Below are 112,148 nucleotides of genomic sequence, written 5' to 3' on the forward strand. Positions count from 1 at the left end.
CGAGAATCTGGTCGAAAACGCCCTGAAATATGGCGCCACCGGCGGGCGGGTCGAGATCGCCATCGCGCGAGAGGGCACGGACGCGCTGGTGACGGTGCGCGATTTCGGCCCCGGCATCGCCCCCGAGCACGTGCCGCGCCTCACCGAGCGCTTCTACCGCGTCGACACCGCCCATTCGCGCGAGCAGGGCGGAACCGGGCTCGGGCTCGCCATCGTCAAGCACATCGTCGCCCGGCATCGCGGCAAGATGGGCATCGAGAGCGTGCCGGGCGCGGGCTCGACATTCTCGGTCCGTCTTTCGACGGGTTCCGCGACACGGCGATAACGTCAACACTGTCAATAGCTTGAATTGTCATCAAGACTTCATCGAAGGGTCATAGAACCTTGGCAGCCGGGCGGTAAGACTCCCGTGTGAAACGTCAATCGCGCTTCGGCCAATCGCGCATCCGGGCTTTCCACCGCGATGCCGCCGATCTCCCGACCTAAGGAGAAGACCCTTGAAATTCAACTATCTGCTCGGCGCTGCGGCGCTGTCGTTCGGCGCCCTCGTGTCTGGTGCTGCCTTCGCCGCCGACATCAATGGCGCCGGCGCCTCGTTCCCGGCGCCGGTCTATCAGGCCTGGGCTGCCGCCTATAAGGAAAAGACCGGCACCGGCCTGAACTACCAGTCGATCGGCTCCGGCGGTGGCCAGAACCAGATCGTCAACCGCACCGTCGATTTCGGCGCCTCCGACGCGCCGATGAAGGACGACAAGCTCGAATCCGCCAGCCTGCTGCAGTTCCCGACCGTGATCGGTTCGGTCGTCGCCATCGTCAACCTCGGCGAAGACCATGCGCTGACCCTCAACGGCGACCTCATTGCCCAGATCTACCAGGGCAAGATCACCAAGTGGAACGACCCGAAGATCGTCGCCCTGAACAAGGACGCCAAGCTTCCCGACATCGCCATCGTCCCGGTCTACCGCTCGGACTCGTCGGGCACCTCCTTCGTGTTCACCTCCTACCTGACCTCGGCCAGCGCGGACTGGAAGTCCAATGTCGGCGCCGCGACCTCCGTGCAGTGGCCGGCCGGTGCGGGCGCCAAGGGCAATGAAGGCGTTGCCGGCACCGTGAAGAACACCCGTGGCGCCATCGGCTACGTCGAGTTCATCTACGCCGCCGCCAACAAGCTCGCCACCACCGACCTCGTGAACAAGGCCGGCAAGGTCGTGAAGCCCGAGACCAAGACCTTCATGGAAGCGGCGGCCGCCGCCGACTGGAAGGGCGCGAAGAACTTCGCCGCCTCGATGGTCGACACCGCTGGCGAAGGCGCCTGGCCGATCACCTCCGCGACCTACATCCTGCTGCCGAAGAACCCGGCCAACGCCACGCAGTCGGCCGAGGCCATCAAGTTCTTCGACTGGGCTTACGGCGCCGAGGGCGACGCCATCGCCGAGAAGCTGCACTATATCCCGCTGCCGGACTCGGTCGCGGACGAAGTGCGCAAGGCCTGGTCGGCTGAAGTGAAGGCCGACGGCAAGGCCGTCTGGACCAACTGATCCTGCTCCGCAAGGGGAAGAGGCGGCCCACCCGGCCGCCTCTTCTCGTCTGCCCAGCCAGACGATATTCTACGCCCGCGACGCCCACGCTCCGTCACAGCACGCCGCCCCTCAGGCCGATCGCGGCTTCCGGGTGACAAGGCGCTCCAAGGATCACACGACATGGATGCCACTCTCAGCGGAAGGCAGGCGGGCAACGGCCTGATTGCCGCGCGCAAGCCGACGGGCCGGGTCAGTGACCCCGTGTTTGTCGGGATTCTCTGGGGCAGCGGCATTCTGGTGCTGCTGCTGCTGGGTCTCATCATCGCCATGCTGTTCGAGGGTGGCCTTCCGGCGCTCCGCGAATTCGGCCTGTCCTTCATCTGGTCGACGACGTGGAACCCGGTGACGGAGGTTTTCGGCGCTGGCGTCATGGTGTTCGGCACGATTTTCAGTGCCGTTATCGCCGTCATCATCGCCCTGCCGCTGTCCTTCGGCATCGCCTTCTTCCTCACCGAGATTGCTCCCGGCCCCCTGCGCCGGCCGATCGGCGTGGCGATCCAGCTGCTCGCCGCGATCCCGTCGATCATCTACGGCATGTGGGGCTTCTTCATCGTCGTCCCGCTGATGGCCGCCTATGTGCAGCCCCCGCTGATCGAGTGGCTTGGCCCGCTGCCGATCATCGGCGCCCTGTTCCAGGGCCCGCCGCTGGGCGCCGGCATGCTCACCGCCGGCCTGATCATGGCGATCATGATCCTGCCCTTCATCACCGCCATGTTCGTCGAGGTGCTGGAATCGGTGCCGCCGATGATCAAGGAATCCGCCTACGGCGTCGGCGCCACCACCTATGAGGTCTACCGCAACGTCTCGGTGCCCTATGGCAGCACGGCCATGGTCGGCGCCGTCATGCTGGGCCTTGGCCGCGCGCTCGGCGAGACGATGGCCGTGACCTTCGTCATCGGCAACGCCACGCGCATGTCGGCCTCGCTCTTCGCACCGGGCGCCACCATCGCCTCCACCATCGCCAACGAGTTTCCCGAGGCCTCGATCGGCTCGCTGAAGCTGCAGGCGCTGCTGGAGCTGGGCTTCATCCTGTTCGTGATTTCGTTCATCGTGCTCGCGCTCTCGCGCCTGCTCGTCCGGTCCCGGCTCAAGGGCTGAGTGGAGACACACATGGCATCCCTCGCCCGCCGTCGCGCGACCGACTACACCGTCAAGGCCATCAGCGTCGGCTTTGCCGCGCTCTCGCTCGTCCTGCTCGCCTGGATCCTGTGGACCCTGGTGGCGCGCGGCCTGCCCGCGCTCGGCCCGCATGTCTTCACCCAGATCACCGCCCCGCCCGGCGCCGGGGGCGGGCTGCTCAACGCCATTGTCGGCTCGCTGATCCAGATCGGCGTGGCGCTCGTCATCGGCACCCCGATCGGCCTGATGTGCGGCACCTTCCTGGCCGAGAACGGCCGCGGGACGCAGGTCGGCAACGCGGTGCGCTTCGTCAATGACGTGCTGCTCTCCGCCCCGTCGATCCTCATCGGCCTGTTCGTCTACCAGCTCCTGGTCGTCCCCTTCGGCGGCTTCTCCGGCTGGGCCGGCGCCATCGCGCTGGCCATCATCATCATCCCCGTGGTGGTTCGCACCACCGAGGACATGCTGAACCTCGTGCCGATCGGCCTGCGCGAAGCGGCCTTCGCGCTCGGTGCGCCGCAGTGGAAGGTCGTCACCTTCATCACCTGGCGCGCGGGCCGGGCGGGCATCGTCACCGGCATCCTGCTGGCCGTGGCCCGCGCCGCCGGCGAGACCGCGCCGCTGCTGTTCACCTCGCTCGGCAATAATGGCTGGTCGCTCAGCCTCGACGCGCCGATGGCCAGCCTGCCGATCGCCATCTACCAATACGCCGCCAGCCCCTTCGAGGACTGGGTCGCCCTGGCCTGGGCGGGCGCCCTCATCATCACCGTCGGGGTTCTGACCCTGAACATCCTTTCCCGCCTCGTCCTGGCGAAGATGAAGTGAGACGGACCATGAATTTCGCACCCGAGACGTCGATCGACATCGCTTCCGCCGTCAACCGCGCCACCGCGCCCTCGGCCGAGCCCAAGCTCAAGGTCGATAAGCTCAATTTCTATTACGGCGACAACCACGCGCTGAAGAACATCAATTTCGAGATCCCGGAAAAGCGCGTCACCGCGATGATCGGGCCCTCGGGCTGCGGCAAGTCCACCCTGCTGCGTATCTTCAACCGGATGTACCAGCTCTATCCCGGCCAGCGCGCGGAAGGGAAGATCCTGTTCGACGGCGCCGACCTGCTCAGCAAGGACCTGGATTCCACGGTCGTGCGCTCGCGCATCGGCATGGTGTTCCAGAAGCCCACCCCGTTCCCGATGTCGATCTATGACAACATCGCCTTCGGCGTGCGCCTGCACGAACGCCTGAACAAGGCGCAGATGGACGAGCGCGTCGAGTGGTGCCTGCGCAAGGCGGCGATCTGGGAAGAAGCCAAGGACCGCCTCCACACCTCGGCGCTCGGCCTCTCCGGCGGCCAGCAGCAGCGCCTGTGCATCGCCCGCACCATCGCGGTGCGGCCGGAAGTGATCCTGCTCGACGAGCCGACCTCGGCGCTCGACCCGATCTCGACCTCGAAGATCGAGGACCTGATCGACGAGCTGAAGCAGGAATTCACCATCGTCATCGTGACCCACAACATGCAGCAGGCGGCGCGCTGCGCCGACATCACCTCGTTCTTCTATCTCGGCGAACTGATCGAGGTCGCCGCCTCGAACGAGATTTTCACCAACCCGCGCGAAGCCCGCACCCGCGACTACATCACCGGCCGCTTCGGCTGAGCCCGCGACGAGAGAGGCCTGCCCCATGACCGAACATATCGTCTCGTCGTTCGACACCGACCTCAAGGAACTCGGCCGCCGCGTGGTGGAGATGGGCGGCCAGTCCGAGCGTCTCGTCGCCGACAGCGTCCAGGCGCTGGTCAAGCGCGACAGCGAACTCGCCCAGAAGGTGATCGTGCTCGACGGCCCGGTCGACCTGCTGCAGCGGGAGATCGAGGAAAAGGCGGTGCTCATCATCGCCCGCCGCCAGCCGCTGGCCGGCGACCTGCGCGAGATCGTCGCCGCCATGCGGATCGCCAATGATCTGGAGCGCATCGGCGACCTCGCCAAGAACACCGCCAAGCGCGTGCTCGCCCTCACCGGCGAGTTCCACCCGCAGAAGCTGGTGCGCGGCGTCGAGCACATGTCCAACATCGTGCTCGAACAGCTGAAGGTGGTGCTGGACGCCTATGCCACCCGCGACCAGGCCCGCGCGCTCGATGTCTGGCAGCGCGATGGCGAAGTCGACGTGCTCTACACCTCGCTGTTCCGCGAGCTCCTCACCTACATGATGGAAGACCCGCGCAACATCTCGCTGTGCACGCATCTTCTGTTCTGCGCCAAGAACATCGAGCGCATCGGCGACCACGCCACCAACGTCGCCGAGACGATCCACTATCTTGTGACCGGCCAGCTTCTCACCGAGGAGCGGCCCAAGCAGGACACCACCAGCCTGACCAGCGTCGCGTTCCCGGCCTGACGCCGCCAACGGCCCGCGAACGCTCGGGAACGAGATCATGCCCACCAACATACTGATCGTGGAGGATGAGGAGCCCCTCACCCTCCTGCTCCGCTACAATCTCGAATCCGAAGGCTATTCGGTCGATAATGTGGGGCGGGGCGACGAGGCGGAGACCCGGCTGCGCGAAAGCGTGCCGGACCTTCTCATCCTCGACTGGATGCTGCCGGGCCTTTCCGGCATCGAGCTGTGCCGGCGCCTGCGCGCCCGGCCGGAAACCGAGCGCATGCCGATCCTCATGCTCACCGCCCGCGGCGAGGAGACCGAGCGCGTGCGCGGCCTCGCCACCGGCGCCGACGACTATGTGGTGAAGCCGTTCTCGGTGCCCGAGCTGGTTGCCCGCGTGCGCGCGCTTCTGCGCCGGGCCAAGCCCGAGCACATTTCCACCCTGCTGCGGGCCGGCGACATCGAGCTCGACCGCGAGACCAAGCGCGTGCACCGCGCCGGCCGCGAGCTGCATCTGGGCCCCACCGAGTTCCGGCTGCTGGAATTCCTCATGCAGTCGCCCGGCCGCGTCTATTCGCGCGAGCAGCTGCTCGACGGCGTGTGGGGGCAGGACGTCTATATCGACGAGCGCACCGTGGACGTGCATGTCGGCCGCCTGCGCAAGGCGTTGAACCGCCCGCGCCAGCCTGACCCGATCCGCACCGTGCGCGGTTCCGGCTATTCCTTCAACGAGATGTTCGCCCGCGCGCACTGAGCGGGCGGGGCACGGCGACCCCGCCGGTTGCCCGTCACCCCGCCGGTGCCGGGCGGGCGCGGTACTGCGCCTCGATCTCCAGCAGCCGCTGCTTGCGCCACAGCCCGCCGCCATAGCCGGTAAGGGCGCCGTCCGTGCCGAGGACGCGATGGCAGGGAATGACGAGCGCGAGCTGGTTGGCGCCATTGGCCCGCGCCACCGCGCGGATGGCGCAGGGCTCGCCGATCCGCCGGGCGATCTCGGCATAGCTCGCCGTTGCCCCGGCGGGTATGCGCCGTAGCTCCGCCCACACCGCGCGGGTGAAGGCGCTGCCCTCCAGCGCCAGCGGGGTTGCGAAACCCGCCGACCGGCCGGCGAAATAGGCCGCGAGTTCCGTGCGGATGCTCTCGGTCGGCGGGGCACTGCCGATGCCGAGCTCCCCCTTCACGCCCTTGCGCAGGCGGGCGATCTCCGCCGGCAGGCCGCGCCGCTCGACAAATTCCAGCAGATGCAGGTGCGTGGCGCTGGAAATCGCGATCATGTCGCCGAGCGGCGTGCCGATCCAGTCGGCGAGCAGCCGGCCCTCGCCGGCGATCTCACCCGGCGCGCAGCCGATCAGCCGGGCGAAGGCGGCACGGAACGCGCTGGCGGACTGGAAACCCGCCTCCTGCTGCGCGGCGATGACCGAGCCGCCGAGCGACAGCGTCTCGAACCCCTCGCGCAGCCGGCGGTGGCGGGCCATGTCGAGGAAGGTCATGCCGAATTGTCGCTTGAAGGCGCGGCGGACGGTGGAGAGGTCATGGCCCATGCGGGCAATGTCCTCTTCGCCGAAGCGGTAGGCCGGGCGGGCGTCCAGCGAAGCAAGCAGCGCCGCGATCATGGGGTCCGCCTCGGCGGCCGGCCGGAGCGGATGGCAGCGCTTGCAGGGACGGAAGCCCGCCTCGATGCAGGCGCCGATCGTCGTCCGGAAGGTGCAGTTCTCCGCCAGCGGCTTGCGGGCCGGGCATGTCAGCCGGCAGAAGATTCCGGTCGTGGCGACACACACATAGACGCGTCCCTCATAGCGCGAATCACGCGCCAGCAGTGCCTGGTGGAGCGTGGCCGCGTCCGGCAGGGTGAGGTCGAACAGGTCGCGGGGCGTATCGGTCAGCATGAGGCGACGCTAGCATCGCGCCCGTGCCCGCGCCGCCGGAAAACGGGCGGTTATTTCCCGTTTGCTGGAGTGCCGTCCTCCGGCCGGTTGTGGCCCTTCTTCGGCCAGTTATGCGAGAGCACGAAATCGGAGATGCGTGGCGCGATCTCGGCGCGGAAGCGCGAGCCGTTGAACACGCCGTAATGGCCGACGGTCGGCTGAAGGTAATGCGCCTTCATGTCCTCCGGCAGGCCGGAACACAGGGTCTGGGCGGCGCGGGTCTGGCCGACGCCGGAAATGTCGTCGTTCTCGCCCTCGACGGTGAGCAGCGCGACATTGCGGATCTTCGACGTGTCCACCCTTTCGCCGCGATGGGTCATCGTTCCCCTCGGCAGGGCATGGTCGATGAACACGGTCTGCAGCGTCTGCAGGTAGTATTCCGCCGGCAGGTCCATGACCGAGAGATATTCGTCGTAGAACTCGCGGTGCTTGGTGGCGGAATCGCCGTCACCCTTCACCAGATGGCCGAACATGTCGGCATGGGCTTTCAGATGGCGCTCCATGTTCATCGCCATGAAGCCGTGCAGTTGGAGAAAGCCGGGATAGACCTGGCGCATCACCCCGGCATTGGGCCAGGGCACGGTGGTGATGACGTTGCGCTGGAACCACTCGATGCCGCGCTCCTGCGCGAAATGGTTCACCGCCGTCGGGCTCTCGCGGGTGTCGATCGGCCCGCCCATCAGCACCATGGAGGCGGGCACGTCGGGGTCGCCCATCTCCTCCATCCGCGCCACGGCGGCCAGCACCGGCACCGCCGGCTGGCACACCGCCAGCGCATGCACCCCGCCGCCGAGGTGGTGGAAGATGTCGATGACATAGTCGATATAGTCGTCGAGGCTGAACGGTCCCTCGGAGGCCGGGACATTGCGGGCGTCCACCCAGTCGGTGATGTAGAGGTCGTGATTGGGCAGCAGGGTCTGCACCGTGCCGCGCAGCAATGTCGCGTAATGGCCCGACAGCGGCGCGACGATGACCATGCGCGGCTGCGGCCGGCGCGGCTTATGCGTGAAATGGCGCTTGAAATGCAGCAGCTTGCAGAACGGCCGCTCCCACACCGTCTCGATCTCGACCGGCACGGGGACCCCGCCGACCGTCACCTCGTCGATGCCCCATTCCGGCTTGCCATAGCGCCGCGTGGTGCGCTCGAACATCTCCAGCGAGGCGGACATGGTCTTGCCGAAGCCGGTATGGCTGAGCGGGTTGGCGGGGTTGCGGTAGAACAGCCGGCCGGCATCGGCCATCACCCGCAGCGGATCGAGCGCCGCGTGACCCATCTCGAACATCCAGTACATCGGGCGTGCCAGCGCCGAGGCGGTCTCGACCGCCACTTCGGGCGCTGTTACCGCTTCTTCCGCGTCGGGCACATCACCGAAAACGCCGATCGCCATGAGTGCCTCCGTAACCGATTCCGCCCGTCCGGGTCGTTTCTGCCGCGTCGTTGATTGGCCGGGCCGTTCTTGTGCGTTGCAGCATAGATAGGCTCTTTCGCGCGCGCGTCAACGCGGGGCCGGCTCTCGCGCTCAGGCCGGCAGTGGCGCTATAGAGGTCGAAAGGGTGCCCGGCGGCGCCAAGCAAGGGGCTTTTATGTCGCTCTCGCTCGACCATCCCATTGGCGAACGCTTTTTCGGCCTGCGGCTGGACACGCTTATCCGGCTGCGCTGGCTGGCGATTTCCGGCCAGACGGTCGCCATCGTCGTGGTGCAGTGGCTGCTCGGCTTCTCGCTGCCGATCGGCGCCAGCCTGGCGGTCGTTGCCCTTTCCGCCTGGCTGAATCTGGCGCTGCGGCTGCGCAATCCCGGCGCGCGGCGCTTGTCGGATGTGGAGGCGGCGTGGCTGCTGGCCTATGACATCCTGCAACTGGCCGCGCTGCTGTTTCTCACCGGCGGGCTTGCCAACCCCTTTGCGCTGCTCTTTCTCGCCCCGGTACTGATCTCGGCGACGGCGCTCTCCCCGCGCACCACCATCCTGCTCGGCATGCTGGCGGCGGCCTGCGCGGCGCTGGTTGGCTTCTGGCAGATGCCGCTGCCCTGGGCCGCCAGCGGCGCGCTGGGCGAGGTGCCGGAACTGCCGACGCTTTATCTCGTCGGTATCTGGCTGGCGCTCGCCATCGCCATCGCCTTCATCGGCGTGCACGCCTGGCGGGTGGCGGAGGAGACGCGCGAACTCTCCGAGGCGCTTGCCGCCACCGAGCTGGTGCTGGCGCGCGAGCAGCACCTCTCGGCGCTGGACGGGCTGGCGGCGGCGGCGGCGCATGAGCTGGGCACGCCGCTCGCCACCATCACCGTGGTGGCCAAGGAGCTGGCGCGGGCGCTGCCGGCCGACAACCCGATGAGCGACGACGTCAAGCTGGTGAGCGAGCAGGCCGAGCGTTGCCGCGCTATCCTGCGCCGGCTGACCACGCTGGATGCCGGCGAGGCGCCGTTCGACCGGATGCCGATCTCGCATCTGCTGGAGGATGTGGTGGCGCCGCACCGCAATTTCGGCATCACCATCGCCGTCACCCTGCCCAGTGGCGCCCCCGGCGAGCCGATCATCGCCCGCAATCCCGGCCTCCTCTACGGGCTGGGAAACATTGTCGAGAACGCGGTCGACTTCGCCAAGGGCGAGGTCAACATCGTCGCCAGCTGGAGCGAGGACGAGGTGACGATCAGCGTCACCGATGACGGGCCGGGCTTTCCCATCGAACTGCTCGACAGCATTGGCGCGCCCTATGTCACCAGCCGCGGCCGCAACCGCTGGAAGCGCGGCGCGGAGTCGGACGGCGAGGACCAGAACGGCCTCGGCCTCGGCGTCTTCATCGCCAAGACGCTGCTGGAGCGTACCGGCGCCGGGCTCACCTTCGTCAACCGTCCGCCCCCGGCCCATGGCGCCTCGGTGGGGGTGCGCTGGCCGCGCGCGGTGATCGACATATCAGGCGATCGTGAACCGGAAGCGGCGAAAGGGCCGTCGGCACGACCGTAGAAGGGGTGTGGCGTTTTGCTCTGGCCGCCCACGGGGTATAAGCTGGGGCTAAAGTCGAATTGGCAACGCATCGCGGGTGGCGCTCTCGGGCCGCGCCCGGCAATGCCGCAGCCGGCACATGGGAAAGCGTTGAGATGCTCGATATCGCCATGGAACCGCAGGACCGCACTCTGCTCATCGTCGATGACGACCGGCCGTTTCTGCAGCGCCTCGCGCGGGCCATGGAAACGCGCGGTTTCATGGTCACGACGGCGGAAACCGTGGCCGACGGCCTCGCCAGCGTCGAGGGCAGCGCGCCGGCCTATGCGGTGGTGGACATGCGCCTCGGCGACGGCAACGGGCTCGACGTGATCTCCGCGCTCAAGCGCCGCCGGCCGGAAGCGCGCGGCATCATCCTCACCGGCTATGGCAACATCGCCACCGCCGTGAACGCGGTGAAGATCGGCGCCGTCGACTATCTCGCCAAGCCGGCCGATGCCGACGACATCTGCGCCGCGCTGAACGCCCAGGGCGACTACAAGCCCCAATTGCCCGAGAACCCCATGTCGGCGGACCGGGTGCGCTGGGAGCATATCCAGCGCGTCTACGAGTTGTGCAGCCGCAACGTCTCGGAAACCGCCCGTCGCCTCTCCATGCACCGGCGCACCCTCCAGCGCATCCTCGCCAAGCGCGCCCCGCGCTGACGCGGGCGCTGCTAACGCCACCGCATACGGGAAACCCCGCTAGGCCGGGGGACGAGGCGCTTCTAGGTTTCGGGCTCACGCAACGTCAGCGAGCGCCCTCGACCCATGCCCGATGCCGCTTTTCCCCGCATGACGTCCGTCCCCGAGACGGCCCACTGGCACGCGATCCCCCATGAAGAGGTGGCCGGGCGGCTCGGCGTCACCAGTGCCGGGCTGACACCGGAGGAGGCGCAGGCGCGCCTCGCCACCCATGGCCCCAATGCGCTGCCCGAGCCGCCCGGCCGCCCGCCGCTGGTTCGTTTTCTCGCCCAGTTCAACAATGCGCTGATTACTTTCCTGCTCGCCGGTGCGGCGGCGGCGCTCGCTCTCGGCCACGTTGTCGATGCCGGGGTGATTGTCGCGGTGGTGCTGGTCAACGCCCTTGTCGGCTTCATCCAGGAGGGCAAGGCGGAACAGGCGCTGCGGGCCATCCGCAACATGATCGCGCCGCACGCCAATGTGGTGCGCGCCAGCCGGCGCCGGAGCGTCCATGCCCGCGACCTCGTGCCCGGCGATCTTGTGCTGCTGGAGGCCGGCGACCGGGTGCCGGCGGACACGCGGCTCATCCGGGCGCGCGGCATGCTGGTCGACGAGGCCCTCCTCACCGGCGAATCCGTGGCGGCCGCCAAGAACGAAGCGCCCGCGCCGGTGGAAGCGGCGCTCGGCGACCGTCATTCGATGGCATTTTCCGGCACCACGGTCGCCGCCGGGCAGGGCGCCGGCATCGTCGTCTCCACCGGCACGCATACCCAGATCGGCCGCATCGGCCGGCTTATCGCCGATGTCGAGCCGCTGGCGACGCCACTGCTGCGGCAGGTCGACGCCTTCGCGCGCCGCTTCACCTGGGTCGCCCTCGCGGGGGCGGCGGCGCTGTTCGCCTTCGCCGTCGCGGTGCGCGGCTATGGCTGGAGCGAGGCGCTGATCGCGGTGGTGGCGCTGGCGGTGGGCGTGGTGCCGGAGGGGCTGCCGGCGGTGATCACCATCACGCTGGCCGTCGGCGTGCGGCGCATGGCCCGGCAGCACGCCGTCATTCGCCAGCTGCCGGCGGTGGAAACGCTGGGCGCGACCTCGGTCATCTGCTCCGACAAGACCGGCACGCTGACCCGCAACGAGATGACCGCCCGGCGGCTGGTGCTCGCCAAGGCCGGGCTCGCCGAGATCGCGGTGTCCGGCATCGGCTATGACCCGCAGGGCGCGCTCGGCTGGCAGCCGCCGGGCGAGGACGCGCGCGGCGACCCGGCCGAAGCGGCCGCGCTGCTGCTGCGCTGCGGGCTTCTGTGCAACGACGCGCACCTGCATGCCGAGAACGGCGTCTGGCGGGCGGAAGGCGACCCGATGGAGGGGGCGCTGGTCGCCCTCGCGCTCAAGGCGGGGCTCAGTCCGGAGGCGGAGCGCGGCGCCTTTACGCGGCTCGACGAGATACCCTTCGATGCCGCGTATCGCTTCATGGCGAGCCTCCATCGCGACCCGCAGGGCGAGGCGGTGGTCTTCGTCAAGGGCGCGCCGGAAGACGTGCTGAAGCTCTCGGGCGCGCCGGGCGGCGGGGTGTGGGAGGCGGCGATCGCCCGCGCGGCGGCGGCCGGCGAGCGGGTGCTTGGCTTCGCCATGAAGCGGCTCGCCGTGGCGCCGCAGCGCCTTTCCTTCGACGATATGCGCGAGGGGTTCGATTTCCTCGGCCTCGTCGGCTTCATCGACCCGCCGCGCCCGGAAGCGGTGGCGGCCATTGCCGAATGCCGCAGCGCCGGCATCGGGGTGAAGATGATCACCGGCGACCACGCCGCCACTGCCGGTGCCATCGCCCGCCAGCTCGGCCTCGCCGAGAACCCTGTGGTGGTGACGGGCGCTGAGGTGGATGCGGTCTCCGATGAGGTGCTCGTCGACATGGCGGCGAGCACCAGCGTGTTCGCCCGCACCAGCCCGGAGAATAAGCTGCGCATCGTGCGGGCGCTGCAATCCACCGGCGCGGTGGTGGCGATGACCGGCGACGGCGTCAACGACGCGCCCTCGCTCCGCCAGGCCGATGTCGGAATCGCCATGGGCCGCAAGGGCACGGAGGCGGCCAAGCAGGCGGCGGAAGTGGTGCTGCTCGACGACAATTTCGCCTCCATCGTCGCGGCGGTGAAGGAGGGCCGCACCGTCTACGACAATATCCGCAAGATGATCGCCTGGACGTTGCCGACCAATGGCGGCGAGGTGCTGGCGGTGATCGGCGCCATCCTGCTTGGCCTCACCATGCCGATGTCCCCGGCGCAGATACTCTGGATCAACCTCATCCTGTCCGCCACGCTCGGGCTGGCGCTGGCCTTCGAGCCGACCGAGCCCGGCATCATGGAGCGCCCGCCCCGGCCCGCCCGCGCCGGGCTTCTCACCCCCTTCATGCTGTGGCGGGTGGTGCTGGTCTCGGTGCTGTTTACCCTCGTGTCCTTTGGCATGTTCTTCCAGTCGCTGTGGCGCGGGCAGGAGGTGGAGATGGCCCGCACCCTCGTCGTCAACACGCTGGTGGTGATGGAGATCTTCTACCTGTTCAACGTGCGCTTCCTGCACATGAGCTCGATCACCTGGCGCGGCGCGTTGGGCACGCCGGCGGTGCTGCTGGCGCTGGTCGCCGTTGTGGCCGGGCAGTTCGCCTTTACCTATCTGCCACTGATGCAGGCAATCTTCGACACGCGCCCGGTGGCGCTGGTCGACGGGGTGATGATTATCGCCATCGGGGTGGCGCTGATGGCCGTGCTGGAAGGCGAGAAAATGCTGCTGCGCCGCCTCGGCATTTTCACGGCCTCGCAAATGTGACGCTGTCTTGAGGCGCCGGAGGGGCTATCAATGGCCGCCTGATTTGCCCGATGGAGGACCCCATGCTTACGCGCACACTCGGAAATGACGGGCTCGACGTGTCGGAGATCGGTTTCGGCTGCATGGGGCTGACGTCCTCCTATGGCACCGCGCCGGCCCGCGAGGATGCCGCCGCGCTGTTGCGCGCTGCTGTGGAGCGGGGCGTCACCCTGTTCGACACCGCCGAATTCTATGGTCCGTTCGTCAATGAGGAACTGGTCGGCGAGGCACTGGCGCCGCTGCGGGCGCGGGTGAAGATCGCCACCAAATTCGGCTTCAAGATAGAGCCCGGAACGAACCGCCGGATCGGCGTCGACAGCCGGCCCGACCATATCCGCGCGGTGACGGAGGCTTCGCTCAAGCGGCTGCGCACCGACCATATCGACCTGCTCTACCAGCACCGGGTCGACCCCGACGTGCCGATCGAGGACGTTGCCGGCACGGTGGGCGAGCTGATCCGCGAAGGCAAGGTGCTGCATTTCGGCCTGTCGGAGGCCGGGGTCGGCACCCTTCGCCGCGCCCATGCGGTGCAGAAGGTCACGGCACTGCAGAGCGAATACTCGCTGTGGTGGCGCGAGCCCGAAGAGGAGATATTCCCCGTGCTGGAGGAACTGGGCATCGGCTTCGTGCCCTTCAGCCCGCTCGGGCGCGGCTTCCTCACCGGCGCGATGGACGCCTCGACCACGTTCCCCAAGGGCGACATGCGCGCCAGCCAGCCGCGCTTCACGGCCGCGGCGCTGGCCGCCAACCAGGCGCTGATCGACGTGCTGCGCGAGGTGGCGGCGGCGCGGGGCGGCGAGGGGGCTGTCGCCACGCCGGCACAGATCGCGCTCGCCTGGATTCTGGCGCAGCGGCCATGGATCGTGCCCATTCCCGGCACCACCAAGCTGCACCGGCTGGAGGAGAACATCGCCGCCACGCGGATCGCGCTCGCTCCGGGGGAGCTGGCGGCGATCGACCGGGCGCTCGCCGCCATCGCGGTGGAAGGCGCGCGCTACCCGGAAGAGCAGATGCGAATGATCGACCGCTGATCGGCTCTGACGTCAGCGCCGGCGTTCCAGCGTGGCGAAGAACAGGATGGTGAGCCCGAGCACGATCAGCAGCAGCACGAAGGCGGCGGCGGCGCCCTCGTTCAGGTGCAGGCCGAGGAAGGCGCGGCGGTAGGCGAAGAAGCTGAGCACCTCGGTGGAATTGCCCGGCCCGCCCTTGGTGAGGATGTAGGGCAGGTCGTAGGTGCGGAACTCGTTGATCAGCTGGATGATCACCGCGATCGCCGCCACCGGCCGCAGCATCGGCAGGGTGATGTACCAGAACTGCTGCAGCGGCGAGGCGCCGTCCACCTCCGCCGCCTCATAGGGGTCGCGCGGCAGCGAGGCGAGGCCGGCGGCGAGGATCAGGATGACGAAGGAGGTCTGCTGCCAGATGTCGATCGCCGCCATGGTCCACAGCGCGAAATCGGCATTGCCCAGCCAGTCGACGCGGGGCAGGCCGAGGCTTTCCAGCAGCTGGTTGGCGATGCCGAGATTGGGCTGCAGCAGCATGCGCCAGATCAGCGCCACGCTCACCGGCGACATCGCCATGGGAATGGTGAGAATGGCGAAATAGACCGGCTTCATCGTCACCGCCCGGTTCAGCATCAAGGCCACGCCGAGACCGAGCACGAATTCCCCCGTCACCGTGATGACGGAATATTTGATGGTCAGCCACAGCGCGTCCCAGAACAGCGGGTCGCTCATCACGATGGTGAAGTTCTTCAACCCCGTGAGGGGCAGCAGCATCGGCTTGAGCAGGGTCAGCGAGGAGACCGAGATCAGCGCCGCATAGACCAGCGGCAGGCCCATGACGATGGCGAGGGTCATGAGCCCCGGTGCCGCGAAGGCCCAGCCGGTGCGCCAGTCCCGATCCGCCAGTGCCGCAAAGCGCATGCGCGTCGTCCGTTCCGTCGTAAACATGTCGAGAAAGAGACCGGCGCGCCAGCCGACGAGGGGGAAGGCTGGCGCGCCGTATGGCCGGGACTCTGCGGGGCTCACGCAGCGTCCCGGCCGATGGGGTCACTTGTTGAGCAGCTGGGTCAGGCCGTCGGCGGCCGCCTTCAGCGCGTCCTCGGGCTTGGCCTGCCCGCCGGCGGCGAGCGAGAGCTGGGCGCCCAGCACGTCCTCGTACTGCGCCGAATAGGCGAAGATCGGGAACGACTTGCCGGAAGCGACGACCTCAAGGCCGGTCTTGTAGAAGGGGTACTTCTTCAGCACCGCCGCGTCCTCGAACACGTCCGAGCGCACCGGCGCGTGGCCATCCATGGCGCGGGCGATGGAAATCTTCTTGCCCTGCACCCAGGTGATGAACTTCCAGGCCGCGTCCTTGGATTCATCCGACGTGTTCTTCGGGATGCCCCAGCCCCAGCCGCCGCTCTCGCCATGGCCACCAGGCATGACGGAAAGCGCCAGCTTGCCGGCCACCTTCGGGCACTTCTCGGCATTGTCGAGCTGCGGCAGCATCCACCAATAGGTGACCATGCTGAAGGCTTCGCCCGCGCACATCAGCCGCATCGTGTCGTCAAGCGTGGCGGAGAGCGCGCCCTGCTGCGCGCCCTTCTGCACGTTCTCGGCATAGGCCTTCAGCGCGGTCAGGCCCTGCGGGCTGTTCAGCACCACCTTGCGGTCGGCATCGAGATAGGCGCCGCCGGCGGAAAACAGGTAGTTGGAGTATTCCATCGCGTTCGGGTCGCCGCGCTGGCCCTGCATGGCGGCGCCGACGACCGGGGTGTTCGCCTTGAAGAAGGCGGAGAGCGCGACATACTCGGCCAGCGAGGTCGGGAGCGCCAGTTCCTTGCCGGTCTTGGCCTTGTAGTCCGCCTTGATCTTGGGATCGTTGACCAGATCGGTGCGGTAGATCAGGCCCATGGAGTAATTGTACATGGGCAGGATCGGCGTCGCGTCCTTCGTCTGGCCGAGCAGTTCCAGCATGGACGGGATGAACGGCTTCAGGTCGAAGCCCGACTTGGCGATGTAGGGGTTCAGGTCTTCCAGCCAGCCGGCCGCGGGGAATTCGCCCGCCCACAGGAAGTCGACTTCGAGCAGGTTGTAATAGCTTTCCGGCGAAACCAGCTGGGCGACCAGCTTGTCGTGCATGTCGCCATAGCCGATCTTCTCGAACTCGACCTTGATGCCGGTTTCCTTCTCGAATTCCGGCAGCAGCTTCTCGATGATCTGCGTCTCCGGCACGTCCTCCATCAGGGCGCGCAGGGTGACGTTCTGGGCATGGGCCGGGCCGGCCACTGCGAGAAGGGTGGCGCCGAGCAGCGCCGCCTTGAGGCTACACTTAAACTGCATCTCGTTCTCCTGTTCCTCTGGAACGGGCTTTGCCCGCCGTGTTGGCGCACGCCCGAATGGGCGCGGCAGAAAGGTCCGTCACTTCACGCTGCCGAAGGTCAGCCCCTGGACGATGAAGCGCTGGATGAAGCGCGAGGCGATCACCAGCGGCAGCACGGCCAGCACGACGCCGGCGGAAACCTTGGCGATCTGCACGCCGTTGGAGGTCTGCAGCGAGGCCAGCGCCACCGGCACGGTCGCGGTCTGTGGACCGCTCAGCACCAGCGCGAACAGGAACTCGTTCCAGGTGAGAATGAAGCCGAGCACGCCCGCCGCCGCGATGCCGGGCAGCGAGACCGGCAGCACGATGCGCCAGAACGCGCCCCAGGCGGTGGCGCCATCGGTCTGGGCCGCCCATTCGAGATCCACCGGAATGCCCTCGAAGAACCCCATCAAAATCCAGATGAGGAAGGGCAGGTTCACGGCGGCATAGACGATGATGAGGCCGGTCAGCGAATTGGTGAGGCCGACGGTGCGCAGCAGGGCAAAGGCCGGCAGCACGATGGCAACCGGCGGCAGCATCTGCGTCGCCAGCACGGCGAAGCGCCCGGCGCGGCCGCTGGTCTTAAAGCGGGCGAAGGCATAGCCGGTCATCGCCGCGAAGGGCAGCGCCACCACTACCGAGCCGAAGGCGACGATCAGGCTGTTGAGATAGGACTGGCCGTAGCGGGTGGAGGTGAACAGGTCGACATAATTGTCGAGCGTCACCGCCGGCATCAGCTCCGGCGAATAGGACAGGTGCTCGGGCAGCAGGCTGGTGCGAATGACCCAGAGCAGGGGCACGAGAATGACGGCGCAGGCGAAGAGAAGGCCAAGGTGAAGTCCGATGCGCCGCATGCCGCCCCCTCCCTCAGTTCGTCACGAGGCGGAGGCTGGGACGGGGAAAGGCCCGCGTCGTCTCCGGATCGAACAGGTGCATGGGGAGCGGGTCGAGATAGAGCGGCACGCGCGCGCCCACCGGCGCGGTGAAATGGCGCGAGAGACGGGCGGAGATTTCCTGCGGCTTGGCCGTGTCCTTGCCGCCCCCATCCCCGGTGCCGAGCTGGCCGACGAGGATGTTCTCCACCCCCAGCGATTCCATTGCCACCACCGCCACCTCAATGCGGGCGAATCCCGGCTGCGGCGCCTCGTGCAGGTCTTCCGGGCGCAGGCCGAAAATCACCGCGCGTCCGGCCAGCGGGGCATAGGCGGGCCGATGCATCGGCGGCACCTCGACGGTGAAACCGTCGCCGACCACCACCAGCCCGTCGCCACGCCCCTCAACCCGCGCGGGCACCAGGTTCATCGGCGGGGTGGCCAGGAAGCGGGCCACAAAAGTGTCGACCGGGTCGGCATAAACCTCCAGCGGCTTGCCGACCTGGATCATCCGCCCGTCGCGCATGATGCAGATGCGGTCGCCCATGGTCATCGCCTCGACCTGGTCGTGGGTGACGTGGACGATGGTGCGCCCCAGCCGGCGGTGCAGCTTGACCAATTCCAGCCGCATCTCCGCCCGCAGCTGCGCGTCGAGATTGGACAGCGGCTCATCGAGCAGGAAGGCGACGGGATCGCGCACGATGGCGCGGCCCAGCGCCACGCGCTGGCGCTGCCCGCCGGACAGCGCGGCGGGGCGGCGGTCGAGATAGGGGGTGAGGCCGAGCAGGCCGGCGGCGTCGCGGATCTTCTCGTCGATGACGGCGCGCGCCACGCCCCGCATCTTCAGGCCGAAGCCCATATTGTCGCGCACGCTCATATGCGGGTAGAGCGCGTAGGACTGGAAGACGACGGCGATGTTGCGGTCGCGCGGGGCGACATTGTTCACGCAGCGCCCGCCAATGCGCAACTCGCCCGAAGTGATGCCCTCCAGCCCGGCGATCATGCGCAGCGTCGTCGACTTGCCACAGCCCGAGGGGCCGAGGAAAATCACGAACTCGCCGTCTCCAATGGAAAGGTCCACGTCGCGGACGCCATAGGCGCCGTTGGCGTAGAGCTTGGAGACATGATCGAGTTCGATCGACGACATCAGCGATCCTTTGCCCGCAGGGGCAGGGCCCCGCCACGCGGAGCGGAGGGAAGAGGAGAACTCCGCCCGGTGCTTGGCTGGCGCGCGGAGTGTAAGCGGACAAAAACGAACATCACAAGTCTTAAAACGAACGAGGCTCGCTAAATTTCGATCACGTCGTGTCCGGGTTGCCGGCTCAGGTCGTGTAGACGCCGCCGGTCACGTTGACGCCCTGTCCGGTCATGAAGCGCGCCTGCTCGGAGGCGAGGAAGACGACGACGTCGGCCACGTCCTCCGGCACTTCCAGCCGGCCGAGCGGGGTCTGGGCGATGTAGTCCTCGATCACCCGCTCTGGCGTCACGCCGCGCAGCGTGGCCTCCCATTCGACCTCGCGCGATTGCATGCTCGTCTTCACGAAGCCGGGGCAGACGGCGTTGACGCGGATGCCGTGCGTGGCGAGTTCGCGGGCCAGCGCCTGGGTCCAGCCGAGCACGGCGAATTTCGAGGCGGAGTAATGCGCCAGGAACGGCGCACCGACCTTGGCGGCGAGCGAGGCGGTGTTGACGATGCAGCCCTTGCCATGCGCCACGAAGTGCCGGGCGGCGATCTGGTTGGTCAGGAAGACGCCGCGTGTGTTGACGTCGAAATTGAAATCCCATTCCTCGTCGGTCAGCTCCAGCGCCGCCCGCATGGTGGAAACGCCAGCATTGGCGACCAGCAGGTCGCAGCCGCCGAGTCCTTCCAGCACCTGGGCGAAAGCAGCCTCGACCGAGGCGCGGGCGCGCACGTCGATCTCCACCGCGATGGCGCCCCCGCCCAGCGCGGCCGCCGTTTCCTGCGCCGCCGCCAGATTGATGTCGCCGATCGCCACCCGCACACCCTGCCGGGCCAGCGCCACGGCGATGGCCCGCCCGATGCCCGCCGCCGCCCCGGTGACGAAGGCCAGCCTGCCCTTCAGCTCGTGATAGGAGGGGGCGGGCGCGGCGGTCGGACTCATGCGAAACTCCTGATGTTCGCTCGTCAGCCTATACGAACATAGACGCACATCAAGTGCATTCTTGTGTTTGATCTTGTGCGATCCTTCGATTAAACAGAATGAGCCGACCGGCCGCGAATCCGCTTCTCTGCAACGGACCCGCGATCAGGCAGGGGGGTAGCGATGGCCGAAGACGTGTCTTTCCGTGAGAATGCCCTGGCCGAGGCGCCCGCGGGCGAGGACCGTCCGCGCCCGCTCTCGCATGTGCGCCACGCCCGCATTCTCGATCATCTCGCCGCTGCCGGCTCCGTCGGCGTCGCCGCCCTCGCCACCGAGCTCGGCGTGTCCGACATGACCATCCGCCGCGACCTGCTGGAGCTGGAGCGCGAAGGGCGGCTGGTGCGGGTGCATGGCGGGGCGATGCTCGCCGAGGCACCGGCCAGCGTCGCCATGGACAGCGAGGAGCCGCGCTTCGACGCCCGCCTGCGGCGCGGCAGCGAGGCGAAGGCGGCGATTGCCGCCTGCGCCGCCGGCATCATCGCCGGCTATCGCACCTGCGCCATAGATGTCGGTACCACCACCTATCTCATGGCCGCGCATCTGCGCGAGGTCGGCCATCTCAAGGTCTTCACCAACAGCCTGCGCGTCTCCACCCGCCTCGATGGCGGCGCGCCGGAGGTCTATGTCGCCGGCGGCCGGGTTCGGGCGGAGGAAATGTCGGTGTGGGGCCCCACCGCCGTCGCCCAGTTCGAGAAGCTGTGGTTCGACGTCGCCGTGCTCGGCACCTCGGGCATCACGGCGGAGGGCTTCTTCGACTACTCGTTCGAGGACACCGACATGAAGCGCGTCTATCTGCGCCGGTCGGGGTTCAAGATCCTTTTGTGCGACAGCGCCAAGTTCCAGCGCATGTCGCTGGTCCAGGTCGGCACCCTTGCCGACATCAACCTGCTCATCACCGACGCCGAGCCGCCCTCGCGCATCGCCGCGGCACTTGCCGCCGCGCGTGTCGAGGTGCGCATCGCGCCGCCCGCCGCCGGACATTGAGGCGCCCCGCGCGCCGTCCCCTCAAGGAGTAGTTGGAATGGTTTTCGAGTGTTTCGGCGACAAGAAGAAGGTCGTCATCGCCATGGCCCATATCGGCGCCCTTCCCGGCGCGCCGCTCTATGATGCCGATGGCGGCCTCGACAAGCTGATCGAGGGCGTGCTCGCCGATGTCGAGAAGCTGCAGGCCGGCGGCGTCGACGCCATCATGTTCGGCAATGAGAACGACCGCCCTTACGTCTTCAAGGGCTCCCCCGCCTCCATCGCCGCCATGTCGGCCATCGTGCAGGCGGTGAAGCCGAGCCTGAAGGTGCCGTTCGGCGTCAATTATCTCTGGGACCCCGTCGCCACCGTCGCCATCGGCGCCGTCAGCGGCGCCTCTTTCGTGCGCGAAATCTTCACCGGCCTGTTCGCCTCCGACATGGGCCTGTGGGAGCCGAATTGTGCCGAGGCGGCGCGGCTGCGCCACGACCTGAAGCGCGACGACATGAAGATGCTCTTCAACATCAATGCCGAGTTCGCCCATTCGCTCGACCAGCGCCCCATTGAGCTGCGCGCCAAGAGCGCGGTGTTCTCCTCCATCGCCGACGCCATTCTCGTCTCCGGCCCGATCACCGGCCAGCCGGCCGACCAGTCGCACCTCAAGAAGGTGGCCGAGACGGTGACGGACGTGCCGATCTTCGCCAATACGGGCGTCAACGTCGACAATATCCGTGACATCTTCTCGGTCGCCTCGGGCGTGGTCATCGGCACCCATTTCAAGGTCGACGGCAACACCTGGAACGCGGTGGAGCAGGCGCGGGTGTCGCGCTTCATGGACGTGGTGAATTCCATCCGCTGAGTTGGCCCCCTCCTCCTGCCCGGTTGCTTCATGAGCTGCGTTCTCGGCCTCGATATCGGCACCACCTCCACCATCGGCCTGCTGCTGAAGCTGCCGGGGGAGATTCTCGCTGTCGCCTCGCGGCCGGTGACGCTGACCTCGAAGCATGCTGGCTGGGCCGAGGAAGACCCCGGCGAGTGGTGGGAGAATGTCTGCGCCATCACCCGCGAACTGGTGGAGCGCGCCGGCATCGACCCGGCCGAGATCGCCGCCATCGGCGTCACCGGCATGCTGCCGGCCGTGGTGCTGCTGGACGGGGAGGGCCGCCTGCTGCGCCCTTCCATCCAGCAGAGCGACGGGCGCTGCGGGGCGGAAGTGGCCGAGTTGCGGGCCGAGCGCGATGAGGCCGGCTTCATCGCCAAGGCAGGCAACGGCATCAACCAGCAGCTCGTCACCGCCAAGCTGCGCTGGATCGCCCGCCACGAGCCTGATGTGTTCGCCCGCATCGCCACCGTGTTCGGCTCCTATGACTATGTGAACTGGCGCCTCACCGGCGAGCGGGCCGTGGAGCAGAACTGGGCGCTGGAGGCCGGCTTCGTCGACGTTTCCCGCCACGCCATCGACGACGATCTCGTCGCCTGGGCACGGATTCCGCGCGAGGCCGTGCCGCGCAAGACCGCCTCGCATGAGGTGATGGGCCGGGTCTCGCCCGAGGGCGCGCTTGAGACCGGCCTTGCCGCCGGCACGCCTGTTATCGGCGGCGCCGCGGACATGATCGCCTCGGCGCTCGGTGCCGGGGTGACGCAGCGCGGCGACGTATTGCTCAAATTCGGCGGCGCCATCGACGTTCTGGTCGCCACCGACCAGGTGAAGCCGGACCCGCGACTTTATCTCGACTACCACCTCATTCCCCGCCTCTACATGCCCAATGGCTGCATGGCGACCGGCGGCTCGGGGCTGAACTGGTTCGTGCGCAACTTCGCGGGCGGGGAGGCGAGCGCCGCCGAGAAGGCCGGGCTCAGCCTGCACCAGCATCTCGACGCTCTCGCGCAGGCCCGTCCGGCGGGTGCCGACGGGCTGACCGTGCTGCCCTATTTCCTCGGCGAGAAGACGCCGATCCACGATCCCGCCGCGCGCGGCGTCATTGACGGGCTCACCCTTTCGCACGATATCGGCCATGTCTGGCGGGCGCTGCTGGAAGGCTATGCCTATGCCTGCGCCCACCATGTCGAGGTGCTGGCGGACATGGGGCATATGGCCGGCCGCGTGCTGGTTTCCGATGGCGGCTCGAATTCCCTTGTGTGGATGCAGATTGTCGCCGACGTGCTGCAAAAGCCGGTGCACCGGCTGAAGGGGCATCCCGGCTCCTCGCTCGGCGCCGCGTGGACGGCGGCGGTCGGCATCGGCGCGGCGACCTGGAGCGGCATTTCCCGCTTTGTCGAGCAGGACGAGACGCTGCAGCCGAACCCAGCCTATGCCGCGACCTATGCGGCCGGCTATGCCCGCTACCGCGACCTCTATCGCCGCCTCGAAGGCCGGCCCTCATGAGCCGCCGCCCGCTCAAGGCCGTCGCCTGGGATATCGACGGCACGCTGATCGACAGCGAGCCGCTGCACCATCGCGCCCTCGTCGCCGCCAGCCGCACGTTCGGTGCCGACCTCTCCGACCTTCCGGACCAGGCGTTTCGCGGCATTCATATGGGCGATGTGTGGAAGCAGGTGCTGCCCCGCATGCCGGCCGAGACCGCCGAAGCCGACTGGGCGGCACGCATCGACGCCCATTATGTCGACAACCGTGCCAGCCTGATCGCACTGCCGGGCGCGGTCGCCACCATTCGTGCGCTGGCGGCGCGTGGCGTGGCGCATGCCTGCGTCTCCAACTCCAGCCGCTCCGTGGTGGACGCCAACATTGCCGCTCTCGGCATCGCGGACGCGATTTCCTTTTCGATCAGCCTCGACGACGTGGCCCACGGCAAGCCCGACCCCGAACCCTATCGTCGCGCGTGCGAACGGCTGGGCCTGCCGCCGGAAAGCGTGGTGGCGGTGGAGGACAGCTTTTCGGGCGCGCTCTCCGCCTGCGCGGCGGGGCTTTATGTGGTCGGTTACACCCCCAGCGGCGGCGGCTTCGAGAGCGTCGACCTTGAGATCGACCGGCTGGAAAGCCTGCTGGCGCTGTTCGCCTGATCTAAGCCAGCAGTTCTTCCAGCGTGTCGACCAGCGCATCCGCATGTGCGGTGGTCACGCAGAGCGGGGGACGGATCTTCAGCACATTACCATAGCGGCCGGCGGCGCCGATGAGGATGCCGCGCTGGCGCAGGCCGTTGATCAGCCCCTTGGCGAGGTCCGGCGCCGGCCCCTTTTCGGTGCCGAACTCGACCCCGAGATAGAGTCCGGTCCCGCGCACGGCGGTGATCGGCGCGTGCGCCTGCAACCGTCTCAGCCGCGCGGCGAGATGCCGGCCGACGCGGGCCGCATTGGCGATGAGGTCGTCCTCCTCGATCGCCTCCAGCACGGCAAGCCCGGCGGCGCAGGCCACCGGGCTGCCGGCGAAGGTGTTGAAATAGCCGAAATCGGCGCAGAAGGCGTCGAGCAGCTCCGGCCGGGTGACGAGGCCGGCGATCGGGTATCCATTGCCCATCGGCTTGCCCATGGTGACGATGTCAGGCACCACGCCATGGCGGGAGAAGCCCCACATACCCTCGCCGGTGCGCCCGAAGCCCGGCTGCACCTCGTCGGCGATGAACAGGCCGCCGGCGGCGCGCACCACCTCCACCGCCGCTTTCAGGAAGCCCGGCGGGTCGGCATAGACGCCGTCGGAGGAAAAGATGGTGTCCACCAGCAGCCCGGCAAAGCCGATGCCGTCCGCTTTCAGCGCGGCGATCTCCGCCTTCACCGCGTCGGCAAAGCCCTGTGCCACATCATTGCCGAACAGCGCCGGGTCTGGCGCCGGCACCATGCGGACATGGCGCGGCGGCGCGCCGGTTCTGTAGGAAGAGGGCGAGACCTCGGTCACGGTGGCGGTGTTGCCGTGATAGGCGGTGCGGCTGACGATGATGCCCTCGCCCCCGCTCACCTTGCGGGCGAGCCGCAGCGCCAGGTCGTTGCTCTCGCTGCCCGTGCAGGCCAGCACGACATTGCTCAGCTCGGCCGGAAAGGTGGCGAGCAGCTTTTCCGCATAGTCGTGCGCCACGTCGAACAAATAGCGCGAATGGGTGTTGAAGGTGCCGATCTGCGCCCGCACCGCTTCCACCACCTTGGGGTGGCAATGTCCGACGGTGGGGACATTATTGTAGAAATCGAGATAGGCCCGCCCATCGGACGCATGGATATACGCACCCTCCGCCCCCACGATGCGCAGGGGCTCGTCATAGAACAGCACCGAGCCGGCGCCGAAGGCGCGGCGGCGGCGGTCCACCAGTGCGGCGACGTCGGGCGCCATCGGACCGCCGGAGCCGGAAAAGGCGTTCAGCGAGAGGATCTGGAGTTCCTGCTGCTCCTGAGGATTCGGGCTCTTCACGAGGCCGCCCTCCCGGCTGCAGCGCCCATTTCCGGCGCGTCGTAGGTGGCGAGAAAGGCGCGGGCGAGGTCCACCGTGCCGTGGGTATAGCCCTCGCCAAGCGCCTGCGCGGTCGGGGTTTCCGCATGCGAGGCGATCCACGCCGTGAGCAGCAGCCGGCGCAGCATGATGAACACCGGGAGGATGGCGCAGTCGTCGTCCGTGAGCGGCGCCACGCTGCGATAGCCCTCGATCCACGCCGCCTGCAGCGTCGGGATATAGGGCTCATGCTCGCTGAAGCTGACGGCGGAGGCGAAGTCGTAGAGATACCAGCTGAAGCCGCAATCGTCGAAATCGATCACCGACAGCCTGTCGCCCTCGACCAGCAGATTGGCAAGGCGCATGTCGGCATGGACGAGGCCGAAACGCTTCTCGCCGGTGCCGTAATCATCCAGCAGGTCGCGCAGCACCGCGTCGGTGCGCTCCAGCACGGCGCGGCCCGCAGTCGTGAGGCCGGGCGCGGCCCGCCAGTCGCCCCACAGCTTCACCTTGCCCAGCATGGCGTCATAGTCCCAGCGCTTGCGGGTAAAGCCTTCCGGGCGCTGCCAGCGCCGCGCGTGCAGATGCAGCCGTGCATTGATGGCGCCAAGCTCGCGGTACCAGCGGGCGAGGTCGTCGCCCTCCGCCGGCTCGCGCCCCGGCACCCGCTCGAACGCCACCGCGTGCCGCCGCGTGCCGCCCTCGTCGAGTTCGGCGATAAGGCTGCCCTCGGTCTGCGGCACCGGGGTCAGCGTCGGCACCACCTGCTCGCGGCCGAGCGCGCTCAGCCAGGCGAGTTCGGATTCGATCTCGGCGCGGCTGTGATAGCCCGGCCGGTGGACGCGGAACACAATTTCGCGCCCCGTGGCGCGGTCCTGGGCGCGGAAGGTGGCGTTCTCGGAAATCGTGAGAAGCCGAAGCTCGGTCTCGCCCGAAAGGCCCCAGCGCGGCAGGGCGGCGCGCAGCGCGTCTTCGATGCGCGACAGGAAGGCGGCGTCATAGATCGGCTGGGTCATGCTCTACGTCTCGGCAACGGTGATTTCGACCCGCGCCCGGCCGAGCGCGCGCGCCATGGCGCCCTCGGGCGCCTGGTCGGTGACGAGGTGCTGGATGTCGGGGATGCGCGCCCAGATGGCGAGCGAGGGCACGTCGAATTTCTGGTGGTCGGAGACGATGATGGTCTGCGCCGCCCGGTTCATCATCGCCCGGTAGACGAAGGCGGCGTCCGGCTCGGCGTCGGCGAGGCCATCGGTGGTGATGCCGGAAATGCCGAGAATGGCGCGGTTCACATTGTAGTTCTGCAGGAATTCGCCGGTCTCAACCCCCACCATCATGCCCTCGCGGGCGTTGTAGCGGCCGGGGCACATGATGACCTCGATGGTCGGGTTGGCGGAAACTACCGTCGCCACCGAGAAGGAATGGGTGATGACGGTGAGATCGCGACACGCGGCGGCCATGCGTCGGGCGACATGGGTGGTGGTGGCGCCGGCGCCGATGGCGATCACTTCCTTCGGCTTGATCAACTGCACGGTGGCGGCGGCGATGGCCTCGCGCTCCGCCACCATCAGCCCGTGCCGCTCGGTGACGGAGGGCTCGGAAGCGAAGGGCCGTACCGCGCCGCCATAGGTGCGGTTGATCAGGCCCTTTTCGCCAAGCTCGAACAGATCGCGCCGGATCGTTTCGGTCGAAACGTTCAGCTCGGTGGCGAGATCGCCGACGCGCAGCGTGGCCGAGGCGCGCATTTCGGCGAGAATCCGCGCCTGCCTCGCCGCCTTGTCGAGGCGGGGCGTGGGGCGGCCGGCCCGGGCGAGCGTGTCCCCCATGCTCATGCCGCCGCCCGCCGCCGCAGCAGGATGCCGACGAGCCCACCCGCCAGCAGCAGGCCCGCCGCCCCCAGCGTCGCCATGGTGCCGAGCGCCGGCACCATCGGCGTGTAGCCGGCGACCATCTTGGCGTAGAGCCATTCGGGAATCGTCGAGTCCGCGCCCGTCGTGTAGAGCGAGAGCGGGAAGTTGCTCCAGGAGAGCAGGAACGCGAACAGCATGCCGGACCAGATGCCCGGCCACAGCAGCGGCAGCGTCACCTCGCGAAAAACCTGCGTGCGCGAGCAGCCGAGGTCATAGGCCGCCTCTTCCAGCGAGGGGTCGAATCCGTAGACCTGGATGGCGATGACGAGCGTCACCACGGGCACGATCCAGATCATGTGGGCGAACACCGCCGTCATCCAGCTGGTCTGGATGCCGACGGCGTTGAAGCCGAGCAGCATGGCGAGGCCGAGCACCGGCTGGGGGAAGAAAATCGGCAGCAGGATGAGCTTCTGGTAGAGCTTGCGGCCCTTCCACTCATAGCGGGCGAAGGCCAGCGCCCCGAAGGTGGCGATGACGACGGAGAACACCGTCACCAGCAGCGCGATCGAGATCGAGGTCTTCACGATCATGCCGATCTCGATCGAATCCAGCGTCTTCTGCCACCATTCGGTCGAGTAGGTTTTGATGGGGAAGCCGAAATACCGGCTCTTGTTGAAGCTCGCCAGCGCGCCGCAGACGATGGGCAGGTAGATGGCGACGAGGACGAACAAGGTCCACGACCAGATCGCGGCATTGGTGCGCTTGTGGCCCATGGCTCAGCGCCTCCCCAGCATGCGGTCGAGGTCCAGCTTCGACAGGGCGAACAGGGTGAGCGCGCCGATGAAGAAGGTGACGACCACCGCCAGTGCGGACCCCAGCGGCCAGTTCTGCGAATAGGTGAAGGCGATCTCGATATCGTGCGAGATGACGATGATCGACTGGCCGCCGAGGATCTTCGCCTCCGCCGTGGCGCCGATGGCGAGCACGAAGGTGAGCAGCATGCCGATCAGGATTCCCGGCATGGCGAGCGGCAACTCGATCTCGCGCCAGATGAACAGCCGCCCGGCGCCGAGGTCGCGCGCGGCGTCGACGAGGTCGCGCGGCACGAGCGCGAGGCCGAGCGTCATCGGAAACAGCATGAAGGGCAGGTAGGTATAGACCATGCCGAAGAGGGTGATGCCGGGCGTGTACAGCACCTCCGGCCCCCCGGGGAGGCCGAGCCATTTCAGCGTGCCGTCGAGCACGCCGCTCTTGATGAAGAACAGCACCCAGCCATAGAGCCGCACATTCTCCGAGACGAAGAGCGGGAAGACGAAGAGCACGCTGATCAGCGCCGACCAGCGGCCGAAAACGAGGTTCAGCCCATAGGCGATGGGATAGGCGACCACCGCCAGAATCGCCACGGTGAGCAGCGCCAGCCCGCAGGACCAGAAGAAGGACAGCCACACCGTGTTGGAGGTGTCGAACAGGGTGGCGAAATTTGCCAGGGTGAAGCTGGCGAACACATCGAAGCTGCGCGGCGTAGCGAAGGCATAGCCGAAGATCGCCACCAGCGGGGCGAGGAAGCCGATGCCGAGCAGGATGGCGACAGGCAACGCGCAGCGCGCGCCGACCGACAGCATCCGGCCCCGGCGAAGCTGCGCGGCGCTTTCCGCGGCGGCCTCGCTTGGCGAGGCAATGGCGAGGTCGGCCATGCTCAGCTCTCCAGCGTGAAGGCGTCGGCAGCGTCCCAGCCGAGCGTCACCCGGCGGTCGGCGCTGGCGGGCAGCGCGCGCCCGCGCGACAGCTCGACCAGCATCACCTTGGCCCCGACGCGCACCTGATACTGGATGCGCGAGCCGAGCGAATATTCGTTGTAGACCACGCCTTCGAGTCGGTTGTCGGCGCTCTCGCCGGGGCCGAGAATCCGCATGAATTCGGGACGCACCACCACGAAGGCCTCGTCCAGCACCGCACCGTCGCGCGGCGGCGCCAGGGTGAAGGTGCCCGGCACGTCGACGCCTTCCCAGGTGCCGTCCGGCCTGCGCTGCACCTTGAGCGTGTTCACCTCGCCGACGAACTCGCAGACGAAGCGGTCGACCGGGGCGCCGTAGATTTCCTCCGGCGTGCCGATCTGCACGATGCGGCCGGCGCGCATGACGCCGATGCGGTCGCTCATCACCATCGCCTCTTCCAGCGAATGGGTGATGTAGATGAAGGTCTTGCCGGTTTCCCGGTGCAGGTCCTTCAGCTCCTTCTCGAGCGTCTTCTTCAGCTTGTAGTCGATGGCCGAGAGCGGCTCGTCGAAGAACAGCACTTCCGGGTCATAGGCGAGCGCGCGGGCCAACGCGACGCGCTGGCGCTCGCCGCCCGAGCACTTCATCACGTTCTTGTCGAAGTAGCTTTCCGGCAACCGGACGACGCGCATGAGTTCCAGCGCGCGCGCCTTGCGGGCGGCCGCATCCACGCCCTTTACCTTGAGCGGGAAGGCGATGTTTTCGCCCACACTCTTGTGCGGAAACAGCGCCAGCGACTGGAAGACCAGGCAGGTCGGCCGCTTGTTGGGTGGCACGTCGTTGATGAGCTGGCCGTGCAGGGTGATGTTGCCCTCGCTCGGTGTGTCCATGCCGGCAAGCATGCGCAGCAGCGTGGTCTTGCCCGAGCCGGAGGGGCCGACAATGGTGAGGAACTCGCCCTCGCGCACGTCGAGATCAATGCCCTCGACGGCGGTGAAGGTGCCGAAGCTTTTGCGGATGCCGACAAGCTGGAGGATGGGCTTGGGCGGCGGCAATTCGGCGCTCTGCGGGTCGGCCGGAATGGTCTGGAGCATCAGGTCTTCCGTCATGGGCCGGTGGCGGACGGGCGCCGCCGGGGAAAGGCGAAGGAAGGACGCTGGCGGGCGCTGCCTGCGTCCTTCGAGGCCCGGCGCCGAGCGCCGGGCACCTCGGGATGACGAGGGCCGATTTCGACCCTCACGCTGAGGTGCGGGGCGGAACGCCCTCACCCCCGCAGGCGCTTGGCGGCGTTCATCAGGTCCAGCGCCTTGTCGTAGTCCGGCACGATGTCGTACTCGGCCGAGCGGTCCATCTCTTCCTGCAGGCTGTCCCACTGGATGGCGTCCAGCTCGTCCTTGGTGAAGAGGTCGAAGCAGGCCTTGTTGCCCATCTGCGAGACCGGGTTGAAGGTGCCTTCGGCGAAGGCCACCTTGTGCGCGACATCCGGCGCCTGCACATATTTCAGGAAGTCGAGCGCCAGCGGCGAGAGGTTCGGGTTGTTCACCGTCGAGGTGATCTCGATCCAGGCGATGCCGCCCTTGCCGCCGGGCAGCGGGCCCTTGAGCGGGGTGATGCCGCGCAGATTCGGGTGGCCGTCGGCGCGGGCGGGGGAGACCGAATAGGTGCCGCCGGTCATGTGCAGGTCGATCTCGCCGGAGATCAGCGCCTGGTTCATCGAGGCGATGTCGCCGATCAGCTTGGCGCCCTTGAAGACCTTCTTGGCGGTTTCCTCGAACGTGGCCATCTCGTCCGGCGTGTGGACCTTGAACGGGTCGATGCCGGCGATGATGAAGATGTTGAAGACGTTCCAGTCGTCGGATTCGAGAATGCCGTATTTGCCGGCGAGCGCGGGGTCGTTGAACAGGTCCCAGCCGGTGTCTTCCGCCGTCTTGCGCGAGATCTTGTCGGTGTTGACGACGTAGCTATAGGGCCCGAAGCGCTGGGCCATGCCGATCAGCTCGGCGCCGTCCTCGCTCATCGCCCATTTGTAGGGCGGCTTGAACATGGGCAGCATGGTCTCGAAGAACGGCTCGAACTCCGCCTTGGGCAGCGGCTTGATCAGCTTCTCGGGCAGCATCACCTTGCGCGCCCAGGGATTGTTGACGTTGATCAGGTCCCAGGTGTTGATCTCGCCGGCACGCAGCCGGTTGATCATGGTGGGGTCGTTGGTCAGGCTTTCCGCCTTCACCGTCGCCCCGGTCTGGGAGCGGAACGGGTCCAGCACCTGGGCGGAGTTGTAGCCCTCCCAGCACAGGATGTTCAGCTCCTTCTCGCGCGCGGCGAACGCCTTGTTGGCGTTGAACAGCGGACCGGCGGCGGCGAGCGCGGCAACACCCGCTCCCATGCCCTGCAAGACCGACCTTCTCGAAATATGCGCCATCTCGAAGTCCCTCTGGATTGTTGGCGCGGAACCTTGGGCGGCCGCGCATTCGTTCGGCATCCGGCGTGGGCGGATGTGGGAGACATGTTGGACTGTGTGTGATCCTAAACATCTGGATTTGGGCTTTACAACACTAAATTTGCGGCTCAACCTGATGAAAAGGCAGGCAGCCTGTTTTGACGGCATGCCGGCTGCCGGCGGTATGGTTTGCCGGGAAACAAACTCCAGAGATCAGTCGGGAATAGCCGCTTATGTTCACGTCGCTTGAAGGCAAGACCGTCATCGTCACCGGCGCCAGCAAGGGGATCGGGCGTGGCCTCGCGCTCCGCTTCGGCCAGGCCGGGCTCAACGTGCTGGTGGTGAGCCGTTCGCTCGCCGAGGCCGAAAAGGTGGCGGCCGAGATCGGCGAGAGGGCCTCCGCCTTCGCCGCCGACGTGACCAAGGCGAATGACATGGCGGCGATGGCTGAGGCGGCGCTGGAGCGCTACGGCTCCATCGACGTGCTGTGCGCCAATGCCGGCATCTTCCCCGCCGCCAAGCTCGGCGAGATGACGGGCGATGATTTCGACCATGTCATCGGCACCAATCTCAAGGGCACCTTCCTCACCGTCTCCGCCGTGCTGCCGGCGATGAAGGCGGCGAGGAAAGGCCGCATCATCATCACCTCTTCCATCACCGGGCCGATCACCGGCTTTCCCGGCTGGACCCATTACGGGGCCTCAAAAGCCGGGCAGATGGGCTTCATGCGGACGGCGGCGATCGAGCTGGCGCCCTGGAACATCACGGTGAATGCGGTGATGCCGGGTAACATCCTCACCGAGGGCATGGAGGGCATGGGCGAGGCCTATATCGCCTCCACCGCCGCCTGCGTGCCGATGAAGAAACTCGGCACCGTGTTCGATATCGCCAATGCCGCGCTGTTCTTCGCCAGCGAGGAAGCCGGCTACATCACCGGCCAGGGCATGGTGATCGACGGCGGGCAGGTGCTGCCGGAATCGCCGATGGCGCTGGACGAGATGGGCGCGCCCTGACGCCGCGCCGACCTCAGAAGGTGGTGGCGAACATCAGCATGAGTTCGCTCGCCGCCCGTGAGGCCAGCGCCGGCCCCTGCGTGCCGGGGCGGAAGCCATCGGCCTCGTAGAGGTTGTAGTCATATTGCAGCGTGACCGCGAACGGTCCCGCCGGCGCCCATGTCAGGTTGGCACCGGCATTCCAGTTGCCGATGCCGGTGGCGCCATAGGTGATCTGCGCCAGCGGGTCGGCGATGTCGAACCGTCCATAGCCGCCGAAAAAGGCCGAGTTCCAGGTCGGGCTCCAGTTGTGCAGAAACTGGCCGACCGCGCTCCAGCCCGCCACCTTCGACAGGGAGCCGTCGAGCCGCTGGAAGGCATCGGGCGCCGAAAACCGGCCGCCGGGGTCGACCAGCCCGAGATAGGAGGTCGCCCCGTCGGCATAGGCGGCCTGCAGATAGAGCGTGTCGCCCGACGCGATGAAGGGCAGGTTGAACATCACGCCGGCCTGCAGCGCATAGCCCCACTCCCCGGTCGATGCGCCGGTGCGCTCGCTCAGGGGCGCTTGCGCGATCTGGTGCAGCGCGCCGGATAGCTGGAAGTTTCCCCAGTCGCCGGTCTGGCCGAAGGTGGCGACGATCTCGGGCCAGCGCGCGGCCCCACCCGCCTCCGCATCGTCGCCAGCGGCGAAGTCGGGGCCACTCGCCACCACCGGCAGGATGCCATTATCGCGCTGGCTCGATCCTTCGAGCGAAAGCTGGGCGACAAATCCGTCCGCCAGGTGCCAGCTATAGCCGAGCACGGGCAGCTGGGTCTGGTCGCCGATGGTCACTGGGTCGGTGCCGAGCACATTGGCGTTGGCGTAGAAGTCGAAGAAGGACTGGAGATAGCCGAAGGTGAAGCCGGCAAATTCGATGCGCATGTCGTAGGGCTGGAAATCAGCCCCGTCCGCGAGCCCGGCGCCCCAGGGATCGGCGGTGCGCCAGATGATCCGCAGGTCGGCATAGGAGCGCAGCGTGCCGTATTCGGTCCGCGTGCGGGCGTCGGTGACGAAGCCGAAGGTGGACACCCAATAGTTGCGGGCATTGGCGGCGGGATAGTCGGTGTAGCTGTTGGCGTAGGTTTCGGCCCAGAGATAGCCGCCGAGCCGCAGGCAGGTGTCGGACCCGGGGATGGTGGTGAAGCCCGGCCCTTCCACCGTGCACGCCTTGACGGCGCGAGCGGAAGGCGAGCCCGGCGGCTCCGCCGCGTGGGCATGCGGGGGCGGGGCTACAAGCAGCACGGCGAACCCTGCCATGCACAGTGCCGCTGCGCCGCGCCGGCGGCGAGCGGGCGGCGGCCTTCGTCGGCGCGCACGGCACAAGGTCGGTGCGGCTTTTGCTGGTTCGCGGCGCATGAGCGGTTAAATATCAGCCCATTATTGCATTGATGAGGGCGTAATGGCCGATTCGCACTGTCTCTATCGCCACGGCTTCCTGCGCATCGGCACCGGCGTGCCGCGGGGGCGGGTGGCCGATCCGGCCTTTGCGCGGGGCGAGCATCTGGCGCTCGCGCGCGACGCCGACGCGCAGGGCATTGGCGTTCTGCTGTTTCCCGAACTCGGCCTGTCCTCCTATGCCATTGACGACCTGCTGTTTCAGGACGCCCTGCTGGACCGGGTGGAGGCGGAGATTGCCGAACTCGTCGCGGCTTCGCGCGAACTCTTTCCGGTGCTGGTCGTCGGCGCGCCGCTGCGGCGCGAGGGGGCGCTGTACAACAGCGCGGTGGTGATCCATCGCGGCGCCATCCTCGGCGTGGTGCCCAAGAGCTACCCGCCGAACTACCGCGAATTCTATGAGCGCCGCCATTTTGCTCCGGGGCTTGGCACCTCGGGAACGATCGCGGTCGCGGGCCGCGAGGTGCCCTTCGGCGTCGACCTGCTTTTCCGCGCGCAGGGCGAGGTGCCCTTCACCTTCCATGTCGAGATCTGCGAGGATCTGTGGGTGCCGTTGCCGCCGTCCACGCGGGCGGCACTGGCGGGGGCGGAGGTGCTGCTGAACCTCTCGGCCAGCAACATCACCATCGGCAAGGCGCGCCACCGCCGGCTGCTGTGCGCCAGCCATTCCGCCCGCTGCCTCGCCGCCTATGCCTATTCCGCCGCCGGGCCGGGCGAATCCACCACCGATCTCGCCTGGGACGGGCAGGCGGCGATCTTCGAGAATGGCGACTGCCTCGGCGAGAGCGAGCGCTTCCCCATGGGGCCCACCCTGCTCGCCGCCGATATCGACCTGGAGCGCCTGCGGCAGGAGCGCATGCGGACCAACACTTTCGGCGACTGCGTGCGCGACGAGGGCACGGGTGCATTCCGCGCTGTTGGTTTCGACCTCGGCGCTCCGCCCGCGCCGGCGCCGCTGCAGCGGCTGATCGAGCGCTTCCCCTATGTGCCGGCCGACCCCGAGCGCCTCGCCGAGGATTGCTATGAGGCGTACAACATCCAGGTGCAGGGCCTCGCCCAGCGGCTCGCCTCCTCCGGTGTGCGGCGGGCGGTGATCGGCGTTTCCGGCGGCCTCGATTCGACGCAGGCGCTGCTGGTGGCGGTGCGGGCGATGGAACGGCTCGGCCGCCCGCGCATGGACATTCTCGCCTATACGCTGCCGGGCTTCGCCACCTCCGAGGCCACCCGCGCCAATGCGCAGGCGCTGATCGACAGCCTCGGCGTTACCGGCGGCGAGATCGACATCCGCCCGGCGGCGCGGCAGATGCTGGCTGATCTCGGCCACCCCTTCGCGCAGGGCGAGCCGGTCTATGACGTGACCTTCGAGAACGTGCAGGCCGGGCTGCGCACCGACTACCTGTTCCGCCTCGCCAACCAGCAAGGTGGGCTGGTGGTCGGCACCGGCGACCTTTCCGAACTGGGGCTCGGCTGGTGCACCTATGGCGTGGGCGACCACATGTCCCATTACAACGTCAACGCCTCGGTGCCGAAGACGCTGATCCAGCACCTGATCCGCTTCGTCGCCGCCTCTGGCGACGTGTCGGACGAGACCGCGCGCGCTTTGGAGGCGGTGCTGGCCACCGAAATCTCGCCCGAGCTGGTGCCGGCGCAGGCCGGCGCGACCATCCAGTCCACCCAGCAGGTGGTCGGCCCCTATGCGCTGCAGGACTTCAACCTCTACTACCTCACCCGCTACGGCTTCCGCCCCTCGCGCATCGCCTATCTCGCGGCGCATGCCTGGGGGGACGCGGCGCGCGGCGCGTGGCCGGCGAATATTCCGGCCGAAGACCGGCGCGCCTATTCCCGCGCCGAGATTCGGCACTGGCTAGCGCTGTTCCTCAAGCGCTTCTTCGCCAACCAGTTCAAGCGCTCGGCGCTGCCCAACGGGCCGAAGATAAGCTCGGGCGGCTCGCTCTCGCCGCGCGGCGACTGGCGAGCGCCCTCAGACGCCGGGGCGCAGGTCTGGCTGGACGAACTCGACGCCAATTTTCCCGACGAGGGTTGAGGCGCTCGCCCTGGCGCGAGGGCGGAGCGCCGGGTCAGCCCGTGGCGACCAGAGCGGTGGCCAGCGGCAGCGGCGCCGGCCGCAGGAAGCCGGCCGCGCCGGCAAGCATCCGCCCGGCAATCTCGCTGCCGCGCCGCACCGCCGCCTGCGGCGGCTCGCCGGCCATCCATCCGTCGATGAAGCCGGCGGCGAAGGCGTCGCCCGCCCCCGTCGTGTCGGGCGGCGTCGTGTGGTCCGGGGTGGCGAGCGGCGGTACCGCGACGCTGCTGCGCCCCTGTGCCTGCAACAGTTGCACCGGCCCGGACCCCTGCGTCAGCACCAGCGCCGCGAGGCCCTCGCCGCCGATCTCCCGCGCATGACGGAAGGCGTCGGCGCCGGCGAACAGCGCATGGTCGGAGGCCGAGGCAATGAGGATATGCGCCGGCCGACGCTCCGTGTGCTCCAGCGGCACCTGCGCCACCACCTTTGTGCGCGCGGCCAGCGCGTCCAGCAGGCCGGGCGCGGTGCGGCGGATATTGACATAGGCCATGTCGACGTCGAGCGCGGGCAGGGCGGTGAGCCGGCGCGCCTCCGACGCGGCGGGGGCGATGATGGTGCGCTCGCCGGCGGCGTCGACCAGAATGTCCAGCGGTACGGTCGGCGCGTCGGTGTCGCGCAGGTGCCTGAGGTCGAACCCCATCGTCTCCAGCCGGTCCCGGCAGGCGCGGCCGGCAGCGTCGGTGGAGAGCGTGGCCACCAGCGTCACGCGATGGCCCAGCGCCAGCAGCGCCGCGCCGGTGTTGAAGCCGCCGCCGCCGAAGCGCAGCGCCACGTCGCTCCGGGTCAGCCGTTCGCCGGCCTGCAGCGGGGCGGCGAGCCGCCAGATGCGGTCGACATTGACGCTTCCGACCACCAGCACATGGCCCATGGCGATTTCCCCGGTGCGTGCGGCGCACGGCCGGCGCGCGCCCTGCGTCGAGCGATAGGAGAGCGGCCTCGATTCGACAAGCCGGCGCAGGCCGACTGCCGGCAAGGCAAGCCTCGACGCGGCGCGGTTCATCGCGCCCGGCCTCGACGCGGCCGGGCTTTGCCGGTAGGTCTTTGGCGCGCCCGGCAGGGCCGGCAGGTGGTTTCGACGGCAGGGAGACAGGGTCGATGAAGCTCGTTCGCTATGGGGACATCGGGCGCGAGCGCCCCGGCCTGATCGACGCGGCCGGCGTGCTGCGTGATCTTTCCTCGCTGGTGTCGGACATCGAGGGCAAGGCCCTGCTGCCGGAAAGCCTCGCCCGGCTGCGCGAACTCGACCCTGCGGACCTGCTGGCGGTCGAGGGCGCGCCGCGCCTGGGGCCGTGCGTCGGCGCGGTCGGCAAATTCGTCTGCGTCGGGCTCAACTACACCGACCACGCCATGGAGGCCGGACAGCCGATTCCCGAGGAGCCGGTGCTGTTCCTGAAGCCGACGAGCTGCATCGTCGGCCCCAACGACAATGTCGAAATTCCCCGTGGCTCGACCAAGACCGACTGGGAGGTCGAGCTCGGCATCGTGATCGGAAAGCCGGCTAAATATATCGCCGTCGAAGATGCCTATGACCATGTCGCGGGCTATTGCGTCGTCAATGACGTGTCCGAGCGCAGCTTCCAGCTGGAGCGCGGCGGGACCTGGGACAAGGGCAAGGGCTGCGACACGTTCGGCCCCATCGGCCCCTGGCTGGTGACGACCGACGAGATCACCGACCCGCAGGCGCTCGACATGTGGCTGGAGGTGGACGGTGTGCGCCGCCAGTCCGGCTCCACCCGCACCATGATCTTCGACGTGCCGACCATCGTCGCCTATGTCAGCCAGTTCATGAGCCTTCAGCCGGGCGACATCATCTCCACCGGCACGCCGCCGGGTGTCGGCCTCGGCATGAAGCCGCCGGTCTATCTCGCCCCCGGCCAGACCATGCGGCTCTCGGTCTCGGGCCTCGGCGTACAGGAGCAGCGTCTCGTCGCGGCCGGCTGATCGCCACCGGCGGGGTATCTGTGGCGGGGCGTTTGCGCCTCGGCTCTCGCTGTCCCGCCATCGGACAGGCGGCCGTCCTCCGCTTTATCCTGCGCCCCGTCTTCACTATCGTGAGGTGGGTCCCGGAGAGGACCGTGCGGGAGGCCCGAGCATGAGCGATCTGCCCCGAGACGATGCGCCCCAAAACTCCAATCGCTGGCGCCGTTTCGCCGAGTGGGACGAGCGGCCGCTGCGCCACGACCTGTTCGCGGCGGAAAACCCCGAGGCCGGATTCTCGGTGTTCCACAGCCCGTATGACCCCGCGCCCTCCCTCAGCATCGAGGGCGGCCGGGTCACGGTGATGGACGGCAAGCCGGCCGCCGATTTCGACATTCTGGACGCCTTCATTGCCGCCCACCATATCGACCCCGACATGGCGGCCACCGCGATGGCGATGGACCCGGGCGACATCGCCCGCAAACTGGTCGACATCAATGTGCCCCGCCAGGAACTTGAAGCGCTGGCGCGCGGGCTGACCCCGGCGCGCCTCGCCGAGGTTGTGGGCCGGCTGTCGGCGCTGGAGATCACCTTCGCCTACGCGAAGATGCGCCAGCGCCAGACCCCCGGAAACCAGGCCCATGTGACCAATGCCAAGGACGACCCGCTCCAGCTCGCCGCCGACGCCGCCGTCGCGGTCGCTCTCGGCTTCGACGAGATCGAGACCACCATGCGCGTCGCCTCCAACAGCTGGGCCAATGCGCTGGCCTGCACGGTGGGGGCCGCGGTGGGGCGTGGCGGGGTGCTGTTCCAGTGCTCCATCGAGGAGGCGGAGGAACTGCAGATCGGCCTTGCCGGGCTTGCCTCCTATGCCGAGACGGTTTCGGTCTACGGCACCGAGCGCGCCTTCATCGACGGTGACGACACGCCGTGGTCGAAGGCGCTGCTCACCGCCGCCTATGCCTCGCGCGGCATCAAGGCCCGCTGCACCTCGGGCGCGGCATCGGAACTGCTGATGGGCTTTCACGAGCAGCGCTCGCTGCTCTATCTCGAAGCCCGTTGCCTGTGCCTGCAGCGGGCGATGGGCGTGCAGGGCACGCAGAATGGCGGCATTGACGGCGCCCCGCTCACCGCCTCCATGGCCGGCGGGGTGCGCGAGCTGATGGCGGAGAACCTCATCGCCGTCTGGCTCGGCCTCGAATGCGCCTCCGGCAACGACTGCCGCACCAGCGAATCCGAAATCCGTGTCGGCGCCAAGATCACGCCCTATCTGCTGGCGGGTTCCGACCTCATCTGCTCGGGCTTCGGCTCGATCAAGAAATACGACAACTCGTTCAACCCCTCGCTCTTCAATGGCGAGGAAATCGAGGACTATCTGCTGCTCCAGCGCGATTTCCAGACCGATGGCGGCCTTACCCCCGTGGAGGAGGACCAGGTGCTGGGCCTGCGGGTGCGGGCGGTGGAGGCGCTGGCGGCGGTGATGGAGGAACTCGGCCTCGGCAGCGTGCCGCGGGCGCGGATGATGTCGGTGGTGTTTGCCTCCGGCTCGGAGGAGACGGAGAGCTACACTGCCGGCGAGGTGACGCCGATCAGCGCTGCCATCAAGGCGCGCGGCCTCACCGCCATCGACGTGGTGCGGGCGCTCGCCCGGCGCGGCTTCACGCAGGAGGCCGAGAACCTGCTGCTTATGCTGCGCCAGCGCATTTCCGGCGACTATCTCCAGACCTCCGCGATGGTGCGCGACGGGCGGGTGATGAGCGCCATCAACGATCCCAACAACTATAGCGGGCCGGGCACCGGCTACCGCATGCCGGAGCCCCGTTGGCAGGCGGTGCAGGGCATCCGCAACGTTCTCACCCGCGAGCGGGTGCTGGCGGCGGAAAATGTGGGCGAAGGCGGCGCGGAGGCCGACTGGCTGGTGCCCGCCGGTCCGGCGGAAAAGGGTGTGAACCCGCATGAGGTGGTGATCGGCGTCAGCCCCGGCTTCGGCCGCCAGTTGCACCAGACCACGGCCGGCCACGCGCTGGCCGATGTGGTGGCGGCGCTGGTCGGCGGCATCACTGCGGGGGGCGGCACGGCGCGGGTGGTGCGGATGCTGCACACCGCCGACACCTCCTTTCTCGGCCTCGCCGCAGCACGGCTGTCGGGGTCGGGCTTCGGCATCGGTATCCAGGCCAAGGGCACGACGGTTCTGCACCAGGCCGACCGCATGCCGCACATGAACCTCGAACTCTTCTCCAACGCCCCCCTCGCCGGGCTCGACCATTACCGGGCGCTGGGCCGCAACGCCGCACGTCACACCTTCGGCGAGGCGCCCGAGCCGGTGATGGTGCCGACCCATGGCGAGGCGCTCGGCGCCCGCTTCCATGTGCGGGTGGCGCTGCTCTACGCCATCGAGACCGGCCTCATCGAACCGGGCGGTCACCCCGTCGAACTCGACTACCGCCCCGAAATGCGTGCGCCGGAGGCTGCCCAATGAGCGCCGATCCGATGAGCGACCTCGATCTCTACCCCGTCGCCGAGAAAGCGCCCGAGCGGGTGAGGACCCCCACCGGCAAGCCGCTTTCCGCCCTCACTCTGGACGCCGTGCTCTCCGGCGACATCGGCGCCGAGGATATCGCGATCACCCCTGAGGCCTTGATGTTGCAGGCGAAAATTGCCCGCGCCGCCGGCCGCGCGACGCTGGCGGAAAACTTCGAGCGCGCCGCCGATCTGGTTCGCGTGCCGCAGGAGCTGATTCTCGACACCTATGAACTGCTGCGGCCGGGCCGGGCTGCCGACGCGCAACAGCTTCTCGACCGGGCGGCGCTGCTGCGCCGCGACTATGGCGCCGCCCGCGTCGCTGCCCTCATCGAGGAAGCCGCCGCCGTCTATGCCCGGCGTGGCCTTTTCGTGAAGCGTTACTGAGCCGAAGCAGGGATTTGGCTGCGTCGCTCAGGGCAAGGTGAGGCGGCGCACCGCGTCGCGCCAGCCGGCGAGCTTGGTCTCGCGGGTTTCCGCCGGCATGACCGGATCGAAGCGGTGGTCGAGCCGCCAGCTGTCGGCAAAGCGCCCCGGCGCCGGCATGATGTGGGCGTGATACCCGGCGAGATAGGCGGCGCCCAGCGCCGTCGTCTCGCGGATCACCGGCCGGTCGACCGGCGCGGCCAGCAGGTCCGACAGGCGCTGCATGGCGAAGTTCGAGGCCACCATGCCGCCATCGACGCGCAGCACCGGCGTGCGGTGGCCCGGCGCGCCCGAGCGCGCCCAGTCGGCGTTCATCGCCGCGATCAGGTCGGCGGTCTGGTAGCAGACGCTCTCCAGTGCGGCGAGGCAGAATTCCGCCGGGCCGGAATTGCGGGTGAGGCCGAACATCGCCCCGCGCACATCGGGGTTCCAGTGCGGCGCGCCGAGGCCGACAAAGGCGGGCACCAGATAGACCTGCTGGGCCGGGTCGGCGGCCTCCGCAAGCGCTTCGCTCTCGGCCGAGTTCTTGAGGATGCCGAGCCCGTCGCGCAACCACTGCACCGCCGCCCCGGCGACGAAGATGGAGCCTTCCAGCGCATAGGTGCGCTTTCCGCCGAGCTGGTAGGCGATGGTGGTGAGCAGGCGGTTCTGCGACATGACGGCGGTCGGGCCGGTATTGAGCAGGGCGAAGCAGCCGGTGCCATAGGTCGATTTGATCATGCCCGGCTGGAAACAGGCCTGGCCGACGGTGGCGGCCTGCTGGTCGCCGGCGATTCCGCCAATGGCGATGGCGCCGCCGAAGACTTCCGGTTGTGTGGTGCCGTAATCGGCAGCGCAGTCCTTCACCTCGGGCAGCATGGAACGCGGCACCCGCAGCAGGGCCAGCAGATCGTCGTCCCAGGCGCCGGTGTGGATGTTGAACAGCAAGGTGCGGGCGGCGTTGGTGGCGTCGGTGGCGTGCACCTGCCCGCCGGTGAGCTTCCACAGCAGCCAGCTATCGACGGTGCCGAAGGCGAGTTCGCCCCGCTCGGCGCGGGCGCGGGCGCCCGGCACGTGGTCGAGGATCCAGCCGATCTTGGTGCCGGAGAAATAGGGGTCGAGGATCAGGCCGGTCCGCTCGCTGACCAGCGGCTCGTGCCCTTCACTGCGCAGGCGGGCGCAGAGATCGGCGGTGCGCCGGTCCTGCCAGACGATGGCGCGGTGGATGGCGGCGCCGGTCTTGCGGTCCCACACCACGGTGGTTTCGCGCTGGTTGGTGATGCCGATGGCGGCGATGTCGGCGGCCGTGAGGCCAGCCTGTTCCATCACGGCGCGGCAGGTGGCGAGGGTCGTGCGCCAGAGGTCCTCCGCCTCGTGCTCCACCCAGCCGGAAGCGGGGAAGTGCTGCGGGAATTCCTGCTGTGCCTGCGCCACGATGGAGGTGTCGGGCCGGAACAGGATGGCACGCGAAGAGGTGGTGCCCTGGTCGATGGCGAGAAGATGGGTCGTCACGTGGCGCTCCGCGAAAAGGCGTCATCCCGGAAGGTTCGCACCTGTCCGGGATGAGTGTCCATGTCGGGCGGGATGCCGTCGGGCGACGGCATGACGGGCAAAGGGGGCCCCGGACGGCGGACGTCCGGGACGAGATGCCGGGGCGGAGCCTTGATGCGCTCCCGATGCCCCGGCGCCGGGATCAGCTGACCCGCGTCAGTTCTTCTTCGGCGGGGTGGCGGGCCAGGAGCCGATCAGCGTGTCGTAGTCGATGGTCTCGCCCTGCGGCTTCTCGTTGGCGAGCTTGGGCTGCGGCGCGAGATTGCCCGATTCCTTGGCGAGATTGACCCAGTATTCCATCGGCTGCTTGGCGTTCAGCTTCGGGCCGCATTCGCCCTGCACGCCGGAACGCTCCAGGCGCTCCATCACCGATTCCTGCGCGAGCGCCAGCGAGTCCATGGCCGCCTGCGGGGTCTTGGCGCCGGAGGAGGCATCGCCGATCGCCTGCCACCAGAGCTGCGCCAGCTTGGGGTAGTCCGGGACATTGGCGCCGGTGGGCGACCACTGCACGCGGGCCGGCGAGCGGTAGAACTCGATCAGGCCGCCAAGCTGGGGCGCGCGCTCGGTGAAGCTCTTGTCCCAGATGTCGCTCTCGCGGATGAAGGTGAGGCCGACATGGCTCTTCTTCAGCGAGACGGTCTTGGAGGTGACGAACTGGGCGTAGAGCCAGGCCGCCTTGCGGCGGTCGACCGGGGTCGACTTGAGCAGGGTCCAGGAACCGACGTCCTGGTAGCCGAGCTTCATGCCGTCCTTCCAGTAGGCGCCCTTGGGCGAGGGGGCCATGCGCCATTTCGGCGTGCCGTCGGCGTTCATGACCGGCAGGCCGGGCTTCACCATGTCGGCGGTGAAGGCGGTGTACCAGAACATCTGCTGGGCGATGTTGCCCTGGGCGGGAACCGGGCCGGCCTCGGAGAAGGTCATGCCGGCGGCCTGGGGCGGCGTGTAGGCCTTGAGCCACTCGATGTATTTGGCGATGGAATAGACCGCCGCCGGGCCGTTGGTGTCGCCGCCGCGCTCGACGGTCGAGCCGGTGGGGCGGCAGCCTTCCATGCGGATGCCCCATTCGTCGACCGGCTTGCCGTTGGGCAGGCCGCGATCGCCATTGCCGGCCATGGAGAGCCACGCATCGGTGAAGCGCCAGCCGAGCGAGGGGTCCTTCTTGCCGTAGTCCATGTTGCCGTAGACCTTGACGCCGTCGATTTCCTTCACGTCATTGGTGAAGAATTCGGCGATGTCCTCATAAGCGGACCAGTTCAGCGGCACGCCGAGTTCGTAATTGTACTTGGCCTTGAACTTGGCCTTGATGTCCGGATTGGTGAACCAGTCATAACGGAACCAATAGAGGTTCGCGAACTGCTGGTCGGGGAGCTGGTACACCTTGCCGTCGGGCGCAGTGGTGAAGGAGATGCCAATGAAGTCCGGCAGGTCGAGCGACGGCGACGTGACGTCCTTGCCCTCGCCAGCCATCCAGTCGGTCAGCGGCACGGCCTGCTTGTAGCGGAAATGGGTGCCGATGAGATCGGAATCGTTCACCCACGCATCGTAGATGTTCTTGCCCGACTGCATCTGCGTCTGGATCTTCTCGACGACGTCACCTTCCTGGATGAGGTCGTGGGTGAGCTTGATCCCGGTGATCTCGGAGAACGCCTTGGCGAGGACCTTGGCCTCGTATTCATGCGTGGTGATGGTCTCGGAGACGACGTTGATCTCCATGCCCTTGAACGGTTCGGCAGCCTTGATGAACCATTCCAGCTCACGCATCTGCTCGTCCTTGGAGAGCGTGGAGGGCTGGAATTCGCTGTCGATCCACTTTTTGGCGGCGGCCTCGTCCGCGCGGACGGGCGCGGCAAAGGCGATCAGCGCCACGGCGCTGGCGGCCAGCAGAAGCCGGCCTCGGCTCTTAGACGGCAACATGGTCTTTCCTCCCGTTTCTTCCCAGAATTCCGCGGCTTTCATGCCGCTTAGGCGAACTCACACGAGGCGGAACACCGCCAGCGCGTAGACAAGGCAGAGCGCGAGCGCCCAGCCGAGATTGGGTCCCACCAGGGCCAGCCAGGCGAGATTGATGAAGGCGCTGCCCAGCAGCGTGATGAACAGCCGGTCGCCGCGCGTGGTGGGAATGCCCAGCACGCCGACGCGGGCGCGCTCGGGGCGCCACAGCGCCAGCACGGTGAATACGAGGAGGAGGCTGGCGATGACGGCGAAGAACGCCGCGGTCGGCCAGGTCCACGCCATCCAGGCGGTGTTCTCGGCGAGTTGTTCCACGTCACGCCTCCCCATCGTTCTTGAGGAAAGCGACGGCACCCGTGCTCTCGGCCGTATGGGCCAAAAAGCCCACGATGCCCTGCAAGTGCTCCAGAGCGTCCCAAAGCACCATGCCTTCGTTGGCGTTGTAGTCGGCCATCGCACTGCGCAGATCAACGATGTCATCGCAAACGTCGCCTACGCCCCATTCATCATTCTCGCTGAGATCGAAAATGTTTCCGGCGACGGCGCGGTAATATTGATCATTAATCGGAACGGTGGTGATGCCCGATTTTTCCAAGGCCGAGAATATTGTTTCGGCCCATATCTTGACGTCGGCAATAGCCAAGGAGTTATCAGCCATCACACCCTCCCCAGGGCGAAGCCCTTGGCGATGTAGTTGCGCACGAACCAGATCACCAGCGCGCCGGGGATGATGGTGAGCACGCCGGCGGCGGCGAGCAGGCCCCAGTCCATGCCGGCGGCGGAGACGGTGCGGGTCATCGTCACCGCGATCGGCTTGGCGTTGGTGGCGGTCAGCGTGCGCGCCAGCAGCAGTTCCACCCAGGAGAACATGAAGCAGAAGAAGGCGGCGACGCCGATGCCGCTCGCGATCAGCGGCATGAAGATCTTGATGAAGAAGCGCGGGAAGGAATAGCCGTCGATCGCCGCCGTCTCGTCGATCTCGCGCGGCACGCCGGACATGAAGCCCTCCAGGATCCACACCGCCAAGGGCACGTTGAACAGGCAGTGCGCCAGCGCCACGGCCCAGGGCGTATCGAACAGACCGATGGCCGAATAGAGATTGAAGAAGGGTAGGGCGAACACGGCGGGGGGCGCCATGCGGTTCGACAGCAGCCAGAAGAACAGGTGCTTTTCGCCCACGAAGCTGTAGCGCGAGAAGGCATAGGCCGCCGGCAGCGCCAGGGTGATCGAGATGATGGTGTTCAGCGCCACATAGGTCAGCGAATTGATGTAACCCGAATACCAGCTCGAATCGGTGAAGATCTTGATGTAGTGCTCGAAGGTGATCTCGTTCGGCCACAGCGAGACCGTCGTGTTGATCTCGAAATTGGTCTTCAGGCTCATGTTGACGAGCCAGTAGATCGGCAGGATCAGGAAGGCGAGATACAGCGCCATGACGAAGGCGCCGGCGCGCGAGGAGGGCTGCGAGGTCGAGCTCATGCCGGGTTCTCCTCGTGCCGGCGCTCGGTGCCGGCGTTTGTCATCACCGTGTAGAACACCCAGCACAGGGCGAGCACGATGAGGTTGTAGACCAGGCTCATCGCCGCCGCCTTGCCGAGGTCGAACTGGCCCAGCGCGATCTTGACGAGGTCGATGGACAGGAAGGTGGTGGCGTTGCCGGGGCCGCCGCCGGTGAGCACGAAGGGCTCGGTGTAGATCATGAAGCTGTCCATGAAGCGCAGCAGCACGGCGATCAGCAGCACCCGCTTCATCTTCGGCAGCTGGATGGTGGTGAAGATGGCCCAGCGCGAGGCGCCGTCGATGCGCGCGGCCTGGTAATAGGCGTCCGGGATGGACTTCAGGCCGGCATAGCACAGCAGGGCCACGAGGCTGGTCCAGTGCCAGACATCCATCACCACGATGGTGATCCAGGCCGCCAGCGGGTCGCCCGTGTAATTGTAGTCGATGCCGAGCGCGTTGATGGCCCAGCCGGCAAGGCCGATATCGGCGCGGGCGAAGACCTGCCAGATGGTGCCGACCACGTTCCACGGGATCAGCAGCGGCAGGGCCATGATCACCAGCGTGGCGGCGACCTTCCAGCCCTCGCGCGGCATGGACAGCGCGACCAGGATGCCGAGCGGCACCTCGATGGCGAGGATGATCGCGGAGAACAGCAAATTGCGCCACAGGGCGTCGAGGAAGCGCCCGCCCAGTTCGGTCGAGGGATCGAGCAGTTCCTGGAACCAGCCGAGCCCGTTCCAGAAGAACTGGTTGTTGCCGAAGGTGTCCTGAACCGAATAGTTCACCACCGTCATGATCGGAAGGATGGCCGAGAAGGCGACGATGAGGAACACCGGGGCGACCAGCAGCCAGGCGCGGTTGTTGACGGGCTTGTCCATCAAACGGCTCCCTCGCGGCTTGCTGCTTCGCCGGGCACCAGCACCCCGTCGGCATAGATGTGGATCTGCCGGGGATCGAGGGTGAGGCCGGCGCTGTCGCCATCGAGCGACAATTCCTCCGGCACCATGGCGGCGGCGGGATTGCCTGAAATCTCGATGCGGGCGATGCGGGCGCGCCCGATATCCTCGATGCGCGTCACCTTCACCGGCAAGCCGGTTCCGGGCGCGGCGAGCGTGGCGAATTCCGGCCGCACGCCGAGCTCGATCCGCTCGCCCCGAGGCAAAGCGGAGTAGCCGCGATCAAGCGCGATGGCGACATCGCCCACATGCGCGGTGCGGCCCTCGACCTTTGCCGGCAGCACGTTCATGCCCGGCGAGCCGATGAAATGGCCGACGAAGGTGTGGGCCGGGCGCTCGAACAGCTCTTCCGGCGTGCCGGTCTGCACCACGGCGCCGTCGTGCATCACCACCACCGTGTCGGCGAAGGTCAGCGCCTCGGTCTGGTCGTGGGTGACATAGATCATGGTCAGGTCGAGCGCGCGATGCAGTTCCTTCAGCGAGGAGCGCAGCTGCCATTTCAGATGCGGGTCGATGACGGTCAGCGGCTCGTCGAACAGGATGGCGGCGACATCCTCGCGCACCAGCCCGCGCCCCAGCGAGATTTTCTGCTTGGCGTCGGCGGTGAGGTTGGAGGCCTTGCGATCCAGCACCGAGGTCAGGTCGAGCCGGCTGGCAATCTCCTCGACGCGGCGGGCGATGGCCTCGCGCGGCATCCTGCGGTTCTTCAGCGGGAAGGCGAGGTTCTCGCGCACCGTCATCGTGTCGTAGACGACCGGAAACTGGAACACCTGCGCGATATTGCGCGCCTCGGTCGGCAGCCTTGTGACATCGCGGTCGTCGAACAGGATTTTTCCGCGTGTCGGCACCACGAGACCGGAGATGATGTTCAGCAGCGTGGTCTTGCCGCAGCCGGAAGGGCCGAGCAGCGCATAGGCGCCGCCCTGCCGCCAGACATGGTTGATTTCCTTGAGCGCGTAGTCCTGCGGGCCGCGCGGATCGGGTCGGTAGGCATGGGCGAGACCGTCGAGGGTGATGCTGGCCATGGTGCTCTCCCTCAGGCAGCCGCCGCGTCGCGGGCGGGCGCGATGGCCTGTCCCTCGGCGTCGAACAGCAGGATGCGGCGGGGGTCGATCAGCACCTCCACCGGCGCGCCGGGCTCCAGCCGCCGCACGCCGGGAACGAGGGCGGTGAGACGCTCCGCTCCCATGTCCATGTGCAGGAAGCTTTCCGAGCCCGTGACCTCGGTCACGGCAATGGTGGCGCCAAGCCGGATGAGGCCGTTGCCGGCGAGCGTGCGCTCGGCGGTGGCGACATCTTCCACCCCGAGATGATGGGCGCGCACGCCGATCGTGTAGACGCCGTTCGGCACCTGCGCCAGCGCCCCGCTTGCCGGCAGCACGGTGCCGTTCTCCATCAGCACCGTGTGCGCCTGCTTGGTCACGCGCAGCGCGTTGAGCGGCGGGTCGGAGAACACCCGTGCGGTCGGCAGGTTTGCGGGCCGGCGATAGACCTCGGCGGTCGGGCCGAACTGCGTCACGGCGCCTTCCAGCAGCGTGGCGGTGTGGCCGCCCAGCAGCAGGGCCTCGGTCGGCTCGGTGGTGGCGTACACGAACACCGCGCCGGTGGAGGCGAAGATGCGCGGAAGTTCTTCACGCAGCTCCTCGCGCAGCTTGTAGTCCAGATTGGCAAGGGGCTCGTCGAGCAGGACGAGATCGGCGCGCTTCACCAGCGCGCGGGCGATGGCGGTGCGCTGCTGCTGGCCGCCCGACAGCGCCAGCGGGGTGCGCTGGAGATAGGGGTCGAGCTTCAGCAGCTTCGCCGCGGAGAGGACGCGCTCCTCGATCTCGGCCTTCCGCAGGCCGGCGACCCGCAACGGCGAGGCGATGTTCTCGTACACCGTCAGCGAGGGGTAGTTGATGAACTGCTGATAGACCATGGCGACGCTGCGCTTCTTCACCGAAACGCCGGTGACGTCGCGCCCCTCCATCCGTACGCGCCCGGTGGTGGGGGCGTCGAGCCCCGCCATCAGCCGCATGAGGCTGGTCTTGCCGGCAAGGGTGGCACCGAGCAGCACGTTGAGGCTGCCGCGCTCCAGCCGCAGCGAAACGTCCTTGATGAAGGGCGCGCCGCGCACGCTGAGCGAGACGTGATCGAGTTCGAGCGTCATTGCGCAACTCCCCGCAGCGAGGCCGGCGATGCGCCATGAAGGGCGCTCTCGGCCATGAAGGCGTTGAGCGCGGTGATTTCGTCGGGCGAGAAGCGCAGGCCGAGCTTGGAACGCCGCCATAGTACATCCTCGGCGGTGCGGGCCCATTCCTCGCGCATCAGATAGCGCACTTCCGCCTCGGTCAGGTCGGCGCCGAAGACGCGGCCGAGATCGTGTGTGGAGCGGGTGCCGTCGAGGATACGCATGGCGCGCGTGCCATAGGCGACGACCAGGCGCCGGGCGAGATGCTCGTCGAGCCAGGGATGGGCGCGCAGGAGCTGGGCGACCACGCGCGGCTGGTCGTGCACGCCGAAATCGCCGCCCGGCAGCGGCGCGGTGCCGGTCCACGAGGTTTTGGAAGCGCCGGGCAGGAAGGGCGCCAGCTTCTGCATCGCGTGTTCGGCCAAGCGGCGATAGGTGGTGATCTTGCCGCCGAACACCGAAAGAACCGGCACGCGCCCGTCCTGGTCGTCAAGTTCGAGCACGTAATCGCGGGTGGCTTCCTGCGCCTTGGAGGCGCCGTCATCGTAAAGCGGGCGCACGCCCGAATAGGTCCAGACCACATCGCCCGGCGTCACCGGCTGGCGGAAATACTCGCTGGCGGCGGCGCAGAGATAGGCGATCTCCTCCTCACTCGCGACCGGCGGGCTCGGCGTGCGGCCGAAATCGCGGTCGGTGGTGCCGATGAGCGTGAAGTCCTGCTCATAGGGAATGGCGAAAATGATGCGCCCGTCCGCGTTCTGGAAGATGTAGGCGCGGTCGTGCTCGTACAGCCGTGGCACGACGATGTGGCTGCCCTGCACGAGGCGGACATTGGCCGGCGAGTTGGCGCGCAGCACATGGGCCAGCACCTCGTGCACCCAGGGGCCGGCGGCGTTCACCAGCACCCGCGCATTGACGACGCGGCGCGTCCCGTCCTCTTCAAATTCAACGCGCCAGAACTCCGCCTCGCGGCTCGCCGAAATCACGCGGGTGCCGCGACGAATGTCGGCACCGCGCTCGGCGGCGTCGAGCGCGTTCAGCACGACAAGGCGGCTGTCCTCGACCCAGCAGTCGGAATATTCGAACGCGCGGCGGTAGCCCTCGCGCAGCGGCCGGCCGGCGGGGTCGCGCGTCAGGTCCAGGGTGCGGGTGGCGGGCAGGAGCTTTCGCCCGCCGAGATGGTCATAGAGGAACAGGCCGAGGCGCAGCAGCCAGGCGGGGCGCAGGCCCGCATGGTGCGGCAGCACGAAGCGCAGCGGGCGGATGATGTGCGGGGCGATGGCCCACAGCACTTCGCGCTCGGCGAGGGCCTCATGCACGAGGCGAAACTCGTATTGTTCGAGATAGCGCAGGCCGCCATGGATCAGCTTGGTCGAGGCGGAGGAGGTGGCGCCGGCGAAATCGCCCTGTTCCAGCAGCACGACCGACACGCCCCTGCCGGCGGCGTCACGCGCGATGCCGCAGCCATTCACGCCCCCGCCTATGATCGCAAGGTCGTAAATCTCGTCGAGAATCCGAGCGTTCAAGCGTCTCTCCCGCAGCACTCGTTTACGTCAGGAGTGCTTTCGTTTTTATCTTCGTATCGACGCTATACGAAACCATATGGGCTCGCAATAGCGCAAAAAGCGAAAGAAACGAACCTTCGTTTAGGTGCAATGCAGCAATTGTGGCCGCTTTCTGGCATGCCAGAGCGCGTGTCTGCGTCGCAGCTTGGCCGCTCGTCCCCGGCCCGATGCGGCACGCTCGCCAGGGCTCCCGGCGGAACGGCGGGGATTCGCCGGTCCGGTGGTGGGCCGGAGCTTTCGCTGCGGTCAGCGCACGCGCTGCCGACGGTCCCCCCGCACCGTTGCAGTGCAGCAACGAATTGCTCTTGTCATGTTGAGCAAATTGGACATAACTAAACATAATGCTAAATCGAACCGGCGCGGGTCGTGCCGGCGTGAGGCTATCGAGAGGGCAAAAAGCCCTTCGTTCTCTGGGAGGAGAGCATGCTGAAGAAGTGGATACCCCTTCTCGGGGCGACGGCCGTCTGTGCGTTGATGTCGACACCGCAGGCCGCGAAGGCCGAGCAGCTCACGCTGTGCTGGGCGGCCTGGGACCCGGCCAATGCGCTGGTCGAACTCTCCAAGGATTTCACCACCAAGACCGGCATCGACATGAAGTTCGAGTTCGTCCCGTGGACGAGCTATGCCGACCGCTTCCTCAATGAGCTCAACTCGCGCGGCAAGCTGTGCGACCTCATCATCGGCGACAGCCAGTGGGTCGGCGGCGCGGCCGAGAACGGCCATTATGTGAAGCTGAACGACTTCTTCGCGAAGGAAGGCATCTCGATGGATGACTTCGTTCCCGCGACAGTCGTCGGCTATTCCGAATGGCCGAAGAACACGCCGAACTACTGGGCCCTGCCGGCGATGGGCGACGTGGTCGGCTGGACCTACCGCAAGGACTGGTTCGAGCGCCCGGAAATCCAGAAGGAGTTCAAGGCCAAGTATGGCTGGGACCTCGCCGCCCCGAAGACCTATGACCAGCTCAAGCAGATCGCCGAATTCTTCCAGAAGCGGCAGATCGACGGCAAGACCGTCTATGGCGCCTCGATCTACACCGAGCGCGGCTCGGAAGGCATCACCATGGGCGTGACAAACGTCCTCTATGACTGGGGCTTCATGTATGAAAACCCCAAGAAGCCCTATGACATGCAGGGCTATGTGAACTCGGCGGACGCGGTGAAGGGCCTCGAATTCTACAAGTCCCTGTATGATTGCTGCACCCCGCCGGGCGCCTCCAATGTTTACATGGTCGAGGCCGCCGACGCCTTCAAATCCGGCCAGGTGGCGATGCAGATGAACTTCGCCTTCACCTGGCCCGGCCTCTACAAGGACGAGAAGGTCGGCGGCGACCGCATCGGGTTCTTCCCCAACCCGGCGGAGAAGTTCCATTTCGCCCAGCTCGGCGGGCAGGGCATCTCGGTCGTGTCCTATTCCGACAAGCGCGACGCCGCGCTGCAATACATCAAGTGGTTCGCCCAGCCGGACGTGCAGGCCAAATGGTGGCAGCTCGGCGGCTATTCCTGCCTGAAGGCGGTGGTCGACGCGCCCGGCTTCAAGGCCAGCCAGCCCTATGCCCCGGCCTTCCTGGAATCCATGGCGATCGTGAAGGATTTCTGGGCCGAGCCCTCCTATGCCGAGCTGCTGCAGGCGATGCAGAAGCGGGTGCATGACTATGTCGTCGCCGGCAAGGGCACGGCGAAGGAAGCGCTCGACGGCCTGGAGAAGGACTGGACCGAGATCTTCAAGGAAGACGGCAAGATCTGACGTCTTTGTTGTCCTTATCCCCTCCCCTAGGGGGAGAGCTGGCCCGCGAAGCGGGTCGGTGAGGGGGGACGCGCCTGCGAAGCGTCGAAGACCCCTCACCCAACCCTCTCCCCGTCAGGGAGAGGGAGAAGGCTCCGCTTCCTCCCGACGGCGACCCGGTCGCATCAACGACCTGACCGGGTCGCCCCTTTTTCAGCCGACGCCAGCGAGTGCGCGCGTGACAACATCCCCCAACTCCTATGCCGACAAGGCCGCCGAGGTGGCTGCGCGGGCGACGCCGGAACGCCTCGTGGTGAGGGTGAGGGCGCTTTCGGACCGGGCCATCGCCTGGCTGTTCATCGCCCCCACCATCGTCCTGCTGCTGGCGATCAACATCTTCCCGCTGTTCTGGGCGATCTACCTGTCCTTCACCAATTTCCGCGCCAACCGGCCCAATGCCGAGGTCAAGCATGTCGGGCTGGATAATTACACGCGGGTGCTCAACGACCCCGACATCTGGGTGTCGATGCAGACCACCGCGCATTTCGTTTTCTGGACCATCCTGCTGCAGACGCTGATCGGCTTCGCGCTGGCCTATCTCATCGACCGCAAGTTTCGCGGCCATGCCTTCTGGACGACGCTGATCCTCATTCCGATGATGCTGTCGCCGGCGGTGGTCGGCAATTTCTGGCGCTTCCTCTACGAGCCGCAGATCGGCCTGTTCGCCTATGCGGTCTCGTTCCTCACCGGCATCCCGACCTCCGAGATCCAGATGCTCGGCAGCGTGAACCTGGCGCCTTGGGCGATCATCATCGTCGATACCTGGATGTGGACGCCCTATGTGATGCTGATCTGCCTCGCCGGGCTGCGTTCCATCCCCGATTACATCTACGAGGCGGCCGAGGTCGACCGTGCCTCGAACTGGCGGCAGTTCTGGTCGATCACCGTGCCGATGGCGCTGCCCTTCATCATGCTGGCGGTGCTGTTTCGCGGCATCGAGAACTTCAAGATGTTCGACATGGTGAACCTGCTCACCGGCGGCGGGCCCGGCTCGACCACCGAGGTCGCCTCCATCACGCTCAAGCGCGACGCCTTCGAGGCGTGGGCGACGGGGCGGTCCTCGGCTTTCGCCATCGTGCTGTTCGTCGCGGTGTTCGGCCTCGCCAACATCTACGTCAAGGCGCTCAACAGGGTGAAGCAGCGATGAGCTCCGCCAAAGCACCGTCCGCCAAAACAACCTCGGTCAACGCCGCCCATTCGGTCGTCGAGCCCAGCTCGCGCTCCAAGCGCATCGCCGCGACGCTGGTGATCGTCTACGCCGTCGTCACCATGGTCCCGCTGGTGTGGATCTTCCTCACCTCGATCAAGTCGCCGCCGGACTCGATCTCCTATCCCCCGAAAATCCTCTTCACCCCCTCGATCGAGGGCTATTGCAACCTGTTCACCACCCGCACGCGGCAGACGGCGGAATACATCGCCTCGCTGCCGGAACCGGACGGCGTGTGCGATGCCGTCACACGGCAGCGCAACATGGTGATCGCCGGATCGTCCAACTTCCTGCCGCGCTTCGCCAATTCGCTGATCATCGCCTTCGGCTCGACCTTCCTCGCCGTGGGGCTGGGCACGCTGGCGGCCTATGGATTCTCGCGCTTCAAGGTGCCGCTGGCCGATGATCTGCTGTTCTTCATCCTCTCCACCCGGATGATGCCGCCCATCGCCGTCGCCATCCCGATCTACCTGATGTACCGGCAGCTCGGCCTGTCGGACACCGCGCTCGGCATGATGCTGCTCTACACGGCGGTGAACGTTTCGCTCGCCGTCTGGCTGCTCAAGGGCTTCATCGACGAGATCCCGCGCGAATATGAGGAGGCGGCGATGATCGACGGCTATTCGCGCCTTCAGGCGTTCCGCAAGGTGGTGCTGCCGCAGGCGACCACCGGCATCGCGGCCACCGCCATCTTCTGCCTGATCTTCGCCTGGAACGAATATGCCTTCGCCTCGCTGCTCACCTCCGGCAGCGCCCAGACCGCGCCGCCCTTCATCCCCACCATCATCGGCGAGGGCGGGCAGGACTGGCCGGCGGTGGCGGCGGGCACGACGATCTTCCTCGTGCCGATCCTTGTCTTCACCATCCTGCTGCGCAAGCAGCTCCTGCGTGGGATCACCTTCGGGGCGGTGCGCAAATGACGGACCAAAGTCTTACCCCGCACAGCCTCACCCCCGCCAAGCCCCGCCGCCCCTTCTTCCTGCGGCGCGGGCCGATGGAGGCGGTCGCCGTCACGGTGATCGCGCTCGGCTTCCTCATGCTGTTCCAGCCCTTCTTGCTGGTCCTCTACACCTATTCCCTCGTCACCCTTCTCGCCGGCACGTTCATGTTCATGATCGTGTCCAAATTCCCGGAGTAGGCGCATGGCCGAGATCAGGGTCGAGCATCTGCGCAAGGCGTTCGGCGAGTTCGTCGCCGTGCAGGATTCCACCTTCACCGTCGAGGACGGCGAGTTTCTCGCCTTGCTCGGCCCCTCCGGCTGCGGCAAGACCACGACGCTGCGCATGATCGCCGGGCTGGAACTGCCGACGGGCGGCACCATCCGCCTCGCCGGCGAGGACGTGACCTACAGGCGGGCGAGCGAGCGCGACATTGCCTTCGTGTTCCAGCTCTTCGCGCTCTACCCGCACATGAATGTGCGCAAGAACATCGGCTTCCCGCTGCTCGCCCAGGGCGTGCCGAAGGCGCAGATCAAGGCGCGGGTGGAGGAAACCGCGCGCCTGCTCCAGATCGACCACATCCTCGATCATCCGGTGTCGGGCCTCGCCGGCGGCGACCGCCAGCGGGTGGCGCTCGGCCGCGCGATCGTGCGCCGGCCGATGTGCTTCCTGATGGACGAGCCGCTCGGCACGCTCGACGCCGAGTTCCGCGAGGTGATGGTGCGCGAGCTGCGCGAACTGCACAACCGCATCCATGCCACCACGGTCTATGTCACCCACGACCAGATCGAGGCCATGGCGATGGCCGACAAGATCGCGGTGATGAACCATGGCGTCATCGAGCAGTTCGGCACGCCGCAGGAAATCTATGACCGCCCCGCCTCCATCTATGTCGCCGACTTCATCGGCTCGCCGCCCATGAACTTCATCCGCTTCAAGGCGGGGCTGCCCAAGGGCGCACGCGTGGCGCGCATCGGCGCGGCGGAGGTGGAGATGCCGGAACTGCGCAGGGATGTCGCGCCCGGCGAACTGGCGCTCGGCGTGCGGCCCGAGCATGTGCGTTTCTCCGACGCCTCGCCGCTGCGCGGCGCGGTCTATGGCAGCGAATATCTCGGCACCAACCAGATCGTGACCGTGGAAATCGAGGGCGGGCTGGTGCGCGCGCGGCTCCCGGCCGAGCAGAGTTTCAGCATCGGCGAGCCGGTCGGCCTCACCTTCAAGAGCGAGCGGCTGTCGCTGTTCGACGCCGGCTCCGGCCGGGTGATCCCGTCCGTCCTTCACGAGGGTGCGCTGCGCCAGGAGGCCCGCCATGGCTGATGTGACGCTCAAGGGCATGACCAAGAGCTTTGGCAAAGGCGGGGCCAAGCGCGCGGTCGACGGCATAGACCTGCACATCGCCGATGGCGAGTTCGTGGTTCTCCTCGGCCCCACCGGCGCGGGAAAAACCACCACGCTCCGCCTCATCGCCGGCATCGAGACGCCGGACGCCGGCACGGTGAGCATTGGCGGGCGGCCGATGGCGGGGCTCGCCCCGGCGAGCCGCGACGTCGCCTTCGTGTTCCAGCAATATTCGCTCTATCCGCACCTGACCGTGTACGAGAACCTCGCCTTTCCGCTGCGCTCCCCCGCGCGCAGAATGGATGCCGCCACCATCGACGCGCGGGTGCGCGAGGTGGCGAAGATGGTCCGCATCGACCACAAGCTGGAGAGCCGGTCGACCCGCCTGTCCGGCGGTGAGATGCAGCGCGTCGCCATCGGCCGGGCGCTGGTGCGCCGACCCTCCATTTACCTCATGGATGAGCCGCTTTCCTCGCTCGACGCCAAGCTGCGCGGCGAACTGCGGCTGGAACTGAAGCGCATCCAGAAGGACCTCGGCGCGACGCTGCTCTATGTCACCCACGATCAGATCGAGGCGATGACCATGGCGGACCGCATCGGCATTCTCGCCGAGGGGCGTCTCGTGCAGATCGGCACGCCGCGCGAGATCTATGCCGATCCGGCCAATCTCCACGTCGCGGCGCGGCTCGGGCAGCCGCACATCAATCTGCTGCCCGCCGGCCTGCTGCCCGGCGTGGAGATGCCGCCGGGGACGAAGACCATCGGCGCACGGACGGAGCACATCGCCATCGCGCGGGAGGAGGGGGGCAATGCGCGGATCGACTGGATCGAGCATCTCGGCGACCAGAACCACCTGCACATCAAGCTAGGCGAGCAAAAGCTGGTGACGCTCGCCGATCCCGATATGGCGGTGGCACCCGGTGACCCGATCAGCCTGTCCTTGAAGAATCCGCTCTATTTCGGCAGGGACGGCCAGCGGCTTGTGTAGCGGACATGCGTAAAGACGAACGGTCACGCGCCGTATGTCGCGTCGAACGGATGGGAAGGCAGCCATGAAACATTTCTTCAACCGGCGGGACAGCATCGTCACCGAAGCGCTGGACGGGCTGCTGCGCACGACGCCGCCCGGCCGGCTGGCCCGGCTCGACACCTATCCCGACATCAAGGTCGTCCTGCGCGCCGACTGGGACAAATCGAAGGTTGCCGTGGTCTCAGGCGGCGGCGCTGGTCACGAGCCCTCCCATGCCGGCTTCGTCGGCAAGGGGCTGCTGACCGCTGCCGTTTCCGGCGAAATCTTCGCCTCGCCCAGCGTCGAGGCGGTGCTCACCGCCATCCGCGCCGTGACCGGCAAGCCCGGCTGCCTGCTGGTGGTGAAAAACTACACCGGCGACCGGCTGAATTTCGGCCTCGCCGCCGAGCGCGCCCGCATGGAGGGCTTCAAGGTCGAGATGGCGATCGTCGCGGACGACATCGCGCTGCCCGATATCCCCCAGCCGCGCGGCGTCGCCGGCACGCTGTTCGTCCACAAGATCGCCGGCCATCTCGCCGAGACGGGCGCTGATCTCGCCACGGTGGCGGCGGCGGCGCGCGCGGCGGCGGCGGACATCGCCTCGCTTGGCGTGTCGCTGTCCTCCTGCTCGATTCCCGGCCAGCCTTTCGAGGCCCGGCTGGGCGCCGATGAGGGCGAACTCGGCCTCGGCATCCATGGCGAGCCCGGTGTGGAGCGTATCCCGCTGCAGCCAGCCGGCGACATCGTCGCGCTGATGAGCGCGCGCCTCGCGGCCCGGCTCGACCCTGACGCCGACTATGCGCTGCTGATCAACAATCTCGGCGCCGTGCCGCCTTTGGAGATGAGCCTGATCGCCGAGGCGCTGCTGGCGTCTTTGCTCGGGCGCGGGGTGAAGCTGGTGATCGGCCCGGCGGCGCTGATGACCGCGCTGAACATGAACGGCTTCTCGCTTTCCTTCCTGCGGCTCGACGCCGACCGCACGGCAGCATTGACCGCCCCGGCCGAGCCGCTCGCCTGGCGCCCGGCGGTCGCGCCCAGCAGGGTCGAGGTGCTGGCTGCGCCGTCCGCGCCGGCGGCCGAGGCGTCTGCGGCCAGCACGGACGCGGCCGCCGAGGCGGTGATCCGCAACGTCTGCGCCACGCTGATCGGGCTGGAGGAGGAACTCAACCGGCTCGACGCCCGCGCCGGCGATGGCGATACAGGTTCAACGGTCTCCAACGGCGCCCGCGCCATCGACTCAAAGCTCCCCACACTGCCGCTTGCCGATGTTGCGGCGACCCTCAAGGCCATCGGCGCGGAACTCGGCACCGCCATGGGTGGATCGAGCGGCGTGCTGCTCTCCATCTTCTTCACCGCCGCCGCGCAGGCGCGCGGGGAAGGGCGGGAACTCCCGGCCGCGCTGCTGGCCGGCCTTGATCGGGTGGTGTTCTATGGCGGCGCCGTGCCCGGCGACCGCACCATGATCGACGCGCTCGATCCCGCCCTCAGGGCGCTCTCGGCCGGCGATCTCACGGGCGCTGCCGCAGCCGCCTCGGCAGGGGCCGAGGCGACGAAGGCAATGGTACGGGCGCGGGCCGGACGGGCGGCCTATGTCGCCGCGCGCGATCTGGAAGGGTCGCCCGATCCCGGCGCATTGGCGGTGGCCAAGGTGTTCGAGGCGCTGGCTGCGCGCGGCTGAGCCGGGAAGCTGGGAGGGAGCCGATGCCGCTCGATGCCGCCGATCTCAGCGCACTCATTGGTCTGTGCCGTGAGGAAATCGAGCTTCACTGCGAGCATCTCGGCCGGCTCGACAGCGCGATCGGCGATGGCGACCATGGCGCCAATATGCGGCGCGGTCTGGAGGCCGTGTATCGCGAGCGCGACGCGATTTCCGTCCTGCCGCTGCCGGCGGCGCTGGAACGTATCGGGTTGGTGCTGGTCATGAGCATCGGCGGCGCGGCAGGACCGCTTTACGGCACGCTGCTGATGGAGCTCGGGCGCGGCCTTGCCGCCCGGGATCTGGCCGCCCGGGAGCTGGCAGTGCGGGAGCTTGACGCCCGGGAGGAAGAGACCGATTTCGCCGCCGTCCTCGCTGTGGCGGTTACGGCGGTGGCGCGGCGCGGTCGCTCCGGGCCGGGCGACAAGACGCTGCTGGATGTGCTCTATCCCGTGCAGGCGGAGTTAGCCAGCCACGCCGCCCCGGTCCGCATCGCCGAATGCGCCCGCCTCGCGGCGCGGGGAACGGAAATGATGCTGGCGCGGCGGGGCCGGGCGTCCTATCTCGGCGAGCGCTCGATCGGTCACGAGGACCCCGGCGCGTCGAGCTGCGCCCTGCTCACCATGACCATCTGCCACTATTTCAAGGAGCAAGCGCCGTCATGACCCCCGCGCGCATCGCCAATGTGGGAATCGTGATCGTCTCGCACTCGCCATTGGTGGCGCAGGGCGCTGCCGACATGGTGCGCCAGATGGTGGGCGACTGCGTGCCGCTCGCCTGGACGGGCGGCAATGTGGAGGGTGGGCTCGGCACCCATGTCGCCGGCATTCTGGCAGCTATCGAGGCGGCATGGTCGGAGGCGGGCGTCGCCATCTTCGTCGACCTCGGCGGGGCGGAGACCAATAGCGAGGCGGCGGTGGAGATGCTCGGGCCGGCGCGCGCGGCCAGAATTGCCATCTGCAACGCCCCGCTGGTGGAGGGCGCCGTGGTGGCGGCGGCGGAGGCGTCGGGGGGCTCGACGCTGGCGCGGGTGGTGGCTACGGCCGAAGAGTTGTCCGCGTGATGGCCGACATCGCTCCCTCCATCGGGCGGCCTTCCGCCCATCGCTGCCAGGCCGAAGTGGAGGTCACGCACGGGGTGGGGCTGCACGCGCGCCCCTCGGTCGCCTTCACCCGACTTGCCAAGACCTTTCCCTGCACCATCGAGGTGGCGGTGGACGGATCGGGCGAGTGGCTCAATGGCAAGAGCATCGTCAAAATCATCGGGGCCCGCATAAGGCGCGGGACTAAGATCAGAATTCGCGCTGAAGGAGCACGTGCGGAGGAGGCTATCGCGGCGCTCAGCGGGCTGGTGCGGCGCAATTTCGACGAGGATCGCAAGGCGGGGCGTGCCGATGGCCGCCCCTCGTGACTTTCGCGGCCACCCCGCCTCGCCCGGCCGGGCAGTGGGCCCGGTCCACCGGGCGGGCGAACCGCCGGCGCCGTCCGGCCTTGCCGGCAACGGGTCCGATGCCCGTGCGGCGCTGGAAGCGGCGGTGAGCCGGGCGGTTCACGAACTGCGCGAACTCTCCGCCCGCGCCGACCCGGAAAGCGCCGGCATTCTCGATTTCCAGATCGAGCTGCTGCTCGATGGCGAACTGCTGGCCCCCGCCCTGGCGCGCATCGGCGCGGGCGAGGGAGCGGCCCTGGCCTTCGCGGCGGCGCTGAACGATCAGATCGACGAGATGGCCGGTGGGGGTGGTGAGGGCGAAGCAACCCATGGCGACCCTTTCGTGCTGCGCGCCGTCGACCTGATGGACCTTCAGCACCGCGTGCTCGACGCGCTCGCCGGCCGCACCCGCGCCGACTTCCCGCCCGGCGCGGTCTATGTCGGGCGCGACATGCCGCCCAGCGTGTTTCTCGCCCATGACTGGTCGAGCGGCGGCGCCATCGCGCTTGGTGCGGGCAGCACGGCGAGCCATGTCGCCCTGCTGGCGCGGGCGCGCGGCGTGCCGATGGTGGTCGGTCTCGGGGCGCTGCCGGGAGAGACCGGCGAGCCGCTGCTGGTGGACGGCACACGGGGAATGGCCTGCCTCCACCCCGATGCGCGACAGGCCGCGTCGCCCTCCGCGCCCGACCTCGCGCCCCTTCTTTCGCCCGTCCCTGCGTGCGAACCCGCCGCATGGGAGCCGCTTCGCGCCGCTTCGGCCGTCCCCGACCGGCCCTTCCTGTTCGCCAATCTCGACACGCTGGCAGATCTCGACACGCTCGATCCCGCTGTGGTGGACGGCGTCGGTCTGGTGCGGACCGAGTTTCTGCTCACCAGCGCCGCCGAGGCGCTGAGCGAGGAGCGGCACCTGGCGGTCTACCGCCGCGTCCTCGACCATCTCGCCGGCAAGCCGGTGACGTTGCGCATGCTTGATCTCGGCGGCGACAAGGCGCTGCCGGGCCTTACCGAGGGCGACCCCGCCGGTGTGCTGGGCACGCGCGGGGTGCGCTTTCTGCTCGCCCATCCCGATCTCGCCCGCATCCAGGCGCGCGGGCTGATCCGCGCGGCGGCGCATGGCCCGGTCAGCGTGCTGCTGCCCATGGTGACGCTGCCGGCCGAACTTGCGGCGATGGCGCTGCTGTTCGACGAGGAGGCGGTGCGGCTGGCGCGGCAGGGAATCGAGGGCAGGCGGCCCCCGCTCGGCATCATGGTGGAGGTGCCGGCGGCGGCGTTGACGCTCGACCTGTTTGGGCAGGCGGCCTTCTTTTCCGTGGGCAGCAACGATCTGATGCAGTATCTCGCAGCGGCGGCGCGCGACAATCCTGCCGTGGCGCCTCTCTATGCGGGAGCGGAGACGGCGATGTTCCGGCTGCTGGACCTCATCTGCGCGGCGGCCCGCGCGCTTGGCCGCCCGGTGTCGCTGTGCGGCGACCTCGCCGCCGAGCCGGCGGCGGTCGGCCGCCTCCTTGCCCTTGGCCTCGATGGGCTCTCGGTGGCGCCGAGGCGCCTTCCCGCGTTGCGCGCGGCGCTGGGCGCCGCTTTCCCAGCCCTGCCGCCGGGGCGCGCCTAGGCATGGCGCGCGAGACCAGCGACGAGGCGGTGATCGCCTACAAGACCCTTCTCTCCGACATTCTCGACAACCGACCCTCCGGCACGCGCCAGCGGCTGGCGGCGGCACTGGGCAAGCACCGCAGCTTCGTGACCCAGGTCACGAGCCCCAGCTACGACACGCCCTTGCCGGCGCGGCATCTGCCGACCATCCTGCGGGTGTGCCATTTCAGCCCGGCGGAGCAGGAACGGTTTCTCGCCGCCTATCAGGCCGCCCATCCCGGCCGGCTGCCGGAGGTGGGCGGGGCGTCGACGATGCGGACCCTGGCGCTGATGGTGCCGGAGTTCGGCGACGAGAAAAAGAACCGCAGCTTCGACGACGCCGTTTCCGACTTCGTGGCTAAGATGGCGGGGCTGGTGAACGGGGGCGATTGAATGCACGTGATGGAAAGCGGCGCGCGCGCCCCTGCAGGCGGGGCTGAGCGGGCGCGGCGGCAGCGAACGCTGCAAGGAGCGCGGCAAAGGGCGCCATAGATGGCGCCAGAGGGGGCGATGATCGGATGACGCGAATCCTCCACGCCGCCGAAACGGCGGTGGCACAGAGCCTCGCCGGTTTCGTCGCCGCGCATGAGGAACTCGTCACATTCGGCCGCGACGACAAATTCGTGCGCCGCCGCACCCTCAGCCCGGGCAAGGTGGCGGTAATCTCCGGCGGCGGGGCCGGGCACGAGCCGCTGCATTGCGGCTTCATCGGGGTCGGCATGCTGGATGCGGCCTGCACCGGCCACGTCTTCACCTCGCCGACGCCCGACCAGATCCTCGCCGCGATGGACGAGACCGACACCGGCGCCGGCTGCCTGCTGGTGGTGAAGAACTATGATGGCGACGTGATGAACTTCGAGATGGCGGCGGAAATGGCCGCCGACCGCCACCGCATCGAGACGGTGATCGTCGAGGACGATGCCGCCTATGGCCCTTCCGTCCGCAGCCGGGGGCGGCGCGGTGTCGCCGGGACGATGGTGGTGGAAAAGCTTCTCGGCGCGGCGGCCGAACGCGGCGAGGACCTCGCCGGCCTGAAGGCGCTCGGCGAGGGTCTTTCCGGGCGGCTGCGCAGCATGGGCGTGGCCTTGCGCGGCGTCACCCTTCCCGACAACACCCGCGAGACCTTCGCTCTGGGCCCGGACGAGATGGAGATCGGCGTCGGCATTCATGGCGAGCCGGGGCTCTACCGCACTGGGCGCGCCGGTGCCGACGAGATCGTGCGGCTGCTCTGCGAGCCGGTGCTGGCGCAGCTTTCGCCGCTGACGGACGCCCGCCCGCTGCTGATCGTCAATGGCTTTGGCGGCACCCCGCCGATCGAACTGCACCTCGCCCATAACCTGACCCGCGCTTTCCTGCGCCAGCACGGCATCGTGCCGGCGCGGGCACTCGTCGGCACCTTCGTCACCTCGCTCGACATGGCGGGGCTCTCGGTGACGCTGGCGCTTCTGACGCCGGAGGAGTTCGCCCTCTGGTGCGCGCCGGTGACGACGCCGACCCTGGTCTGGTGAGGCCGGGCTCCGGAGCGACCCCTTTGCCGGTACCATTGCGCGGCACGGCGCGCTGTTGGTAAGCTCGCGGCGATGTCGGGCGCGGTCCCGCGCCGGCCACCCGGTGTTTCCTCCCGATGCCCTGGAGCACCATGAGAACGGCCGGCACCGCACTCCCGGACCTCTGGAAGAGCGTCCGCGCGGCGATCCCCGTCGATCTCGGCTGGCGCAATGTCGCCTTCTCGCTGCGCACGGCCTGCGCGGCGGTCGTGGCCCTTGCCGCCGCCTATTGGCTCGAACTGCAGGACCCGCAATGGGCGGCACTCACCGTCTATCTGCTGGCGCAGCCGACCGCCGGCGCCGCCGTGGCGAAGGGCGCCTTCCGTATCGTCGGAACGCTGGGCGGGGCGGCGGCGGGGCTCGTCATTCTCGGCCTCTGGTCGCAGGCACCGCTGCCGCTCATTGGCTCGCTCGCGCTGTGGCTCGGCCTGTGCTTCACCCTCGCGACGCAGCGGCGCAACTATGCCGCCTACAGCTTCCTGCTGGCCGGCTACACCGCGCTGCTGGTCGGGCTGGAGGGGGCTTTTGCGCCGACCGAGGCCTGGCACATCGCCTTTGACCGTACGGCCGAGATCGTCATCGGCATCGCCTGCATCACGGCGGTGAGCGTGCTGGTTTTTCCCGTCTATGCCGGCGACGTGCTGCGCGGCCAGTTGGTGACGCTGTTCGGCCGCCTCTGCCATTACGGCGCGGTGGCGCTGCAGCCGCGGACGCCGCAGGCCACCTTTGCGGCGCTGCGCCGGGAGATGGTGGAGGGGGTGGTGAAGTTCGATGCGCTGCGCTCCTACACCGTGTTTGAAGCGCCGGAGATGCGCGCCAGCGATGCCGGGCTCCGCCGCATGACCCACGAATTCCTGCGCGTGCTGGCCGTGGCGCGCGGGCTCTATGTGCGGCTCGACGATTTTCAGGTGGAAGGGGCAGGGCCGGTGGCCGACCGGCTGGGCCCCGTGATGGCGGACGTCTCGGCGCGGCTGGAGCGGCTCGCCGGCGACCCCTCGGCGTTTCGAGACCCGCGACGGGTACGCTCCGAGCTGCTCGCCGCCCGGGTCGCGCTCAACGCGGCCAGCGCCGACCTTGAGGCGATGACCGGGCGCGTTCCCTTCGTGCCGCTGGCCGATGGGGTGCTGATCCTGCGCCGGGCCGGCGACCTGCTGCACGGCCTCTCCATGGTGATGGTGAGCGAGGCGGCGAGCCTGCGCCCGCCGCGACGCCTTGCCCCGCGCGGGCCGGCCAAGGCCCTGCCCGCCAAGGCTCTTCCCGCTTCGCCGACTTCGCAGCGGGAGGCCTGGCTCGCCGGGCTCCGGGCCGGGCTCGTTCTGCTCATGATGTGCGGCTTCTGGGCGGCCAGCGAGTGGGCCGACGGCTTCAACGCCGCCTCGGGCCTTGCCGTCCTCCTGTTCTTTGCGGTCAATCAGGACCGGCCGGGGGCGCTCGGCTTTTCCTTCCTGCTGTGGACCGCGCTCGGCATGGCGGCGGCGTTTCTCGCCATGGTGTTCGTGCTGCCGCGCATCGAGGGCTTCGAGGCGCTGGGGCTGTTCCTCGTGCTCGCCATGTTTCCGGCAGGGCTGATGGCGGGGACGCCGCAGATGGCCTGGGCGGGCATCGCCTTCGGGGGGTTCTTCGTCGCCGAAATCGGCACCGGCAACGTCTTCCAGCCGGACGAGGCGGGGTTCTTCAACGCAACGCTGGCGACCCTGTTCGGCATGGCGCTCGCCCTCGTGCTGCTCAACCTGCTGCCGGTGAATTCGCGCGCCTCGCGCCGGCGGCTCTGGGCGACGACGCTCGGCACGCGGCTGCCGGAGGCGGCGCGCGGCGTGCGCCATGAGCGGGTCATCCTGCGCGAGATCGTCAGGGCGCTGGCCGAGCTGCTGCCGCGCCTTGCGCTCGCCCGGCCGGGCGAGGACGATTTCCTGCGCGGCACGCTGGGGGCGGCCTCGACCGGGCTGGAACTGGGGCGCCTGCGCCGGCTACTGACGGTGCCGGAGCTTGCGGAGAGCACGCGCGGCCTCGTTGCCGGTTTTCTCGACCGTTTCGCCGCGCAGCTGGAGGCATTTCCCGCCGCCGGCCGGGATCTGGCGGCCCGGGTCGGCGAGGCGGAGGCGACCGCGCGCGAGGCGGCGGCGGCGCTGGCCGCGATCGACCTGCCCCCCGGCTCGCCGGCGGCCGGGCTGAACCTGCGCGCCGGGGCCTCGCTGCGCTTCATCGCCGACCGCTTCGACATCGACCGGCCGTTTTTCCTGCACGCCTTCGGGGAGGCGTGAGATGGGCACCGCTTGGCCTTTCTTCACCCTGGAGGCGCTGGGGGTGTATTTTCCGCCGGCGCTCATCTGGGCGGTGGTGGCGCTGGGGCCCTATCTGCTGCTGCGCTGGGGTCTGGCGCGGGCCGGGTTCTATCGCCTTGTCTGGCACCGGCCGCTGTTCGACGCGGCGCTCTACATCATCCTGTTCGGCATGATCGTTTTCCTGCTGCCGGCGCTCAGAGAGGTCTTGCGATGAACATCGGCCCGGCATTGCGGGTGGGCGTCACGTTGGTGGCGACCGGGGCGGCGGTCTTCGTCGGTTGGCGGTTGTGGCTCTACTACACCGTCTCGCCCTGGACCCGCGACGCGCGGGTGCTGGCGCAGGTGGTGGAGATTGCCCCCGATGTCTCCGGCCTCGTCGACGCGGTGAATGTCGGCGACAACCAGTTCGTGCAGAAGGGCGACGTGCTGTTCGTCATCGACCAGGAGCGCTTCACGGCGGCGCTGCGGCAGGCGCAGGCCAATGTGGAGCTGAAGCAGCAGGCGCTGACCTATGCCCGCGACACCGCCCGGCGCGACGCCAATCTGGAGCGCGCCGACGCGGCCGCGATCGCAGCCCAGACCGTTGAATTCACCGCCTCCACCGCCGCCGAGGCACAGGCCGAACTCGATGCCGCGCAGGCGGCGCTCACCACGGCGCAGATCAATCTCGACCGTTCCCGCGTGCGCGCGCCGACCGACGGCTACATCACCAATTTCAACGTCGATGCCGGCGACTATGCCCGGGTTGGCGATGGCATGCTGGCGCTGGTCGACAGCCATTCCTTCTATGTCTACGCCTATTTCATGGAGACCAAGCTGCCCGCCATCCGCGAGGGCGACCCGGCCCGGGTGGAGCTCATGGCCGGCGGCGTGGTGATCGACGGCGTGGTCGAGGGGCTGAGCCGCGCCATCGCCATTCCCGGCGAGGGCCTGCTGGCGCAGGTGAACCCGAATTTCGACTGGATCCGCCTTGCCCAGCGCATTCCGGTGCGGATCAAGCTCGGCCCGCTGCCGCCGGAAGTGCGGCTGGTGTCCGGTCTTTCCGCCACGGTCGTGGTGCGGCCGAAGGCGCGGTAACGCCGCGCGCGGCATCTTGCGGTTGACAGTTCGGCCGGGCCGGTGATCCTTTCATACCAGCCAGGGGAGTTGCCGTGCTCGATATCGAACCGATCCGCCGCCGCCGCATCTATGAGGATGTGGCCGAGCGCCTTCAGCAGCTGATGCTCGATGGCACACTGGGCGAGGGCGACGTGCTGCCCTCCGAGCGCGAGTTGATGGAGCAGTTCAAGGTTGGCCGGCCGGCGATCCGCGAGGCGCTGATGTCGCTGCAGAAGGCCGGGCTGGTGTCGATTGCCAATGGCGAGCGGGCGCGGGTTGTGCGGCCGGACCCCACGCATTTCATCCATGAACTCTCGGCTTCGGTGCGCTCCTATCTCGCCCATCCTGCCGGCATGCGTCATTTCCAAAATGCGCGGCTTCATCTGGAGATGGCGCTGGCCCGCCATGCCGCGCGCGAGGCAGGCGCGGCCGATATCGCCCGCATCGGCGACGCGCTTGCCCGCAACCGGCGCGACATTGGCGACATGGCGGCGTTCGAGGCCTCCGACATCGCCTTCCACTACGAGATCGTGCTGGTCGCCCAGAATCCGCTGTTCGACGGCGTGCATCGCGCAGTGGTGCAATGGCTGTCCGAGCAGCGCAGCGTCACGCTGAAGATCGCGGAGGCGAAGGAGATGGCGCTCGCCTTCCATGAACGCATCTATGAGGCCATTGCCGCTCACGACCCCGACGCGGCGGAAGCGGCGATGCGCGCCCATCTGGAATCGGTGGGGGCGCTCTATTGGGACCGCAACCGCCCGGCGGGCTGAGCGCGCGACGCCTTCGTTCTGCCCGCACCTGTTGACCTGTCATACCAGTTGCGCTTAGCATCGCCTGCGGATCGCGAGGCGATGCCGTTTGCCGGGTATGGCCCGCGCGACGGCGGTGTCGTCGCGGCCCCGTGGATGTCGGCGCGGCGATCGCCCGGCGATTTTCCGGGGAAGGATCGTGCCCGCAACGGCTTTGCGCGCCGCGCGGCCGTTTCGACCGCTGTCGCGCCGGCGTGCAGGAATGCGCCCCGGGCGGCATGCCGACGACGTCCCCGGGGCGAGCGACATCGCCCCGGCACAGGTAAGCCTGAAACCGCCGGTCCGGCCGGCGAGGCGCGGGCAGGGGCGCGCGCCAGGAAGCGCGTTTCCCCACGCCTCAGCCCGCACATGCGGACCGTCTGCGGAGGGAGATGAACGTTTAGCTGCGGCGCCAGACAAAAGACGCTTGATCTTTGCATCCGACAATATCATAGATGATATAGGATTTGGCGCGGTAGCGGACCTGCCATCCCGTAACCGGGCCACGCCGGGCATCTTGCCCCGGGGTGTGCCCTGCCGATCCCGCACGACGTCCCTTGCGGTCGGTCCACACTTTCCCTCGACGCGGCGCGGCCCGTTCCGCCGCCGGGTGCGAGGCAACAGCAACAAGAAGGCCGCCGGCAAAGGCAGCCCGCCATATCGCAATGATTGCCCGGATGCGGGCGGCGAGAGGCCGCGACGCGCAGGGCAACTGGGAGGAAACGACATGCAGATCACTTCGCTCCGTAAGGGCGTTCTCACCGCGTCCGCGCTCGCCATCGGCCTCACGGCAGCAAATGCGGCGATGGCCGAATGGAAGCCGAACCGTCCGGTCGAACTGGTGGTTTCCGCCGGTCCCGGCGGCGGCTCGGACATTTTCACCCGCGTGGTCCAGGCGGCGCTGACCAAGAACGACCTGGTCGAGACCCCGCTCATCGTCGTCAACAAGCCGGGCGGCTCCGGCTCCGAAGCCTTCAACTACGCCGAGGACAATGTCGGCAGCCCCTACAAGGTCTATTTCGGCACCCAGGACGCCTATGTGCTGCCGCTCGGCACCAAGGTGAACTACGCGATGAAGGACCTGACGCCGGTGGCGTCCATGGTGTTCGACGTGTTCATCCTGTGGGCCAACCCGAAGGCGTCGGGCATCAACACCGCGCAGGAATTCGTCGCCAAGGCGAAGGAAAACCCGGGCAAGGTCCGCGTCGCCGGCGCCAAGGCCAAGGATGCCGACGAGACCGTGGTGACGCTGGTCGAGCGCGCCGCCGGCATCGACCTCGCCTACATCCCCTACAAGTCCGGCAGCGAAGCCGCCATCCAGGTCGCGGGCGGCCATATCGAGGCCAACACCAATAACCCGAGCGAGAGCCTGGAGCAGTGGAAGGCCGGCAACCAGAAGCCGCTCTGCGTGTTCACCTCCGCCCGTCTCACCGACAAGACCGTGGTGGCCGACGGCATGAGCTGGGCGGACATTCCGACCTGCGTCGAGTCGGGCATCGATGTGAAGGACTTCGTCCAGCCGCGCACCGTGTGGATGGCCGCCGACGTGCCGCCTGAGGCGCTCGCCTACTACACCGACCTGATGAAGAAGGCGATGGATACGCCGGAGTTCAAGGACTACACGACGCGCAACGTCCAGATCACCAAGTTCATGACTGGCGATGAGCTGAAGACCTTCCTCGCCGAGCAGATCAAGAACTACGAGAAGATCTACGCCGACAATAACTGGCTGCTGCCCGCCAGCCAGTGAAGCCAGGTGCCGGCTTGGTCCGGCGCCTGTGACGGACGAGACGGGCGTCGGCTTCGGCCGACGCCAGGGTGGGGCGAGACGGGGCGCCGGCCTTGGCCGGCGTCCCGGGCTCCCGCGGAGTGAGCGCGATGGAAATTTCCCGCAAGACCATGGAAGTGGCAACGGCGGTGCTGACCGGCAGCGTCGGAGCGCTGATCTGCTACGGCTCGACGGAGAACGGCATCGGATGGGGGCCGGGTGGGCCCGAGCCGGGCTATTTCCCCTTCGGCATCGGCTGCCTGATCCTTCTGGGCAGTCTCGCCACGCTGGCGCAGACCTTCTGGAAATATGCCGGCGCGCGGCCTGAGGCGGCCCATGGCGTTTCAGGCGCCGTGCCCGAGGAGCCCTTCATCAACGGGACGCGGCTGCGGCTGCTGGTGGCTTTCGTGCTGCCGATCGTGGCGATGACGGCGATCTCGGCCTGGCTCGGGCTCTATATCGGCATGGGCCTGTACATCTTCTACACGATGCGGGTTTCCGCCGGATTCCGCACGCTGACCAGCCTTGCCACGGCGCTCTTGGTCATCGCGGTCAACTTCGTGGTGTTCGAGAAGCTGTTCATGGTCCCGCTGCTCAAGGGGCCCATCCTCGAATATTTCGGCATCTACTGAAAACAAAAGCGGACTGAGGAAGCGTCATGGGCAATTTCGGGCAATTGATGGACGGGTTCGTCGTCGCCCTCACCATGCATCACGTGATGATTATGGTGATCGGCGTCCTGCTCGGTCTCGTCGTCGGCGTGCTGCCGGGCCTCGGTGCGCCGAACGGCGTGTCGCTGTTGCTGCCGCTGACCTTCACCATGGACCCGATCGCGGCGATCATCCTGCTGACCTCGATGTATTGGGGCGCGCTGTTCGGCGGGTCGACCACCTCCATCCTGTTCAACATTCCCGGTGAACCCTCCTCCGTCGCCACCACCTTCGACGGGCACCCGATGGCCAAGCAGGGCGAGGCGGTACGGGCGCTCACTCTTGCCTTCGGCTCGGCCGGCTTTGGCGCCATGGTCGGCGTGGTGGTGATCACGCTGCTCTCCGGCTGGGTGGCGAACTTCGCGCTGCAGTTCGGCTCGCCGGAATATTTCGCCGTCTATTTCATGGCCTTTGCCAGCTTCATCGGCATGGCCGGCGGCTCGCCCTTCAAGACGCTGGTGTGCATCATGCTCGGCCTTGCCGTCGGCACGGTGGGCATGGACACCATCTCCGGCGAGGGCCGCCTGACCTTCGGCATCACCCAGCTTACCAATGGCATTTCCTTCCTCATCGTCGTCATCGGCCTGTTCGGCATCGGTGAATTGCTGCTCACCATCGACGAGGGCTACAAGTTCGATGGGGTGAAGGCCAAGCTCAGCCTGCGGGTGATCCTGCGCACCCTCGCCGAGCTGCCGCGCTACTGGGTGACGCTGCTGCGCAGCGCGCTGATCGGCTGCTGGATGGGCATCACCCCCGGCGGGCCGACCGCCGCCTCCTTCATGAGCTATGCGCTGGGCAAGCGCTTCTCGCGCCGGGGCAAGTATTTCGGCAAGGGCGAGCCCGAGGGCATCGTCGCCCCCGAGACGGCCGACCATTCCGCCGGCTCCTGCGCGCTGCTGCCGATGCTGGCGCTCGGCGTGCCGGGCTCGGCGACGGCGGCTGTCATGATGGGCGGGCTGATGATCTGGGGCCTGTCGCCCGGGCCGATGCTGTTCACCACGCGGCCGGACTTCGTCTGGGGCCTCATCGCCTCGATGTATCTGGGCAATGTCATTGCCGTGGTGTTGGTGCTGGCGACCGTGCCGATCTTCGCCTGGATCCTGCGCGCGCCCTTTACCGTCGTCGGGCCGCTCATCGCCATCGTCTGCCTGATCGGCGCCTATACCGTCTCGAACCATGTGTTCGACATCTGGGTGGCGCTCGGTTTCGGCCTCGTCGGCTACGTCTTCAAGAAGCTCGAATACCCGCTCGCCCCCTTCGTGCTGGCGGTGGTGCTGGGCGACAAGGCGGAGGATGCCTTCCGCCAGTCCATGCTTTCCTCGGGGGGCTCGCTCAGCGTCTTCTTCGAGGGATCGCTCGTCGCCACCATGATGGGCATTGGCATTCTCTTGCTGTCGCTGCCGCTGATCACCGCGCTGTTCGGCGCGCTGTTCCGGCGCGGCAGGGAAGAAGGCCAGACCCACAGCAGCTAAGCCTCGGTGACAGGCGCGCCTTGGTCGGCGCACGTGTCAAAAGGTATTCAGTAACCATTAGCGAATGAGAGCCGCCATGTTCGGAGCCCTGCGCTTGCCCCACACCATCCTCTTCGGAGGCGGCCAACGCCATGTCATCGGCGCGGCCGCCGCCCGCATCGGCGCCCGCACGCTGGTGTGCACCGATGCGCGGCTGGCGCAGTTGCCGGTCTTCGCCGACCTGCTGGCGGACCTCGCCGCGCATGGGGTCGAGGCCCGCGTCTATGACGGCACCATCGCCGACCTGCCGATCGAGTCGATCCAGGACTGCGTTGCCGGAATCGGCGATTTCAAGCCGGACAGCATCATAGGCATCGGCGGCGGCAGCTGTATCGACATGGCCAAGGTGGTGTCGGTGCTGCTCACCCATGGCGGCGAGGTCAGCGCCTATTACGGCGAGTTCGCCGTGCCCGGCCCGGTGCTGCCGCTGATCGCCGTGCCGACGACCGCAGGCACCGGCTCGGAAGTGACGCCGGTGGCGGTGATCCTCGACAGCGGGCGCGGCACCAAGATCGGCATTGCCAGCCCCTACATCATCCCGCACATGGCGGTGTGCGACCCCGAGCTGACCATGACGTGCCCGAAGGGGCTCACCGCCTGTTCCGGCGCCGATGCGCTCGCCCATGCCGTGGAGGGCTTTACCAGCAAGACCCGCCCGGCCGAGCCGATGCTGACCGAGCAGCATGTGTTCATCGGCAAGAACCTGCTGTCCGATCATTTCGCCAAGCTGGCGGTGGTGAACGTGTTCCGCTATCTCGCCCGCGCCTGCACTGACGGCAGCGATGTGGAGGCGCGCGAAGGGCTGATGCTGGCCTCACTCGCGGCCGGCTGCGCCTTCGGCACCTCCGGCACGGCGGCGGCGCATGCGCTGCAATACCCGGTAGGCAACATCACCCACACCTCGCATGGCGACGGGGTGGGGACGCTGCTGCCCTACGTGATGCAGTTCAACCGTTCCGCCAACCCCGAAGCCTTCGCCGAGCTGGCCGAAGTGGTCGGCCTCGGCCATGCGAGCATGGGCGTGGAGGCGCGCTCGCAGCTCTTCATCGATGAGGTGGCCAAGCTGTTCGCGGAAATCGGCATTCCGCGCTCGCTGGAGGCGTTGGGCCTCGGTGCCGGCCATCAGCAGGACGTGGCGGCCGGCGCGCTCAAGGCGGAGCGGCTGGTGAAGAACAACCCGCGCCCGCTCGACCTCGCCGCCATGCTGAACATCACCCAGGCTGCCTTTGCCGGCGAACGCGCCGCTTTGCGCGACCTCTGACACGGGGACATCTGCGATGACCATCAACACTGCAAGCGCGACGGTCCAGAAGGCCGCCAATACCTATCTCGTCCCCGGATTCGAGAAGGCGAGCTTCCCGGTGCCGACCGACCTTCTGGTCGGCGACGCCTGGGTGCCCGGTTCGGGGGGCAAGCGCATCGACATCCTCGACCCCGCGACCGGCGGGGTGCTGACCTCCGTCGCCGACGCCACCGTCGCCGACGGCATGGCGGCGCTGGACGCGGCCGAGGCCGCCGCCGCGGGCTGGGCCGCAACCCCGCCGCGCGCCCGCGCGGTCATCCTGCAGCGCTGCTTCCAGGCCATCGTCGACAATGTCGACTGGCTGGCCCAGCTCATCGCGCTGGAGAACGGCAAGGCGCTGCCGGACGCGCGCGGCGAGGTGCTCTATGCCGCCGAGTTCTTCCGCTGGTATGCGGAGGAGGCGGTCCGCATCAATGGCGATCTCTCCATCGCCCCGGCCGGCGGCAACCGCATCATGGTGCAGTATCAGCCGATCGGCATCTCGCTGCTGATCACGCCGTGGAATTTTCCGGCGGCCATGGCGACCCGCAAGATCGCCCCGGCGCTGGCGGCGGGCTGCACCTGCATCCTCAAGCCGGCGGAAGAGACGCCGCTGACCGCGCTGGCGGTGGGCGAGATATTGCGCCAGGCCGGCGTGCCGGCGGGCGTGGTCAACATCGTCAACACCTCCGACCCCGCCAGCGTGTGCAGCGCCATCCTGCGCGACCGGCGCACCCGCAAGCTATCCTTCACCGGCTCCACCGAGGTCGGGCGCATCCTGCTGCGCGAGGCCTCCTACAACGTCATCAACTCCTCGATGGAACTGGGCGGCAACGCGCCTTTCCTGGTGCTGGACGATGCCGATCTCGATGCCGCCATCGACGGCGCGATGATCGCCAAGATGCGCAATGCCGGGGAGGCCTGCACCGCCGCCAACCGCTTCTATGTGCAGGAGGGCATCTACCCCGCCTTCGTCGAAAAGCTGGTGGAGAAGATGGGCGCGCTGAAGATGGGCGCCGGGACCGACGCGGCCAGCCAGTGCGGCGCCATGATCAACCGCGCCGCCATCGACAAGATCGAGACGCTGGTGAACGACGCGGTGGCCAAGGGCGCCAGCGTGCGCCTCGGCGGCAAAACGCCGGAGGGGGCGGGCTTCTTCTATCCCCCCTCGGTGCTCGCCGACGTGTCGCTCGACGCTGATCTGCTGCGCGAGGAGATCTTTGGCCCGGTGGCGGCCGTGGTGCCGTTCGCCCATGTCGAGGACGCCGTGCGGATGGCCAACGACACCGAATATGGCCTCGCCGCCTATGTCTACACCGAGAACATGAAGCTCGGTCTCCAACTCGCCGAGCGGCTGGAATACGGCATGGTGGCGCTCAATCGCGGCCTCGTCTCCGACCCGGCGGCCCCGTTCGGCGGCGTCAAGCAGAGCGGGCTCGGGCGCGAGGGCGCTCATCACGGGCTGCTGGAATTCACCGAGGCCAAGTATATCGCGGTCAATTGGTGAAGGCCCTCCGGGCGGGCGGCACCCCACGGAGCCCGTCGCCCGCCCGGAGGCAGCCGCCCGCACTCACGCCGGGACTGTCAGGCCGTCACTTCGGCAGCCTGTGGAGGGGCCACCTGGCAGCTGGCTTGGTTCGCATGATGAAAACCTATATCTTATATCATTACGGGTTTGGGTTCGATTCTCATGGCTGCCAACAATCAGGAGCCGCTGTCGTTCGCGCGGCTGGTCACACGCGAAGAACGGCGGCCGGCTTATCCGCAGTCGCTGGTGGAACTGGCCTACGAGCAGCTGCTCTCCATGCTGGTGACGATGAAGATCGCCCCCGGCGCGCATATCGGCATCGAGGCGCTGGCGCGGCAGCTGGACATTTCCCAGACCCCGATCCGCGAGGCGCTGACGCTGCTGGAGGCGCAGAAGCTCGCCTACAAGATTCCCAATGTCGGCTTCCGCGCCGCCGAATTGCTGACCCGGCGGGAAGTGCACGATTTGTTCGACCTGCGTCTGCTGATCGAACCGGCGGCGGCGGCGTTCGCGGCGCAGAAGGCGGACGACGGCGCGCTGGCGCGCCTTGCCGGCCTCGCCGGGGAGATGTCGGACGCGCAGACCGGCAACGAGCTGGCCTATGCCCATTTTGCCGAGGGCGATGCGAACCTGCACCGTCTGGTGGCGGCGGCGAGCGGCAACCGCTTCATCGCCGAGACGGTGGAGGGGCTGCACGCTCATCTCCACATCTTCCGCTTCCTGTTCAAGACCAACGCCACCACCAAGGCGCTGCAGGAGCACGAGGCGATCATCGCGGCACTGCTGGCGCGCGACGCCGTGGCGGCCGAGGGCGCGATGCGCGCGCATCTGGAAGCCTCGCGCGCACGCATGAACGTGGTGCTGGAGGAGCAAGAGCGTCTCGCGGCGGCGCAGACGCCGATCGAGCCCGGCGGCGGTTCGCGGCGCGGGCGTTCCCGGCGGCGCTGAGGCGCGCCAGAGCAGCTTTACTAGCCCGCGCGGCGGTTTCGACGGGGTTTTGCCTCGCCGATAAATCATATATGATATATGTATTGGGCGTTGCGGACCGGCATCGGGGCGGCGCCAGCCTTTGCCTCTGCGCCCGCCACCAAGGGCGCGCAAGCCACGAAGAATCACGCCGACCGGCGAGGAGCGCCGCCAGGGCGCGGGCCGAGGACAATCGAAACGGGAGGAATTTCTGATGGCGCTGCCCCTGCAAGGCATTCGCGTGCTCGACATCTCGCAGGTGATGGCGGGGCCCTTCTGCTGCATGCTGCTGGCGGATATGGGCGCCGACGTCATCAAGATCGAGCCGCCCGGCACGGGTGATTCCACCCGCCACTCCATGGGCTTTCGGCTCAAGGGCAGCGACAGCCCGGGCTTCCTGGCGCTCAACCGCAACAAGCGCTCGATCACGCTGGACCTGAAGTCCGACGCCGACCGCGAGGTTCTCTATGCGCTGGTGAAGACCGCCGACGTGCTGGTGGAGAATGCCCGCCCCGGAGTCGCCGGCCGGCTCGGCATGGACTACCCGACGCTCAAGGCGATCAACCCGCGCCTCGTCTATGCCAGCATTTCCGGCTTCGGCCAGACCGGGCCGTGGTCGCAGCGGCCGGGCTTCGACCTGATCGCGCAGGCGGTTTCCGGCATTCTGAGCTCCAACGGCTTCCCGGACATGGAGCCGGCGAAGAACTCCATCGCGGTCGCCGATCTCGGCGCCGGCCTGTTCAGCGCCTACGCCATTCTCAGCGCGGTGATCGGCCGGCAGACCAGCGGCGAGGGCCAGCACATCGACGCCTCGCTGTTCGAGGCGGCGCTGGCGCTCTCCATCTGGGAGACGACGGAGCTGTGGGGCACCGGCAAATCGCCGACTCCCATCGGTTCGGCCAACCGCATGTCGGCGCCCTATCAGGCGGTGGAGGCCTCGGATGGCTGGTTCGTCATCGGCGCCGCCAATCAGGGCCTGTGGATCACCTTCCTGAAGGTGCTCGGCCGCGAGGAACTGCAGGACGACCCGCGCTTTGCCACCAATGCGGCGCGCGTGAACAACCGCCTGCTGCTTATGGAGGAACTGACGCCCACCTTCCTCACCCGCACGCGCGAGCAATGGATCGACGCGCTCACCAAGGCGGGCGTGCCCACCGCGCCGATCCTCGACTATGGCGAGGCGGTCACGAGCGAGCAGGCGGTGGCCCGCGAGATGGTGCAGATGGTGCCGCACCCGGTGGAGGGCGAGTTCCGCGCGCTCGGATTCCCGGTGAAGATGAGCGCCACGCCGCAGGAAATCCGCCTGCCGCCGCCGCTGCTGGATGAGCATGGCGCGGAACTTCGCCGCGAGCTGGTGGAAAAGGGCCTCCTCAAGCCCGCGACGACGAAAGAGACCGTGTGATGAGCACCCCGCGCATTGATGTCGAGAAGACCGGCGGCGTCGCCTTTGTCCGCTTCAACAACCCGGAGGCGCACAACGCCCTGACCAGCCAGATGTGGCTGGACCTGCGCGACGCGGCGCTGGGGATCGCGGAGGATTCGTCCATCCGGGTGGCGGTGTTCCGGGGCGTCGGCGGCAAGGCCTTCGTCTCCGGCACGGACATTTCAGGCTTTACCAAGTTCACCAGCGGCGTCGACGGCATCGCTTATGAGCACAAGATCGACGATTGCATGCGGGCGGTCGACGCCATTCCGGTGACGACCATCGCCGTGGTCGATGGCTGGGCGGTCGGCGGCGGGCTCAACATCGCCTCGGCCTGCGACTTCCGCCTCGCCACGCCGGGCGCGCGCTTCGGCTCGCCGATCGGCCGCACGCTGGGCAATTGCCTCTCCGCGCTCTCCATGGCGCGCATCGGCGGCGCGGCGGGCGTCGGCATCGCCAAGCGGATGGTGCTGCTCGGCGAGATCATCACCGCGCAGGAAATGCTCGACACGGGGTTCCTGCTGAAGATCGTCGAACAGGAGGCGATGGACGCCGAGATCGCCACGCTGACCACGCGCGCGGCGGAGAATGCGCCGCTCACGACGCGCGCCAGCAAGGAGACGATCCGCCGGCTGGCGCTCGGCACCTTGCCCGACATCGAGGCGATCGTCGAAGAGGTCTATGGCAGCGACGATTTTCGCCGTGGCGTCGAAAACTTTCTCGCCAAGACCAAGGCGGTACCGAAATGGACCGGCACCTGAACGCGCATGCGTTCTAGAGGTCCGGCTGCACCTCGTTGTCCAGCACCTTGCGGGTGACGTGCCAGCCATTGAGGTGGTGGGCGCGCAGCAATTCGCGCAGCAGCGGGCCCTGCCGCTGCTGCAAGGCGAGCAGTATCTGCTCATGCTCCATCACCGCGCGGCTCCAGCGCGCGCTCACCCGGTTGCCGGCGAAGCGATAGAGCCGCACCCGCGCGCTCTCGGCGCGGTAGACCCGCGACAGGGCAGGGTTGTGGGCGCAGTCGACGATGTTCTGGTGGATGTTCTGGTTGATGCGGAAATAGCCGACCAGATCGCCCGCGCGCTGGCAGGCCACCATGCGCGCATGCAGCGCCGCCACTTCCGCGAACTGCTCGGAGGTGCCGCGCGCGCAGGCCAGCTCCGCCGCCACGCTTTCCAGCCCGGCGAGCAGTTCCATCGCCATGTCGACATCGGCGGAGGAAAGCTCGACCACCTGTGCGCCGCGATTGGGCACGATGTTGAGCAGCCCCTCGGCTTCCAGAATCTTGAACGCCTCGCGCAGCGGCGTGCGGGTGACGCCCAGACCCTCGGTCAGGCTGCGCTCCGAAAGCCGCTCGCCCGGCGGCAAGGCGCCGGAGAGGATGCGGTCGCGAATGCGCTCGGCGACATGGGCGGCGCTGCGCCCGCGCAGATTGCGGGGCTCCGGCGCCTCTTCCGGGACATCCTCTGGAGTCATGGCGTCTTGCAGATATTGCATGCAAACATCCTCGCACATTCAGCTTTGTTGGTCCAGACGGCTTGATTTATGCGCATGATTGCATGCAATATGTGAAACGAGAGTTCACAGACGCCCGAGCAAGAGGCGCTGGAACGCGAGGAAATGTCGAGGAGAAGCAGGCCGCGCCGCCCGCGCTGCCGGGCGCGTGCATTCACCCGCCCCGTGCGGGCCGCAGGCGCTTCGCCCCCCGCCGCCCTCGTCGTTCCCCGGCGCTGCCGCTCGCGGCCGGACCGACAGTGAGGCAAGGCATGAACTTCCATCGCTATTTCGCCGTTGACCGGCCGCCGGTCGAGACTTGTGTCGTCGGCACCGGCGGCTTCGGCCGCAGCTTCCTGGCGCAGGGCCTGCGGGTGCCGCGCATGCGCTGCCGCGTCGCCGTGGACCGGGACGCGGCGGTCGCTGCCAGCGCGCTCGCTTCGGTCGGCATCGATCCCGCGCGCATCCATGTCTGTTCGACGCCCGCCGAGGCGCTGGCGGCTTTTGCGGCGGGGGATTTCGTGGCGGCGGGCGATCTTGCCACCGTCATCGACCTGCCGGTCGAGGTGGTGGTGGAGGCGACAGGCCATCCCGAGGCCGGCGCCCGCCATGCCCGCCTCACCATCGAGGCCGGCAAGCATCTCGCCGTGGTGTCGAAAGAGCTCGACAGCGTGGTCGGCCCCGGCCTCGCCCGCATGGCCGCCGCGCGCGGGGTGGTGGCGACGCCGGTGGATGGCGACCAGCCGAGCCTGCTGATCGGCCTCGTCACCTGGGCGCAGATTCTGGGCTTCGAGATTGTCGCGGCCGGCAAGTCGAGCGAATATGACTTCGTGTTCGACGCCGCGACGGATGAGTTGACCAGCAATGGCCGCTCCATCGCCGCCCCCGGCATGGCCGCGCATCTCACGATGGGCGCGCGCCCGGCCGCGGCGATCGTCGCCGCCCGGGCGGAGGTCGCCGCCATGCTGCCGCAGCGCGCCGTGCCGGATCTGTGCGAGCTGCTCATTGTCGGCAATGCCACCGGATTCCTGCCCGACCGGCCGGACCTGCACGCCCCCATCGCCCGCATCAGCGAGGTGCCGGACCTGCTCGCCGGCCTCAATGAGGGCGGCTTGCTCGCTGGCGAACAGCGGATCGACGTGTTCCACTGCCTGCGCGCACCGCACGAGCCGAGCTTTGCCGGCGGCGTGTTCGTGGTGGTGCGCTGCACCGACCGCGAGACCTGGGACATGCTGGCCGAGAAGGGCCATGTCGTCTCCCGCTCCGGCGCCACCGCCATGCTGTATTTGCCGCGCCATCTGCTTGGCGTCGAGGCGGCGACCACGATCCTGGAGGCGGCGCTGCTCGGCGCCTCCAGCGGCGGCATGGACCCGCACCCGCATCTCGACCTCGTGGCCCGCGCCACCCAGCATCTGCCGGCCGGCGGCGTTCTCGCCATGGGCGGGCATCACCACACCATCGAGGGCGCCACGGCGGAGCTGGTGCCGGCCATGGCGCTGACGCCGGACGCACCGGCGCCGTTCTACCTCGCCGCCAACCGCACCCTCGTCCGGCCTGTGGCGGCGGGGCAGCTGATCACCATGGCCGACATCGCGGTGGAAGACGGGTCAGAACTGCTGGCGCTGCGCCGGCTTCAGGACGCGGCGTTCTTCGGCGCATCCGTTCCCGCGCTGGCCGACGCCTGACCCTCACGCCGACATCAAGCGCGCCGACATCAAGGAGACACCTATGATCCCCCGTATCGCCATCGCCCCGGGCGACCCTGCCGGCATCGGCGCCGAACTCGTCGTCCGCCTGCTCGCCCACGCGCCGAACCGCGACGCCGCCGACATCCTCATCGTCGCCGACCGCGACGAGCTGGAAGAAGCCATGGGCATCTGCGGCGCGCGCTTCGACTACGCGCTCGCGACCGACGCCGAGCGGCCGGAGTTCACACCCGGCGTGCCGGTGCTGGTGGATTATCGCGGCCGGGGCGAAGCGCCGTTCGAGCGCGCCGTCTCCACCGCCAATGGTGGGCGTTACGCCATGGACACGCTGCGCCGCGCCATCGACTATACCACGGCCGGCGTGACCGACGCGGTGTGCTTCGCGCCGCTGAACAAGCATTCGCTGCATCTGGGCGGGCTCGGCCACCCTGATGAGACCCACTGGTTCGCCGAAATGCTGCAGCCTAACGGTCCCTATGGCGAACTCAACGCGCTGGACGGGCTGTGGACCAGCCGCGTCACCAGCCATGTGCCGCTGAAGGACGTGGCCGGCCTGCTGACCGAGGAGCGGATCGTCGGGGCCATCCGGCTCATCCACTCGACGCTGGTGCGGGTGGGCGTGGCCGAGCCGCGCATCGCCCTGTGCGGGCTCAACCCGCATGCCGGCGACAATGGCAGCTTCGGCCGCGAGGAGATCGACGTGATCGCCCCCGCCATCGAGGCGGCGCGGGCACAGGGATTGCCGGTGCTCGGCCTGTTCCCCGCCGACACGCTGTTCCTCAAAAAGGACGAGCTCGACGCGATCGTCACCATGTATCACGACCAGGGGCAGATCGCGATGAAGCTCATGGGCTTCTCGCGGGGCGTCACCGTGCATGGCGGCATGCCGATCCCGATATCCACTCCCGCCCATGGCACCGCCTTCGATCGCTATGGCAAGGGCGAGGCCGGCTGGGGCGCCATCCAGGCGGCGTTCGATGTCGCCTGCCGCATGGCGCGGGCGCGCCGGGACGCGGCAGAGGTCGCCTGATACAGAGGGGGTATTCGCCCCAGAATGTCGATCCGGGAGAGCTGTCGATGAAGATCCTGATCCTCGGTGCCGCCGGCATGCTCGGCCGCAAACTGCTCTCACGCCTGGCGACGGAAGGGCTGGAAGGGGCGCCGGTCGCCGGCGCCGTGCTGCACGACGTGGTCGACCCCGCGCCGGCGCAGGCGCTGCCCTTCCCGGTGGAGTGCCACGCCGGCGACTATGCCGTGCCCGGCGCGGCCGAGGCACTGGTGGCGGGGCGCCCGGATGTGATCTTCCACCTCGCCTCCATCGTTTCGGGCGAGGCGGAAGCGCGGTTCGAGGAGGGCTACCGGGTCAATCTCGACGGCACGCGGGCGCTGCTGGAGGCGATCCGCGTCCTGCCGGGCTATCGGCCGCGCGTGGTCTTCGCCTCCTCGCTCGCCGTGTTCGGCGCGCCCTGCCCGGAAATGGTCGACGACGATTATCTGTGCGCCCCATCCTCCAGCTACGGCGTGCAGAAGGCGATGGTGGAGCTGCTGCTGGCGGATTACAGCCGGCGGGGTTTCATCGACGGGCTGGCGCTGCGCCTGCCCACCGTGAGCGTGCGCCCCGGCCGGCCCAATGCGGCGCTGTCGGGCTTCCTCTCCAGCATCATGCGCGAGCCTCTGAACGGGCTGGAGGCGGTGCTGCCGGTGGAGGAAGCGATGCGGGTATGGATCGCCTCGCCGCGCGCCGCCGTGTCCTACCTCGCCCATGCCGCGACGCTGGACACCGCCCCGCTTGGCGCGCGTCGGAGCCTCAACATGCCCGGTGTCTCGGTGACGGTGGGCGAGCAGATCGCGGCGCTGCGGGCGCGGGCCGGTGAGCGGGTGGCCGGGCTGATCCGCCGCGCACCCGATGCCACGGTGACCCGCGTGGTCGGGAGCTGGCCGCAGCGTTTCGCGCCGGCCCGAGCGCAGCAACTGGGCTTTGTCGGCGACACGGATTTTGCGGCGATACTCGACGCCTATATCGACGAGGAACTGGGCGGCCGCCTTCCCCCGCCGTGAGGTCGCCGCCCGGGCCTCAGCCTTCCTCGCCCGCTACCAACCGGCGCAGCACGGCCTCCATCTCGAACAGGTCGCTATAGACGATGGCGTAGCGCGGCAGCTGGTCCAGCGTGTCGAAGAAGGCGTCGAACTCGGCCGCGCCGGCCTCCTCGGCGAGATCGAATTCCGCGTCCATCAGTTCGAGCAGCGCCTGCGAGGACGAGATCGCCGCGACCCGTGTCGGCGCTCCCGCCTCGAAGCGGGGGAAGACGAAGCAGCGGACATGGTTCTCGCCACCCTCGGGGCCGAGATGGAGAGCGAGCGGCACAGGCAGATAGCGCCCGCGCTTCTCGCCCACGCCGATCAGCGGCAGCGCCGCCAGCTGGGGGTGGAAGGGCAGGAGGGTGGGGTAGCTCCCCGACTTGACATTGATCGCGCCGGGGCAGGGCAGCACCACCGCCTCGCCATCCCGAAAGCCGAGGGCGAGAGAATCATCCGTGCCGAAGCGCCAGCCGCGCGTGACCAGATAGGCGGAAAGCGTGCTCTTGCCGGCGCCCGATACACCGGCCATCACCACCGCGCCGGCAGTGGTGGCAAGCACCGCGCCGTGGACGAAGACGCAAGGGCGGGGGTGGCGGTAGACGAGATCGAGCAGCCAGAGCCGCACCTTGCCGACCGCGACCGCGACCTTCTCGGTGAACAGGCGGCGCGGGCCGCAGCGCAGCAGGAAACCGTCCGGCGTTACCACGAGATGGATGGTGGCAAGGGGGGGATGACGATCCGGGGCGGGATCGAGAAAGCCGCCGAAGAAGCCGAACATGCGCCGGCCGCTCGCCAACCGGGCGGCGAAGCAATCGGGATCGGGCGCGTCGTCGAAAGCGGACGGGTCGTCTAGCGCCGCCTCCCCGCCGGGGCCCTCTGATCCGCCACCGCTGACGAACAGGCGAAACGCGACGGATGAGCCGGCCAGCCGGACTTGGTAGCGATCAACCAGACTCTCGTCGCCCGCCGGGACGAGGCTTGTGGCGCGCGTCTCGTCCGGCCGGGGCGCCCTTTCGTCCCGCAGCCGCACGCGGCCGGCGCCATCGCGTTCGATCCAGCCGAACGCCTCCCACGCGCCGAGGCAATCACGGAGATCCTGCGTGCCGAGCCCGGAGGCCTCGCCGAGGGCGGTGGGCGTGACGAAGGCGTCGGGCAAAGTGAGGAAAAGCCGTGCGGCGGCCGCGTTAAGCGCGTGCGCCATGTCGCGGTCCTTGTCGAAGACAAAGAGCACGTCGTCGAGAACGCGGAAATAGAAGCGCGGCTCGGCGCTGCGGGCACCGGGGTCGGTGTCGACCGTCGCGGGGAAAACGATGTCCGTCATGGCGTGCCTTCACCAACCAAGCGGGGGCCAGAAGGCGCCCGCCGCCTGCCGCACTGACTATAAGCCGAGAAGGCGGCAGGTCCTGGAGCGCCTGCAATGATCCGGTCGATAGGAAAACGCTCGGGAGCACATACCGACCCGTATGCAGCGCACGCTGTTCGGCAGATCACCCCCTAGCTGTCGGCGGCGGCGCGGCGGACCGACATCAGGCTGAGCGTTGCCGGCACCGAGTAGGCCGCCACCTTGCCGAGCCGGCGCAGGGCGTCTCGCCGCCGTTCGTCGGTGGTCTGCAGCGGCTTCTTGACGAGGTGGGCGTTGTCTTCGGCTGGCATCGAGGGCTCCGAACGATCGGCGGCATCCCTCCTGAGGCGGGTGCAGGTCTTTAGAGATGCCGGTGGGCCAGGGCCTGGTAGGGCATGTCCTCGCCCGGCATCAAGAGCCGGGCGGGCAGACGTCAGCAGGCGCGGGCGGAGCGGGTCATCGCCATCAGGCTCACCGTTGCCGGCGCCGCATAGAGGGCCGTCCGCCCCAGCTTGGCCAGTGCCGCCCGCCGGCGGGGGTCGGCCGCCTCGCCCGGCGCCGGGGCTACACTTGCCGAAGGGCGCACCGCCGGGGCCGGCAAATCGTCGGAGAATTTATCAGGATGGTCCATGCGAGGTCTCCCGAAAAAGGTGTGTGAAGTCGGGGCCGCGCCGCGTCATCGGCGGCGGAGCGATGCCGCTGCCGCCATCAGCTTGCCCGAGCGGAACGGGACATCATCATCAGGCCCACCGTGGCGGGCACGCTGTAGGCGGCGACCCGGCCGAGCTTGGCCAGTGCCGCACGCCGGCGCAGCTCGGCGCCTTCCAGGGGTGGGCTGGAGGCGGGAGCGTCCCGCCCGGTCGTCGGTTCGTGATCAGTCGCCATGGTGCCCCCAGATATATCGAGCCGAGAGAGGTAAAAATGAACCTCTGCCGGTCTGTCGTCAACTGCCCGCCACGGCCCGGCCCATCATCATCACCGCCAGCGTGGCCGGCACCGCATAGGCGGCGCTTCGGCCGAGCCGGCGCAGGGTTTCGCGGCGAGGCTCGTCGGTGGTGGCCGTCTTTTCCGGCTCGGTCAGCGAAGGCGTCTTGCACATATTCATCTCGTCGGGGGAGGTTGGAAGGCGGGGCGAAGGTAGTTCCTTGGTACCTCTAGCGTGTTATGAGACAGCGCGAACTGCGCTGCCATCCTGGCCGCAAGCCCGCGTGCTTGCCTGCCCGGGAAGGCTCCAATACCGTTAGCGCGAGCGCCTGATCCGCGCGCCACGCCGCGCCGCCGGCGCTGTCAGGGGTTGCCATGCCGAGCCGGTCTCCCGCCCTTGAAGGCCTGCGCCTGCTCTGCGCCCTCGTATCGCCGTTCTCCACCCGCGACCCGTTGCTGGCCGACTGGCCCGCAGTGACGCCATGGGGAGCCCTCCTCGCCCAGGCGGACACGCATCGGCTCATTCCCGCCCTTTCCGTCGCCCTCGCCCGCCATGGGCTCGGCGACCGCGTCGACGCGGAGCTGGCCGATGTGCTCGCGGCCGTGGCGGCCTGGAACACGGAGCGCAACGAGGGTTTCCGGCGGCAGATGCGGACGCTGGGCGAGGCGCTCAATGCGGCGGGTGTCCAGCCGGTATGGCTCAAGGGGGCGCTGTCGCTGCTGCCGCCGGACGGCCCCGCCGCCGGGCGCCAGATGATGGACCTCGACATGTGGGTGCCGGGCGAGAGCCAGCGGCGCGTGGCGATGGGCGTGCTCAGGAGCCTTGGCTACGCCTCGGACGGGCCGGAGGAGAGCCGGCGGCATTATCCGCCCTTCTTCCATCCCGACGAGATGGCGCGGGTGGAGCTGCACCACAGCGTGATCGCTCCCCACGACGCCCTGTTGCCGGGCGATATCGCCGCCGGGGTGGAGTGGCTGGACTGGGAAGGACAGCGGATCGGCCGGCTCGACCCGCTGTCGCGCGCGCTGTGCTCGCTGGCGCAATGCACCAGCCCGCTGCTGTACACCCGGCTGGCGACGGCCGAGGTTCCGCTGGTGAAGGTGCTCGATCTGGTCGGGCGCATCCATGACGATTTCGGCGGCGTCGTGCCGCCGGCCTTCATTGCCCGCGTCAGGGCGGCGGGGTGGGAACGGCCGACGCAGCGCCTCCTCACGCTGACCGAGGCCTGTTTCGGCCTGCCCAATCCGTTGCCGGCGGACCCGGCGCAATTGCGGATGCTGGAGCGGTTCACCCGGCTGCCGCGCTGGCATCTCACGCTGAGGGCAACGCAGGCGCTGATGGGTGGCGGAGGGCGGCGAATCCTGCGCGCGCCGTGGCAGGCGCCGGGCATGGTTGCGCGCTACGTCCGGGGGCTCATCGCGCCGCGTGCGCCGAAGGAGCTTTGAGCGGCGCGGCTCGGAAGGGTTGATCTCCCAGACGTCATTCTGCCCGGCTTGCGCCCGCGACCCCCGCCGCCTAAGCCTTGGCCCCTTCGCGGCCCGGGGCCCGCGTTTCGCCGAGACCGTATCCGCCATGGCGCTGACACTCCTCATCTTCCTGCTCGTCTATGTCGCCATGGGCTTCGGCAAGCTGCCGGGCTTCAAGGTGGACCGCACCGGCGCGGCCGTTGTCGGCGCGCTGGCCATGATGGTGGCCGGCAGCATCAGTTCCAAGGCAGCGTGGGACTCGATCGACTATGCCAGCGTCGGCATGCTGTTCGGGCTGATGGTGGTGTCGTCCGCCTTCGTCGTCTCTGGCTTCTATGGCTGGACTGCCGCGCGCGTGGCGCTGCTGCCGGTGAGCGCGCCTGCGCTGCTGGCGGTGCTGGTCGGTGTCGGGGGCGGGTTGTCGGCGCTGTTGACGAATGACGTGGTGGTGGTGGCGATGACGCCGCTGCTGGTGTCGCTCACTTTGGCGCGCGGGCTCAACCCGGTTCCGTTCCTGCTGGCCTTCTGCTTCGCCGCCAATACGGGGTCCGCCGGCACGCTGATCGGCAGCCCGCAGAACATGATCGCGGCCCAGCAGCTCGGCCTGTCCTTCAACGGGTTCCTGTCCATTGCCGGCCTGCCGGCGCTGGCCTCGCTGCCGCTGGTCTGGGGGATCGTGGCGCTGATCTATCGCGGGCGCTGGACGCTGCCGCAAGGCGCCGGCGTGCCGTCGGCGGACCCGGCACCCGCGCCGGTAAAACTCGATCGGGTGGAGACGGCGAAAGCCGGGCTGGTGACGGTCTTCGTGGTGGCGGCGTTCATTTTCAGCGACTGGCCGCGCGAGCTGATCGCGCTCGGCGCCGCCGGCGTGCTGCTGATCAACCGGCAGATCGCCTCGCGCGACCTGCTCGCGCATATCGACGGTGATCTGCTGCTGCTGATCATGGGCCTGTTCGTGGTCAATGCCGCGATGGCGGCCACAGGCCTGCCGCAGGAACTGCTCAGCGGCATGCGCGCCATGGGGCTGAACCTCGACGATCCGCTGTCGCTCTATCTCGTGGGCGGCGCGCTGAGCAACATCGTCGGCAACAACCCTGCCGTCATGCTGCTCATTCCCTTCCTCACCCCCGGTGCTGACGCCGAGGCGCTGGGCGCCGCGCTGGCGCTGGGCACCGGCTTTTCCAGCAATCTCATCGTCTTCGGCAGCCTTGCCGGCATCATCGTGGTGGAACAGGCGGCGGCCTGCGGGGTGCGGATCTCGTTCGGGGAGTTCGCACGCGCCGGCGTGCCGGTCACGCTCGCCTGCATGGCAATGGCAGCCGGCTGGATACTGCTGATCGCCGCCTGAGCCGCTACTGGTCGATCCGGCAGGTCAGCTCGTGCCGGCCCTCGGGCAGCTCGCGCGCCGTCAGCCGGTCGGCGAGGCGGCTCATCAGGGCGAACACCACCCCGTTCATCTGCGCGTCCTCGTCCGCGTCGATATCGAGGGTCAGTCCCGGGCCCGGCGCCAGCGCGCGTCCGGACCAGGCAAAGGTTAGTTCCAGCGCATACTCGTCGAAGCGAGCGGTGACGGTGATAAGCGATGTCGGCGAAAGGCTCGGCGCGGCCTCGGCAAACTCGTCGGCCAGTTGCGTCACCCGCAGCAGGGCTTCCGCGCGCACGCCCTCGCGGGCGCCGATCTCGGCCAGGAAGTGCCGCAGCGGCGCGTGGCCGTCACGTGGGCTCCAGCTCAGCCGGTGAATGGTCCGGGTGCCGATGCGGAACAGCGCGTTCAGCACCAGTGCCGCCAGCAGGGCCAGAACGAGGGACGAGGTGATGAAGGGTTGCAGCGCGGGCGGCAGGTGCTCGGCATAGAAGCCGGGCAGGTCGTCGAAGGACAGGCCGAGAAACAGCGCCAGCCCGATCGTCAGCGTTCGCCGGGCATCGAGCACGCGCTGGCCCAGAATGGAAATACCCGACAGCACCACGAAGGTGGCGGCGAACAGCAGCGCCGCGCCCAGCACGCCCTGCGGGACCACCAGCAGCAGCGTGGCCGCGCGGGGCAGGAAGGCGAGGGCGATCCAGCCGATGCCGACGCCGATGACCACCCGGCGCGCCAGCACCTCGGTGGCGACCGACAGCCCCACGCTGGCGGAATAGGTGTTGAGCCCCATCGTGCCGATCATCCCCGCCGCCAGCGTCCCGACACCGTCGGCCAATATCCCGGCCTCGATGCTGGCATAGTCGGGACGCTTCCAGTCCGGGTCGTTGATCTTCTGGCTGGCCACCACATCGCCGAAGGCGCGCAGCGTGCAGGCGAGCGCGCCGACGAGGAAGCCCGGTACCAGCACCAGATCGAAGCGCGGGGTCAGCAGCGGCCAGGTCAGTCCTCCCGGCACGAAATCCCCGGCGTCGAGGTGGACGGCGCCGACAGGCTGATGGAACGACAGGTGGAGGGCGAGGCCGGCGCCCAGCCCGAGGAGAACCGCGATGGTGCGCAGACGCGGCCCGCCCCACACGGCGACGCCGATCATGATGGCGAGCGCGGCGAGCGCCGGCCCGGTCTGCGACAGCACCAGCGGGTGGCCGGTGTCGTAGCCGACGATGAGCTTCAGCGCGACAATGCCGAGGATGATGCCGATCATCAGCACCGTCAGCCCGACGATCTCGACCGGCAGAAAGGGCCGCAGCCGGCTGATGAACCGGCTGAGCACGATCTCGGTGAGCCCGGCGGCGATGGTGAGGCCGGCAACCGCCTCAAGCCCGCCCTTGCGGGCGACGAAGAGCGCCGCCGGAAGATAGGCCGCGGTGAACACCGCCGGCAGCAGGAAGCCGCTTCCCATCCGCGGCAGGCCGAAGACGCGCCCGCCCCAGCCCTGCGCCAGCGTCGCCACGCCCATGGCGAGCATGGCAAGCTGGAGATAGCGCGCCTGCAGCGCTTCATCCGCCCCGGCCGCCCGGGCGACGAGCAGGGGAAAGACCAGCGTGACCGCCATCAGCCCCATATGCTGCAGCACCGCCGTCAGAAGGACGACGTTCGGGGGGCGTGAACCGAGGTCATAGCGCGCGGTCATGCGGGCCTGAGGTGCGAGGCGCTCGTGCAGGGGCGCTGCTGGGGAGAGGAGTTAGCCCGAAAAACACGCCGCCGCCAACTGCTCCCCGTCACAGGTCGCTGCACGGTCACTGGCCGCGCCCATGGCGGACGCGCCGCCCCGCGCGGGAGCGCCAACCGATCAGCCCGCAACGCGAGCTGATCGGATAATACATTATATATCATGGAGTTAGAGGGCGGTTCACCATAGATTGGCTCAGGCCAGCCGGATAGCGCTCTACCGCCGCTTGAGCGCGTCCATCAGCGCCGCGCCGAGCGCGCCCTGCGGTGCCTTTTGCGGTTCGCGCGCCGGCGGGCGGGGAGTGGGCGTGCGCGGCGCGCCCGGCTTGTCCCGGGCCTCGGCCGCGCCGCGTTCGCCCTGCGGCTTCGCCCCGGCAGCGGCGGCATCGCGGCGCATGGAGAGCGAGATGCGCTTGCGCTTGAGGTCGATCTCCAGCACCCGCACCTTCACCACATCGCCGACCTTCACCACCTCATGGGCGTCCTTTACGAAGCGGTCGGCGAGCTGGGAGACATGCACCAGCCCGTCCTGATGCACGCCGATATCCACAAAAGCGCCGAACGCGGCGACATTGGTCACGGTGCCTTCCAGCTCCATGCCGGGCTTCAGGTCCTTCATGTCGTCGATGCCATCGGCAAAGGTCGCGGTCTTGAAGGCGGGGCGCGGGTCGCGGCCGGGCTTGTCGAGTTCGGCGATGATGTCGCGCACCGTGGGCAGGCCGAAGCGCTCATCGACGAAGGCGTTGGGGTTGAGGCCGGACAGCGCCGCGCTGTCGCCCATCAGCGTGCGCAGGTCGCGCCCGCATGCGGCGACGATCTTGCGGGCGACGCCATAGGCTTCCGGATGGACGGCGGAGGCGTCGAGCGGTTCATTGCCGTCGCGGATGCGCAGAAAGCCCGCGCATTGCTCGAAAGTGCGCGGCCCGAGCCGGGCGACGTCCTTCAGCTGCTTGCGGCTGGCGAAGGGGCCATTGGCGTCGCGATGGGCGACGACGGCCTCGGCGAGCGCGGTGCCGAGCCCCGACACCCGCGCCAGCAGCGAGGCGGAGGCGGTGTTGAGATCGACGCCGACGGCGTTCACCGCGTCTTCCACAACCGCGTCGAGCGCGCGGGCGAGGTGATACTGGTCGACATCGTGCTGGTACTGGCCGACGCCGATCGACTTCGGGTCGATCTTGACCAGCTCCGCCAGCGGGTCCTGCAGCCGGCGGGCGATGGAGACCGCGCCGCGCAGCGACACGTCGAGGCCGGGGAATTCCGCCGCCGCCAGCGCCGAGGCGGAATAGACCGAGGCGCCGGCTTCCGACACCACCACCTTGAGCGGTTTGGTGCCGGCCTCGGAGGCGGGGAGGGCGGCCAACAGCTCCGCCACCAGCTTCTCGGTCTCGCGGCTGCCAGTGCCATTGCCGATGGCGATGAGATCGACGCCGTGCGCGCGGATGAGCCGCGCCAGCTCTGACTGCGTGCCGCGCACATCGTTCTTCGGCTGGAACGGATAAACCGTCGAGGTAGCGAGCAGCTTGCCGGTGCCGTCCACGACCGCCACCTTGACCCCGGTGCGGATGCCGGGATCGAGCCCCATCGTGGTGCGCGAGCCGGCCGGGGCGGTGAGCAGCAGGTCCTTCAGGTTGCGGGCGAAGACGTCGATCGCTTCCTTCTCCGCCCGCATCCGCAGCTCGGTCATCAGATCGAGCGAGAGGTGCAGCGACAGCTTGACCCGCCACGTCCAGCCGGCGACTTCCATCAGCCAGATGTCGCCCGGCAGCCGGTCGCCGATGGCGTAGGCCTCATTGATCATCCGCACCACCGGCTTGAGCGGGCGAGTGTCGTCGGCGTCGACCTCGATCTCCAGCGCCAGCACGTCCTCGTTGCGCCCGCGCAGCATGGCCAGCGCGCGGTGGCTCGGCGCGGTGGCCCAGCGCTCGACATGGTCGAAATAGTCGGAGAACTTGGCGCCTGCCTCTTCCTTGCCCTCAACTACGCGGGAGCGAAGACTGGCGTTCTGCCGCAGATGCCCGCGCAGCCGGCCGAGCAGATCGGCATTCTGCGCGAACTGCTCGGAAAGGATGTCGCGCGCGCCTTCCAGCGCCGCCTTCACATCCGCCACCTCGTCGGTGAGATAGGCGGCCGCCAGCTCGGCCGGCACAGCGGCGCGGTCGGCCAGGATGCCTTCCGCCAGCGGGCCGAGGCCGCGCTCGCGGGCGATTTCCGCCCGGTTGCGGCGCTTGGGCTTGAAGGGGAGGTAGATGTCCTCAAGCTCCGCCTTGGTGGTGGCGGCACCGAGCGAGGCTTCCAGCTCCGGGGTGAGCTTCTCCTGCTGGCGGATGGAGTCGAGAATGGCGGCGCGCCGCGCTTCCAGCTCGCGCAGATAGATCAGCCGCTCGCCGAGCAGGCGCAGCTGCGTGTCGTCCAGCCCGCCCGTCGCCTCCTTGCGGTAGCGCGCGATGAACGGGACGGTGGCGCCCTCGTCGAGCAGGGCGATGGCGGCTTCCGCCTGCTGCGGGCGCGCGCTTATCTCCTGCGCGATCGTCTGCGCGATCTGGCGGGCGATGGCGGCGGCGAGGGTGCTTTTATCGGTCATGCGGAACACGGAATCGCTTGAGGGGAAGGCGAGACCATATTCATTCGGGCGCAAGAGCGCCACGCCACGCGAGGTGCGCGACGTGGCTTGTGGATGAGGCGCCGGCGTTCAGCGGATGAGCGGCAGATAGTGATGGGGCTGGCGCATCGTCACCAGATCCTTCCGCCGCACCACATTGGTGGGGTAGGGCGTGTCGAGATTGGTGGTGTCGATCTCCGTCGTGGCGACGCCCTCGCCCGAACCGAGAATCGTCTCGCGGCGGGGAAACTCGAACGTATCCGGCCCGAACACGCCGCTCTTGCCGCCATAGCCGGAGGCTTCGTCGAGCACGTTGGCGAAGGCGAGGTGGACGTTGTTCTCGCCCGCCCGCGCCCGCATCAGGTGCCAGTGATGCGGATCGGCGCCGGTGGGGATGGGGTAGTTCTGGGCGATGGCGGTTCCGGCATGGGCGGAGGTGAGCGCCCCGCGCAGCGCCGCCGGACAGAGGATGAGATCGCAGCCGCGCAGCGCCAGCACGCGGCCGGCCTCCGGGAAGGCGGCGTCGTGGCCGATGAGCAGGCCGATGCGGCCGAACTTGGTGTCGAACACTCCCCACTCGTCGCCCGGCGTTGCCCAATTGTGGTCCGAGGCGTCGAGGTGGGTCTTGCGGTAGCGGCCGATCACCCCTTGCGGGCCCACCAGCACGGCGGAATTGTAGAGCGTGCCACCCTCGTCCTCGGCGAGACCGGCGGCGAGGTGCAGGCCGTGGCGCGTGGCGATGGCGATGAGGCGGGCGACCGCCTCGCCCTCCAGCTTCACGGCGGCCGGCGCGTCGAGGCCGGTGATGGCGCGCTCGGGGAAGACCACGAGTTCCGCCCCGTCGGCGCGGGCCTCGGCGGCGAGCTGCTCGATACGGTCGAGATTGGCGGCGATGTCCCCCGTGGGGGCGAACTGCGCGACGGCGACCTTTGAGCGCCGGCCCTTGGGCAGCGGGCGGTGGCCGTAGAGCGTGAAGAAGTCGAGCGGGTTCCAAGTGAAAGTGTTGGTCGGCAGCTCCATATAGAGCTCCGGCCGGCGCTGCTCGAACACGGGTTCGCCGAGCATGCGGCGGGCGCGGGCCCGCTCCAGGTCGATGTCGACGCAGGCGACGCCGTCGCCCGTATCGATCACCGCCTCGATGGCCCCGTCCGGGCCAATGACGCAGCTGCCGCCGGAGAATTGCACGCTGCGCTCCAGCCCCCAGCGGTTGGATTCGATGAGGTAGCAGCTGTTCTCGACCGCCCGCGTGATCCAGTAGGGCGCCGGGGTGCGCTCGGCCAGCCAGTTGGAGATGTGGCAGATGATGTCGGCGCCACCGAGCCCGACAAGGCGGGCGGTCTCAATGAAATGGATGTCCATGCAGACCAGCAGGGCGATGCGGCCGACGGGCGTGTCGAACACGACATGGCCACGATCGCCCGGGGCGGACCATTTCGGCTCGGAGATATAGGGGTGGGTCTTGCGGTGGGTGCCGACCACGCCTTCCGGGCCGATGAGCACGGCGGCATTGTAATAGAGGTTGGTCGCGGGATCGACCTCCGGCATGCCGATGACGATGTAGCAGCCCCGGGCGCGGGCGATCTCACCGAAGCGGTCGGTGGTCGGGCCGGGGATCGGCTCTACGAAGGGGGCGACTTCCGCGCGGTCGAACCAGCAATAGCCTGTCGTGCCCATTTCTGGTGTCACGATGAGTTTCGCCCCTTCCGCTGCGGCCTGCGTGACCAGATCGGCGAGGCGCGCGATGTTGCGCTCCTTCTCGAACATCGTCGGCTCGAACTGGACGGTCGCGACCTTGAGCGTGGTGGTCATCGGAGGTCTCCGGGCTCGGTTGAGAACAGCGTCATCCTGAGGCGCGAGCTCGGCGAGCCTCGATGGAGGCTCGCGCAGGACGCACGCAGCCTTCCTCCTTCGAGGCCCGGCATTGCCTGGCACCTCAGGATGACGTTCAGCTTTGGGCAGGCGTGAAAGGTGCGCGGCAGATGCGGCGGGGGCTCTCCCCTCTCCCGGCGGGAGAGGGGAAGGGGCGCTCAGGCCGTGAGGTACGACTTCAGGATCGAGGCGCCCATCGTGTATTTCGGGTCCACCATGTTGCCGAGCCGCACGCGGCCGCACTGGGTCAGCAGCATGTAGGCCTCGATCTCGTCGAAGCCGTAGTCCGACGCCATCCAGCGGATGAGGTCGCGATAGGCCATGCGGGTGGCGTCCTCCATCGGCCGGGTGGAGCCGATGGACATGATGAACTCTTCCGTCTCAAGGCGCGGGGTGTGGATGGTCCAGCCCTTGATGAGGTCGATCTGGATGGTGGTGACGGTGGGGTGCTCCAGCGCGACGCCGCACAGTTCGCCATCGCCCTGGGTGGCGTGGCAGTCTCCGAGATAGAGCAGGCCGCCGGCAATGTTCACCGGGAGATAGATGACGGCGCCGATGCCGACATCCGGCAGGTCCATGTTGCCGCCGTAATAGTCCGGCTGCAGCGAGGTGATGGCCTCGATCTCCGGCGAGGTGCCGATGGTGCCGATGAAGGGCACGTAGGGCAGGGTGATCTTGTCGCTCCATTTGGTGCCGGTCTCGGCATCGACATGGAGCTTCTTGACCCGGACAGGCAGCGGCGCGTTGAGCATCGCGGTGTCCTTGGTCGGCACCAGGCCGCCGAAGTCCGGCATGATCAGCGTGGTGCCGACCGGCTGCGGACCGCGCGGGACGATGTTCTTGATGTAGACGGCAAGCGTGTCGCCCTTCTCCGCGCCATTGACGAAGATCGGGCCGTTCTGCGGGTTGAGATAGGGGAAGTTGAGGATCTCCAGCGGGTTGTCGCTCTCGCTCTTGATCGCGCCCTCGAAGGCGTCATGCGTCTCCGCTGCCACCACCGCGCCGGGATCGACCTTGAGCACCGGGTCGACATAGGGGCCGTAGACATAGTGGTACTTGCCCTGCTCCGCCTCGGTGAGGGAGTGGGTGGCGCCCGCCTGGCCTTTGGCGAGGCCCTTGCGTGCCATGAGGGAATTCTGGAGCCAGGACATGGTGTTCTCCTTGGATTGCTGGCTGTCCGTTCAGACGGCGAGGTGACGGCGCATGGCCTCGCCATCGGCGAGCCCCTCGCGCGTGAGTTCGGCGACGACGCGGCCCTTGTCCATGACGTAGCAGCGCTGCGCCATCGCCCGGATCATGTCGATGTTCTGCTCCACCAGCACGACGGTGACGCCGGTGTCCTTGTTGAGCTGGACCATGATGCGGGCGATGTCCTGCACGATGTTGGGCTGGATGCCCTCGGAGGGTTCGTCCAGCAGGATGAGCTGCGGATTGGCCACCAGCACCCGGCCGATGGCGAGCTGCTGCTGTTGGCCTCCCGACAATGTGCCGGCGCGCTGCGACCAGCGCTCGCGCAGGATGGGGAAATAGCCGAGCACGCGCTCGCGGTCGGCCTCGGTGACGCGCCCGGCCCGCATGCCGCCCACCGCGATGTTTTCGCCCACGGTAAGGCGGGGAAACACGTCGCGGCCCTGCGGCACATAGCCGATGCCGAGCCGCGCCCGCTTGAAGGCGGAGAGCTGCTCCACCGGCTTGTCGCCGAACACGATGGAGCCTTCCATCGCGGGCACCAGGCCGATGAGGCTCTTCATCAGGGTGGACTTGCCGACACCGTTGCGGCCGATGACGGCGACGATCTCGCCTTGCCGCACCTCGATATCGAGCCCCTGCAGCACCGGCTTGCCGCCATATCCGGCCCGCAGGCCGAGAGTGGAGAGCATGATTTCCTTACGCATGGGGTGCTCCCGCCGGCTCGTGCGCGGTCTCGTGTGCCGTGGTCTGGCCGAGATAGATGGCGGCGACGTCCTCATTGGCCACGATCTCGTCGATCGTGCCCTGCGCGAACACCCGGCCCAGATGCAGCACCGTGACCTGCTGCGCGACCTGGCGCACAAAGGCCATGTCGTGTTCCACCGCCAGCACGGTCATGCCCTGCGCATTGAGGCGCTTGACCATCTCGCCGGTGGCATGGGTTTCCTCCGGCGACATGCCGGCGGTGGGCTCATCGAGCAGCAGCAGGCGCGGCTTGAGGCTGATGGCCATGCCGATCTCCAGCCACTGCTTCTGGCCGTGCGAGAGATTGCCGGCGAGGCGGGTGGAATCCTCGGTGAGGTTGAGGAACTCCAGCAGCTTGTCGATCTCCTCGGCAAGCACCGCCGGGTCGTAATGGTGCTGCATCGCGATTTCGAGATTCTGCCGCACGCTCAGCGCCTTGAAGATTCCGGGCACCTGGAACTTGACGCTCATGCCGCGGCGGATGCGCTGGAACGGCTTGAGGCTGGTGATGTCCTCGCCGCCGAACAGGATGGCGCCGCTGCTCGGCAAATGCTCGCCGAGGATCAGCCGGAACAGGGTCGACTTGCCGGCACCGTTCGGCCCGATGAGGCAGTGCACCTCGCCGGCCTCAAGCGTCAGGTCGACATTGTTGGTGACGTGCAGCCCGCCGAAGCGCTTGTTGAGGCCTAGTGTCTGGAGCATCGGCATCAGGCGTCTCCCGGCTGGCCGTTGGAGGCGCGTTTTGAGAAGGGCCGGGCGACGAGGCGGGCCAGCGCATAGATGAGGCCGCGCGGCGCCAGCAGCACGGTGAGCACCAGCATCACACCCATCACCACAAGCGCGTACTGGCTGCCATGGATGGTGAGCGCCTGGAACACGGCGAGCACGGTGACGGTGCCGACAAGCGTCGTGGTGAGGTCCGAGCGCCCGCCGACCGCGACCCAGACGATGGGCAGGGCGGCGGCGGTCATGCCCATGGAGGAGGGCGTGATGTACTGGCCCCAGCTGGTGTAGAGCACGCCCGACAACCCTGCGAGCGCCGCGCCGATGACGAAGGTACCGAGCTGGTATTTGCGGATGTCGTAGCCGAGCATTTCCGCCCGCTCGGGATTCTCGCGGATGGCGACGAGGACATTGCCGAAGGGCGAGTTCACCAGAATGCGCAGGCCCAGATATACGAGCACCAGCATGCCGAGCACGACATAATAGAGCTGCACGTCGGGATACAGCACGATGTCGCCGCCGGGCCAGGGCAGGGTGAGCGGGGGCATGTTGCTCATGCCGTTGAAGCCGTTGAGCCGGGCGGCGCCGATCTTCCATTCCGGCCCCGCCGTCTGCGCCATGAAGCGCTCCAGCACCAGGGTGATCGACAGGGTAACGATGCCGAGGAACACGCCGGAGATGCGGCCGAAGAACAGGAAATAGCCGAGCAGCGCCGCGAACAGCGCGGCGATCGCCACCGCGAACAGCAGGGCAACGAAGGTGAAGCCGTAGGCGGCGCCGAAATTGATGGTGAGGATGCCATAGGCATAGCCGGCAATGCCGAAGAACGCCGTCTGGCCGAAGCTCAGCGAGCCGCCATAGCCCCAGATGAGGGAGAGGCCGAGCGCCATGAAGATCCAGGTGAAGAAGTACACCGTGTTGCCGACCGTGTAGCCGTCCGAGAACAGCGGGTAGGCGCAGGCGCCGGCCAGCACGACGAGGAAGCCGACCCAGAAGCCGGGCCCCCGGCCCAGCGTCTGCGGGCCTTCGAGGCGGCGGAAAAAGCGTGAGAGCGCGTTCATGTGCTGGTTTCCGTGTCCGGGATCAGGCCCGCTCGCGCAGGAGGAAGCCGGAGATGCCGCGCGGCAGCACCCGGATGACGATGATCACGGCCATGAGCAGGCCGATCTGGCCGGCGAGCTGGCCGTACCAGGAGGTCATGGTGGCCTTGACCACCGCGAGCACCGCCGCCGCCGGGGCGGTTCCGAGGAACACGTCGGCGCCGCCGACCACCACGGTGACGAAAGCTTCCATGATGAAGGTGGTGCCCATGGTCGGCACCAGCGTCATGGTCGGGGCGTAGAGCCCGCCCGCGAGGCCCGCGAGGCCCGCGCCCAGCGCGAAGGTCAGGCTGTAGACGAGGCGCGTGTCGATGCCCAGAGCGGCGGCCATGTGCGGCACCTGGATGGTGGCGCGGGCCATGACGCCGAAGCGGGTCCAGTTGAACAACGCGTAGAGCCCGATGATGACCAGCACCGCCATGCCGCACAGAACGAGGCGGTAGAGCGAATAGGAATAATCGCCGACGGTGAAGCTGCCGAACGGGGTGCCGACGCCGGTCATGGTGGAACCGAGAACGATCAGCGTGCCCTGGGTGAAGATGAGGCTGAGGCCCCATGTGGCGACGATGGTGTCGAGCGGCCGGTCATAGAGATGGCGGATGATCAATATCTCCACCACCGCCCCGACCAGCGCCGAGACAAGAGCCCCGATGAGGATGGCGAGCGGCAGCGGCACGCCGGCATGGGCGGCGGAGACGGTGACATAGGCCCCGCACATGATGAATTCGCCATGCGCCAGATTGATCACGCCCATCATGCCGAAGATGACGGCGAGGCCGCAGGCGGACAGCACCAGAAAGGCGAAGGCGTCGCCGAACTGGTAGAGCGCGGAGAAGGCGAGTGTTCCGACATCCATGTGCGGTGGGGCCCTTAATCTTTCGCTTCGAGGGGACGGCCTCATCCTGAGGTGCGGCCTCGCGGGATGGTCGTCCGGGTGAGCCTCCGTCGAGGCCGGGCTGTCGGCCGGCACCTCGGGATGACGCATTGAGCGTCACCTCGGGATGACGCCGTTCATGGCAAGACGTCTTTGCGGATCAGCGATCGCCCCGGCCAAAACTGGGGGGGCGGGCCGGGGCGATGCTCCGGAAGCCGCCGAGGGGAACAGGGCGGCTTCCGCATTGGGTGAGAGGCCGGCCTTTGGCCGTGCACCTCAGGATGACGGTGCGAAGATACGCGAACGATAATCCCATCCTCTCATCCCCGGGCCTGACCGGGGGCCCAGCCGTCACGCAGGTGAAGGCCGGGAAGTCTGCATGGCCGGGTCACGCCCGGCCATGAGGGAGCGGAGAAATCAGTTCTTCGGCGGCGGGTTGGACGGCGTGTACTGCGCGCTCGGGTCGCTCTTGGTCAGGTCGCAGCCGGCTTCGCCCAGCCAGTACGGCTTGATGTCCTCCCACACCTTCGGGAAGGTGATGGAGTGATCTTCGCCGACCTTGGCGAGGTAGATGGTGTGCGACATGTGCTGGCTCTTCGGGTCGAGACAGACCTTGCCCTCGGGGGCGTCCATGCAGACGTCGCCCTTGGCGATCTCCTTGCGCAGGTCGTCGCGCTTGGTCGACTTCGCGCGCTCCACCATCTGCTTGTAGAGATAGACGGCGAGGTAGGAGTTCTCGGCTTCCTGGTTCACATAGGGCTCATCGGGGAACTTGGCCTTGAACTTGGCGACGAATTCCTTCGACTTCGGGGTGTCGATTTCCTCGATGTAGTTGGTGGTGACGTACATGTCCTTGAGCGATGGCGGCTTGAAGCGCTTGTGCTCATAGCCCTGGCCGACGTTCACGGAAGAAGCCATCGGCAGGTCGACGTTGGCGGAGGCGGCCTGCTCGTAATAGGAGGCCTGAGCGGTGCCGACCAGCAGCGTCACCACGAAGTCGGGCTTGGCCTTCTGGATGTTCTGGATGTTCTGCGAGAACTGCGACACGCCGAGCGGGATGAAATCCTCGCCGACCATTTCGCCGCCATGCTCCTTGACGATGTTGCGCACCCATTCGGCCGAGATCTGGCCGAAATTATAGTCGGCGGCGAGCGTGTAGACCTTCTTGCCGTACTTCTCCATCATCCACGGGATGAGGGTGGAGAACTGCTGCTCGGGCACCGCGCCGGTGACGATCATGTTGGCGTCGCAGACGCCGCCTTCATACTGGTTGTTGTAGAAGGCGAGGCCGTCGAACTGGTTGACAATCGGCCGATAGGCCTCGCGCGAGGCGGAGGAGAAGCCGGCGAAGACGGCGTCCACCTTGTCGCGCTGCAGCACGCGGCGCATGAATTCCTGGTAGCGGGTGTTGTCGGACTGGGTGTCGTAGATCACCAGTTCGAGCGGGCGGCCGTCGATGCCGCCGGCCTTGTTGATCTCCTCGGCGGCAAGCTGGATGGCGTGCACCTTGCCGATGGTCGCGGCGGCGAAGTCGCCGGACTGGTCTTCGAGCACGCCGAGCTTGATCGGATCGGCGGCGAAAGCGTGGGCGACGCTGAGCAAAAGCGTCCCCGTGAGGGCTGCGGCACGCAGCCCCCGCATGGTCTTCCCGTTCATTTTCTTCTCCTGTGAAAGGTTATCTTCTTTCCGCGCGTGGCTCCGCCGGGCGGTGCTGCATCGGTCCATCGAGGGGGCCAGCCCTCGCCGTCATGAACGCCTCGCAATAGGCCTCAAGGGTCTGCCGCGAGCGCATGCTTTCGCGCCGAAGCCATTCATAGGCCTCGTCGTCATCGACGCCCGCCTCCGTCATGCGGGCGATGATGGACTTCACCACCGCGCGGCGGCCACGCCGGCGGCGATCCATGTCGTCGAGCCGCGCCCGGAGGTCGCCGCGCAACAGGAACTGGTTGATGCCGAGGAACAGCGCGGTATAGACCGCGCCGCCCTGCACCGGCTTGCGCAGGAACGCCGAGGCGCCGAGCTGGATGAGGTGCTTGAGCCGGCTCGGCGCTTCCACGCCGACCAGGCCGATCACCGGCACCGGCGGCTGATGCGAGCCGGCGTCGATGTCCAGCGCGACCGGGTTGTCGAGATCGCCGTCGATGAACAGGATGTCGCGCTCGGGCTGCAGGCTCGCGAGGTCGATCTGCGCCCGCCCGTCCACCAGCTCCGGATAGACGGCGCCGACGCCCAGCTTGCCGAGCGTCTTTTCGAGCGCCTCCACCGCGGTGAGGCTGGACGTGACGATGTGCGCCCGCCCGCCATTGAAGTTCTGGAGCAGCCGAGGTGCCATCACTTTACCACTCTCAGTGACGCGTTGCGGGCAGCGACCGCGTAGCGCGGCGAGGACTGGACGAGATAGGGGTCAGGTCGCACCGGGCCGGGCGCCTCGACGAGAATGTCGAAGCGCGCCTGCGCATTTGAAATCCCGATTCGTGGCGTCAGATAGGCGTGCAGGGTCTGCGGGTCGATCCGCACCTCGCCCTGCGGGGCGAGCAGATGCTGGCGGGTGGCGGCTTCCTTCACCGCTTCCACATCGTCGGTTCCCGCCTCGGCCAGCGACAGGATGAGCAGCTTCATCGCGATATAGGAGGCTTCCGCATCGGCCGAGGTGGCCGGGCCGTCGGGGAAGGTCTCGCCATAGAAGCGGGTGAAAGCGGCATTGGCCGGGGAGGCGAGCGAGGAGAAATAGACCGAGGAGGAGAGATGGCCGTCCACCGCCTCCTGGCCGATCTCCTCCAGCTCCGGTTCGGACAGCGTGCAGCTGACCACCGGAAAGGTCTTGCGCTGGTCGATGCCGCGCGCGGCGCAGGCGGCGCGGAAGGCGCGGAAGAACGCGTAATTGCTGGTGCCGATGAGATTGTTGAACACGAAGGCCGGCCGTGCCTCCAGAATCGCCTCGACCACCTGGTCGATCTCGGTGTCGCCCACCGGCACATAGCGCTCGGCCAGCACCCGTGCGCCGCGCGCGGTCATCGCCTCGCGGAAGATGCGGGTGTTCTCCCACGCCCAGATATAGTTGGAGCCAACGCAGAAGGCCGAGGAGCCCAGCGTCGCCAGCACGTGGTCGACGAGGGGCAGCACATGCTGGTTCGGCGAGGCGCCGGTGTAGATGACGTTGTTGGAGCTCTCGAAGCCCTCATAATGCGAGGGGTACCACAGCAGGCCGTCATGCTTCTCGAAGCAGGGGATGACTTCCTTGCGGCTGGACGAGGTGTAGCAGCCCACGACATGGCGGATGCCGTCATGCAGCAGGTCGCGGCTCAGCGCGGCGTAGCGGGGCAGCTCGCCGCCGGGATTGACCACCACCGGCTCGACGGTGATACCCGGCGCCGGGCGCTCGGCCACCGCCAGCAGCGCGCCGTTCAGCATCGAGCGGGCGACCACGCTGTAGGGTCCCGTGGTCGAGAGCATGACGCCTATGCGGAAGTGCTTCGACACGCCTCGCTCCAACCGGGCTCAAGGCCCGAACGACTCCCGGGCCGAAGCCCAAAACAAAAAAACGCCCGCCGGCCGTCAGGCCGTGGGCGTCGTTGCCACCAACCAGCAGCGCGAAAACGCCGTCGTTGGAAATGTTCACCGAAAGTGCCGCGACATTGGGCAGCCTTGCCCGTCGCTCGTTTCTTAGGCTCGCGTGAAGTTACCTTCTTGTCAAGAACCTTTTTCGCGCGTGGGCCCACCTGCGAGAGTTCCGCGCGCCTCGCCGAGAATCCAGGCGATGAGATCGCGCGCCGGCGTAGACAGCGTGGTGCCGGGCGCCAGCCAGTAGCCGGTCTCGCGGCGCGCCAGCGGCGGCCCGATGGCGACCAGCGTGCCGTCGGCCAGCGCCCCGTCGATCAGCCCCGCCCAGCCCAGCGCCACCCCCTGGTCCGCCATGGCCGCCTGCACCACGAGGCCATAGGTGTTGAGGCTGAGATCGCTCGCCGCCGGCCCGCGCGCCAGCCCCATCGCGGTGAACCAGTCGCTCCAGCCGAACCAGCGCGGATGCGGGGTGCTTTCCAGATGCAGCAGCGGCAGGTTGCCGATGCGCGCCGGGTTCTCGCCGAGGCCGTGGCGGGCGGCGAAGCCGGGGCTGCACACCGGCCAGATCCGTTCCTCGATCAGCTGCACGCTCTCGGGTGGAAAGTCCCGCCGCGCACCGAACAGCACCGCGACGTCCTCCGCCCCGTCGAGTCCGTGGTCGGCCCCGGCGGAGGCGATGATGTGCACGTCGGTCTCCGGCCGCACCTGCCGGAAAGCGGCGACGCGCGGCATCATCCAGAAGGAGGCGAAGCCGTAATCGGTGAACAGCCGCACCACCGGCCGCCGGCTCAGGCGCCGCACCGCGCGGGCGGCCGTGTCGATCTCGCCGGCCGCCGCCCTCGTGGCGCGATGCAGCGCCTCCCCCGCCGGCGTGAGCGTGCTGCCGCGATGGCCGCGCACGAGAAGCGGCGTGCCGAGCTGGGTTTCCAGCTCCCGCACCACATAGCTCACCGCCGGCTGCGACAGGCCGAGCGCGCGGGCCGCCGCCGTGATCGAGCCGAGCCGGCCCACGGCCTCGAAGACACGAATCCAGCCGAGGTCGAGAGCGCGCTCAGACATAGAGACAGCTTATGCCTATCATCGAAAATATAGGGCTTCACAGGCCAAAACATTTAACCGCCTGATGGGCGTCAGGCAAGGAAGCCACCGGCCTCACAAGGTGGGTCCTTGCACATTTCGCGCGTCTCATCCCCTTCCAGAGGTGTCTCATGATGACCCGTACCGTGCTGGCCGCTTCGGCCCTTTCGCTCCTTCTCCTCGCGGGCCCCGTTGCGGCGGCGGACGCGCCCTCCTGCAAGACCATCCGCATGTCGGATCCCGGCTGGACCGACATCACCTCCACCAACGCCATCGCCGGCGTGCTGCTCGACAGCCTCGGCTACGAACAGGACGTGAAGACGCTCTCGGTGCCGATCGGCTATGAGTCGATGAAGAACGGCAATGTCGACGTCTTCCTCGGCAACTGGATGCCGGCGCAGCAGAAGTTCATCGACGCGCTGGACGAGGCGAAGGCGGTGGACGTGCTGGCCACCAATCTCGAAGGCGCCAAGTTCACCCTCGCCGTGCCGAGCTATGTCGCGGAAGGCGGCGTGAAGGACTTCAAGGACCTTGCCGCCCATGCCGACAAGTTCGACAGCAAGATCTACGGCATCGAGCCCGGCGCGCCGGCCAACCAGAACATATTGAAGATGATCGACGCCAATGATTTCGGCCTGAAGGGCTGGAAGGTGGTGGAATCGGGCGAGCAGGCGATGCTGGCGCAGGTGAAGCGCTCGCAGGGCGGCAAGGACTGGATCGTCTTCCTCGCCTGGGCACCGCACCCGATGAACGAGAGCTTCGATCTCACCTATCTCTCCGGCGGCGACGCCTATTTCGGCGCCGATTTCGGCGGCGCGAGCGTGCGGACCCTCGCCCGCACCGGCTGGTCGGCCGAGTGCCCGAACGCGGCGACCTTTTTCAAGCAGCTGAAATTCGACCTGGCGACGGAGAACGCCATGATGGGCAAGATCCTCGATGACGGGCAGACCCCCGAAGCCGCCGCCAAGTCGTGGATCAAGGCCAATCCGGCCGCGCTCGGCCCCTGGCTCGACGGCGTGACCACGCTCGACGGCAAGCCCGGCCTGCCGGCGGTGAAGTCCTCGCTCGGCCTGTGAGCACCCGTGGGGCCGGCGACCCCTGCTGCCGGCCTCCCTCACTGCCTGCGAAAAGCCTGCCGCGTGGAACGTGCCAATGACCCGCCCGACGGATCCCCCGAACATTCTCGTCCTGATGGTCGACCAGCTCAACGGGACGCTGTTCCCGGACGGGCCGGCCGACTTCCTCCACGCCCCGCACCTCAAGGCTTTGGCGCAGCGCTCCGTGCGCTTTGCCAACACCTATACGGCGAGCCCGCTCTGCGCCCCGGCGCGCGCCTCCTTCATGTCTGGCCAGCTGCCGAGCCGCACGCGGGTCTATGACAATGCCGCCGAGTTCACCTCGGATATCCCGACCTATGCCCACCATCTGCGCCGCGCCGGCTACCACACCGCGCTGTCGGGCAAGATGCATTTCGTCGGGCCGGACCAGTTGCACGGTTTCGAGGAGCGGCTGACCACCGACATCTACCCCGCCGATTTCGGTTGGACGCCGGATTACACCAAGCCGGGCGAGCGGATCGACTGGTGGTACCATAATCTGGGTTCGGTGACGGGCGCGGGGGTGGCGGAAATCACCAACCAGCTCGAATATGACGACGAGGTGGCCTATCACGCCGCCCGCAAGCTCTACGACCTCGCGCGCGGGCACGACGCCCGGCCGTGGTGCCTGACGGTGAGCTTTACCCACCCGCACGACCCTTATGTCGCCCGCAAGCGCTTCTGGGATTTGTATGAGGACTGCCCGGCGCTCGACCCCATCGTGCCGCCCATTCCCTTTGAGGAGCAGGACCCGCACGCCCAGCGGCTGATGCTGGCGAGCGACCAGGCGGCGAGCCATGTGACCGACGAGGATGTGCGTCGCTCGCGCCGGGCCTATTTCGCCAACATTTCCTATGTCGACGAGAAGATCGGCGAATTGCTGGACGTGCTGGAGCGCTGCCGGCTGAGCGAGAACACGATCGTCATCTTCGTCTCCGATCACGGCGACATGCTTGGCGAGCGCGGCCTGTGGTTCAAGATGAACTTCCTGGAGGGTTCGGCGCGAGTGCCGCTGATGATCGCCGCGCCCGGCCTGCCGGCCGCCCGCGTCGAGCGCGCCGCCTCGACGCTCGACGTCCTGCCGACACTGGCCGAACTGGTCGGGCTCGATCTCGCCTCGGTGATGCCGTGGACCGACGGCGAGAGCCTCGTCGGGCCGGCCCGGGGGGAGGGCGCGCGCAGCCCGGTGCCGATGGAATACGCAGCGGAGGGCTCCTATGCCCCGCTGGTGGCTCTGCGCGACGGGCCGTGGAAGCTCATCCTGTGCGATCTCGACCCGCCGATCCTCACCAACCTTGACGAGGACCCGCAGGAATTGGTGAACCGCGCGCAGGACCCCGCCTGCGCGCCCGTGATGGCCGAGATGACGGCGGCGATGACGGCGCGCTGGGACCTCGCCCGCTTCGATGCCGAGGTGCGCGCCAGCCAGGCGCGGCGGCATGTGGTCTATGAAGCGCTGCGCAACGGGGCCTATTACCCCTGGGATTTCCAGCCGCTGCAGCAGGCCTCGGAGCGCTATATGCGCAACCACATGGACCTGAACGTGCTGGAAGATGGCCAGCGTTTTCCGCGCGGCGAGTAGGCTCCGCGCTTTATTCCGATGACCGACAGCGGCCGGAAAGCGCCCATTGTGCTGCGCTGCGGCGCAGGTGGGTGCGGCGCATCACGTGATTGCGATCTGGAATCGCGCGTGGAGCGGAAACAATGGCGAGGGGCTCACGTTGTCCTGGCAGATTCACCGGCTGCGCTGATGTGTTGTGGCAAGGTGAATGAGAGTTGAAACAAAAGACGTGATGCTTTTGGTGCCGTATATGGTGTCAAAGTGTCGCTCTCTTCAAGGGATTTTGATTATGAAGAAGACCGTTTCCATTCCGATGCTGGGTGCCGTTCTCGCCGCTGCGTTTGTCGGCCCCGCCCTTGCCGACACCAACCGCCCGGTCATCGGCGACAATTCTGGTTGGTCGCCGCAGACCAACCAGACGCAGACCTATCGCGCCCCGGCCAATGACGGCTGGTCGCAGCAGGGTTATGGCACCATGGTCGAGGGGCGCAACGCCACCACGATGGAGCCGAGCACCCAGGGCGTCGAGCCCTACATCGCCAACCAGATCGAAGGCAACGCGCGCAGCACCAACTGAGCGCGGCGCTCTTCCGAGAGCGTGCCTTGAAGCAATGGCGGTCCCGCAAGGGGCCGCCATTTTTCGTGCAAGGTCTGTTCGTGTGCGGTGCCCGTTCGGGAGTGTTCGATCTCAGCCCGGCCCGCTGCCGCCGCCACCCGGACGGTCCGGCGGGGAAAGCGCCAGCATTGCGGTGACGGTCTCCGGCGCCGGGCCGGCCTTGACGCCGCGCCGGGGCATGCCTTCCACGAAGGGCACCAGCTGGACCCGGGCGATCTCCAGCACCCGGCGCAACTCGGCGACGGGCCGGGCATGCTCGTCGACGCGCAGGTCGAGCGCGCAATAATCCTCCTCGCCCTGCACCCGCAGGCTGGCCGATTGCCGCCCGCGCTTGTCGCCGCCGGCCGCGTCCCCGGCTTCCATCGCCCGCATCAGCCGCTCGTCCAGCGGCTGGCCATCGCTGGCGCGGTAGGCGGCAGCCATGGCGGCGATCACCTCCGGGCCGGTGAGCATGTTGCCCTGCACGGCAAAGCCGTCGCCGATCTCCTGCCCGCACCACGGCGTGCACTGCGCGCCGGTGAAGGCGGCGGCCTCCCCGGCGCCATCGACGACGCCGATCTGGCGCAACTCGCGGGCGTCGTCCTCGGCAAGAGCGCCTTCAAGCGCCGCGCGGGCGGAAATCCCGGCGGCGATGGCATCGAGCACGCCGAGCGCGAGATAGGGATTCACCCAGGACTGGGTCGAGGCGGCGCCGACCTTCGCCTTGGAGAATGGGCACATGGACCCGACGGCGGGAACGGCGGTCGCCACCGCCACGCCCAACAGGCCGCTGCCGGGGCAGCGGGCGACGATGGAGAAGGTCATTCGGGCTCCCTTACACGCTCAGATGTTTCAGCACCCGCGCGCGGGAATCCGGCTCGGAGGTCGCGCCGGTCTCGGCGAACTCGCCGCGGTCCAGCACCGCCCAGCGGTCGGCCACCGCAAGGGCGAAGGGCAGATGCTGTTCCACCAATAGCATGGTGGTGCCATGGCGCTCGCGCGCGCTGCGGATGACGCCCGCCAGCCGGTCGATCACCGAGGGCTGGAGCCCTTCGGTGATCTCGTCGACCAGCAGGAGCTTGGCCCCTGTGGCCAGCGAGCGGGCCATGAGCAGCATTTTCTGCTCGCCGCCCGAGAGCGTGCCGGCGCGCTGCTTGAGACGTTGCAGCAGGAAGGGGAAGGAGGCTTCCACCTCGGCCAGCGCCGCCTCGAAATCCGGGCGGCGTATGGCGAGGCGCAGGTTTTCCTCCACGCTCATGTCCTGGAACAGCGCCTTTTCCTGCGCGACGTAGCCGACGCCGAGGCGGGCCACCCGGTGCGGGGAGAGCCGGGTCGCCTCGCTGCCTGATATGGCCACCGTGCCGGTCATCTTCGGCAGGAAACCCATCACTGCTTTCAGCAGGGTGGACTTGCCCATGCCGTTCTTGCCCAGCACGGCAAGAATTTCGCCCGGCGCGAGGGCGAGGCTGACCTCGCGCAGCACCACGGCGCCGGCATAGCCGCTGGAGAGGTTTTCGACGGAAAGCGCGCTCATGCCGGCATCTCCTGGCTCGGGGTGGGCGCCGTCTCGTGGTCTATGCCGGCATGGCCGGAGCCGGCATAGACCTGCTTGACCAGCTCGGAGGCCACCACTTCCTCCACCGAGCCGTCCAGCACGATGCGGCCCTGGTGAAGGACGATGACGCGCGAGGAAATCTCCCGCACGAAGTCGAGATCGTGTTCCACCAGCAGCACGCACAGGCCCTGCTTCTTCGCGAGGTCGATCAATATGGCGCCGATCTGCATCCGCTCGGTCTTGGTGAGGCCTGCGGTCGGCTCGTCGAGCAGCAGCACGCGCGGTTCCAGCGCCAGCACCATGGAGAGTTCCAGCGCCTGCTTCATGCCATGCGAGAGCAGGTGCGCCGGGGTGGCGAGCTGGCGGTCCAGCCCCGTGGTCGCGAGCACGTGCATCGCCGCTTCCGGCAAGGGCAAGTCGCTGGCGCGGCGCCAGAGCGAGGGGCGGGCATGGCGCACGCGGGCGATCTGCAGACATTGCGCGACGGTCAGCGTCTCGAACACATTGGCCATCTGGAACTTGCGGCCGACGCCGAGCGCGACGCACGCCTCCGGCGGCTTGCGGCCGATGTCGTAGCCGTTGACCTTGATGGTGCCGGCCGAGCGCTCGGCGCCGTCGGCGATGCAGCGCATCAGCGTGGTCTTGCCGGCGCCGTTGGGTCCGACCAGGCTGACCAGCTCCCCGGCGCGGGCCTCGAAGTCGATGCCTTCCAGCACGGTGAGGCTGCCGAAGCGCTTGACCACGTCGGCCACCGCCAGCGCCGGCCCGTCGCCCGGCTCGACGCCCTGGGTGCTTGCGGGGTCGAGGGTGGAAAGCGTCACCGAGGTTGCCGGCGCGGCCGTGCGCGGGCGCAGGAGCCCGAGCAGCTTGCGCGGCACGTCGAACACCACGGGGAGCAGGCCGCGCGGGAAGGCGACGATAACCAGCACGAACAGCGTGCCGATGATGAGCTGCCAGACGAAGGGATAGTCACCCGCGAGCTGGGCGCTCTCATAGTCGACGATCAGCGCGCCGAATACCGGGCCGAGCAGCGTGCCGCGCCCGCCGAGCGCGGTCCAGATGACCAGCTCTGTGCCGAACACGAAGCCGGCGAGCTCGGGCGCCACCACCATCGCATAGCCGGCATAGATATAGCCGGCGACGGCGGCGATGGCGGCGCATGCGAGATAGACCAGGATCTTCAGCCGCGAGGTGTCGAGGCCGAGATATTTGCAGCGCTGCTCGTTTTCGCGCACGGCGACCAGCAGGCGGCCGGCATCGCTCTTGACGAAGATGTAGGCCAGCGTCGTCACCCCAACGAGGAAGCTGCCCGAGAGCCAGAACCACGCCTCCATCGACAGGTCGAAGCTCATGAAGCCGGACAGCCCGCTCGACGAGCCGGTGAAGGTGCCCCCCGAGTAGAGCAGCTGCGTCGCCACGATGGGCAGCACCAGCGTGATGACCGAGGCATAGAGCGCCGAGGCGCCGTGCCAGAAGGCCAGCCAGCCGACGATGGCGGCGACCAGCAGCGCCCCGCCGACTCCCAGCCCCAGCGCCAGAAACGCGTTGGAGGTGGAAAAATCCATATGGGTGAAGACGAGGCCTGCCGCATAGGCGCCGCAGGCGAAGAACACCGACTGGCCGAAGGTGAGGATGCCGAGGAAGCCCCACAGGAGGTCCACCGTCAGCGCCACCGCCGCATAGAGCAGCGAGCGGGTGAGCACGTTCACCGAATAGGTGTCGAGCACATAGGGCCCGGCGAAGATCGCCGCCAGCGCCGCGAGGGCGACAGCGAGGATGAGGGAGAGGCGGCGTGCTTCAGTCACGGGCGAACCCCTTCGGACGGATGCGCAGGATGACGGCGGCAAGCACGGCGATGGTGAGGCCTCCGAGAACCGGGCTGAAATGGGTGGCGACCAGAACCTGCGCCCCGCCCAGCACCAGGCAGGCGAAGAGCAGGCTGAGCAGCGAGGCGCCCGACACCAGCACCAGCATGAAGGCGTTCACCAGCCAGGGCACGCCCATGCCGGGGTCGACGCTCGACAGCGGCGTGATGAGCGCGCCCGCGACGCCCGCCAGCGCGGAGCCGAGGGTGAAGGTGAGGAAGCGCACCAGCCCGCTATTGATGCCCAGCCCGCGCGCCAGATCCTCGTTCATGATCACCGCCCGCGTCTCCAGCCCGAGCCGCGTGCCCTGAAGAAGCGCCGTGAGGGCGATGCCGAGCACGGCGGCGATGCCGACCAGCGCGAGGCGGTAGGCGGAGTAGCTTTCGCCGAACAGATCGAGCGTCCCGTTCAGCGGGGAGGCGGCGAACTGCACGCCGCGCCCGAAGGCGATGGTGATGAGCTGCCCGATGATGATCGACAGGCCCCAGGTGGCGAGGATGGCGTCGAGCGGGCGGTTATAGAGCGGGCGCACCACGAAGCGCTCAATTCCCATGCCGACCACGCCCCCGAACAGCGCGGCGGCGGGAATGGCCAGCCAGGGGTTCAGCCCGGCCTGGGTGGTGACGAGCGCGGCATAGCCGCCGAGCGTCATCAGCCCCCCATGGGCGAAATTGATGATCTTCATGACGCCGAACACGAGCAGCAGCCCGGTCGCCACCGCATAGAGGATGGCGGCGGTCGTCACGATGTCCAGCATCTGGCCGATCATGCGAGGGTCCTTGGAGTTGGAGGCACGGATGGCTCTACCGGCGGTGACGTCATCCTGAGGCGCGAGCGCAGCGAGCCTGAAAGGATGCAGGAAAAGAGCCGGTCCCCGGGGCGGGCATCCCTCAAAGCACGGCGCTGCCGGGCACCTCAGGATGACGTCGGAGGGCGGGTCGCAAGGATCACGCCATCGGCGGCGGGCAAGCCGTCTCCCCGCAGGAGGAGAAACGGGGTGAGGGGCGGCGGCAGGCGGGCACGGAAGCCGCCGCTCCTCACCCGGCGCTTCGCGTCACTCTCGCCCTATGGCGGGCGTGACGCGTCGCTTCGGGACCCTTCAGGCGAAGGGGCGCACGCTCACTTCAGCTTCGGGCACTGCTCGCCGGGATCGACATTCTCGAAGGTCGACATGATGGAGACCGAACCGTCGCCCTTCACCTGGCCGAGATACATGGTGAGCGGCGCGTGGCGCTGCTTGTTCATCACGATGGTGCCGCGCGGGCCTTCCACCGCGACTTCCGCCAGAGCCGGAATCACCTTGGCGGCGTCCGTCGTGCCGGCCTTCTCCACCGCCGCCTTGTAAGCATAGACGGCCTCATATTGCGGCACGGAGAGGTCGTTCGGGGTCTTCAGCTCGGCGCCGAACTTCTTTTCCATCGCGGCGAGGAACGCCTTGTTGGCCGGGGTGTCGATATTGGTGAAGTAGGAACCGGCGATGTAGATGCCCTCGGCATCGGGGCCCATGGCCTTGGCGGTGCCCTCGTCAACGGCGAGGTTGCCATAGAGCGACTTGATGCCCGCCGCGCGCAGCTGCTTGGTCAGGGTCACGTTGGGCGCGCCGCCGGCGGTGGAGGTGATGATGGCGTCCGGGTTGGCGGCCTTCACCTTGGAGAGGATGGCGGTCCAGTCGGTGGCGTCCATGGGGGCGTATTCGTCGCCGACGATCTTGCCGCCGGTCTTCTCGATATAGTCCTTGGTGAAGGCCAGCATGCCGCGCCCGAAGGCGTAGTCCGAGCCGATCAGGAAATAGGTCTTGGCGCCTTCCTTGTTGAAGAAGTCGACAATGGGGGCGACCTGCTGGTCGGGCACCCAGGCGTTCACATACATGAACGGGCTGCAGGAGCGGCCTTCGTAGAACGAGGTGTAGATGTAGGGCACCTTGCCGCGATTGACGATCGGCAGGCCGGCATTGCGGGCGGCCGAGGTCTCCATGGAAATCAGCGCGTCGACCTTCTTCTGGAAGATCAGCGAGTCGAAGGCCTTCTGCGCGCCGGCCGCGCCCGAGGCGTCATCGGCGACTTCGAGCACCACCTTCTTGCCGAGGATGCCGCCCTTGGCATTGATCTCCTCGGCCGCGAGTTCGGCGGACTGGACGACGGAGGGCGCGACCACCGAATTGGCGCCGGACAGGCCGACGGGAATGCCGATGGTGATGGTGTCGTCGGCGGCGAGCGCCGGCCCGGTGAGCAGGCCGGCGGCGAACACGCCGGCCATCAGCAATGAGGTACGGGACATAGGCTTTCTCCGGAAGGTTATGGGTTGTTTTTCAGCGGTGGAGGGCGGTGAAGGGGCCGGGCTCAGTACCAGCCCCGGGAAATGTCGGCGCCGAGCATCTCGGCGTAGACGTCGGTGCGCCGGTCGCGCAGCACCTGGTTGAAGTCGTTCCAGTTGCGGGCCCGGCGGGCGGCGCCGAGGTCGATCTCGGCGGCGACGATCTCTTCGCCTTCGCGGCTCGCCGGGCCGGCGGCGGGCCAGCCGGTGTAGCTGATGATGAGGCTCTGCCCCTCGAAGGGCTGGCCGCGCTCGGTGCCGATGCGGTCGGCGCAGGCGATGTAGAGCGAGTTGGAATGGGCGGCGCCCATGGCGAGGATGTTGGCCATCGCCTCGCGGCCCTCCGCCTGGCCGGGGATCGGCACCCAGTTGGTCGGCACGCAGACGATGTCCGCGCCCTGCAGCGCCTGCAGCCGATACGTCTCCGGGAACCAGCCGTCGTAGCAGATGGCGACGCCGATCCGCCCCAGCGGGGTCTGGAACACCGGGAAGCCGTTATTGCCGGGCTCGAAGAACAGGTTCTCGTTGCCCCACAGATGCATCTTGCGATAGGTGCCGATATGCCCATCGGGGCCGATCACCACCGCGCTGTTATAGAGCGCGGTGCCCGCGCGCTCGGTGATGCCGGCGACGATGTGCAGGCCGCGCGCGGCGGCGATCTGCGCCCAGGCCAGGCAGGTCGGGCCGTCGGGAATGGTCTCGGCGAGCGAGAACGCTTCCTCGCGGGTCTCGAACACGTAGCCGGTATTGGCCAGCTCCGGCAGCACGATCAGCTTGGCCCCCTCGTCGGCGGCCCGGGCGATCAGGTCGAGCGAATGGGCGACGTTGGCGCTGGTGTCGCCGAAGCGCGGCTCCATCTGGATGCAGGCGACGCGGACAAGGCTTGAGACCGGCATGGAGGCACACCTCTGCGATCGCCGCGATGGCCCGCAGCGTGAAAACAAAAAGCCCCCGGCAGTGCCTTTCGGCACCATCGAGGGCTGCATAGCCTGGATGTAGGGCGGCAACGCTGCCGCCACGCTCACAAAGCGTTGGACCTATGGAAGCGCAGCGGCGGGGCCCTGTCAAGCGTCAATGCACGGGATAAAGGCATGGCTTCATTTGCCCAGG

The 112,148-nt window shown here is 68.0% G+C and carries 102 protein-coding genes (1 of these 102 cut by a window edge); 53 read left to right on the top strand and 49 right to left on the bottom strand.

The genetic code is table 11. The features are described from left to right. The 7 genes from EV667_RS01380 to phoB all read left to right on the top strand — a co-directional run. Window positions 1–325: the 3' portion of an ATP-binding protein gene (locus EV667_RS01380; RefSeq protein ID WP_131833548.1), read on the top strand. The gene continues 968 nt to the left of window position 1, outside the view; the window shows 325 of its 1,293 coding nt (coding positions 969–1,293); its start codon lies beyond the left edge, outside the window; the stop codon is at window positions 323–325. A gap of 172 nt (window positions 326–497) precedes the next feature. Next, window positions 498–1,538 carry a phosphate ABC transporter substrate-binding protein PstS gene (pstS, locus tag EV667_RS01385; RefSeq protein ID WP_131833549.1) on the top strand — a complete coding sequence of 347 codons (1,041 nt, stop codon included), beginning with the start codon at window positions 498–500 and terminating at the stop codon, window positions 1,536–1,538. 162 nt (window positions 1,539–1,700) lie between these two features. Further along, window positions 1,701–2,678, top strand: a complete 978-nt coding sequence (gene pstC / locus EV667_RS01390) for a phosphate ABC transporter permease subunit PstC (RefSeq protein ID WP_131833550.1) — start codon at window positions 1,701–1,703, stop codon at window positions 2,676–2,678. 12 nt (window positions 2,679–2,690) lie between these two features. Continuing rightward, on the top strand, window positions 2,691–3,524 hold the full coding sequence (gene pstA, locus EV667_RS01395) for a phosphate ABC transporter permease PstA (RefSeq protein ID WP_131833551.1): 834 nt from the start codon (window positions 2,691–2,693) through the stop codon (window positions 3,522–3,524). Window positions 3,525–3,532: 8 nt separating this feature from the next. Beyond that, a complete protein-coding gene (pstB, locus tag EV667_RS01400; RefSeq protein ID WP_131833552.1) occupies window positions 3,533–4,354 on the top strand; it encodes a phosphate ABC transporter ATP-binding protein PstB in 822 nt (273 codons plus the stop codon). A gap of 25 nt (window positions 4,355–4,379) precedes the next feature. Beyond that, window positions 4,380–5,093, top strand: coding sequence for a phosphate signaling complex protein PhoU (phoU, locus tag EV667_RS01405; RefSeq protein WP_131833553.1), 714 nt, complete (start codon window positions 4,380–4,382; stop codon window positions 5,091–5,093). 37 nt (window positions 5,094–5,130) lie between these two features. Beyond that, entirely contained in the window at window positions 5,131–5,832 is a 702-nt protein-coding gene (gene phoB, locus EV667_RS01410; RefSeq protein ID WP_018388729.1) for a phosphate regulon transcriptional regulator PhoB, read from the top strand. 34 nt (window positions 5,833–5,866) lie between these two features. On the opposite strand, the gene EV667_RS01415 is transcribed toward phoB, so the two are convergent. Both EV667_RS01415 and EV667_RS01420 read right to left on the bottom strand, forming a co-directional pair. Continuing rightward, window positions 5,867–6,964, bottom strand: a complete 1,098-nt coding sequence (locus EV667_RS01415) for a bifunctional transcriptional activator/DNA repair enzyme AdaA (protein ID WP_131833554.1) — start codon at window positions 6,962–6,964, stop codon at window positions 5,867–5,869. A 50-nt stretch (window positions 6,965–7,014) separates the two neighbouring features. Further along, window positions 7,015–8,391 carry a polyhydroxyalkanoate depolymerase gene (locus tag EV667_RS01420; RefSeq protein WP_131833555.1) on the bottom strand — a complete coding sequence of 459 codons (1,377 nt, stop codon included), beginning with the start codon at window positions 8,389–8,391 and terminating at the stop codon, window positions 7,015–7,017. 196 nt (window positions 8,392–8,587) lie between these two features. On the opposite strand from EV667_RS01420, the gene EV667_RS01425 reads away from it, so the two are divergent. The 4 genes from EV667_RS01425 to EV667_RS01440 all read left to right on the top strand — a co-directional run bounded on the left by EV667_RS01425 (window position 8,588) and on the right by EV667_RS01440 (window position 14,546). Next, window positions 8,588–9,964: an ActS/PrrB/RegB family redox-sensitive histidine kinase gene (locus EV667_RS01425; protein WP_131833556.1), complete on the top strand. Its 1,377-nt coding sequence runs from the start codon at window positions 8,588–8,590 to the stop codon at window positions 9,962–9,964. A 134-nt stretch (window positions 9,965–10,098) separates the two neighbouring features. Then, entirely contained in the window at window positions 10,099–10,647 is a 549-nt protein-coding gene (locus EV667_RS01430; protein ID WP_131833557.1) for an ActR/PrrA/RegA family redox response regulator transcription factor, read from the top strand. A gap of 105 nt (window positions 10,648–10,752) precedes the next feature. Continuing rightward, window positions 10,753–13,476, top strand: coding sequence for an HAD-IC family P-type ATPase (locus tag EV667_RS01435; RefSeq protein WP_131833558.1), 2,724 nt, complete (start codon window positions 10,753–10,755; stop codon window positions 13,474–13,476). 62 nt (window positions 13,477–13,538) lie between these two features. Continuing rightward, on the top strand, window positions 13,539–14,546 hold the full coding sequence (locus EV667_RS01440; RefSeq protein WP_131833559.1) for an aldo/keto reductase: 1,008 nt from the start codon (window positions 13,539–13,541) through the stop codon (window positions 14,544–14,546). A gap of 12 nt (window positions 14,547–14,558) precedes the next feature. Here the strand turns inward: EV667_RS01440 and EV667_RS01445 are convergent, their stop codons facing one another. From EV667_RS01445 to EV667_RS01465, 5 genes are all read right to left on the bottom strand, one after another. Continuing rightward, window positions 14,559–15,440 (bottom strand): carbohydrate ABC transporter permease, encoded by an 882-nt coding sequence (locus EV667_RS01445; RefSeq protein WP_131833560.1) that lies wholly within the window; start codon window positions 15,438–15,440, stop codon window positions 14,559–14,561. 126 nt (window positions 15,441–15,566) lie between these two features. Next, entirely contained in the window at window positions 15,567–16,844 is a 1,278-nt protein-coding gene (locus EV667_RS01450; RefSeq protein ID WP_131833561.1) for an extracellular solute-binding protein, read from the bottom strand. 78 nt (window positions 16,845–16,922) lie between these two features. Beyond that, complete coding sequence (locus tag EV667_RS01455; RefSeq protein ID WP_131833562.1) at window positions 16,923–17,720, bottom strand: carbohydrate ABC transporter permease; 798 nt, start codon at window positions 17,718–17,720, stop codon at window positions 16,923–16,925. A gap of 13 nt (window positions 17,721–17,733) precedes the next feature. After that, the gene (locus tag EV667_RS01460; protein ID WP_131833563.1) at window positions 17,734–18,885 is read right to left on the bottom strand and encodes an ABC transporter ATP-binding protein; all 1,152 of its coding nucleotides are present in this window, start codon (window positions 18,883–18,885) and stop codon (window positions 17,734–17,736) included. Window positions 18,886–19,060: 175 nt separating this feature from the next. After that, window positions 19,061–19,861, bottom strand: coding sequence for an SDR family NAD(P)-dependent oxidoreductase (locus EV667_RS01465; RefSeq protein ID WP_131833564.1), 801 nt, complete (start codon window positions 19,859–19,861; stop codon window positions 19,061–19,063). A 162-nt stretch (window positions 19,862–20,023) separates the two neighbouring features. Here EV667_RS01465 and EV667_RS01470 point away from each other — a divergent pair, with 162 nt between their 5' ends. Genes EV667_RS01470 through EV667_RS01485 form a run of 4 tightly spaced genes read left to right on the top strand, consistent with a single transcriptional unit; the run spans window position 20,024 to window position 23,884 of the window. Beyond that, entirely contained in the window at window positions 20,024–20,884 is an 861-nt protein-coding gene (locus tag EV667_RS01470) for a DeoR/GlpR family DNA-binding transcription regulator (protein ID WP_131833565.1), read from the top strand. A gap of 37 nt (window positions 20,885–20,921) precedes the next feature. Continuing rightward, window positions 20,922–21,722: a BtpA/SgcQ family protein gene (locus tag EV667_RS01475; protein ID WP_131833566.1), complete on the top strand. Its 801-nt coding sequence runs from the start codon at window positions 20,922–20,924 to the stop codon at window positions 21,720–21,722. A 30-nt stretch (window positions 21,723–21,752) separates the two neighbouring features. Next, window positions 21,753–23,249, top strand: coding sequence for an FGGY-family carbohydrate kinase (locus EV667_RS01480; protein WP_131833567.1), 1,497 nt, complete (start codon window positions 21,753–21,755; stop codon window positions 23,247–23,249). Further along, the gene (locus EV667_RS01485) at window positions 23,246–23,884 is read left to right on the top strand and encodes an HAD family hydrolase (RefSeq protein WP_131833568.1); all 639 of its coding nucleotides are present in this window, start codon (window positions 23,246–23,248) and stop codon (window positions 23,882–23,884) included. The genes EV667_RS01480 and EV667_RS01485 overlap by 4 nt, the downstream gene beginning before the upstream one ends. A 1-nt stretch (window position 23,885) precedes the next feature. Here the strand turns inward: EV667_RS01485 and EV667_RS01490 are convergent, their stop codons facing one another. The 7 genes from EV667_RS01490 to EV667_RS01520 form a co-directional block, all read right to left on the bottom strand. Further along, window positions 23,886–25,139 carry an aspartate aminotransferase family protein gene (locus EV667_RS01490; RefSeq protein ID WP_245516059.1) on the bottom strand — a complete coding sequence of 418 codons (1,254 nt, stop codon included), beginning with the start codon at window positions 25,137–25,139 and terminating at the stop codon, window positions 23,886–23,888. A 74-nt stretch (window positions 25,140–25,213) separates the two neighbouring features. Beyond that, the gene (locus EV667_RS01495; protein WP_131833570.1) at window positions 25,214–26,251 is read right to left on the bottom strand and encodes a phosphotransferase enzyme family protein; all 1,038 of its coding nucleotides are present in this window, start codon (window positions 26,249–26,251) and stop codon (window positions 25,214–25,216) included. A gap of 3 nt (window positions 26,252–26,254) precedes the next feature. Then, window positions 26,255–27,064: a DeoR/GlpR family DNA-binding transcription regulator gene (locus EV667_RS01500; protein WP_131833571.1), complete on the bottom strand. Its 810-nt coding sequence runs from the start codon at window positions 27,062–27,064 to the stop codon at window positions 26,255–26,257. Further along, window positions 27,061–27,855 (bottom strand): ABC transporter permease, encoded by a 795-nt coding sequence (locus EV667_RS01505; RefSeq protein ID WP_131833572.1) that lies wholly within the window; start codon window positions 27,853–27,855, stop codon window positions 27,061–27,063. The genes EV667_RS01500 and EV667_RS01505 overlap by 4 nt, the downstream gene beginning before the upstream one ends. A 3-nt stretch (window positions 27,856–27,858) precedes the next feature. Then, complete coding sequence (locus tag EV667_RS01510; RefSeq protein WP_131833573.1) at window positions 27,859–28,776, bottom strand: ABC transporter permease; 918 nt, start codon at window positions 28,774–28,776, stop codon at window positions 27,859–27,861. A 2-nt stretch (window positions 28,777–28,778) separates the two neighbouring features. Beyond that, window positions 28,779–29,891 carry an ABC transporter ATP-binding protein gene (locus EV667_RS01515; protein WP_131833574.1) on the bottom strand — a complete coding sequence of 371 codons (1,113 nt, stop codon included), beginning with the start codon at window positions 29,889–29,891 and terminating at the stop codon, window positions 28,779–28,781. A 170-nt stretch (window positions 29,892–30,061) separates the two neighbouring features. Further along, window positions 30,062–31,216: an ABC transporter substrate-binding protein gene (locus EV667_RS01520; protein ID WP_131833575.1), complete on the bottom strand. Its 1,155-nt coding sequence runs from the start codon at window positions 31,214–31,216 to the stop codon at window positions 30,062–30,064. A gap of 251 nt (window positions 31,217–31,467) precedes the next feature. On the opposite strand from EV667_RS01520, the gene fabG reads away from it, so the two are divergent. Continuing rightward, window positions 31,468–32,247 (top strand): 3-oxoacyl-ACP reductase FabG, encoded by a 780-nt coding sequence (gene fabG, locus EV667_RS01525; protein ID WP_131833576.1) that lies wholly within the window; start codon window positions 31,468–31,470, stop codon window positions 32,245–32,247. 13 nt (window positions 32,248–32,260) lie between these two features. Here the strand turns inward: fabG and EV667_RS01530 are convergent, their stop codons facing one another. Next, window positions 32,261–33,523, bottom strand: coding sequence for a porin (locus EV667_RS01530; RefSeq protein ID WP_245515933.1), 1,263 nt, complete (start codon window positions 33,521–33,523; stop codon window positions 32,261–32,263). Window positions 33,524–33,665: 142 nt separating this feature from the next. Between EV667_RS01530 and EV667_RS01535 the strand changes: the two genes are divergently transcribed. Beyond that, complete coding sequence (locus tag EV667_RS01535; protein ID WP_131833577.1) at window positions 33,666–35,705, top strand: NAD(+) synthase; 2,040 nt, start codon at window positions 33,666–33,668, stop codon at window positions 35,703–35,705. Window positions 35,706–35,739: 34 nt separating this feature from the next. On the opposite strand, the gene EV667_RS01540 is transcribed toward EV667_RS01535, so the two are convergent. Then, the gene (locus tag EV667_RS01540) at window positions 35,740–36,744 is read right to left on the bottom strand and encodes a PfkB family carbohydrate kinase (protein WP_245515934.1); all 1,005 of its coding nucleotides are present in this window, start codon (window positions 36,742–36,744) and stop codon (window positions 35,740–35,742) included. A 95-nt stretch (window positions 36,745–36,839) separates the two neighbouring features. Here EV667_RS01540 and EV667_RS01545 point away from each other — a divergent pair, with 95 nt between their 5' ends. The 3 genes from EV667_RS01545 (at window position 36,840) to EV667_RS01555 (ending at window position 40,568) form a co-directional block, all read left to right on the top strand. Then, window positions 36,840–37,685 carry a fumarylacetoacetate hydrolase family protein gene (locus tag EV667_RS01545; RefSeq protein WP_131833578.1) on the top strand — a complete coding sequence of 282 codons (846 nt, stop codon included), beginning with the start codon at window positions 36,840–36,842 and terminating at the stop codon, window positions 37,683–37,685. Window positions 37,686–37,836: 151 nt separating this feature from the next. Next, complete coding sequence (locus EV667_RS01550) at window positions 37,837–40,140, top strand: propanediol/glycerol family dehydratase large subunit (RefSeq protein ID WP_131833579.1); 2,304 nt, start codon at window positions 37,837–37,839, stop codon at window positions 40,138–40,140. After that, window positions 40,137–40,568, top strand: a complete 432-nt coding sequence (locus EV667_RS01555) for a diol dehydratase small subunit (RefSeq protein ID WP_131833580.1) — start codon at window positions 40,137–40,139, stop codon at window positions 40,566–40,568. Before EV667_RS01550 ends, EV667_RS01555 begins: the two co-directional genes overlap by 4 nt. A 27-nt stretch (window positions 40,569–40,595) precedes the next feature. Here the strand turns inward: EV667_RS01555 and glpK are convergent, their stop codons facing one another. The 9 genes from glpK to glpD form a co-directional block, all read right to left on the bottom strand. After that, complete coding sequence (gene glpK, locus EV667_RS01560) at window positions 40,596–42,098, bottom strand: glycerol kinase GlpK (RefSeq protein WP_131833581.1); 1,503 nt, start codon at window positions 42,096–42,098, stop codon at window positions 40,596–40,598. A 195-nt stretch (window positions 42,099–42,293) separates the two neighbouring features. Continuing rightward, a complete protein-coding gene (locus EV667_RS01565; RefSeq protein ID WP_131833582.1) occupies window positions 42,294–44,051 on the bottom strand; it encodes an ABC transporter substrate-binding protein in 1,758 nt (585 codons plus the stop codon). Window positions 44,052–44,108: 57 nt separating this feature from the next. After that, a complete protein-coding gene (locus tag EV667_RS01570; RefSeq protein ID WP_245516062.1) occupies window positions 44,109–44,372 on the bottom strand; it encodes a DUF2160 domain-containing protein in 264 nt (87 codons plus the stop codon). 31 nt (window positions 44,373–44,403) lie between these two features. Further along, a complete protein-coding gene (locus EV667_RS01575) occupies window positions 44,404–44,745 on the bottom strand; it encodes a hypothetical protein (protein WP_131833584.1) in 342 nt (113 codons plus the stop codon). Further along, window positions 44,745–45,566 (bottom strand): carbohydrate ABC transporter permease, encoded by an 822-nt coding sequence (locus tag EV667_RS01580; RefSeq protein ID WP_131833585.1) that lies wholly within the window; start codon window positions 45,564–45,566, stop codon window positions 44,745–44,747. The genes EV667_RS01575 and EV667_RS01580 overlap by 1 nt, the downstream gene beginning before the upstream one ends. Then, window positions 45,563–46,465, bottom strand: a complete 903-nt coding sequence (locus tag EV667_RS01585; protein WP_131833586.1) for a carbohydrate ABC transporter permease — start codon at window positions 46,463–46,465, stop codon at window positions 45,563–45,565. The genes EV667_RS01580 and EV667_RS01585 overlap by 4 nt, the downstream gene beginning before the upstream one ends. Then, window positions 46,465–47,568 carry an ABC transporter ATP-binding protein gene (locus tag EV667_RS01590; RefSeq protein ID WP_131833587.1) on the bottom strand — a complete coding sequence of 368 codons (1,104 nt, stop codon included), beginning with the start codon at window positions 47,566–47,568 and terminating at the stop codon, window positions 46,465–46,467. The genes EV667_RS01585 and EV667_RS01590 overlap by 1 nt, the downstream gene beginning before the upstream one ends. An 11-nt stretch (window positions 47,569–47,579) precedes the next feature. Beyond that, window positions 47,580–48,692, bottom strand: coding sequence for an ABC transporter ATP-binding protein (locus tag EV667_RS01595; protein ID WP_131833588.1), 1,113 nt, complete (start codon window positions 48,690–48,692; stop codon window positions 47,580–47,582). After that, complete coding sequence (glpD, locus tag EV667_RS01600) at window positions 48,689–50,239, bottom strand: glycerol-3-phosphate dehydrogenase (RefSeq protein WP_131833589.1); 1,551 nt, start codon at window positions 50,237–50,239, stop codon at window positions 48,689–48,691. Before glpD ends, EV667_RS01595 begins: the two co-directional genes overlap by 4 nt. 462 nt (window positions 50,240–50,701) lie before the next feature. Here glpD and EV667_RS01605 point away from each other — a divergent pair, with 462 nt between their 5' ends. The 25 genes from EV667_RS01605 (at window position 50,702) to EV667_RS01725 (ending at window position 76,972) form a co-directional block, all read left to right on the top strand. Next, window positions 50,702–52,024 (top strand): ABC transporter substrate-binding protein, encoded by a 1,323-nt coding sequence (locus EV667_RS01605; protein ID WP_131833590.1) that lies wholly within the window; start codon window positions 50,702–50,704, stop codon window positions 52,022–52,024. Between the two features lie 217 nt (window positions 52,025–52,241). Further along, window positions 52,242–53,210 (top strand): carbohydrate ABC transporter permease, encoded by a 969-nt coding sequence (locus EV667_RS01610; protein ID WP_165901529.1) that lies wholly within the window; start codon window positions 52,242–52,244, stop codon window positions 53,208–53,210. Continuing rightward, entirely contained in the window at window positions 53,207–54,190 is a 984-nt protein-coding gene (locus EV667_RS01615; protein WP_131833591.1) for a carbohydrate ABC transporter permease, read from the top strand. The genes EV667_RS01610 and EV667_RS01615 overlap by 4 nt, the downstream gene beginning before the upstream one ends. Then, window positions 54,187–54,408: a hypothetical protein gene (locus EV667_RS01620; protein WP_131833592.1), complete on the top strand. Its 222-nt coding sequence runs from the start codon at window positions 54,187–54,189 to the stop codon at window positions 54,406–54,408. Before EV667_RS01615 ends, EV667_RS01620 begins: the two co-directional genes overlap by 4 nt. Before the next feature lie 4 nt (window positions 54,409–54,412). Next, complete coding sequence (locus EV667_RS01625; RefSeq protein WP_131833593.1) at window positions 54,413–55,525, top strand: ABC transporter ATP-binding protein; 1,113 nt, start codon at window positions 54,413–54,415, stop codon at window positions 55,523–55,525. Next, entirely contained in the window at window positions 55,518–56,534 is a 1,017-nt protein-coding gene (locus tag EV667_RS01630; protein ID WP_131833594.1) for an ABC transporter ATP-binding protein, read from the top strand. The genes EV667_RS01625 and EV667_RS01630 overlap by 8 nt, the downstream gene beginning before the upstream one ends. Before the next feature lie 64 nt (window positions 56,535–56,598). Further along, window positions 56,599–58,233: a dihydroxyacetone kinase subunit DhaK gene (locus EV667_RS01635; protein ID WP_131833595.1), complete on the top strand. Its 1,635-nt coding sequence runs from the start codon at window positions 56,599–56,601 to the stop codon at window positions 58,231–58,233. A gap of 23 nt (window positions 58,234–58,256) precedes the next feature. Further along, window positions 58,257–58,916: a dihydroxyacetone kinase subunit DhaL gene (gene dhaL / locus EV667_RS01640; protein WP_131833596.1), complete on the top strand. Its 660-nt coding sequence runs from the start codon at window positions 58,257–58,259 to the stop codon at window positions 58,914–58,916. Continuing rightward, window positions 58,913–59,314, top strand: a complete 402-nt coding sequence (dhaM, locus tag EV667_RS01645) for a dihydroxyacetone kinase phosphoryl donor subunit DhaM (RefSeq protein WP_131833597.1) — start codon at window positions 58,913–58,915, stop codon at window positions 59,312–59,314. The genes dhaL and dhaM overlap by 4 nt, the downstream gene beginning before the upstream one ends. Beyond that, complete coding sequence (locus EV667_RS01650; protein WP_131833598.1) at window positions 59,314–59,661, top strand: HPr family phosphocarrier protein; 348 nt, start codon at window positions 59,314–59,316, stop codon at window positions 59,659–59,661. Before dhaM ends, EV667_RS01650 begins: the two co-directional genes overlap by 1 nt. Further along, on the top strand, window positions 59,645–61,288 hold the full coding sequence (locus tag EV667_RS01655) for a putative PEP-binding protein (protein WP_131833599.1): 1,644 nt from the start codon (window positions 59,645–59,647) through the stop codon (window positions 61,286–61,288). Before EV667_RS01650 ends, EV667_RS01655 begins: the two co-directional genes overlap by 17 nt. A 2-nt stretch (window positions 61,289–61,290) precedes the next feature. Next, the gene (locus EV667_RS01660) at window positions 61,291–61,701 is read left to right on the top strand and encodes a hypothetical protein (protein ID WP_131833600.1); all 411 of its coding nucleotides are present in this window, start codon (window positions 61,291–61,293) and stop codon (window positions 61,699–61,701) included. 125 nt (window positions 61,702–61,826) lie between these two features. Then, complete coding sequence (locus EV667_RS01665; protein ID WP_131833601.1) at window positions 61,827–62,816, top strand: dihydroxyacetone kinase subunit DhaK; 990 nt, start codon at window positions 61,827–61,829, stop codon at window positions 62,814–62,816. Between the two features lie 131 nt (window positions 62,817–62,947). Beyond that, window positions 62,948–65,116 (top strand): FUSC family protein, encoded by a 2,169-nt coding sequence (locus tag EV667_RS01670; RefSeq protein ID WP_131833602.1) that lies wholly within the window; start codon window positions 62,948–62,950, stop codon window positions 65,114–65,116. A gap of 1 nt (window position 65,117) precedes the next feature. Next, complete coding sequence (locus EV667_RS01675) at window positions 65,118–65,351, top strand: DUF1656 domain-containing protein (protein WP_131833603.1); 234 nt, start codon at window positions 65,118–65,120, stop codon at window positions 65,349–65,351. Then, window positions 65,348–66,214 carry an efflux RND transporter periplasmic adaptor subunit gene (locus tag EV667_RS01680; protein WP_131833604.1) on the top strand — a complete coding sequence of 289 codons (867 nt, stop codon included), beginning with the start codon at window positions 65,348–65,350 and terminating at the stop codon, window positions 66,212–66,214. The genes EV667_RS01675 and EV667_RS01680 overlap by 4 nt, the downstream gene beginning before the upstream one ends. Window positions 66,215–66,288: 74 nt before the next feature. After that, the gene (gene nanR, locus EV667_RS01685) at window positions 66,289–67,005 is read left to right on the top strand and encodes a transcriptional regulator NanR (protein ID WP_131833605.1); all 717 of its coding nucleotides are present in this window, start codon (window positions 66,289–66,291) and stop codon (window positions 67,003–67,005) included. A gap of 745 nt (window positions 67,006–67,750) precedes the next feature. After that, entirely contained in the window at window positions 67,751–68,773 is a 1,023-nt protein-coding gene (locus EV667_RS01690) for a Bug family tripartite tricarboxylate transporter substrate binding protein (RefSeq protein WP_131833606.1), read from the top strand. Between the two features lie 128 nt (window positions 68,774–68,901). Then, entirely contained in the window at window positions 68,902–69,423 is a 522-nt protein-coding gene (locus EV667_RS01695) for a tripartite tricarboxylate transporter TctB family protein (RefSeq protein WP_131833607.1), read from the top strand. 26 nt (window positions 69,424–69,449) lie between these two features. After that, window positions 69,450–70,973 (top strand): tripartite tricarboxylate transporter permease, encoded by a 1,524-nt coding sequence (locus tag EV667_RS01700; protein ID WP_131833608.1) that lies wholly within the window; start codon window positions 69,450–69,452, stop codon window positions 70,971–70,973. A 76-nt stretch (window positions 70,974–71,049) separates the two neighbouring features. Continuing rightward, window positions 71,050–72,273: an iron-containing alcohol dehydrogenase gene (locus EV667_RS01705; RefSeq protein ID WP_131833609.1), complete on the top strand. Its 1,224-nt coding sequence runs from the start codon at window positions 71,050–71,052 to the stop codon at window positions 72,271–72,273. Window positions 72,274–72,289: 16 nt separating this feature from the next. Beyond that, entirely contained in the window at window positions 72,290–73,801 is a 1,512-nt protein-coding gene (locus EV667_RS01710; protein ID WP_131833610.1) for an NAD-dependent succinate-semialdehyde dehydrogenase, read from the top strand. A gap of 183 nt (window positions 73,802–73,984) precedes the next feature. Continuing rightward, window positions 73,985–74,770 (top strand): GntR family transcriptional regulator, encoded by a 786-nt coding sequence (locus EV667_RS01715; protein WP_245515935.1) that lies wholly within the window; start codon window positions 73,985–73,987, stop codon window positions 74,768–74,770. Between the two features lie 232 nt (window positions 74,771–75,002). Continuing rightward, window positions 75,003–76,190: a CaiB/BaiF CoA transferase family protein gene (locus tag EV667_RS01720; protein ID WP_131833612.1), complete on the top strand. Its 1,188-nt coding sequence runs from the start codon at window positions 75,003–75,005 to the stop codon at window positions 76,188–76,190. Further along, the gene (locus EV667_RS01725) at window positions 76,190–76,972 is read left to right on the top strand and encodes an enoyl-CoA hydratase (protein ID WP_131833613.1); all 783 of its coding nucleotides are present in this window, start codon (window positions 76,190–76,192) and stop codon (window positions 76,970–76,972) included. Before EV667_RS01720 ends, EV667_RS01725 begins: the two co-directional genes overlap by 1 nt. 13 nt (window positions 76,973–76,985) lie before the next feature. On the opposite strand, the gene EV667_RS01730 is transcribed toward EV667_RS01725, so the two are convergent. Beyond that, on the bottom strand, window positions 76,986–77,708 hold the full coding sequence (locus EV667_RS01730; RefSeq protein WP_131833614.1) for a GntR family transcriptional regulator: 723 nt from the start codon (window positions 77,706–77,708) through the stop codon (window positions 76,986–76,988). Between the two features lie 269 nt (window positions 77,709–77,977). On the opposite strand from EV667_RS01730, the gene EV667_RS01735 reads away from it, so the two are divergent. Genes EV667_RS01735 through denD form a run of 3 tightly spaced genes read left to right on the top strand, consistent with a single transcriptional unit; the run spans window position 77,978 to window position 81,469 of the window. Next, window positions 77,978–79,390 carry an NAD(P)H-dependent oxidoreductase gene (locus EV667_RS01735; RefSeq protein ID WP_131833615.1) on the top strand — a complete coding sequence of 471 codons (1,413 nt, stop codon included), beginning with the start codon at window positions 77,978–77,980 and terminating at the stop codon, window positions 79,388–79,390. Window positions 79,391–79,433: 43 nt separating this feature from the next. After that, entirely contained in the window at window positions 79,434–80,441 is a 1,008-nt protein-coding gene (locus EV667_RS01740) for a 4-hydroxythreonine-4-phosphate dehydrogenase PdxA (protein ID WP_131833616.1), read from the top strand. A 47-nt stretch (window positions 80,442–80,488) separates the two neighbouring features. Beyond that, window positions 80,489–81,469 carry a D-erythronate dehydrogenase gene (denD, locus tag EV667_RS01745; RefSeq protein ID WP_131833617.1) on the top strand — a complete coding sequence of 327 codons (981 nt, stop codon included), beginning with the start codon at window positions 80,489–80,491 and terminating at the stop codon, window positions 81,467–81,469. 16 nt (window positions 81,470–81,485) lie between these two features. Here denD and EV667_RS01750 read toward each other — a convergent pair whose 3' ends face one another. From EV667_RS01750 to EV667_RS22500, 5 genes are all read right to left on the bottom strand, one after another. Beyond that, window positions 81,486–82,811, bottom strand: coding sequence for a hypothetical protein (locus EV667_RS01750; protein WP_131833618.1), 1,326 nt, complete (start codon window positions 82,809–82,811; stop codon window positions 81,486–81,488). Between the two features lie 173 nt (window positions 82,812–82,984). Continuing rightward, window positions 82,985–83,143 carry a hypothetical protein gene (locus EV667_RS22490; protein ID WP_165901530.1) on the bottom strand — a complete coding sequence of 53 codons (159 nt, stop codon included), beginning with the start codon at window positions 83,141–83,143 and terminating at the stop codon, window positions 82,985–82,987. Between the two features lie 122 nt (window positions 83,144–83,265). Then, entirely contained in the window at window positions 83,266–83,463 is a 198-nt protein-coding gene (locus EV667_RS01755; protein ID WP_131833619.1) for a hypothetical protein, read from the bottom strand. Between the two features lie 77 nt (window positions 83,464–83,540). Next, window positions 83,541–83,717 (bottom strand): hypothetical protein, encoded by a 177-nt coding sequence (locus EV667_RS22495; RefSeq protein WP_165901531.1) that lies wholly within the window; start codon window positions 83,715–83,717, stop codon window positions 83,541–83,543. Window positions 83,718–83,775: 58 nt separating this feature from the next. Beyond that, on the bottom strand, window positions 83,776–83,931 hold the full coding sequence (locus EV667_RS22500; RefSeq protein ID WP_165901522.1) for a hypothetical protein: 156 nt from the start codon (window positions 83,929–83,931) through the stop codon (window positions 83,776–83,778). A 200-nt stretch (window positions 83,932–84,131) separates the two neighbouring features. Between EV667_RS22500 and EV667_RS01760 the strand changes: the two genes are divergently transcribed. Beyond that, complete coding sequence (locus tag EV667_RS01760) at window positions 84,132–85,202, top strand: nucleotidyltransferase family protein (RefSeq protein WP_131833620.1); 1,071 nt, start codon at window positions 84,132–84,134, stop codon at window positions 85,200–85,202. 127 nt (window positions 85,203–85,329) lie between these two features. Then, window positions 85,330–86,571, top strand: coding sequence for an ArsB/NhaD family transporter (locus EV667_RS01765; RefSeq protein ID WP_131833621.1), 1,242 nt, complete (start codon window positions 85,330–85,332; stop codon window positions 86,569–86,571). Window positions 86,572–86,575: 4 nt separating this feature from the next. On the opposite strand, the gene EV667_RS01770 is transcribed toward EV667_RS01765, so the two are convergent. The 12 genes from EV667_RS01770 to EV667_RS01825 form a co-directional block, all read right to left on the bottom strand. Continuing rightward, a complete protein-coding gene (locus EV667_RS01770) occupies window positions 86,576–88,276 on the bottom strand; it encodes a solute carrier family 23 protein (RefSeq protein ID WP_131833622.1) in 1,701 nt (566 codons plus the stop codon). Between the two features lie 255 nt (window positions 88,277–88,531). Further along, on the bottom strand, window positions 88,532–90,895 hold the full coding sequence (locus EV667_RS01775; protein ID WP_131833623.1) for a Tex family protein: 2,364 nt from the start codon (window positions 90,893–90,895) through the stop codon (window positions 88,532–88,534). Window positions 90,896–91,003: 108 nt separating this feature from the next. Beyond that, window positions 91,004–92,722, bottom strand: a complete 1,719-nt coding sequence (locus EV667_RS01780) for a nitrilase-related carbon-nitrogen hydrolase (protein ID WP_131833624.1) — start codon at window positions 92,720–92,722, stop codon at window positions 91,004–91,006. Between the two features lie 218 nt (window positions 92,723–92,940). Further along, window positions 92,941–93,933 (bottom strand): acetamidase/formamidase family protein, encoded by a 993-nt coding sequence (locus EV667_RS01785; RefSeq protein WP_131833625.1) that lies wholly within the window; start codon window positions 93,931–93,933, stop codon window positions 92,941–92,943. Window positions 93,934–93,963: 30 nt separating this feature from the next. Further along, window positions 93,964–94,677: an ABC transporter ATP-binding protein gene (locus tag EV667_RS01790; RefSeq protein ID WP_131833626.1), complete on the bottom strand. Its 714-nt coding sequence runs from the start codon at window positions 94,675–94,677 to the stop codon at window positions 93,964–93,966. Beyond that, the gene (locus EV667_RS01795) at window positions 94,670–95,425 is read right to left on the bottom strand and encodes an ABC transporter ATP-binding protein (protein ID WP_131833627.1); all 756 of its coding nucleotides are present in this window, start codon (window positions 95,423–95,425) and stop codon (window positions 94,670–94,672) included. The genes EV667_RS01790 and EV667_RS01795 overlap by 8 nt, the downstream gene beginning before the upstream one ends. Then, a complete protein-coding gene (locus tag EV667_RS01800) occupies window positions 95,425–96,501 on the bottom strand; it encodes a branched-chain amino acid ABC transporter permease (protein WP_131833628.1) in 1,077 nt (358 codons plus the stop codon). Before EV667_RS01800 ends, EV667_RS01795 begins: the two co-directional genes overlap by 1 nt. 22 nt (window positions 96,502–96,523) lie before the next feature. After that, a complete protein-coding gene (locus tag EV667_RS01805; RefSeq protein WP_131833629.1) occupies window positions 96,524–97,396 on the bottom strand; it encodes an ABC transporter permease subunit in 873 nt (290 codons plus the stop codon). Between the two features lie 435 nt (window positions 97,397–97,831). Beyond that, complete coding sequence (locus tag EV667_RS01810; RefSeq protein ID WP_131833630.1) at window positions 97,832–99,070, bottom strand: urea ABC transporter substrate-binding protein; 1,239 nt, start codon at window positions 99,068–99,070, stop codon at window positions 97,832–97,834. Window positions 99,071–99,089: 19 nt separating this feature from the next. Further along, entirely contained in the window at window positions 99,090–99,746 is a 657-nt protein-coding gene (locus EV667_RS01815; RefSeq protein WP_131833631.1) for an ANTAR domain-containing response regulator, read from the bottom strand. Continuing rightward, the gene (locus tag EV667_RS01820) at window positions 99,746–100,867 is read right to left on the bottom strand and encodes a transporter substrate-binding domain-containing protein (RefSeq protein WP_131834962.1); all 1,122 of its coding nucleotides are present in this window, start codon (window positions 100,865–100,867) and stop codon (window positions 99,746–99,748) included. The genes EV667_RS01815 and EV667_RS01820 overlap by 1 nt, the downstream gene beginning before the upstream one ends. Window positions 100,868–101,104: 237 nt before the next feature. Then, complete coding sequence (locus EV667_RS01825) at window positions 101,105–102,034, bottom strand: LysR family transcriptional regulator (RefSeq protein WP_131833632.1); 930 nt, start codon at window positions 102,032–102,034, stop codon at window positions 101,105–101,107. 149 nt (window positions 102,035–102,183) lie between these two features. Here EV667_RS01825 and EV667_RS01830 point away from each other — a divergent pair, with 149 nt between their 5' ends. The 3 genes from EV667_RS01830 (at window position 102,184) to EV667_RS01840 (ending at window position 105,287) form a co-directional block, all read left to right on the top strand. After that, on the top strand, window positions 102,184–103,128 hold the full coding sequence (locus EV667_RS01830; RefSeq protein WP_131833633.1) for a choline ABC transporter substrate-binding protein: 945 nt from the start codon (window positions 102,184–102,186) through the stop codon (window positions 103,126–103,128). 76 nt (window positions 103,129–103,204) lie between these two features. Next, window positions 103,205–104,731 (top strand): choline-sulfatase, encoded by a 1,527-nt coding sequence (gene betC, locus EV667_RS01835; RefSeq protein WP_131833634.1) that lies wholly within the window; start codon window positions 103,205–103,207, stop codon window positions 104,729–104,731. Window positions 104,732–104,999: 268 nt separating this feature from the next. Further along, window positions 105,000–105,287, top strand: a complete 288-nt coding sequence (locus EV667_RS01840; RefSeq protein WP_131833635.1) for a hypothetical protein — start codon at window positions 105,000–105,002, stop codon at window positions 105,285–105,287. 111 nt (window positions 105,288–105,398) lie between these two features. Here the strand turns inward: EV667_RS01840 and EV667_RS01845 are convergent, their stop codons facing one another. The 6 genes from EV667_RS01845 to EV667_RS01870 all read right to left on the bottom strand — a co-directional run bounded on the left by EV667_RS01845 (window position 105,399) and on the right by EV667_RS01870 (window position 111,934). After that, complete coding sequence (locus EV667_RS01845) at window positions 105,399–106,130, bottom strand: DUF1028 domain-containing protein (protein WP_131833636.1); 732 nt, start codon at window positions 106,128–106,130, stop codon at window positions 105,399–105,401. Between the two features lie 10 nt (window positions 106,131–106,140). Next, window positions 106,141–106,839, bottom strand: coding sequence for an ABC transporter ATP-binding protein (locus tag EV667_RS01850; protein WP_131833637.1), 699 nt, complete (start codon window positions 106,837–106,839; stop codon window positions 106,141–106,143). After that, window positions 106,836–108,665: an ABC transporter permease subunit gene (locus EV667_RS01855; protein WP_131833638.1), complete on the bottom strand. Its 1,830-nt coding sequence runs from the start codon at window positions 108,663–108,665 to the stop codon at window positions 106,836–106,838. The genes EV667_RS01850 and EV667_RS01855 overlap by 4 nt, the downstream gene beginning before the upstream one ends. Then, the gene (locus EV667_RS01860; RefSeq protein ID WP_131833639.1) at window positions 108,658–109,494 is read right to left on the bottom strand and encodes a branched-chain amino acid ABC transporter permease; all 837 of its coding nucleotides are present in this window, start codon (window positions 109,492–109,494) and stop codon (window positions 108,658–108,660) included. The genes EV667_RS01855 and EV667_RS01860 overlap by 8 nt, the downstream gene beginning before the upstream one ends. Before the next feature lie 350 nt (window positions 109,495–109,844). Continuing rightward, window positions 109,845–110,981 (bottom strand): substrate-binding protein, encoded by a 1,137-nt coding sequence (locus EV667_RS01865; RefSeq protein ID WP_131834963.1) that lies wholly within the window; start codon window positions 110,979–110,981, stop codon window positions 109,845–109,847. An 83-nt stretch (window positions 110,982–111,064) separates the two neighbouring features. Further along, the gene (locus EV667_RS01870; RefSeq protein ID WP_131833640.1) at window positions 111,065–111,934 is read right to left on the bottom strand and encodes a nitrilase family protein; all 870 of its coding nucleotides are present in this window, start codon (window positions 111,932–111,934) and stop codon (window positions 111,065–111,067) included. Between the last annotated feature and the right edge of the window lie 214 nt (window positions 111,935–112,148).

Origin of the sequence: Ancylobacter aquaticus, from assembly GCF_004339465.1 — a bacterium.
Taxonomy (GTDB): Bacteria; Pseudomonadota; Alphaproteobacteria; order Rhizobiales; family Xanthobacteraceae; genus Ancylobacter; species Ancylobacter aquaticus.

What these genes read in the sequence shown, in the direction of transcription:
- EV667_RS01830 (WP_131833633.1), top strand. Translation starts at nt 102,184, where the DNA reads ATGATGACCCGTACCGTGCTGGCCGCTTCGGCCCTTTCGCTCCTTCTC.
- EV667_RS01575 (WP_131833584.1), bottom strand. Translation starts at nt 44,745, where the DNA reads ATGGCTGATAACTCCTTGGCTATTGCCGACGTCAAGATATGGGCCGAA.
- EV667_RS01530 (WP_245515933.1), bottom strand. Translation starts at nt 33,523, where the DNA reads ATGGCAGGGTTCGCCGTGCTGCTTGTAGCCCCGCCCCCGCATGCCCAC.
- EV667_RS01440 (WP_131833559.1), top strand. Translation starts at nt 13,539, where the DNA reads ATGCTTACGCGCACACTCGGAAATGACGGGCTCGACGTGTCGGAGATC.
- EV667_RS01660 (WP_131833600.1), top strand. Translation starts at nt 61,291, where the DNA reads ATGGCGCGCGAGACCAGCGACGAGGCGGTGATCGCCTACAAGACCCTT.
- phoU (WP_131833553.1), top strand. Translation starts at nt 4,380, where the DNA reads ATGACCGAACATATCGTCTCGTCGTTCGACACCGACCTCAAGGAACTC.
- EV667_RS01680 (WP_131833604.1), top strand. Translation starts at nt 65,348, where the DNA reads ATGAACATCGGCCCGGCATTGCGGGTGGGCGTCACGTTGGTGGCGACC.
- EV667_RS01730 (WP_131833614.1), bottom strand. Translation starts at nt 77,708, where the DNA reads ATGCAATATCTGCAAGACGCCATGACTCCAGAGGATGTCCCGGAAGAG.
- EV667_RS01780 (WP_131833624.1), bottom strand. Translation starts at nt 92,722, where the DNA reads ATGACCACCACGCTCAAGGTCGCGACCGTCCAGTTCGAGCCGACGATG.
- EV667_RS01765 (WP_131833621.1), top strand. Translation starts at nt 85,330, where the DNA reads ATGGCGCTGACACTCCTCATCTTCCTGCTCGTCTATGTCGCCATGGGC.
- EV667_RS01580 (WP_131833585.1), bottom strand. Translation starts at nt 45,566, where the DNA reads ATGAGCTCGACCTCGCAGCCCTCCTCGCGCGCCGGCGCCTTCGTCATG.
- EV667_RS01570 (WP_245516062.1), bottom strand. Translation starts at nt 44,372, where the DNA reads ATGGCGTGGACCTGGCCGACCGCGGCGTTCTTCGCCGTCATCGCCAGC.
- EV667_RS01420 (WP_131833555.1), bottom strand. Translation starts at nt 8,391, where the DNA reads ATGGCGATCGGCGTTTTCGGTGATGTGCCCGACGCGGAAGAAGCGGTA.
- EV667_RS01615 (WP_131833591.1), top strand. Translation starts at nt 53,207, where the DNA reads ATGAGCTCCGCCAAAGCACCGTCCGCCAAAACAACCTCGGTCAACGCC.
- EV667_RS01455 (WP_131833562.1), bottom strand. Translation starts at nt 17,720, where the DNA reads ATGCGGCGCATCGGACTTCACCTTGGCCTTCTCTTCGCCTGCGCCGTC.
- EV667_RS22500 (WP_165901522.1), bottom strand. Translation starts at nt 83,931, where the DNA reads ATGTGCAAGACGCCTTCGCTGACCGAGCCGGAAAAGACGGCCACCACC.
- EV667_RS01845 (WP_131833636.1), bottom strand. Translation starts at nt 106,130, where the DNA reads ATGACCTTCTCCATCGTCGCCCGCTGCCCCGGCAGCGGCCTGTTGGGC.
- EV667_RS01805 (WP_131833629.1), bottom strand. Translation starts at nt 97,396, where the DNA reads ATGGATGTCGGAACACTCGCCTTCTCCGCGCTCTACCAGTTCGGCGAC.
- EV667_RS01690 (WP_131833606.1), top strand. Translation starts at nt 67,751, where the DNA reads ATGCAGATCACTTCGCTCCGTAAGGGCGTTCTCACCGCGTCCGCGCTC.
- EV667_RS01825 (WP_131833632.1), bottom strand. Translation starts at nt 102,034, where the DNA reads ATGTCTGAGCGCGCTCTCGACCTCGGCTGGATTCGTGTCTTCGAGGCC.
- EV667_RS01700 (WP_131833608.1), top strand. Translation starts at nt 69,450, where the DNA reads ATGGGCAATTTCGGGCAATTGATGGACGGGTTCGTCGTCGCCCTCACC.
- pstA (WP_131833551.1), top strand. Translation starts at nt 2,691, where the DNA reads ATGGCATCCCTCGCCCGCCGTCGCGCGACCGACTACACCGTCAAGGCC.
- EV667_RS22490 (WP_165901530.1), bottom strand. Translation starts at nt 83,143, where the DNA reads ATGCCAGCCGAAGACAACGCCCACCTCGTCAAGAAGCCGCTGCAGACC.
- pstB (WP_131833552.1), top strand. Translation starts at nt 3,533, where the DNA reads ATGAATTTCGCACCCGAGACGTCGATCGACATCGCTTCCGCCGTCAAC.
- EV667_RS01860 (WP_131833639.1), bottom strand. Translation starts at nt 109,494, where the DNA reads ATGATCGGCCAGATGCTGGACATCGTGACGACCGCCGCCATCCTCTAT.
- fabG (WP_131833576.1), top strand. Translation starts at nt 31,468, where the DNA reads ATGTTCACGTCGCTTGAAGGCAAGACCGTCATCGTCACCGGCGCCAGC.
- EV667_RS01555 (WP_131833580.1), top strand. Translation starts at nt 40,137, where the DNA reads ATGAGCGCCGATCCGATGAGCGACCTCGATCTCTACCCCGTCGCCGAG.
- EV667_RS01790 (WP_131833626.1), bottom strand. Translation starts at nt 94,677, where the DNA reads ATGCGTAAGGAAATCATGCTCTCCACTCTCGGCCTGCGGGCCGGATAT.
- EV667_RS01485 (WP_131833568.1), top strand. Translation starts at nt 23,246, where the DNA reads ATGAGCCGCCGCCCGCTCAAGGCCGTCGCCTGGGATATCGACGGCACG.
- EV667_RS01430 (WP_131833557.1), top strand. Translation starts at nt 10,099, where the DNA reads ATGCTCGATATCGCCATGGAACCGCAGGACCGCACTCTGCTCATCGTC.
- EV667_RS01655 (WP_131833599.1), top strand. Translation starts at nt 59,645, where the DNA reads ATGGCCGCCCCTCGTGACTTTCGCGGCCACCCCGCCTCGCCCGGCCGG.
- EV667_RS01625 (WP_131833593.1), top strand. Translation starts at nt 54,413, where the DNA reads ATGGCCGAGATCAGGGTCGAGCATCTGCGCAAGGCGTTCGGCGAGTTC.
- dhaM (WP_131833597.1), top strand. Translation starts at nt 58,913, where the DNA reads ATGACCCCCGCGCGCATCGCCAATGTGGGAATCGTGATCGTCTCGCAC.
- EV667_RS01750 (WP_131833618.1), bottom strand. Translation starts at nt 82,811, where the DNA reads ATGACGGACATCGTTTTCCCCGCGACGGTCGACACCGACCCCGGTGCC.
- pstC (WP_131833550.1), top strand. Translation starts at nt 1,701, where the DNA reads ATGGATGCCACTCTCAGCGGAAGGCAGGCGGGCAACGGCCTGATTGCC.
- EV667_RS01550 (WP_131833579.1), top strand. Translation starts at nt 37,837, where the DNA reads ATGAGCGATCTGCCCCGAGACGATGCGCCCCAAAACTCCAATCGCTGG.
- EV667_RS01810 (WP_131833630.1), bottom strand. Translation starts at nt 99,070, where the DNA reads ATGAACGGGAAGACCATGCGGGGGCTGCGTGCCGCAGCCCTCACGGGG.
- EV667_RS01785 (WP_131833625.1), bottom strand. Translation starts at nt 93,933, where the DNA reads ATGTCCTGGCTCCAGAATTCCCTCATGGCACGCAAGGGCCTCGCCAAA.
- EV667_RS01450 (WP_131833561.1), bottom strand. Translation starts at nt 16,844, where the DNA reads ATGCAGTTTAAGTGTAGCCTCAAGGCGGCGCTGCTCGGCGCCACCCTT.
- EV667_RS01850 (WP_131833637.1), bottom strand. Translation starts at nt 106,839, where the DNA reads ATGAGCGCGCTTTCCGTCGAAAACCTCTCCAGCGGCTATGCCGGCGCC.
- EV667_RS01675 (WP_131833603.1), top strand. Translation starts at nt 65,118, where the DNA reads ATGGGCACCGCTTGGCCTTTCTTCACCCTGGAGGCGCTGGGGGTGTAT.
- dhaL (WP_131833596.1), top strand. Translation starts at nt 58,257, where the DNA reads ATGCCGCTCGATGCCGCCGATCTCAGCGCACTCATTGGTCTGTGCCGT.
- EV667_RS01585 (WP_131833586.1), bottom strand. Translation starts at nt 46,465, where the DNA reads ATGGACAAGCCCGTCAACAACCGCGCCTGGCTGCTGGTCGCCCCGGTG.
- EV667_RS01565 (WP_131833582.1), bottom strand. Translation starts at nt 44,051, where the DNA reads ATGTTGCCGTCTAAGAGCCGAGGCCGGCTTCTGCTGGCCGCCAGCGCC.
- EV667_RS01770 (WP_131833622.1), bottom strand. Translation starts at nt 88,276, where the DNA reads ATGACCGCGCGCTATGACCTCGGTTCACGCCCCCCGAACGTCGTCCTT.
- EV667_RS01605 (WP_131833590.1), top strand. Translation starts at nt 50,702, where the DNA reads ATGCTGAAGAAGTGGATACCCCTTCTCGGGGCGACGGCCGTCTGTGCG.
- EV667_RS01445 (WP_131833560.1), bottom strand. Translation starts at nt 15,440, where the DNA reads ATGCGCTTTGCGGCACTGGCGGATCGGGACTGGCGCACCGGCTGGGCC.
- EV667_RS22495 (WP_165901531.1), bottom strand. Translation starts at nt 83,717, where the DNA reads ATGGCGACTGATCACGAACCGACGACCGGGCGGGACGCTCCCGCCTCC.
- EV667_RS01535 (WP_131833577.1), top strand. Translation starts at nt 33,666, where the DNA reads ATGGCCGATTCGCACTGTCTCTATCGCCACGGCTTCCTGCGCATCGGC.
- EV667_RS01465 (WP_131833564.1), bottom strand. Translation starts at nt 19,861, where the DNA reads ATGAGTCCGACCGCCGCGCCCGCCCCCTCCTATCACGAGCTGAAGGGC.
- EV667_RS01590 (WP_131833587.1), bottom strand. Translation starts at nt 47,568, where the DNA reads ATGGCCAGCATCACCCTCGACGGTCTCGCCCATGCCTACCGACCCGAT.
- EV667_RS01460 (WP_131833563.1), bottom strand. Translation starts at nt 18,885, where the DNA reads ATGTCGTCGATCGAACTCGATCATGTCTCCAAGCTCTACGCCAACGGC.
- EV667_RS01480 (WP_131833567.1), top strand. Translation starts at nt 21,753, where the DNA reads ATGAGCTGCGTTCTCGGCCTCGATATCGGCACCACCTCCACCATCGGC.
- EV667_RS01670 (WP_131833602.1), top strand. Translation starts at nt 62,948, where the DNA reads ATGAGAACGGCCGGCACCGCACTCCCGGACCTCTGGAAGAGCGTCCGC.
- EV667_RS01500 (WP_131833571.1), bottom strand. Translation starts at nt 27,064, where the DNA reads ATGAGCATGGGGGACACGCTCGCCCGGGCCGGCCGCCCCACGCCCCGC.
- EV667_RS01595 (WP_131833588.1), bottom strand. Translation starts at nt 48,692, where the DNA reads ATGACGCTCGAACTCGATCACGTCTCGCTCAGCGTGCGCGGCGCGCCC.
- EV667_RS01820 (WP_131834962.1), bottom strand. Translation starts at nt 100,867, where the DNA reads ATGCTCTCGACCACGGGACCCTACAGCGTGGTCGCCCGCTCGATGCTG.
- EV667_RS01715 (WP_245515935.1), top strand. Translation starts at nt 73,985, where the DNA reads ATGGCTGCCAACAATCAGGAGCCGCTGTCGTTCGCGCGGCTGGTCACA.
- EV667_RS01540 (WP_245515934.1), bottom strand. Translation starts at nt 36,744, where the DNA reads ATGAACCGCGCCGCGTCGAGGCTTGCCTTGCCGGCAGTCGGCCTGCGC.
- EV667_RS01710 (WP_131833610.1), top strand. Translation starts at nt 72,290, where the DNA reads ATGACCATCAACACTGCAAGCGCGACGGTCCAGAAGGCCGCCAATACC.
- EV667_RS01705 (WP_131833609.1), top strand. Translation starts at nt 71,050, where the DNA reads ATGTTCGGAGCCCTGCGCTTGCCCCACACCATCCTCTTCGGAGGCGGC.
- EV667_RS01735 (WP_131833615.1), top strand. Translation starts at nt 77,978, where the DNA reads ATGAACTTCCATCGCTATTTCGCCGTTGACCGGCCGCCGGTCGAGACT.
- EV667_RS01620 (WP_131833592.1), top strand. Translation starts at nt 54,187, where the DNA reads ATGACGGACCAAAGTCTTACCCCGCACAGCCTCACCCCCGCCAAGCCC.
- EV667_RS01815 (WP_131833631.1), bottom strand. Translation starts at nt 99,746, where the DNA reads ATGGCACCTCGGCTGCTCCAGAACTTCAATGGCGGGCGGGCGCACATC.
- EV667_RS01795 (WP_131833627.1), bottom strand. Translation starts at nt 95,425, where the DNA reads ATGCCGATGCTCCAGACACTAGGCCTCAACAAGCGCTTCGGCGGGCTG.
- EV667_RS01425 (WP_131833556.1), top strand. Translation starts at nt 8,588, where the DNA reads ATGTCGCTCTCGCTCGACCATCCCATTGGCGAACGCTTTTTCGGCCTG.
- EV667_RS01740 (WP_131833616.1), top strand. Translation starts at nt 79,434, where the DNA reads ATGATCCCCCGTATCGCCATCGCCCCGGGCGACCCTGCCGGCATCGGC.
- EV667_RS01775 (WP_131833623.1), bottom strand. Translation starts at nt 90,895, where the DNA reads ATGACCGATAAAAGCACCCTCGCCGCCGCCATCGCCCGCCAGATCGCG.
- EV667_RS01630 (WP_131833594.1), top strand. Translation starts at nt 55,518, where the DNA reads ATGGCTGATGTGACGCTCAAGGGCATGACCAAGAGCTTTGGCAAAGGC.
- EV667_RS01495 (WP_131833570.1), bottom strand. Translation starts at nt 26,251, where the DNA reads ATGACCCAGCCGATCTATGACGCCGCCTTCCTGTCGCGCATCGAAGAC.
- EV667_RS01760 (WP_131833620.1), top strand. Translation starts at nt 84,132, where the DNA reads ATGCCGAGCCGGTCTCCCGCCCTTGAAGGCCTGCGCCTGCTCTGCGCC.
- denD (WP_131833617.1), top strand. Translation starts at nt 80,489, where the DNA reads ATGAAGATCCTGATCCTCGGTGCCGCCGGCATGCTCGGCCGCAAACTG.
- phoB (WP_018388729.1), top strand. Translation starts at nt 5,131, where the DNA reads ATGCCCACCAACATACTGATCGTGGAGGATGAGGAGCCCCTCACCCTC.
- EV667_RS01435 (WP_131833558.1), top strand. Translation starts at nt 10,753, where the DNA reads ATGCCCGATGCCGCTTTTCCCCGCATGACGTCCGTCCCCGAGACGGCC.
- EV667_RS01650 (WP_131833598.1), top strand. Translation starts at nt 59,314, where the DNA reads ATGGCCGACATCGCTCCCTCCATCGGGCGGCCTTCCGCCCATCGCTGC.
- EV667_RS01505 (WP_131833572.1), bottom strand. Translation starts at nt 27,855, where the DNA reads ATGGGCCACAAGCGCACCAATGCCGCGATCTGGTCGTGGACCTTGTTC.
- EV667_RS01470 (WP_131833565.1), top strand. Translation starts at nt 20,024, where the DNA reads ATGGCCGAAGACGTGTCTTTCCGTGAGAATGCCCTGGCCGAGGCGCCC.
- EV667_RS01725 (WP_131833613.1), top strand. Translation starts at nt 76,190, where the DNA reads ATGAGCACCCCGCGCATTGATGTCGAGAAGACCGGCGGCGTCGCCTTT.
- EV667_RS01475 (WP_131833566.1), top strand. Translation starts at nt 20,922, where the DNA reads ATGGTTTTCGAGTGTTTCGGCGACAAGAAGAAGGTCGTCATCGCCATG.
- EV667_RS01520 (WP_131833575.1), bottom strand. Translation starts at nt 31,216, where the DNA reads ATGGCGCATATTTCGAGAAGGTCGGTCTTGCAGGGCATGGGAGCGGGT.
- EV667_RS01720 (WP_131833612.1), top strand. Translation starts at nt 75,003, where the DNA reads ATGGCGCTGCCCCTGCAAGGCATTCGCGTGCTCGACATCTCGCAGGTG.
- EV667_RS01665 (WP_131833601.1), top strand. Translation starts at nt 61,827, where the DNA reads ATGACGCGAATCCTCCACGCCGCCGAAACGGCGGTGGCACAGAGCCTC.
- EV667_RS01870 (WP_131833640.1), bottom strand. Translation starts at nt 111,934, where the DNA reads ATGCCGGTCTCAAGCCTTGTCCGCGTCGCCTGCATCCAGATGGAGCCG.
- EV667_RS01865 (WP_131834963.1), bottom strand. Translation starts at nt 110,981, where the DNA reads ATGGCCGGCGTGTTCGCCGCCGGCCTGCTCACCGGGCCGGCGCTCGCC.
- EV667_RS01695 (WP_131833607.1), top strand. Translation starts at nt 68,902, where the DNA reads ATGGAAATTTCCCGCAAGACCATGGAAGTGGCAACGGCGGTGCTGACC.
- EV667_RS01515 (WP_131833574.1), bottom strand. Translation starts at nt 29,891, where the DNA reads ATGCTCCAGACCATTCCGGCCGACCCGCAGAGCGCCGAATTGCCGCCG.
- EV667_RS01800 (WP_131833628.1), bottom strand. Translation starts at nt 96,501, where the DNA reads ATGAACGCGCTCTCACGCTTTTTCCGCCGCCTCGAAGGCCCGCAGACG.
- EV667_RS01490 (WP_245516059.1), bottom strand. Translation starts at nt 25,139, where the DNA reads ATGGCGCCCGACGTCGCCGCACTGGTGGACCGCCGCCGCCGCGCCTTC.
- EV667_RS01840 (WP_131833635.1), top strand. Translation starts at nt 105,000, where the DNA reads ATGAAGAAGACCGTTTCCATTCCGATGCTGGGTGCCGTTCTCGCCGCT.
- EV667_RS01510 (WP_131833573.1), bottom strand. Translation starts at nt 28,776, where the DNA reads ATGGCCGACCTCGCCATTGCCTCGCCAAGCGAGGCCGCCGCGGAAAGC.
- EV667_RS01635 (WP_131833595.1), top strand. Translation starts at nt 56,599, where the DNA reads ATGAAACATTTCTTCAACCGGCGGGACAGCATCGTCACCGAAGCGCTG.
- EV667_RS01545 (WP_131833578.1), top strand. Translation starts at nt 36,840, where the DNA reads ATGAAGCTCGTTCGCTATGGGGACATCGGGCGCGAGCGCCCCGGCCTG.
- EV667_RS01755 (WP_131833619.1), bottom strand. Translation starts at nt 83,463, where the DNA reads ATGGACCATCCTGATAAATTCTCCGACGATTTGCCGGCCCCGGCGGTG.
- EV667_RS01415 (WP_131833554.1), bottom strand. Translation starts at nt 6,964, where the DNA reads ATGCTGACCGATACGCCCCGCGACCTGTTCGACCTCACCCTGCCGGAC.
- betC (WP_131833634.1), top strand. Translation starts at nt 103,205, where the DNA reads ATGACCCGCCCGACGGATCCCCCGAACATTCTCGTCCTGATGGTCGAC.